We start from the raw sequence: 111,381 nt of genomic DNA, 5'->3' as shown, positions 1-111,381 counted from the left end.
GATAGGCCCAGACCGAAACGCTGATGACACCGAGCGCAGTCGTCAACGTGATGGTCGAGGAGGCGAGTGCGTGGCCGACGTTGAAATGGTTGGCGATCAGCCAGGCGTTGACGCCGGTTGGGACCGCCGATGTCAGCACCAGCGCCGTCGTCCAGTTGTCGTTGAGGCCAAGCAGGTGGCAGCTGGTGAACACGACCCCTGGCATGACGAGGAGCTTCAGCACACTCGTAAAGGAGGCAAGACCGAGATTGCCGGCAAGGCCGTATTTGTCGAGCGCCATGCCAATCGAGATCAGCGCTGCCGGCGCCGCCATCGAGGCAAGCTGATCGACGACAGTCTTCACAGGTCCGCCAAGCGGCTGGCCGATGAGATGAAACGCTGCGCCGCAAGCAAGCCCGATGACCAGCGGATTGCGCAGCAGGTTGCGGCCGACGCCGGCGAGAAGCTGCAACGGGCTTTGCCCTGGCTTGCCGCTTGCACGGCGCTCGGCACGCTCCATCAGCAGCGTGCCGGCGATCATCATGACCGGAAGATGCACGGACAGCAAGATGGAGATCGCCACGATTCCCTCCTCGCCGACGATGCGTGAGACCAGCGGCAGACCGATGAACACGGTGTTGGCGAAGGCCGAGGAGACGCCGGCGAGAACGCCCATGCGTGCGTCACGCCGGAAGATGAGCGTTGCAGCCAGATGCCCGACCGTCCAGGTGACGGCAACGCCGGAGAAGTAGGCGACCCAGAGCGGCCAGGGCGAACCGTCCTTGAAATCCGCTTCCGCAATCGTGCGAAACAAGAGAACGGGAACGGCAACGCGAAAGACGAAGTCCCCGAGCGCTTCGCCGACAGCCGGTTTCAGATAGCCTGACCGAACCAACAGCCAGCCGGCAAGGATCAGGATGAAGATGGGCAGAACGTTCTGGAAGATATCGGACATGCGCGGGCCTTGGGATGGGACTGCCAGCAATAACCGCGTTCACGCCAGGATCGCAAGCGCGGCGCACTTTCAAGGGAACCTTCGCAGACCGCAGGCGTTCGGAAAGAGCATGAGGAACATGCCATGCCGCCAGATAAGTCCATTTATGCCCATAGAGACGACGATCCGCATCTGACGGATGACGCGCTCGCCGAAAAGGTGCTGCGCTTCATCCAATATGCCGCCCTGGTCGATACGAGCCGGATTTCGGTGATGGCGCTTGGCGGGCTCGTCGTTCTTTCCGGTGAGGTCGCGAGCGAAGCGGACGTCGGCTGCGCCGGGGATGCGGCGGCATCGGTGATCGGTGTTGCCAGCGTCGAGAACCGGCTGACCGCGAAGCCGGGCGCGACAGGCTAAGTCGAAAGCCAACTCTCTTTCCATATTCCCCAGGCCATAATTCCCCAGGACAACTCCCGGACGAAACGCTATCGATCCATGCGCAGACGCATATTTCGATCGATTCGAACGGAAGTTGAAAATGGGACTGAGGGCTATCGCGCCGAACATGGCGCCGGACGTCGTGACGAACATCGATCGGAGGCTTGAAGCGATCCGTGGGCAGAACAATGTCGCAATCCCGATCGCGATCGAAAGCGGCAGCCGAGCATGGGGCTTTCCCTCCCCGGACAGCGACTATGACTGCCGCTTCCTCTTCGTTCGCCGGCTGGAAGACTACCTGTCTCCCTGGGTCAAGCGAGACGTTATCGAAACGCCGCTCGAGGGCGTCTTCGACGTCAACGGATGGGACCTGGGCAAGGCGCTGAAGCTGATGCTCAAGGGCAATGCCGTGATCCTCGAATGGCTGACATCCCCGATCGTCTATTGCGGCTCCGCATCGTTTCGCACCCACTTTCTGGACTTGGCACATCGGTATGCGAGCCGAGACCTGATCGGCCGCCACTACCTTCATCTGGGTGAACGCCAGCGCAAAACCTATTTTGGCGACACTCAAAACGTTGCCCAGAAGAAGGTTTTCTATGCGCTCCGGCCTGCGGCTGCGCTGAGGTGGTTACGTGGCCGTCCCGATCTGGCCGTGCCTCCCATGCATTTCCCGACTCTCATAGCCGAAATCGACCTCCCGTCCGGGGTCCGGGAGATCGTGGATGATCTCCTGTTGCGCAAAGCTTCCAGTCGAGAATTGGGCTTTGCCGCCGTTCCACGCCCTATTCTCGACTTCATCGACAACGAATTCCTGCTGGCGCAGAGCGCGTTTGGCGGTGGCCGCATACATGCCCCGACGGAAGCCCATGCGGGTGCGGAAGCATTCTTTCGGGAGACGGTGCTTCGGTTCGCAGAAGGTGCTCAGGCCTGATGAAAGACGGCCAGGGTTTTCGCGATGATACGCGGCCGGGTTGTTGAAACCTGGCCCCGATGTTAAGCACGTCGACGTTTGATCGATGAACAATACTTCGGATGACCGCATGAGGACCGACGAGTCAGCAACCAGGTAAGCCGCAACAACGGTTTGAAAAGTTGTTGCGGCGTCTGTCGGCTCACACTCCCAAGATTTGATGAAGTGGCAGATCGCGGCCGAATGTTACCCATTTGCGCGGATGTTTTATCATGCCCGATCATAACTCACCCACCTGGCCCTATACGCTGCCGGCGGCTCTGCTGCTGATGGCGCCCTTCGATATCCTGGCGTCGCTCGCCATGGACATCTATCTGCCTGTCGTGCCGGAAATGCCCGGCATCCTCGGCACGTCGCCGGCAATCGTCCAGCTGACGCTGAGCCTCTACATGCTCATGCTGGGCCTGGGACAGGTGCTCTTCGGCCCGCTCTCCGATCGCTTCGGCCGCCGTCCGGTGCTTCTCGGAGGCGCGACTTTGTTTGCTCTGACGTCATTGCTGCTGGCGGCCACCACCTCAGCGCCGGTCTTCCTGGCACTCAGGCTTGCGCAGGCGGCGGGTGCCTCGGCGGCGCTGGTCGCGACCTTCGCGACGGTGCGAGACGTCTATGGCGCACGTCCGGAAGGCGTCACCATCTACGGCCTCTTCAGCGCCATGCTGTCCTTCGTTCCGGCACTGGGACCGATCGCCGGCGCGCTGATATCAGGCGCTCTCGGTTGGCAGGCGATCTTCCTGACACTCGGCGTGCTCGGTCTTGCCGCGCTCGGCCAGGCGCTGCTGCGCTGGTCGGAAACCCGGCCAATCCCTTCCGGTAACGGGAAGCCCAGCTTCGCGCCCATTCTCAGGAGCGGCGCGTTCTGGACCTATACGCTCGGCTTCAGCACGGCGATGGGCGCGTTCTTCGTGTTCTTCTCGACCGCGCCGCGCCTGCTCATCGATCGCGCGGGCTATTCGCAGTTCGGCTTCAGCCTCGCCTTCGCGACGGCGGCAGTGGTGATGATCCTGACCACGCGCTTCGCCAAGGGTTTCGTCGGCCGCTACGGGATTTCCGGCTGCCTCACGCGCGGCATGGCAGCGTTGATCCTTGGCGGGCTGCTGCTTGCCACCGGCGAAGTCTTCACGACACCCTCCTTCGCAAGCTTCGTGCTGCCGATGTGGGTGGTCGCCGTCGGCATCGTCATGGGCGCCTCGGTGACCGCGAACGGTGCGCTGAAGGCCTTCGACCCGATCGCCGGAACGGCGGTGGCGCTCTACTTCTGCATCCAGAGCCTGATCGTCGCCGTCGTCGGCACCGGTGCCGTGCTGTTTCTGAAGGGCGATACGGCCTGGCCGCTCGTCGGCTACTGCCTGGTGATGGCGACGATCACGCTCCTGGCACTGACGCTCCTGAACCGACGTGGAAGGCAATAGCTGCCATGTACCTCCCGGAGCGGTTGCCTGCTTCGGGGGGTATTCAGCCGAACGATCCGGCAGCTGCCCAAAAGACGACAAGATGCCTCTTGACCTCGCCCCTGGGGCAGGCCCCAGACTTGTCCCATGACCGATTCTTTCTTCCTCGCCGGCCGCTTCGGCGCCGCCACAAGACTGTCGCCGAAGGCGCTCCGGCTCTATGCCGAGCAGGGCCTGCTCGTGCCCGCCCATGTCGATCCGGTGACCGGCTACCGCTACTACGCCGCCGAGCAGGCGGGCCGCGCCCGGCTGATCGCGCGGCTGCGGCAACTGGGCCTGCCGATCGCCCGGGTCGCGCGCCTGATCGAGCTTCAGCCCGAAGTGCGTCTCACCGAACTTCGGGCCTGGCTGGAGGTGCAAACCAAACGGCTCGAGGAGCAGAGCGAACTGGTAGAGGCGATCATCAGGCAATCAGCCGGCGGCGATGATCCACTGATCAAAGCTGTCCGCGTCCGCGACACCGCCCCTTCGAAGATCGTCTATCGGCAGGGTCATGTGACGGTCGATGCGCTCGACGCTTTCACGGAAAGCGCCGAAGCGGAGATCCGGAGCCACCTTGCGCAATGCGGCAAGGAAGTCGACGGACCGATGACGCTGCATTTCCACGAGCCCGTGAACCATGACGGCAAGGGCCTCGTCGAGGTCGCGATCGGCTATACCGGCAGCCTCGAACCGTCAGGTGATCTGCGCATACGCCTTCAGCCGGCTGGGCGCGAAGCATTCCTGCCGGTGCCCAAGACGTTCGAGACCTTTCCGGCCGTGCTTCGTATATATGACGCGATCGAGGCCTGGTTCGAGCACAGCAACGATCTCAACTGCTTCGGCAGTCCCTATGAAATCTACCCCGGCAGCGGCAGCACCCGTTTCGACGTGGCCTATCCGATCGTGCCTTAGAATACCGCAGCTCCGGACGGAAAACCGCTTCACACTTTTCCTGGAGCTGCTTTGAAAAGAGCAAACCTCTTCACATCTCTCCTCGATCACCCAAGGTTTCAACCCATGCAGCACGTTCCCTATGTGGGCTCCGGCCCCTATTGCTATGCCAACTCCTTCGCCATGATGTTCGGCGAACAGACCCCTTCGACTGCCGTCATCGAGTTTGCCACAAGCAGCCCGTTCGGCATGCAGCTCATCGGCGGCTCGCTGCCGTTCTTCGACCCCTATGGCTGGGACCCGGACGCCGGGTTCGACGGCGCGCTTGCCGCGCTCGGCTGGACCTCGGAAGTCAGCAAAGGTGACGATGCCGAGGACGCGCTTTCTCGCCTCCGGTCGGCGCTGAAGGATGGCCCGGTCTGGGTCGGGCCGGTGGAAATGGGACAACTCCGCCATCAACCCGGCATGACCGGGCCGATCGAGGCCGACCATTATGTCGTGGTCCTCGCGCTCGACGAGGAGCGGGTGCTGATGCACGACCCGCAGGGCTACCCCTACGCCTCGCTGCCGATCAGTGATTTCATGGCCGCCTGGAGTGCGAAGACGCTCACCTACGGTGATTCCTTCACGATGCGGTCAGGCTTTTCGCGGGTGGCGGAGGTCTCGGAGGTGGACGCAATCCGGGCCTCGATTCCGGCTGCGATCCACTGGCTGTCGATGGTTACGGATCGACCGATGCCGCCTAAGAGCCTCGGCAATGCCGGGGCCGCCGAAGCGCTGGCGGCGCGCATCGAGGATGGCTGCGACAAGGGCTTGCGGGCGCACCTGATCCATTTCGCCGTTCGCGTCGGCGCCCGCCGTGCGGCTGACGCCGCAACCTGCCTCAAGCGCGCCGGCTTTGCCAAGTCCGCCGCCATTGCCGGCGAACAGGCGCAACTCATCGGCGCGCTGCAATATCCGCTTGTCCTGCGCAGGGATGCGGAAGCCGCGGAAGCCCTGCGGCGGCTGGCTCCGACCTACGATCGGCTGCTCTCCGCCCTGCGAGGCGGAGACTGATTCCAGCAACACGCAACTCCGGACGGAAAACCGCTTCACACTTTTCCTGGAATTGCTGCATTTGGCAGACGCAATTCCGGACGGAAAACCGCTTCGCACTTTTCCTGGAATTGCTTTAGGCAATGAGCTCGGAGAAGCTCTTCGGCCGCTCCGACCTGGGGTCGGGCACGGTTGCGTAGTGAAGTCCGACGACACCGTTGTCGTAGTGTTCGCTGCCGATCAGCTGCAGTTCGTTCTTATCCCTCAGCCGGGAGAACCACGGTTCACCCGGCGAGATGACGGGATAGACGAAGAAGTGGTAGCGATCGACCAGCCCGAGGCCGATCACCGTCTGCGCCAGGCTGGCGCCGCCCGAGAGATGGATATCGCCGCCGGGCTCAGCCTTCAGGTCCATCAGGTAGCGCGAAAGTGCGGCGTCGTCGGCAGCCACGACCTGTTCGGCATTGTGCCAGGGGCTGATTGCCTGCTCACCGGTGCGGGAGAACACAATCTTGCGGGAGTCGTGCATGCGTTTGGCCATGACGCGATTGGTCTCGCCGTTGACCGCATCGTTCAGCGCGCCGGGCCAGTATCCGACCATTTCCTCATAGGTGGTGCGGCCGACGAGAACCGTGTCGTAGCCGGCATAGAGCCGGTCGATCGCCCGGTACTGCTCGTTGACCACCGTGCCCATCCAGGCAAGCGGATCGTCCAGGCGGCCATCGAGCGTCGTCATCATCTGCAGGACGATGTTGCGCATGTCGCGTCTCCTCAGTGGGCCTGCTCGACGAGGCGGGCCAGCTGCTCGGCAACCGTTCCCCAGCCGTCGTGGAAACCCATCTGCTCGTGCATCTTCCGGTCCGCGCCGTTGCGGTGCATCACATGAGCGGCGTACTCAGTGCCGGCCGGATGATCGCTGAGCGTGATGATTGCCGTCATGAAGGCGGTCTCGGCTGGCCGCCAGCCGGCAACGAGCGTGTCGGTGAAGACGATACGCGAGAGTTCTTCGACCGCGAGGAAACAGGCATTGATATGCGGCACGAACTCGCCGCCGCCTTCGCTGATCCGGGTTACGAAGCTGCCGCCCGGTTTCAGGTCCATATCGATCACCTTGCATATTGCCGGTGCCGGAACCCACCATTGCTCAAGCCGGGCCCGATCGGTCCAGGCGCGCCAGACGGTGGAGCGCGGCGCCTTGATGATGCGTGCCATCGTCAGGTCGAGTTCGGGATCTGGAGAGCGGATCATGTCATTCCTCCTCGTGTTCAGTGACGAATTTTTCCAGCCGGTCGGCACGGCCTTCCCAGAGCGCGCGCTGCGCCGAAAGCCAGGTCTCGACCACGGCGAATTGCGCTTTCTCGATGGCGCAGGTTCGCACCCGGCCCTGCTTGTGGGTGCGGATCAGACCACTACCTTCCAGGAAGTGGATGTGCTTCATGAAGGACGGCAGGGCCATATCGAAGGGTCTGGCGAGATCGCTGATGCTTGCAGGGCCACCGCCAAGCCGCGAAAGCACGGCGCGCCTGGTGGGATCGGCGAGCGCCTGAAAGATCACGTCCAATCGGTCAGAATACTGTTCCATAAGGCTAAGTATCACAGCCAAACACTTAGCGCAACAGCTAACTATTGAAGTCCTCCCCGACAGGCTCAGAGCCAATTTGTCCCACGGCGCCGTGCCGTCGACCGCAGGTCGTGAGCCGAGACCATTTCCCCATTTCCCGCTGATATGTTTTACTTGCTGCACTTTGCGGGATCGACAAAGGTCAGGGGCCAAAGCTCGAATGATGCGCTTTTTTGTGTTCGCGGTCGCCGCGCTCATCGCATTCGACGGGAATGCAGCAGAGCAGAACTTCCCCGCCGATGGCGGTCTGATTTACTTCAACATGCCGACCGGCAACATCGGTTGCCAATACACGCCAGCCGGTGGCTCCGATGTTTATGTCCCGGAGGACGGCGGCCCGGAACTTGGCTGTGACCGCATCGAACCGACCTATCAGAGGTTCATTCTGGGAAACGCGGGCAAGGCCCGACGATTGCAGAACGCCGGCGATACAGCATGCTGCGACGGCTCACATATCCTGAGCTACGGCAACAGCTGGAAGAAGGGGCCGTTTAGCTGTCGGTCCAGCAAAACCGGGCTCAGTTGCGAGCGCGGTGACGGCCACGGTTTTTACATCAGTCGATCGAAGACCGACGTCTATTAAGGCGGCAGCAGGAAAGGTGCATACGGTTTGCCGCGCGCCCTGACTTCTGGTTGACCGCCAGAGCGGGTTTGGTCGCAATCCTGTCGCGCAAGCGCTGACGAGGTCAGCAACGGGCGGCCGCAGCACGCCGTGGCTCGATTCCGGCAAAAGATCAGCGCTCGCCTATCTCCTGCAGAAAAGTCTCCAGGACGCTGCGGCTCTGCGCCAGCTTTTCCGTCTTCTCTTCGACAAGCCGGATCTGGTGGCGCAGGGTGACGCGCAGTTCGTCGCAGGGCTCAAAGATCGGACCCTCGCCACGCACGCATGGCAGGAACTGCAGGATCGTCGGAAGGGTCATGCCGCCGGCGCCCAGGAGCTTGATGCGCTCGACCGTTCGCACCTCCGCCAGATCATAGTCGCGGTAGCCGCTTTCGGTGCGTTCAGGCTTCAACAGCCCTTCGGCCTCGTAGTAACGCAGCATCCGAATGCTGACGCCGGTACGTTTCGACAACTCGCCTATTCTCATTCCGGTCCCTTCGTCGCGCCCTTGACTCTGACAGCGCTGTCAGACCTTAGACCTATTGGCTCCTTCATGTGAACACACCTGGGAGCAAGACCATGCCGAACGAAACAAGCCTCTATCCCGCAGCACTCAACGGCCGCGCCGCCAGCGCTGCCGACCTGATCCCCTTGGCTTTTGCCGGTTTCGCCCACTTCACCGCAATTCAGGTCAGAAACCGTAAGATCAAAGGTCTGGACCTGCATCTGAAGCGCCTCCGCAACGCCTCTCTCGCCTTCTTCGGCCGCGCGCTGCCCGACGAAGAATTGCGCGCCCACATCAGACAGGCAATCGAAGCCGGTCCGGCGGACCAGTCTCTGACAGTCACCGTCTTTTCACCGGACGGCGAGTTTACCGCCGAAAGCATGCAGGGGGACCTGGCCGTTCTCGTGCGCATCGGCCCACCCTCCAATGGCCCGAAGGGTCCGCTGCGGCTTGCCGTCATCGAGCACGAGCGACCACACCCTACGATCAAGCACGTCGGCGAATCCGGCAAGACCTATTACCTGCATCAGGCGATCAGGGCGGGTTTCGACGACGCCGCCTTCATCGACCGGCAGGGGCACCTCAGCGAAGCCAGCATCTGGAATCTGGTCTTCTGGGACGGTGAAGTCGTCATCTGGCCGAGGGCCGAGATGCTGACCGGCACGATGATGGGCACGGTCCAGCGACAACTCGAACGCCTGGGCGTGGTGCAGCGCCGGGAGGAAATCACCCTTAGCCGGCTCAAGGAGCTCTCCGGTGCGGCCGTCATGAATTCATGGACGCCGGGCATTGCCGTCAGTGCCATCGGTTCGACGGCAATTCCGGAAGCAAAGGCGTTTTTGGACCTGCTGCATCGCGCGCATGCGGCAGAGACGGCCGAGTCAGTTTAGAGCAGTTGAGTTTGGCCGAGGCGGACAAACCGTACCGCCGCGGCCGCGCCTCACCGCTTGCGGGCGACGATATAGGGACGGTTGTCGTTGCCTTTGGTCGCGTGGTTTTCTATGTCCAGGATCTCGAAGCCGGCAGCCGTTATCTCCTGGCTCAGCTCGATCAACCCGAAGGTTCCTGCATAGGGCGCTTTTCCGAACGCGCGCATCGCCGGCAACAGCCCAAAACGGATCAGCGGGCTCATCTCCCCGACGCAGGGCGTCTTGGAGATGAACAGCCCGCTCGATGCGAGCAGGGCACGGATGCTGCCGAGCGTGCCCGAAAGATCGCGCACCAAATGCAGATAGTTGAAGGCCAGGACCGCATTGTATTGTGCACGCTCGCCGGCAAGGGCTTCGGCCGTCGCGGTGCGGTAGACGAGATTCGGCACAAAGTCGCCGCCATACCTCTTCCTGGCAATCGCGATCATCTCGCTGGAAAAATCGGTCGCAAGATAGTCCCGGACATCGCCTGCGAGCCGAAACGCCGTTGTCCCCGTGCCGCAACCGAGCTCCAGCACGCCGTCATCGGGCAGAAGCAGAGAGCGGGTACGGTCGAGCGTGCGCTCATATCCGGCCGGGTCCGCGATCGCCCCCTTGGCGTATCGCCGCGACGTCCGGTCCCAGAAACGCGCGTCACTCGCCGTGCTCATGCTGCCTGCTCCCCAGATAGCAGCCAGGTCTCCTCGGCATGGTCGAGGCCGGGGCCATGCCGGTCAAGGGATTCCGGCTACCGCGCAATCGTCAACAAATGGCGGAGATCGGACGGTCAATCAGCGAAGGCCCCTTCGCGTTAGGCCAGACGAACCCAATCGACGGTTTCAAGCGCATAGGGCGCGAAGAGAAAGTCTCGGATCGCAGTGATCTCGTCCTTGCGCCAGTCGAGAAGAACGAAATGCTCCGGCCTCTCCATGGCACCGGTGCTGTCGAAAACCAGCATGACCGGACGCCCCTCGATCGCACCGAGCGCGAACCGCCACCTCGTCTCCTCGGCATAGCGGGTGAAGTAGCGGCCAATGCTCTCACGGCCCTCCAGCCTCAGCCTGTTGACCAGCTCAAGCTTGACGTCGTCGGCGAGCATGGCCCGGATCGCATCGAAATCGCCGCCCTGGAACAGGCGCACATAGGTCGCCATCTTCTGCCGGTTGGCATCGGACATCAGCGGCAGCCGCATATCGTCCGGGCGGTCCGCCAATTGCCGGAGCGCGGCGCGTCCGCGCTGGAGCGCGGACTTGGCGAGCGCCGGCGTGCAGTCGGCAATATCCGCGATTTCTTCGACCGAATGTCCGAGCACATCCTTGAGAATCACGGCGCAGCGCTGAAGTTCAGGCAGCTGCAGAAAGGTGTGGAAGCCGACCGCAACGATGTCCGCTTCAGGCAGCGGTGCGTCCTCCAGATCATCGCGCAGCGGAACGACCTTGTGCCTGGACCGACGGCGCAGGAAATCGAGGCTGGTATTGTGGGCGGTGCGAAGCAACCAGCCCTCGAGATTGTCCACGACCGCACCGTCCGCCCGCGCCTGCAGGGCCTTGATCAAGGTATCCTGCAGCACGTCCTCGCCGTCCACGGCCGAGCCGATCATGCGCGCGCAATAACGATGCAGCCGCGGCCTGAACTCGCGCAGGCGATCCTCGAAATCTTCCACGTTCATGTATCGAGCTCCATGGGCGCATCTCCAGACGTCGGCCCATCGGCGACGACGGCACGATAACGCCGGTCCAAGAAAATGTCCGCCGCCTTCCGGCCACTCTTCGGCGGGCGTCGGCGGCGGATCGACATCACCTGTAATCGCTGAACACGGCCTCGCCCAGGATCGACTCAAGGCTTGCCAGTTCCAGGATCTGCGGAAAGTAAGCCTTCATGCGAGGGTCGGCCCGCATCGCCTCAATGGCCGCCGGCGTCTCCCATTCCGAATAGATGATGACGCTGGCGCCGTCCTTGGCGGCGATCAACCGACTTGTGCGCCAACCGCCGAGCGTGCTGATCACGGTTTCGATGTTACGCTTCAGGAGCGCGATCAATTGCGCCTGTTTGCCGGGTTCGACCTTCAACAGATTGACGAGTGTGACAGGTTCCGTGGTCATCAGCGTGTCTCCTTTGCTACGGACACAGCGAAGACGAAACGGAGAGGCGAAACGGATCGCGCCCAAGAAGAATTTTTGCGTGATGGCGCCAAGCGGGTTGGCAACGTCTGATATGGATCGCTATGGCAAGGGAGGAAAATGGCGGACAGAGAGGGATTCGAACCCTCGATACGCTTTCACGTATACACGCGTTCCAGGCGTGCGCCTTCAACCACTCGGCCACCTGTCCATCCGTCAGCAGCCGATGGTCAATCCGGCTGGATGGGAAGGGCGGGGCCCTTCGGTGTCGACCGGTGTGAACCGGCGGACGCGCGTCTATATACCGATGATTTGCTTGGGATCAACTGCTTTCTGACAGATTGTTGACATCTTGTGAAACGAGTGGCCCGTCGTCCCCATTGTGCGTACCAGGCGGCACGCTTATCTCTTGCGTCGAGACGAGCGTCACGCTCCCGGCAGGGTCCAGATGCCGGCTCGGCTCTACTGCGATCACCGCATAATTTCGCCACTGGGCCTTGTCCGAGACCCCTGCGATCGAAGAAGATGCCGCCGGGGCGTTGCGCTTGACCATGACATGACGCGACCAGTGACATGAAGGGAAAGTTGGACCGATGCGGTTTCTGTTGAGGCTGGCGAGCGCCGTCGTGTTGTTTGCCGCCGTACTTGCCGGTGCCGTCGACGCGATCCAGTCGGTCGCCGCATCGGAACTGGTGATGACCTCGCTTGGCGACGACCTGGAGGCGCTGGGCGCCGACACGGCAAGCTGGATCCAGTTTGTACAGCGTTCCGATACGGCGCAGACGATCTGGCATGCGGTCCTGCATTGGCTGCTGATGCAGCCGGCCTTCGCCGTGCTGGCGCTGCTCTCGCTCATTCTGTGGATGGTCGGTTACAAGAAGCGGCCGGCGGCGGGCCGCTTCGCCGCCTGATTTTTAGCGGAGCCCGTCTCCGTACCGACGAGGAGTATGCTGATGTTCCTGATCGACATGTTCAACAAGAAGACGATCATGCCCGACGCGCAGACAGCGCTGCCGGGTCGCGACGAGGCGATCCCGACGGCCGAGACGCATTTCGTCTCCGGGCGGCCGCTGAAAGGCCCCTACCCCGACGGCACGAAGCAGATCCTGCTTGGCATGGGCTGCTTCTGGGGCGCCGAACGGCTGCTCTGGAAGATCCCCGGTGTCTACGTGACGGCAGTCGGTTACGCTGGCGGGCTGACACGGAACCCGACCTATCAGGAGACGACCACCGGGCTCACAGGCCATGCCGAGGTGGTGCTGGTCGTCTATGATCCCGAGAAGGTTCCGCTCGCGACCCTGCTCAAGACTTTCTTCGAGGAGCACGACCCGACCCAGGGCATGCGCCAGGGCAACGATATCGGCACCACCTACCGCTCGGCAATCTACACCTATGACGACGAGCAGCTGGTGGAGGCCAAGGCCGCGCGCACCACGTTCCAGGCGGCGCTGAAGCATTCCAACCATGGCGGCACGATCACCACCGAGATCGCCAAGGCCGGCCCATTCTACTTCGCCGAGGACTATCACCAGCAATATCTGGCGAAGAACCCGAACGGCTATTGCGGCCTGCGCGGCACCGGGGTGAGTTGCCCGATCGGATACTAGAGCGCCGTGCGTTCGACTGAACGCACAAAGGACGCTCTAGCACTTTGATTCGAGAGCATCTTTCCGCCTCCAGTGGTTCCACTCGAGAGCGGGATGCTCTAGACAGGACGATGTGTTTGGGCTGAAACGACCCAAACCATCAGCGTGAGCGTTTCGTGTAAGCAGGCGCGGGATGCGGGCGGTGAGACGCACACACTTTTGCTCATCCCGCTCTGACACTGGGGCGCCGCTTTGGGCCTGTCGAAAGCAAGAGCGACAGCCACAACCCAGAGGCCGCGCCGGATGGGCACACACACTTGCCGGCGATCTCAAAAGCGCAACAGAACCGGTGCCTTACGGGTACCGGCTTCTGTGGCTTCAATTTTTACCATCTGAAAAATTTTGAGTGTTTTTTTGCCGTGACCGTGCAAGGATGCGCCACCCTAGCCCCAAGGAGAAGGGGGTGGGTTCCGCAGACAGGTTCCGTCAGGGAGCCGGCGGGAGGACCCAATAAGATCAATAGCGACAACAGGGCTGCACGATGAAAAAAACCATTCTCGGTCTCTTTGCCTTTTCGATGATGTCCGCGACGGCACTGGCCGCCGACATCAAGCCAGCGATCATCTACGATCTCGGCGGCAAGTTCGACAAATCCTTCAACGAGGCTGCCTTTAACGGCGCCGAAAAGTTCAAGACGGAATCGGGCGTCGAATACCGCGAGTTCGAAATCGCCAACGATGCCCAGCGCGAACAGGCGCTGCGCCGCTTTGCGAGCGACGGCAACAGCCCGATCGTCATGGCCGGCTTCAACTGGGCGGCTTCGCTCGAGAAGATCGCGCCGGAATATCCTGATATCAAGTTCGCGATCATCGACATGGTCGTCGAGAAGCCGAACGTCAAGTCGGTCGTCTTCAAGGAACAGGAAGGCTCCTACCTCGTCGGCGTTCTCGCCGGCCTCGCTTCGAAGTCGAAGACCGTCAGCTTCATCGGCGGCATGGACGTTCCGCTGATCCACAAGTTCGCCTGTGGCTATGTTGGCGGCGCCAAGTCGACCGGCGCTGACGTCAAGGTTCTGGAAGCCTACACCGGCACGACGCCGGACGCCTGGAACGACCCGGTCAAGGGCGGCGAAATCGCCAAGTCGCAGATCGACCAGGGCTCGGACGTCGTCTACCACGCAGCCGGCGGCACCGGCGTCGGCGTCCTGCAGGCGGCGGCAGATGCCGGCAAGCTCGGCATCGGCGTCGACTCCAACCAGAACGGCCTGCAGCCGGGCAAGGTTCTGACCTCGATGCTGAAGCGCGTCGACGTCGCCGTCTACGAAGCCTTCACGGCGGCCAAGAACGACAAGTTCGAGTTCGGCATTTCCAACCTCGGCCTCAAGGAAGATGGCGTCGGCTACGCGCTCGACGACAACAACAAGGCGCTGATCACGCCTGAAATGCTCGATGCCGTGGAAAAAGTGAAAGCCGAAATCATTGCCGGCAAGGTCCAGGTTCACGACTACATGAGCGACGAAGCCTGCCCCTACTAAGGCTCGCCATCAGATAACAGAAGGGCCGCCGGTTCGTTGGACCGGCGGCCTTTTCTTTGGATACGTGCCGCTCAGGCAATCAGTAGTGCGGCGGCCGGGTGATCGCCGGCGCATCGAGCGATTGCTCCTCGAGCGACAGGAAACGCTCGGTCAGCCGGTCGAGCTTGGCGCGGGTCTGCTCCACCACCTTCCATTGCTCGGCGAGCTGATCGGAAAGTTCCTCGATGGTCTTGGCCTGATGGGCCACAGTTTCCTCGAGGTGGGTGATCCGTTCGTCCGTCTTGTTCATGTCCGCCAACTCCGTCCAGCCACGCGCCGGCGCGCCCGCGCAGCACAATGGGATTTTGCCGGCAGATTGGCCATAGCCGGCATCATGTCAAGCAAGAGCCTCTCAGGCCTTCGCCGCAGCACCGCCCGACAGCGAAAATCCGGGATCCTTTGCCGAAAGCCGCTTGTGCAGATGCACCATCAGACCGGCGGCGAAAAGCGGCGTCAAAAGATTGACGAAGGGCACCGACAGAAAGGCAGCGAGCAGAAGGCCGGCGAGAAACACGGTGGAGCGGTGCTTCTCACGGAAGAGCCGTGCCTCCGCCGGCGCACGATAGCGCATCGCCGCGAACTCGAAGAACTCCCGTCCAAGCAGGTAGCCGTTGACGAGAAAGAAGGCGATGAGATTGACGCCGGGAACGAACAGCAGGAAGAGTGCCACCAGGTTGCCGAGGATGACGACGCCGAGAAACTTCAGTGAGCCGGCGATCGCCTCGCCGAGCGGCAGCGGCCGGCCCTGCGGCTCGTTCGGATAATCCCGCTTCTCGATCACCTCCGCGACATCATCGAGGAAGAAACCGGCGATCAGAGCGGTGACGGGAGCGAGGAGCAAAGCCAATGCGAGCGCCAGTCCGAGGCTCGCGAAGATGCCGACGACGAAGGTCAGCCAACCGGCCCAGATCGGCGTGCCCGGCATCAGCGTATCGATCCACGGCAGCGCCAGCCAGACAAACACTTCGCGCACGGCAAACCAGAGCGCCACAAGCGCCAGGATCGTCAGTCCCAGGACTTTCCAGAAAACCGATCGGGTATCGGGCGCAAGGAGGTTGGCAAGCGAAAGTCGCGCCGCGTCCAAGATCATCATTGCTCTCCAGTATGGCCCAAGGTTCGATGATGCATGTAGGCAGGGGCACGACCGGCGACAAGATACGCGCGGCGGAAGCCAGTCTTTATGCAAGATTCACGCGCCTCGGCTAAGGGAGGCATGGAAAACGCCAAGGGCGGCGATATTGTAGACGTAGCGGACAGCAGCAGCCGGCAAGAACAGCATTCGCGGAGGATGACATGACAGAACAAAAGACACTCGCCAGCCTTTCCGTGCTGGTGCAGAGCGGTAAGCTGGACCCCGTGGACCTCGCCAAGCAAACCTATGCGGCGATCGACGCACACGGCGACTATGCCATCTTCGTCGAACTGACGCCTGAGCGCGCGACGCGGGATGCCGAGGCCGCCTCGAAACGCCTCAGGGCGGGACGCTCGCTCGGCATGCTCGACGGCCTGCCGGTCGCCTGGAAGGACCTGTTCGATGTGGCCGGCAGCGTCACGACCGCCGGCTCGAAGGTGCTGCAGACAAACGCCCCGGCAAGGAGCGACGCTCCGGTCGTTGCCGCCGTTGCCGCAGCCGGCATGGTCAGCGTCGGCCGCACCAATATGAGCGAGTTCGCCTTTTCGGGCCTTGGCATCAACCCGCATCACGGCACGCCGAGGAACCCCACGGCCTCCGACGTCGAACGCATTCCCGGCGGCTCGTCGTCGGGCTCGGCGGTCGCAGTTGCAGCCGGGCTGGTGCCGGCAGCCATCGGCACCGATACAGGCGGGTCCGTGCGCATTCCCGCGGCGATGACCGGTATCGTCGGCTACAAGGCAACACGCGGCCGCTACGTGATGAAGGGCGTCTATCCGCTGGCAGAAAGCCTGGATTCGCTTGGGCCCCTCTGCCACACGGTGCAGGACGCCGTCTGGGTGGATGCCGCCATGCACGGGCTGACGGCTCCGACCGTGCGCCGCGCCGACCTCTCGGGCGTCGCGCTGGTGATCCCGGAAACGGTGGTCTTCGACGATGCGGAGACGGAAGTCGTCGAGGCATTCGAGGATGCCATCAGGCGGCTCGAAAAAGCCGGCGTTGCTATCAGTCGCCGCGCCTTCCCGGCCTTTTCTGCGGTTTTCGGGCTGATGGCCCGCCATGGCGCCCTGGTGACGGCGGAAGCCTATGCGCTTCACCGCGAACGGCTGGCCGGGCACGAGGCCAATGAGATGGATCCCCGCGTCGTCGCCCGCACCCGGCTCGGCGAGAAGATCACCATGCCCGACTACATTGCCCTGCTCGACGCGCGCGACCAGCTGATCCATGAGACGGTCGACAGCCTGAAGCCGAACGAGCTCATCGCCCACCCGACCCTGCCGCATGTGGCGCCGCCGATCGCGCCGCTGATCGAGGACGACGAGCTGTTCTTCAAGACCAACGCCAAAACGCTGCGCAACACGTCGATCGGCAACTTCCTGGATTTCTGCGGCATCTCCATTCCCTGCGGGCTGGGGGCTGCGCAAATGCCCGTTGGTTTCCAGCTTGCCGCGCCGCATCACCAGGACGACAGGCTGCTTTCGGTCGCGCTCTCGGCCGAAGCAATTATTCGGGGCGAAGCATGATCGTCTGCTTCGACATCGGCGGCTCGGCGATCAAAGGCGCCATCGTGCATTCGCGCGACCGGATCTTTCCGCTGCCGCGACGGACGACCCCGCTCAACAACTTCCGCCAGTTCGTTGAAGTGCTCGAATCGGTCCTGGACGAAGCCGGCGGACACCCGGATTGCGTGGCGATCTCGATCACCGGCGTCATCGATCCCGAGACGCGGCGGATCAAATGCGCCAACATCCCCTGTATCGACGGACGTGAACTGGTCGCCGAACTCGAGGCCGCACTGCACCTGCCGGTGAAGATCGCCAATGACGCCGACTGTTTTGCGCTGGCCGAAGCAGGTGCCGGCGCCGGGCGCGGCCACCGTATCGTCTTCGGCGCCATTCTCGGGACCGGGGTCGGCGGCGGCCTGGTGATCGACGGCCGGCTGATCAATGCCGATGGCGGCTTTGCCGGCGAATGGGGACACGGCCCGGCGATCGCGGCGGAGGCCGGTAACCCGCCGATCGCCATCCCTGCCTATGACTGCGGCTGCGGCCAGAAGCGCTGCGTCGATACCGTTGGCGGCGCGCGCGGGTTGGAGCGGCTGCACCAGACCGCCCATGGCAAGACGCTTTCAAGCCATGAGATCATCGAGGCCTGGAAAGCTGGGGATGCGGAGGCAAAGCGCACGGTCGATCTGCTCGTTGATCTCGTGAGCTCGCCTTTGGCACTCGTCATCAACATCACCGGCGCGACGATCATGCCTGTCGGCGGCGGACTCTCCAACTCCGAGGAGTTGCTCGCCGAGATCGACGGAGCGGTCCGTAGCCGGATTCTCCGGCAGTTCGACCGGCCGCTGGTGGTGCGTGGTGAATGCCGGGTCGAGCCCGGATTGATCGGCGCGGCGCTGCTTGGCCTCGGGGAGGAGAAGGTATGAGCGACATCAAACTCGAAGTCTGCGTCGACGATGCTGACGGGCTTTACGCGGCGATCGAAGGCGGCGCCGACCGGATCGAGCTCTGCGCAGCCCTGTCCGTCGGCGGCCTGACCCCCAACCCCGGACTGATGGCGCTTGCCGGCCCTCCACCGGTGCCCGTTTACGCGATGATCCGGCCGCGCCCGGGAGATTTCGTCTTTTCCGCCGCGGACCTCGATGTCATGCGCCGGGATATCGATGCGGCGCGTGCCGTCGGTCTTGCGGGCGTCGTGCTCGGCGCCTCGCTTGCCGACGGTCGCCTCGATACGGCGATGCTCACCAAGCTCACGGGCCATGCGGCTGGCCTGGGCATGACGCTGCACCGCGCCTTCGATCTGGTTCCAGATTTCGCCGAGGCGATGGAGGTGGCAGTCGAGCTCGGCTTCGAGCGCATCCTGACCTCGGGCGGTGCCAGGAGCGCACCGCAGGCGATCGATCGCTTGGCCGAAATTGTCGAGCTCGCCAAGGGCAGGCTGTCGATCATGCCGGGGTCCGGCGTCACCCTCGATACGGTCGATGCCCTTCTCGACCGGGTGACCGTCAGCGAAGTGCATTCCTCCTGCTCCGTTCGTGAGCCGGCTCAGGATCCGCGACTGGTGGAGATGGGCTTCGTTTCGGCCGACCGGCGCCGCACCGATGCGGAGACGGTCCGGGCGATGAAGGCGAGACTTTCAGCGCGCTGAGACAAGGTTGCACGAAATGAAAAGCCCCGGACAACGTTTGCGCTGTCCGGGGCTTTTGCTTGATGCGTGACGATCAGGCGGCGTAGACCTGCGTGCCGCCGATCCAGGTAGAGCCCATACCGAGCTCCGGCGTCAAAAGCACGAAATCCGCATCGGCGCCGGGCTTCAGCCGTCCCTTGTGGGTGGCGAGACCCATGGCATCGGCAGGATAGGCGGAGGCCATGCGCAAGGCTTCTTCCACCGGCAGGCCGAGCTTCTCGTGCACGAAACGGACCGACGACAGCATGTCGATGTCGGCGCCGGCAAGCGTGCCGTCGGCAAGCGTCAGGCGACCGCCCTCGCGCAGGATCTCGCGGCCGTTCAGCTGGAAGCTGGTCATGTCCGTGCCGATCGGCGACATAGCGTCGGTCACCAGGAAGATCTGGCCCGGACCGACCTTCGCCCGCAGTGCCACGCCCATCGAGGCCGGCTCGACATGGTAGCCGTCGGCGATCAGGCCGGCATGCAGCGTACCGGTGGCGAGCGCCGCACCGACCACGCCGGGTTCGCGATGGCCAAGGCCGCTCATGGCGTTGAAGAGATGGGTCACGGTTCGCGCGCCCGCCTTGGCATAGGCAACGGCGGTTTCGTAACCGACATCGGTGTGGCCGAGGCTGACGACGGCGCCGGCTTCAGCCAGCGCTCGCACCTGTTCCCTGGTGGCGTTTTCCGGGGCGACGGTCACCATCAGCACGCCGAGCGCCTTGGCGCAATCGAGCATTTCGGCGAGATCGGCATCGTCCATCGGGCGGATCAGCTTCGGATCATGGGCGCCCTTGCGCGCGACCGAGAGATGCGGACCTTCGAGATGCAGCCCGAGGAAACCCGGCACGGCAGCGGCCTTGGCGTCGAGACCCGCCTTGATCGTGGCGCTTCTGACTTCGCGCGTATCGGTGATCAGCGTCGGCAGCAGTGCGGTGGTGCCGAACTTGGCATGCGCCGAACAGATCTGCCGGATACCCTCGACGGTCGGTTCTTCGTTCAGAAGCGCACCACCGCCGCCGTTGACCTGCAGGTCGATGAAGCCCGGTACGAGCAGCATGCCATGGGCATCGATTTTTTTGGCATCGGCGGGAACGTCCGCCGCTGCCACGATCGCCTTGACGCGGCCGGCCTCGATCACGAGGGCACAGCCGTCGTGCCATTCGACGCCGTCGAACAGGCGGGCGCCGGTGATTGCCTTCCTCTCGCTCATCTCGTCTCCGTTACCTTCTTGAGGCTCGCCGGTGCATCGGGGTTGAGACCGCGCGAGCGCGACCAGGCTTCGACGAAGCCATAGAACGGCAGGATCAAGGTTAGCGCGTCGGTGATCGGGTGGCCCGTCTCGACGAACGGCAGACGCTTGGCCTTGCCGGCCAGGCTCGAAGTAACATGAACCACTGCGCCCTTTTCGGCCATACCGTCGGCAATGCCGGTGACCGAGGTCTCGGCTGCGTCACGCGCCGCAAGCGTCAGCACCGGGAACTTGGCGCCAACGAGCGCCACCGGGCCATGCAGCACTTCGGCTGCCGAATAGGCTTCCGCATGCATGCCGGAGGTTTCCTTGAACTTCAGCGCCGCCTCGCTGGCGATTGCAAGCGCCGGGCCGCGGCCGAGCACGTAGAGCGATTCCGCCTCGCCGAGATCGTCGGCAAAGGCCTGCCAGTCGAGCTTGACGGCCTTGGCAAACTGGTTCGGCAGATCGGCGACTGCCCGCTGAAGCGCGGCATCACCGGTCCATTCGCCGAGCACGGCAAGGCCGGCGACGATCGAATTGACGTAGGACTTGGTGGCGGCAACGGCGATTTCCGGACCGGCGAGAATGTCGAGAGGGTTGGTGCAGGCCTCGGAGATGGGCGAGGGCAGCGTGTTGGTGAGCGCGATCGATACGGCGCCGGCATCGGTCGCGGCCTGCGCCATGGCGACGATATCCGGGCTCTTGCCCGATTGCGAAATGGCGATCGCCGCGGCACCGCCGAGCTTCAGCTTGGCGCCGTAGATCGAGGCGAGCGACGGGCCGAGCGAGGCGACCGGCCGGCCGGCCTGCAGCTCGATCGCATATTTCAGGAACAGCGCCGCGTGATCGGAGGAGCCGCGGGCGATCGTGACCAGGAAGGCCGGATCCTTGGCGCGGAGTGCCGCGCCGGCGGCCTTGAGCTGATCGGCAGAGCGTTCCAGCAGGCGCTGGGCGGCTTCGGGGATCTCGTCGATTTCTCGGCGCATATTGGTCTGCATGGTCAATTCCTTTCTGCGGGCGGTCGCCTTAGGACTCCGACAACGTCAGTTCCGCGACAAAGTCATAGGCATCGCCCCGATAGAGCGAGCGGGTGAATTCGACGACGCGCCCCGATGCGAGATAGGAGACGCGTTCGATGGAAAGGCCGGCCGAGCCGACGGCAACGCCAAGCATCGAGGCATCCGGGTCCTTGATGTTGCAGGCGGAGATGCGCTGGACGGCACGAACCGGACGCGAGCGTGTCTTGTCCAGCGCGGAATAGAGCGATGACGTAACGGCCAACGGGTCCGGCAGGAACTCCGCGGAGATACTGGCGCGCTCGATCGCAAGCGGCATGTCGTCGGCGATGCGCAGGCGCCCGAGGCGGGCAACCAGCGCGTCGGCGGGAAGGCCGAGCGCCATCATCTCATCCGGCGACGGATGAAACAGGCCGCGTTCCAGCCAGCGCGCATGGGTGTTCAACCCGCGGCGCGCCATGTCTTCGGTGAACGACGTCAACCGCGACAGCGACTGCTGCACCTTGGAGACCGGCTTGACGACGAAGGTGCCGGAACCGTGGCGGCGAACTAGCAGCCCATCGCGCACCAGATCGTCCACCGCCTTGCGCACGGTCACGCGGCTGATGTTGGCATAGTCGGCAAGGTCGCGCTCTGGCGGCAAGGCGTCGCCATGATTGAGCTTGCCCGACTGGATTGCGTCTTCGAGCGATTGCCGAAGCTTGAGATAGAGCGGCCCCGATCCTCCGGACTGCAGGCCCTCGAGCGGCAGAATGGAAGCGAGCTGGTGCGTCATGCACTCGCCCTCGCCTGTGAGCCGAACCGTTGCGCGGCCAGAGCGACCGACCCGGTCAGTGCGTCCGCCTCGGCTTCGACGAGCAACGCCTGATGACGCTCGGCAAGCCAGGGGCGATAGAGCGGCGCCAATCCGCCAAGCAGACACAGCCTCTCGCAGCCTCGTGCAACCACGACATCGAGCGCCTCATCCACCGTTAGTGCGGCGGCCTTCAGGATCCGTACAGCGACCGGGTCGCCCGCGGCAGCCCCTTCGAAGACCCGCGGCGCATAACGGCCGAACTCGCCGGGCTTCGCAAGACGGGCAAAATCGACGACATCGCGCGCGTCGTTGTTGAATTCGGCCAGAACGCTGTCCGTGACCGCGGAAGCGACATGAATACTGTCGAAGGCAAGCAGGCTTTCCTGCAGAAGCGCATGGCCGATGCGGGCTCCGCTGCCATGGTCGCCGATGGTGAAACCCCAACCGCCGACATAACTGACCGTATCTCCCTGACGCAGAATATAGATGGTGCCCGTACCGAGAATGGCGACCGCGCCGTCCAGGTTGCCGAGCGCACCCTGCAGCGCGATCAAGCCGTCGGATTCGATATCCGCGGCGGCGAAGGGCAGACGACGCTTTACGTAATGCACGGCATCGCCGACATTATGTCCGGCCACACCGACGATCGCCTTGGCGGCGGCAATGCCCTCAGGATCGAGGCCCGCCTCTTCAAAGGCTGCGCGGGCGGCTCCGCCGATATTGGCGAGCGCGGTTTCCGGGTCGGTCAGGATATTGGCGGCGCCGGCCTTGCCGCGCCCGAGAATGCGCCCATCTGCCGTTGCCACGGCAGCCCGGCAGCTGGTCCCGCCTCCGTCGATTCCTATCAGGTAATTTGTCATGAGTACCTCCGCCCATTGAGGATACCAAAAAAATACCAATAACCAAGTCTGAATCCGCCCACGCTTTCGATTTCGTTGCAATTCATTGAAATTCAAGGACTAATTTAGACGATCGGTTTTTTCAGGCGCCAAAAGTTAAATTCTGCTGGACAATTGGTATTTTTTTGGCATTAATTTCAACCGAGAGGAGACATGACCCATGCCGTCAGCAAAGACCGAAGAGCGTCACGACAACGCCAAGGGCCTGGATCTTATGCATCCGGCGCTGGCGCTGCGACTGCTCGCCGCCGGCCAGCAGGCAGCGGCCAAGGCCGTCGATGCGGCGATTGAGTCGATCTCCGCCGCCGCCTCGATTGCCGCCGAAGCGCTCAGCTCCGGGCGGCGTCTTGCCTATGCGGGCGCCGGCAGCTCCGGTCTCATGGCGATGGCCGATGCGCTCGAGCTGCCCGGCACCTATGGTATTGCGCAGGATCAGATCGTCATCCTGCTTGCCGGCGGCGCTGCCAGCCTCAGCGACCTCGCGGGCGGTTATGAGGACGATATGGACCTCGCCCGAGAGGACGTGCGCAAGGCGGGCATCGGCGCGGGCGACTGTCTCGTTTCCGTTTCCGCAAGCGGTTCCACCCCTTACGCGCTTGCCGCCGCCGACGAGGCCCGCAAGCGCGGCGCCAAGGTAATCGCCGTCGCCAACAATCCGGGTGCGGCGCTCTTCAAGGACGCGGACGTCTCGATCCTCTTGCAGACGCCGCCTGAAGTGGTCTCCGGCTCGACCCGCATGGGCGCCGGCACCGCACAGAAGATCGCCTTCAACATGTTCTCGACACTGGTCGGCATCCATCTCGGCCACGTGCTCGACGGCCACATGGTCAACCTGCGCGCCGACAATATCAAGCTGCACGGCCGCGCGATCCGCATCGTCACAGACGTCACCGGCATCAGCGCCACTGAGGCCGGCCGGCTGATCAACGAGGCTTCCGGCTCGGTCAAGGTCGCGATCCTTCTCGCCTCTGGCGCGAAGGACGTTGCAGCCGCGGATGCCGCTCTGAAAGAGGCCAAGCAGAATCTGCGCCGGGCGATCGATATCGTCTCGGCCTGAATCAATTCTGGGATTCAAACCGCGCCAAAGCGGCGCCTATAAAAAGGGAGAACCTGCATGACCCGTACAACAATCAAAGGCCTACTGCTCGCTTCGAGCATTCTCGGCACGGCCGGGCTGGCGCACGCCGAGGACGTGACGCTGACCATCGAAAGCTGGCGTAACGACGACCTGGCCATCTGGCAGGAAAAGCTGATCCCGGCCTTCGAAGCGAAGAACCCGGGCATCAAGGTCAAGTTCGCCCCGATGGCGCCGACCGAATACAATGCGGCGCTGAACGCCAAGCTCGATGCCGGCTCCGCGGGTGACCTCGTCACCTGCCGCCCGTTCGACGTCTCGCTCGAACTCTACAACAAGAAGCACCTTGCCGACCTGACGGCGCTGCCGGGCATGGAAAACTTCTCGCCGGTCGCCAAGTCCGCCTGGACCACCGACGACGGCAAGGCCACCTTCTGCGTGCCGATGGCATCGGTCATCCACGGCTTCATCTACAACAAGGACGCCTTCGACCAGCTCGGCATCCAGATCCCGACGACAGAAGCCGAATTCTTCGCCGCTCTCGACAAGATCAAGGCCGACGGCAACTACATTCCGATGGCGATGGGCACCAAGGACCTCTGGGAAGCCGCAACCATGGGCTACCAGAACATCGGTCCGAACTACTGGAAGGGCGAAGAAGGCCGCGCTGCGCTGATCAAGGGCGAGCAGAAGCTGACCGACGAGCCGTGGGTCGAGCCCTACCGCGTCCTCGCCAAGTGGAAGGACTATCTCGGCGACGGCTTCGAAGCCCAGACCTATCCGGACAGCCAGAACCTCTTCACGCTCGGTCGCGCCGCGATCTATCCGGCCGGCTCGTGGGAAATCGGCCTGTTCAACACCCAGGCACAGTTCAAGATGGGCGCCTTCCCGCCGCCGGTCAAAACCGCCGGCGACACCTGCTACATCTCGGACCACAATGACATCGGCATCGGCCTCAATGCCAAGAGCGCACATGCCGAACAGGCCAAGACCTTCCTGAGCTGGGTTGCCTCGCCTGAGTTCGCCGACATCTACGCCAATGCACTGCCGGGCTTCTTCAGCCTCAACTCTACCCCGGTGAAGATGACCGATCCGCTCGCCCAGGAATTCGTCTCCTGGCGCGAAAAGTGCAAGCCGACGATCCGCTCGACCTACCAGATCCTGGCGCGCGGCACGCCGAGCCTCGAAAACGAGACCTGGGTCGAGTCGGCCAACGTAATCAACGGCACGGATACGCCGGAGGTTGCCGCCGAGAAGCTGCAGAAGGGCCTCGACTCCTGGTACAAGCCGGCGAAGTGAGAAGAGACGTAAGCGCAACAGGTTCCCTCCCCTTTTTGGGGAGGGTCGGCCCTACGGCACCCGTGTCCTGCCGGACGCAGAAGGGCGCCGTAGCAGTTTGAATTGCTGCATGTTTTGTCCTTGGGACACTTGCAGCAAGGCCGGGCGGGGCGACATTGGCCGATGAGGCACTCCCCCAGCCGTCGCGTCACAGGCCTCCCATCGTGGGAGGCCACCGACGCAGTCGTTTGCAAAAGAACGCGATAGACTTAACCTTCGTCATGAGCCCTCAAAAAGGGCAGATGGCATACGGCGAGACCGGCCGTGTGGCGTCGTGCGCATCGTGATTGTCTGGGGAACCGGTCTTCTAGAAACGGATGGTTCAATGAGTGACGCTCTTTCAGTGCAAGACGGACAGCCGACCGCAAGGCGGCCGAAGCGCTGGCACATCCTCGTCTTCCTGCTCCCGGCCTTCCTGGTCTATTCGGCGGTGATGATCCTGCCGCTGATCGAGACGCTCAGGCTCTCTCTGTACAACACGGTTGACGGCCAGCCAGCCTTCGTCGGCCTTGCCAATTTCCAGACACTGTTTGGGGAAGAGCGCTGGGCCCACGACTTCTGGAACGCGCTGAAGAACAACGTCATCTTCTTCATCATCCATATGTGCGTGCAAAACCCGATCGGCGTCGCCCTCGCCGCCATGCTGTCGATCCCGAAGCTGCGCTTCGTCACCTTCTATCGCACGGCGATCTTCCTGCCGACGCTGCTCTCCTTCGTGATCGTCGGCTTCATCTGGAAGCTGATCCTGTCGCCGATCTGGGGCGTGTCGCCCTGGATACTCGACCTCGTTGGCCTGAAGTCGCTGTTTGCGCCCTGGCTCGGAAAGCCGGGTTCCGCGCTCATCGCCGTGTCGCTGATCTCGGTCTGGCAATATGTCGGCATCCCGATGATGCTGATCTACGCAGCGCTGCTCAACATTCCCGATGAGGTGATCGAGGCTGCCGAATGCGACGGCGTCACCGGCTGGAGCCAGTTCTGGAAGATCAAGCTGCCGCTGATCCTGCCGGCCATCGGCATCATCTCGATCCTGACCTTCGTCGGCAACTTCAACGCCTTCGACCTGGTCTACACGGTGCAGGGCGCGCTTGCCGGGCCTGATGGTTCGACCGACATTCTCGGCACGTTGCTTTACCGCACCTTCTTCGGTTTCCAGCTGCAGCTCGGTGACCGCTCCATGGGCGCGACGATCGCCACGGTGATGTTCCTGATCATCCTCGCCGGCGTGTCGCTCTACCTCTTCGTCATTCAGCGCCGCATGCGCCGCTACCAGTTCTGAGGAGACCGGAGATGTCGAAAGCACGCGATTCTTTTCTCCGCACCGGCTTCGTCCACGTGGCGCTGATCGCCTACACGCTGGTGTCGCTGTTCCCGGTGTTCCTGACGATCATCAACTCGTTCAAGGACCGCAATGCAATCTTTCGGGCGCCGCTGACGATCCCGACGCCACAGACCTTCAGCCTGATCGGCTATGAAACGGTCCTCGGCCAGGGCGATTTTGCCACCTATTTCCAGAACAGTTTCATCGTCACGATCGTCTCGATCGCGCTGGTGCTGCTCTTCGGGGCGATGGCCGCCTTCGCGCTGTCGGAATACCGCTTCCGCGGCAACACGGTGATGGGCCTCTATCTTGCGATCGGCATCATGATCCCGATCCGTCTCGGCACCGTCGCCATTCTCCAGGGCATGGTCGCCGCCAACCTGGTCAACACGCTGACGGCGCTGATCCTGGTCTATACGGCGCAAGGGTTGCCGCTCGCGATCTTCATCCTCTCGGAGTTCATGCGCACGGTCTCGGATGACCTGAAGAATGCCGGACGCATCGACGGACTGTCGGAATACTCGATCTTCTTCCGCCTGGTGCTGCCGCTGGTGCGGCCGGCAATGGCAACGGTCGCGGTCTTCACGATGATCCCGATCTGGAACGACCTCTGGTTCCCGCTGATCCTGGCCCCGGCGGAGGCGACCAAAACCGTGACGCTCGGCTCGCAGATCTTCATCGGCCAGTTCGTCACCAACTGGAATGCGGTGCTGGCGGCCCTCTCGCTCGCCATCCTTCCGGTCCTCGTTCTCTACGTCATCTTCTCGCGGCAGCTGATCCGCGGCATCACGGCAGGAGCAGTCAAGTGAGTGCAAGCAGCAATCCCGTCCGGGTCCTCGTCGCAGGGCTCGGCAACATGGGGCGCAGCCATGCGCTCGCCTATCACAACAACCCCGGTTTCGAGATCGTCGGCCTCGTCAACCGCTCAAAGGTGCCGCTGCCAGAAGAGCTTGGCGGCTACCAGATCCATCCCGACTTCAAGACGGCACTGACCGAGCTGAAGCCGGATCTCTGCTCGATCTGCACCTATTCCGACAGCCATGCCGACTTTGCGGTGATGGCTTTCGAAGCCGGTGCCGACGTCTTCGTCGAGAAGCCGCTTGCAACCACCGTTGCCGACGCAGAGCGCGTCGTCGCGGCTGCGAAGAAGCACGGCCGCAAGCTGGTGATCGGCTATATCCTGCGCCACCACCCCTCGTGGATCCGGCTGATCGCCGAGGCCCGCAAGCTCGGTGGCCCCTATGTCTTCCGCATGAACCTGAACCAGCAGTCGAGCGGACCGACCTGGGAGACCCACAAGTCGTTGATGAAGACGACGTCGCCGATCGTCGACTGCGGCGTGCACTATGTCGACGTCATGTGCCAGATCACCGACGCAAAGCCGGTGGAAGTGCGCGGCATGGGACTTCGCCTCTCCGACGAGATCGCCCCCGACATGTACAATTACGGCCACCTGCAGGTGATCTTCGAGGATGGGTCGGCTGGCTGGTATGAAGCCGGCTGGGGTCCGATGATCTCGGAAACGGCCTTCTTCGTGAAGGACGTGATGTCACCCAAGGGCTCCGTCTCGATCGTCATGGACCAGAACGCAAAGTCCGACGACATCGACATGCATACCAAGACCGCGGTGATCCGGCTGCACAACGCCGAAACCGGTCCCAATGGTCGCTTCCTGAAGGCCGATGAGGATCTCAAGATGGACGGCGAGCCCGGCCACCAGGAACTCTGCGACCGCGAGCAGGCCTATGTGCTGAAAGCCATTCGCGAAGACATCGACCTCGACCGTCACATGAACGATGCCGTCCAGTCGCTCCGCATCTGCCTTGCCGCAGACGAAAGCGTGCGCACCGGCAGACCAGTCAAACTCTAAAGGGGGCAACCAGGTGGGATCGCTTCAACTCAAATCCATCCGCAAGGCCTATGGCAGCCATGAAGTGCTGAAGGGCATCGACCTCGAGGTGAAGGACGGCGAGTTCGTCATCTTCGTCGGCCCGTCCGGCTGCGGCAAATCGACTTTGCTGCGCACCATCGCCGGCCTCGAAGACGCGACCTCCGGCAGCGTGCAGATCGACGGCACCGAAGTCGGTCACGTGGCGCCCGCCAAGCGCGGCATCGCCATGGTGTTCCAGTCCTACGCGCTCTATCCGCACCTGACGGTGAAGGACAATATGGGCCTTGGCCTGAAGCAGGCCGGCAAGCCGAAAGCAGAGATCGACGACAAGGTCGGCAAGGCGGCAAGCATGCTGTCGCTCGATCCCTATCTTGCCCGGCGCCCGGCCGAACTCTCCGGCGGCCAGCGCCAGCGTGTGGCGATCGGCCGTGCGATCGTGCGCGAACCGAAGCTCTTTCTGTTCGACGAGCCGCTCTCCAACCTCGATGCGGCACTGCGCGTCAACACCCGGCTCGAGATCGCCCGGCTGCACCGCAGCCTGAAGGCGACGATGATCTACGTGACCCACGACCAGGTGGAGGCGATGACGCTCGCCGACAAGATCGTCGTCTTGAACGCCGGCCAGATCGAACAGATCGGCTCGCCGATGGACCTCTACAACCGGCCGGCAAACGTCTTCGTCGCCGGCTTCATCGGCTCGCCGCAGATGAACTTCATCGAGGGCGCACGGCTCGGCGATATCAGCGCCAAGACGATCGGCATTCGCCCCGAGCACATGGCGCTTTCGCGCGAGAGCGGCGACTGGAAGGGCAAGGTGGTGCACGTCGAACATCTCGGCGCCGACACCATCGTCTACATCGATTCCGAGCAGGTGGGCCTGATCACCGTCCGCCTCTTCGGCGAGCATCGCTATGCACCTGACGATATCGTCTATGCGACGCCGATGGTGGGTAGCATGCACCGTTTCGGCGACGACGATCGCGTTCTCGCCTGAGCCCATTTTGGGGCCGACGCCCCATCACAGCTACGTGAAAACCAGCCGCCACAAGGGCTAAATCCCTGTGGCGGCTGACTTATTTTTTGATTCGACGCACCGCATCACGCTGTTGCACTGCAAAGCGAATTAACATACATTTGTGTTTGTATATTAGCTTTCCGGTATTTGCCGAACCTGATACCGGTTCCGCTCCCCTTCACTTCCGGACCGCACGGGCACCTTGCGAGATGCAGCCGTTGCCTGCGGTCACCGAATATGGACATCGCTATGCGCATGAACCGACCGACACTGGCCGCCGCCTTGGCAACTGTGATTCTTCTTTCCGGTTGCCAGAAAGAGGACGAGCAGCCGGCCGCCGCCGCATTCCCACCGTCCGCGGTCGCGGTCTTCACGACCAAGACCGAAACGCTGCCGATCACCAACGAGCTCCCCGGCCGCATTACCGCGACACGCGTCGCCGAGGTCCGCCCGCGCGTTTCCGGCATCGTCGTCGAGCGCGTCTTCCAGCAGGGCTCCAAGGTCAATGAGGGCGACGTGCTCTACCGCATCGATCCGGCCCCCTTCCGTGTGCAGGTCGAAAAGGCCGAGGCGACGCTGCGGCGCGCCCAGTCCGTGCGCCTGCAGGCCCAGCAGAAGGCCGATCGCCAGGAACAGCTGAAGAAGGCGAACGTCGTCGCCGCGCAGCAGTTGGAAGATGCGGCGGCCCTGCTCGCGACCGCCGACGCCGATGTCGCGATCGCCGAGGCCGGCCTCGCGGCAGCGAAGCTCGACCTGCAATATGCAGACGTGACGGCACCGATCAGCGGCCGCATCGGTCGCGCGATGATCACCGAAGGCGCGCTCGTCAGCACCAACAGCTCGGAAAATCTCGCGACGATCCAGCAGCTCGATCCGCTCTATGCCGACTTCACCCAGTCGGCGACCGACCTCATCCGCCTGCGCAAGGCGCTCGAGGACGGCAAGATGCTGAGCGGCGACGAAGAAGCCGAAGTCCAGCTCGTGCTCGACGACGGCACGGCTTACGAGCACAAGGGCAAGCTCCTGTTCTCCGAAGCGGCCGTCGATGCGACGACCGGCCAGGTGACGCTGCGCGGCGAATTCCCGAACCCCGACAACGATCTGCTTCCCGGCATGTATGTGCGCGTGCTCGTCCAGCAGGGCGTCGAGAAGGATGCGATCACCGTCCCGCAGCAGGCCGTCCAGCGCAACAATGCCGGCCAATCGCAGGTCTACGTCGTTGCCGCAGACAACAAGGTCGAGTTCCGCAATGTGACGCTCGGCCGCACCATCGGCACCCGCTGGCAGGTGACCTCCGGCCTCAAGGCCGGCGAGAAGGTCATCGTCGAAGGCTTCCAGAAGATCGGTCCCGGCGCCCCGGTCGAGCCGACGGACTGGAACCCGGATGCCAAGCCTGCGGCAGAAGCAGCCCAGACGACGGCCTCGGCCGACGAAAAGCCTGCCGAAGCTACAAAGTGAGTTTGATTGATGCCCAGTTTTTTCATCGACAGGCCTATTTTTGCCTGGGTGGTGGCGATCTTCATCATGGTCGCCGGCGTCATTGCGATCCCGCTTCTGCCGGTATCGCAATATCCTGACGTCGCCCCGCCACAGATCTCCATCAACACGAGCTACCCTGGTGCCTCGTCGCAGGACACCTATCAGAGCGTTACGCGACTGATCGAAGACGAGTTGAACGGCGTCGAAGGCCTGCTCTATTTCGAATCGACCTCCAGCGCCTCCGGTTCGGTCGAAATCAGCGCCACTTTCGCACCCGGCACCGATCCGGGACAGGCAGCGGTCGACATTCAGAACCGCGTTCGCCGCGTCGAGCCGCGCCTACCCGATTCGGTCAAGCGCCAGGGCGTTCAGGTCGATGAAGCCGGTTCCGGCTTCCTGATGATCGTGGCCCTGACCTCGACCGACGGCTCGATGGATGCCATCGGCCTCGGCGATTATCTCAGCCGCAACGTTCTGAGCGAAATCCAGCGTGTGCCCGGCGTCGGCCGAGCACAGCTTTTTGCCACCGAACGTTCGATGCGCGTCTGGCTCGACCCGGACAAGATGCTGGGTCTGAACCTGACCGCGGCGGACGTGACGAACGCGATCACGGCGCAGAACGCCCAGATTGCCTCCGGTTCGATCGGCGCACAACCGAACCCGATCAGCCAGCAGATCAGCGCGCCCGTTGTCGTCAAGGGCCAGCTGGAAAGCGCCGAAGAGTTCGGCGCGATCGTGCTTCGCGCCAATCCGGATGGTTCGTCCGTTCGCCTGCGCGACGTCGCCCGTATCGAAATCGGCGGCGAAAGCTACGCCTTCTCGACGCGGCTCAACGGCAAGCCGTCCGCGGCCATCGCCGTCCAGCTGTCGCCGAGCGGCAACGCCATGTCGACCTCCGCGGCCATCAAGGAACGCATGGACGAACTGGCGAAGTTCTTCCCGCAGGGCCTCGAATATTCGGTCCCCTACGATACTTCGCCCTTCGTCGCCGTCTCGATCGAGAAGGTGCTTTCGACGCTGGTCGAAGCGGTCGCGCTGGTGTTCATCGTGATGTTCCTGTTCCTGCAGAACATCCGCTACACCATCATCCCGACGCTCGTCGTGCCTGTCGCCCTGCTCGGCACCTGCGCGGTCATGCTGGCGATGGGCTTCTCGATCAACGTTCTGACCATGTTCGGCATGGTGCTGGCGATCGGCATTCTCGTCGACGATGCGATCATCGTCGTCGAAAACGTCGAGCGCATCATGTCCGAGGAAGGACTGACGCCGAAGGAAGCAACCCGCAAGGCGATGAAGCAGATCACCGGCGCCGTCATCGGCATCACGCTGGTTCTCGCCTCCGTGTTCATCCCGATGGCCTTCTTCCCGGGCGCCGTCGGCGTGATCTATCGCCAGTTCTCGCTGACGATGGTCGTCTCGATCCTGTTCTCGGCGCTGCTTGCCCTTTCGCTGACACCGGCGCTCTGCGCGAGCTTCCTGAAGCAGGTGCCGAAGGGCCATCACCACGCCAAGCGCGGCTTCTTCGGCTGGTTCAACCGCAGCTTCGACAAGACCTCGCACGGCTATAGCGGCATCGTGAAGCGCCTTGTCCACCGGACCGGCCGCTACATGATCGTCTACGTGGCCGTGCTGGCCGGTCTCGGCTGGCTGTTCATGAAGCTGCCGTCGTCGTTCCTGCCGGACGAAGACCAGGGCTTCGTGATCGTCATGATGCAGCTGCCGTCGGAAGCGACCGGCAACCGCACGACCGAGGTGGTGGAGCAGGCCGAGAAGATCTTCGGCCAGGAGCCGGCCGTCGAACGCATCATCGCGATCAACGGCTTCTCCTTCTTCGGTACCGGCCAGAACGCGGCACTTGCCTTCGTGACGCTCAAGGACTGGAAGGAGCGCGACGCCAACAACGCCGCACAGTCGATCGCCATGCGCGCGACGATGGCGATGAGCCAGATCAAGGACGCGATCAGCTTCGCGCTGTCGCCGCCGGCGATCCAGGGCCTCGGCACCACGGGCGGCTTCTCGTTCCGCCTGCAGGACCGCGGCGGTCTCGGCCAGGCGGCACTGTCGCAGGCCCGTGACCAGCTGCTCGGCATGGCCGCCGAGAGCAAGGTGCTCACCGGCGTCCGCTTCGAGGGCATGCCGGACGCGGCCCAGGTCAGCGTCACCATCGACCGCGAGAAGGCCAACACCTTCGGTGTGACCTTCGCCGACATCAACTCGACGATCTCGACAAACCTCGGCTCGTCCTACGTCAACGACTTCCCCAATGCCGGGCGCATGCAGCGCGTGACGGTGCAGGCGGATGAAGGTCAGCGCATGCAGACCGCCGACCTCCTGAACCTCAACGTCCGCAACGCCAATGGCGGCATGGTGCCGCTGTCGGCCTTCGCGACCGTGGAATGGGTCAAGGCCTCGACCCAGACGATCGGGTATAACGGCTACCCGTCGGTCCGTATCAGCGGCGAAGCCGCCCACGGCTACTCCTCGGGTGACGCGATCGCAGAGATGCAACGGTTGGCGGGACAATTGCCTGCAGGCTTCGGTTACGAGTGGACAGGGCAGTCCCTGCAGGAAATCCAGTCCGGCACCCAGGCGCCGCTCCTGATCGCGCTGTCGTGCCTTCTGGTGTTCCTGTGCCTGGCCGCACTCTACGAGAGCTGGTCAATCCCGGTGGCGGTGATCATGGTGGTGCCGCTCGGCGTCATCGGTTCCGTGCTCGCCGTGATGATGCGCGACATGCCGAACGACGTGTACTTCAAGGTGGGCCTGATTGCGATCATCGGTCTGTCAGCCAAGAACGCGATCCTGATCATCGAGTTTGCCAAGGAACTGCGCGAGCAGGGCAAGTCGCTGATCGACGCGACGCTGGAGGCGGCACATCTTCGCTTCCGGCCGATCCTGATGACGTCGCTGGCCTTCACGCTCGGCGTTCTGCCGCTGGCGATCGCCACGGGTGCGAGCTCCGGCAGCCAGCGCGCCATCGGCACCGGCGTCATGGGCGGGATGATCTCGGCAACGGTGCTCGCCATCTTCTTCGTTCCGGTCTTCTTCGTGTTCGTCACGAAGCTCTTCGGTCGAAAGAAAGTGGAAAACACACCGGCAGCCGCAGAAAACCCGACGCCCGCCGAGTAAAACGACAACAGACGGCCCGCTGAACACCACTGTCGGCGGGCCGTCTGATGAGGAGGAATGAATGCGCCGAACAAAAGCCGACGCAGAAGTAACCCGACAGAAAATCCTGTGCGCCGCCGAGCGCGTCTTCTACGAAAAGGGCGTCTCGAACACGACGCTGGAAGAAATCGCCAAGGCCGCCGGCGTGACGCGCGGTGCCATCTACTGGCACTTTGCCAACAAGACCGACCTGTTCCTCGCACTGCACGACGCCGTGCCCCTGCCGCAGGAAGACATGGTCGCCCGCGAGATCGAGGCGGAAGCCGCCGATACCCTTTCCATTCTCGAAAGCGCCATGGGCGACTGGCTCGATGTTCTCGCCGCCGACGAGCAGCGCCAGCGCATTCTGACGATCATGCTGCGCACCAATTACGACGGCGACATGAGCGAGGTCCTGACCCGCCAGAAAGAACTCGACGAGCGCCACAACGTTCTGCTTGAGCTCGCCTTTTCGCGAGCGCTCGCCAAGGGGCAGATGCACGAGAGCTGGACGCCGGCCTCGGCGACGCGGACGCTGCACTGGATGATGCTCGGGCTCTGTACGGAATGGCTGCTCTTCGGCCGTCCCTTCGATCTGACGGCCGAGGGACGCGAAGGCCTGAGCCGGCTCTTTGCCAGCTTCCGCGCGCCGGCGATCACGGCAACCGCCGTTGCCGCACGCCCCTGACATCCTCAGCCGGCGCCCGTGCGGGTACCGGCTCAGATGCTTTCGGACCCTGTTAGCTGAACACCACCGTCTTGTGACCGTTGAGCATCACGCGCCGCTCCAGGTGCAGCTTGACGGCCCGGGCGAGCACGCGGCTTTCGATATCGCGGCCGGTGGCGACAAAGTCCTCGGCCGTCAGCGCATGGCTGACGCGCTCGGTTTCCTGCTCGATGATTGGACCTTCGTCGAGATCCGGTGTGACGTAATGTGCCGTCGCGCCGATCAGCTTCACCCCGCGCTCATGCGCCTGATGATAGGGCCTGGCACCCTTGAAGCTCGGCAGGAAGGAATGGTGGATGTTGATCGCCTTGCCGTAGAGGCGCTTCGACAGATTGTCCGAAAAGACCTGCATGTAGCGGGCAAGGATGACGAGGTCGGCGCCGGTCTCCTGGACCAGGCGCAACAGCCTCTCCTCCTGTTCGGCCTTGTTGTCCTTCGATACCGGCCAACAGTGGTAGGCGAGCCCCTCGGCCTCGGCCGTGCCTCGGCTGTCCTCGTGGTTGGAGACAATGGCAACGACCTCCGCGTTCAGCCAGCCGACACGGATCTGGTAGATGAGATGCAGGAGCGCATGATCGAATTTGGAGACGAGGATGAGGATCTTCGGCTTCACTGTGGCGTCCGCGAGAACGGTCCGCATCTGGAAACGCTCGACGGCCGGGCGCAAGGCCCGCTCGACATCACCAGCCTGAACGCTCGCCGCAACCTGAAATGCGATGCGCATGAAAAAGCTGTTGGTCTTTGTGTCCCAGAACTGGTTGCTTTCGGCGATGTTCGCGCCGAGCGCGGCAAGCTCGGTGGTGACGGCCGCGACGATGCCGGGTTTGTCGTCGCAGGAAAGCACAAGAATGAAGGTCTTCGGCGCCATGATCTCCTCCGATTGCGGCGGTTCCGGATAGGGCTTCAAGCCCCTTCCCGATCGCTGCCTATGGGGAGTTGAACGCGCCGGCAATCGTTCCGGCTGCGACGGCCGACGCTTTCTATCATCCTGATGGAAAGACGCCCGAGGGCATCAAATGCCCCCGGGCGCTGCAAGATTCATCGCATATGACTTTTGAGGTTTTCTGAGGGAATTCCATCAGAAAACCAGGCACAGGGCCGCTCGGATTAGTGCGCCTCGTCCCAGTTGGTCGCGGCGCGCGCATCGACCTTGAGCGGCACCTTCATGTCGAGCGCCGGCATGGCGGCGTTCTCCATCACCGAGACGACGATCGGAATGGTCTTTTCCACCTCGGCGTCCTCAACCTCGAAGATCAGTTCGTCGTGCACCTGCAGCAACATGCGGGCCGAGAGTTTCGCCTCGGCCAGCGCCGGCTCCATCTTCGCCATGGCGCGGCGGATGATATCGGCGGCCGAGCCCTGGATCGGCGCGTTGATCGCGGCGCGTTCGTTGAAGGCGCGATGCGACGGGATCGACGAGCGGATATCCGGATAATGTGCCCGGCGACCGAAGATGGTCTCGACGTAACCGTGCTCGCGGGCGAACACCTTGGTGCCTTCCATGTAATCGCGAATGCCCGGGAAGCGCTCGAAATAGCGCTTGATGTAGTCGCCGGCCTCGGAGCGTTCGATCGACAGCTGGTTGGCGAGCCCGAAGGCCGAGATGCCGTAGATGATGCCGAAGTTGATCGCCTTCGCGCGGCGGCGGATCTCGCCCGGCATGCCCTCGACCGGAACGCCGAACATTTCCGACGCCGTCATCGCATGAATGTCGACACCATCGGCGAAGGCCTGGCGAAGCTGCGGAATGTCGGCGACATGGGCGAGCACGCGCAGTTCGATCTGGCTGTAGTCGGCCGAGACGAGCTTGTGACCGGGCGTCGCGACGAAGGCCGTGCGGATCTTGCGGCCTTCGGCGGTGCGCACCGGGATGTTCTGCAGGTTCGGGTCCGACGACGACAGTCGCCCGGTCGTGGTGGCGGCGAGCGCATAGGAGGTGTGAACGCGCTTCGTCTCCGGATGGACGAAACCGGGGAGCGCATCGGTGTAGGTGGATTTGAGCTTGGTCAGCTGCCGCCAGTCGACGATCTTGCGCGGCAACTCGTGCCCTTCGGCGGCGAGGTCTTCCAGTACCTGCGCCGAGGTCGACCACTGTCCTGTCTTCGTCTTCGACCCGCCGGCAAAGCCCATCTTGCCGAACAGGATGTCGCCGAGCTGCTTCGGCGAGCCGATGGTGAAGTTTTCGCCGGCGAGCTTGTAGATCTCGTCCTCCAGAGCCGCCGCACCTTGCGCGAGTTCGCCCGAAAGCCGCGACAGGATCTGGCGATCAATGGTAATGCCGCGATCCTCCATGCGCGCAAGCACGGCGACCAGCGGCCGCTCGAGCCGTTCATAGACGCGCATCAGCCCCTTGGCGGCCAGCCGCGCCTTCAGGATGTGCCAGAGTCTCAGCGTGACGTCCGCATCCTCGGCGGCATAGGCCGTCGCCCTGTCGATATCGACGAAGTCGAATGTCACCGACGACTTGCCGGTGCCAGTGATGTCCTTGTAGGCGATCGGCTTGTGGTTCAGCCAGCGTTCGGAGAGCGCATCCATGCCGTGGGTGCCGTTGCCGGCATCGACGACATAGGACATCAGCATCGTGTCGTCGAAACTCTCGACGGTAATGCCGTGCCGCTTCATCACGAGGTAATCGTATTTCAGGTTCTGCGCGACCTTGAGGACGGAGGGGTCCTCGAGCAGGCGCTTCAGCCGGCTCAGCGCTTCCCCGACCGGGATCTGGTTTTCGGCGAGCCCGCCGCCCAGGAGATCGCCGACACCGGTCTTGTGGATCAGCGGCACGTAGGCCGCCCGGATGGCGGTGCCCGTTGGGTCGGCCCGATGGTCGGCGATCGCCAGCGAGAAACCGACGAGATCGGCCTGCATGGCATCGAGCGAGTTCGTTTCCGTGTCGAAGCCGACGACGCCGGCATCGCGCGCGGCTGAAATCCACTGGTCGAGAGTGGCGATGTCGCGGATCGTGACATAGGCGCTGTGATCGAAGGGTGCCTTGGCGAAGATTTCGGCTCGAGCCGCGGCCAGCGCCTGCGGCGTGGCATCTGCCGCATCCGCTTCGCCCGCACGTGACAGGACAGCTGCGGCCTCGGCGGCCTCACCGCGGACCGCTGCCTTGGCGGTGGATCCATCGCTGACGGCCGTCGCCGCCTCTCCCTTGTCGAGATCCGGGCCGCGCGCATCCGCGCCCCATTCGACCGGCACGTTTGCAGCTTCCACGGCGTCCGCGTCCGTGCCCGTCGCCGCGGCGACACGACGCGTCAGGGTGGTGAATTCCATCGCCTTGAGGAAGGCGATCAGCTTCGGCCCGTTCTGCGGCTCCAGGCCCAGCTCTTCCAGCGGGACATCGAGCGGCGTGTCGGTCTTGAGCTCCACGAGCTGGCGCGACAGGCGCGCGAGGTCGGCATTGGCGATGATGTTTTCGCGGCGCTTGGCCTGCTTGATTTCGCCGGCGCGGGCCAGCAGCGTATCGAGGTCGCCGTATTCTTCGAGCAGCTGGGCCGCCGTCTTCGGGCCGATTCCGGGAATGCCGGGAACATTGTCGGTGGAGTCACCGGTCATCGCCTGGAGATCGATCATCTTCTCCGGCGGCACGCCCCATTTTTCGATGACCTCGGGGATCGAGATCTGCTTGTCCTTCATGCTGTCGTACATCGATATGTTCGACGTGACGAGCTGCATCAGGTCCTTATCGGACGAGACGATGGTGACACCGGCACCGGCCGCCTCGGCAAGGCGCGCATAAGTGGCGATCAGGTCATCCGCCTCATAACCTTCCTTTTCGATGCAGGGCAGGTTGAAGGCGCGGGTCGCGTGGCGGATGAGGCCGAACTGCGGAATGAGGTCTTCCGGCGGAGCCGTCCGATTGGCCTTGTACTGATCGTAGAGCGCATTGCGGAACGTCTTCGAGGAATAGTCGAAGATGACCGCGAAATGGGTCGGCGTGACGCCGACCGAGGTGTCGCGCGCATCGGTGAGCAGCTTCCACAACATGTTGCAGAAACCCGATACCGCATTGACCGGGAGGCCATCGGATTTGCGGTTGAGAGGCGGGATGGCATGGAACGCCCGGAAGATGAATCCGGAGCCGTCGACGAGGAAGAGATGATCACCGTTTTTCATGGGCAAATGGATAGCGCGGGGTGAGGCAAAGGTCCATTGCGGTTTTCCCGCCGGGCACTACAATCTCCACTTGCCACAGAGGAGGCCAGCCATGCCGCATGACGTGCGTTACGCCCTGCAACAATATCTCCTTCTCTCAGGCTTTGCCGTCTTTTGCTTCCTCATTTCCTGGCTCCTGTCGGCCGATCCGACATTCCTTATCGTTATCAAGACGGCTTTCGCACCCATCTATCTGCTCGCAACGGCGGGCCTCGATACCCATTTCAGACGAGCGGACGGTACACCTTGGCCGGTTTGGCAGAAGGTGGAGTATGCAGTAGCCCGTGCCGCACTCAACGTTGCCTTCATTGTCGTCATATCGATCACGCCAGATCAAACAGCTGGCGAAATGGCAAAAACGGCGATGATGGTTGCAATGGCGATCGGCGTTGTGGAACTCATTTTCGCCTTGCGAAACCGGGCCTCGACGGATCGCTGAGAGGTGCGTGAGCTTTCACGGAAACGTTACGTATTTGTAATGTCCGATTCGTACTGCCTATCCTTGAAAAGCCACATTTGACTCCTCAAATCTTAGTCAACGGCACCGAGTGATGCCGTCTTCTGGTGATTGGCCTGTCCCCCGCCCGCACCAGATGAGGACAAAGGCCTTATCCCCCTCTCCGGGCCTTTGTCCCGTTTTCAAGAAGCCGTCACGGCGCCGCCTCCGCGCCGTGACGGTTTTTTGTTTGGCACCAAGGCTTTTGATAAAGTCCGCTCAAATCGAAGTGAGCTCAGCGCTTCCCAAGGTTCATCGCCTGCATTGTAACTTGTCATCATGGCGCTTCGGGCGTACCGATAGGCATGGCCTTCAATCGGATGGAATCTGCGACCTATCTGGCCAGCCTGCTGGCGAAGAGCTTTTCGCGCGCGCTTCACGAGCGCGGCCAGAAGCTTGGTTTCGCACCCGGTCAGTTTCCCATTCTGCTCGAGCTTTGGGCCGAGGAAGGCCTGACGCAGAAGCAACTGCTCGATCGCCTCGACATCGAGCAGGCGACGATGGCCAACACGCTCTCCCGCATGGAGCGCGACGGGCTCATCATCAGGCGCAAGCACCCTCAGGACAAGCGCTCGCAGCAGATCTTCCTGACCGAACGGGCAAAGGAGATGGAGGCAGCCGCCAAGGAAGCAGCCCTTGCCGCAGACCAGTCGCTGCTTTCCGGCCTCAGGAACTTCGAGCGCGAGCTGATGCTCGAATATATGCGCATGGCGCTTGCCAGCGTGGCGCGTGGCGACGGCCGCGCCTGAAGCTTCGCACCTCCCCTGATCGATCCATCAAAATATTTGGCTTAAAGCGAATGACCTTAGGCTCTAAAACCAGAGCGAGCGCGTCCAGCGCCTTTGCGTGTCTGAAGGCGCAGCGTCGAATGCTCGTCAGTCGCTGCCGCTCTACAGCGCCGCCCGTCTTATCAGACGCGCAAAGGTCGCTGTAGAACTTTGATTTGCTGCATGTCTTTGTCCTCAAACCGAAGTCGAAAGGAGACATGCAGTAGAACGTCCCCACGGATTTCGTGCGCAAATCGATTTCGGTTTGGCGATTGATGCAGTAGGTTCCGGCAAAACTTGAAGCAAGGATATGCATGATGGCAGACATCACCCCCGTTCTCGAACGCGCAGACGCCAACCTGCCTGACAGCCTCGACCGGCTGTTCGATCTCGTTCGGATCAAGTCGATCTCCACCGAACCGGCCTTCAAGGCGGAATGCCGCAAGGCAGCCGAATGGCTGGTGGCGGAACTCAACGGCCTCGGCTTCACCGCCTCGGTGCGCGACACCCCCGGCCATCCCATGGTCGTCGCCCATCACGATGCTGCCAAGCCTGATGCGCCGCATGTGCTGTTCTACGGTCACTACGACGTCCAGCCGGTCGATCCGCTCAATCTCTGGGACACGGACCCGTTCGAGCCGGGCATCAAGGAAATCGAACCCGGCCGCAAGGTGATCACCGGTCGCGGCACGGCCGACGACAAGGGGCAGCTCTTGACCTTCGTCGAGGCGGTACGCGCCTACAAGGACGTGCATGGTGGACTGCCCTGCCGCGTCACCATTCTGTTCGAAGGTGAAGAGGAATCCGGCTCGCCGTCGCTGAAGCCGTTCCTGGAAGCCAATGCCGCCGAGCTCAAGGCCGATTATGCGCTGGTCTGCGACACCAGCATGTGGGACCACGATACGCCGGCCATCTCCGCGGGCTTGCGCGGCCTCGTCGGCGAGGAGGTCATCGTCAAGGCGGCCGACCGCGACCTGCATTCCGGTTACTTCGGCGGCGCCGCTGCCAACCCGATCCGCATCCTCACCACCATTCTCGCTGGCCTGCACGACGAGAACAGCCGCGTGACGCTCCCCGGCTTCTACGAAGGCGTCGAAGAGACCCCGGCCCAGATCAAGGCGGCCTGGGAAACGCTCGGCCAGACGGCGGAGAAGTTCCTCGGCGAAATCGGCCTGTCGATCCCGTCGGGCGAAAAGAACCGCTCGGTGCTGGAACTGACTTGGGCGCGCCCGACCGCGGAAGTCAACGGCATCACCGGCGGCTATACCGGCGAAGGCTTCAAGACGGTGATTGCGGCCGAGGCTTCGGCGAAGGTTTCCTTCCGCCTCGTCGGCAACCAGAACCCGGAAAAGATCCGCGAGGCGTTCCGCGCCTATGTCCGCTCCAAGGTTCCGGCCGATTGCTCGGTCGAGTTCCACGCCCATGGCGGTTCGCCGGCGATCCACCTTCCTTACGAATCGCCGCTGCTCAACACCGCGAAGGTGGCGCTTTCCGACGAATGGCCGAAGCCGGCCGTCATCATCGGCATGGGTGGCTCGATCCCGATCGTCGGCGACTTCCAGAAGATGCTCGGCATGGAATCGCTGCTGGTCGGCTTCGGCCTCTCCGACGACCGGATCCATTCGCCGAACGAGAAATACGAACTGCAGTCCTACCACAAGGGCATCCGCTCCTGGATCCGTATCCTGGACGCGCTCGCCGCTTGACATCATCAGAGCCGCGGCGAAATGCTTCGCCGCGGCTCTGGACTGCGGTTGCACACGCGCCAATCGCGCAGCCCTCACGCGCAGTGCACCAACCGACGCGCGCGCATTTCCAAACGATCGACGCGATGTCCACGTTTTACCGTGTCCCCTTCACCGTTTCCCGGCGGTTTCTCCGTTTTCGGCAGACCCTCAATCCTTGACCTCAGGGGTCTCAGGTGCTTCCTTTTTGTGAAACAAATCACAAAGGGAAATCGGATCATTGGCAAGGGTAAGGACCGAAGCGTCGCGCTGCGGGCGTGACGCTACGACAAAGCAGCTTGGAAAACAGGATGTCTCCGCTCGGAGAACCACTCCGGCAGCTGCAGCAGAAGTGTCCTCAGAACGCCTTGGCCATTTCCTCACATCGATCGCGGCGCCTGTATGAAGAGGCTGCAGACCTACTTCTGGCCCGTTGTCGGCCTTCTCGCGATCCTCTTTTCGGTGAATGCGCTTTATCACGAGCTCCGCGGTCTTTCGCTCGACGAGTTCCTCGCAAGCTTCAACGCGATCTCGCTTAAAAGCTGGCTGTTGGCGATCTGCTCGACACTGGTCGCCTATGCGGCGCTTGCGGCTTACGACCGGCTAGCGCTCGACCATCTCGGCCACCGCATCTCGATCTGGTTCATCACGCTCTGCTCGTTCACGACCTATGCGCTGTCGCACAATCTCGGCGCCTCGGTCTTTTCCGGCGCGGTCGTGCGCTACAGGGCCTATCGCTCCAAGGGGCTTTCTCCAGGTGAAGTCGGCGTGCTCGTCGCCTTCTGCTCCTTCACCTTCACGCTCGGAACACTGGTGCTTTCGGCCATCGTCCTCCTGGTGCGACCCGACATCATCGAGCGCTTCGCCGAATTCCTGCCGGTGGAAATGTCGCTGACGACCGGCGTGCTCATCCTCGTCGTCATCGGGCTCTATGTCGTCGGCAGCCTCGTGGGGCTTCCATCGTTCCGCACGCGATGGTTCCAGCTGCACTATCCGAAGCCGAGGATCGTGTCCCGGCAATTGGTGATCGCGCCCGTGGAACTGATCGGCGCTGCCGGGATCATCTATTTCGCACTGCCGGAAGCCGGAAACCCGGGCTATATCGTCATCCTCGGGATCTTCCTCGCCTCGTTCTCGGCGGCGCTGCTCTCGCATGCACCGGGCGGGCTCGGCGTGCTTGAGCTGATTTTCATCGCCGCGCTGCCGGAGATGGACCCGGCCGACGTTCTGGCGGCGCTGGCCATCTTCCGCCTGCTCTACCTGGTCATCCCGTTTGTCCTGGCATTGGTGGTGATCCTCGTCTTCGAGCGAGCACGCTTCTTGGCACAACGCCTTCCCCCGGGAGGGACCGACCTTCCCTAAGGGGCTGGAATTGCGGCGCGGGGGAAACTACACGCTTCCCTCGACCCACATCAGGGCGCGTTGCAGACCGTCGGCAGCGCCTGCTCGAGCGGCCCTTTCACTTCCTTAAGCCGCGCCGCTTCGACCTGGTAGGGCGTGAAGGGCGGCACCTGTAGCGACGGGTTGATGATGCGCGTGACGTAGCAGCCAGCGAAGAACCGTACCCGCGCGGGCTTCTCGATAGACTTCACCGCAACCGGAACCGCCGAATAGATGCTGCCGGCGCCAGCCTCCGTTTTCACCTTGCCGATCTTCACCTCGACCGACACTGTGCGATCATAGCCGCGGCTGAAGGACTTGAAGCCGCCGACGGGCTTCGATTCACCGAAATAGCCGTAGGCGCGGGCATATTCCTTGCGGTTGATGGCATTGTAGAGCGAACGGACGAGAGCTGCCCCATCGGAGCGGTCGTCGACATAGGCGACGCCTTCCTGTGCCAGAGCCTCGCCGTTCAACGCTGCAAATGCGCCGAGGGCGAAGACGGTGGATCGAAGCTTCATGCAATCCTCCTTTTGTCGTGCGGCAGCCGAGCACAACAATAAGGCGAAGCCATAGCAGGATTCGCTTCCCTCATGTTTCCTTAAACCGTCCGACGCGCGGCGCTGAGCTCAGGCCGGTGGCAAGCCGGCACGGCGGCGGGCGACGACGCGCTCGCGCCACACGGTGAAGATGCCGGCTGCGACCACCAGCACGGAGCCGACGATCATGTTGACCGTCAGCGTCTCGCTGAAAATCGTCACGCCCATGATCGAGGCAAAGACGAGCTGCAGGTAGGTGAGTGGCTGAACGGCCACCGCATCCAGTACCTCATAGGCGCGGATGAGGAAGTAGTGGCTGGAGGATCCGGTGACGCAGAGCAGCAACATCCAGCCCCAGTCCGCCGGCGCGAGCGTGACCCAGAAGAACGGACCGACTAGGCTGATCGCGGCAGCACCGACGACGCCGGTGTAGAAGAAGCTGGTCATCGCCGAATCCTGCCGGCTGACGAGCCGCGTGACGATGACATAAAGCGCAAACAGCAGAGCCGCCCCGAGCGGCAAGAGGAAGGTCCGGTCGAAAAGGCCGTCTGCGGGTTTCAGAATCAGAAGCACGCCGCCGAGACCCGCGGAGATTGCCAGCCAGCGCCGCCAACCGACGCGCTCGCCGAGAAGCGGCATGGACAGGAGGGCAACGAACAGAGGCGTCGCGGCCAGGATCGCTTGCGAATGGGCAAGCCCGACCCAGGTGAAAGACGTGATCACCATGACGATCTGGGTGGGCAGCAACACGCCGCGCACGATCTGAAGCCACGGCCTCCTGGTTGTCGCCGTGAACTTCAGGCCCTCCTTGGTACGCGCAGCCAGCGCAATCGCGAAAAGCGCAAAGGCCCAATAGCGGATCATCGCGACGAAGACCGGCGGATAGATCGCGCCCAGATGCTTGGAGATGCCGTCCTGGATCGAAAAGATGACGATCGCCAGAAGCGTGAAGATGTAGCCGTTTGCCTTGGAAGCCTGTGAGACGGTGGACGTCATGGCGCGCCGATACCTGCGAGAACCCGCCGCGCCGCCAACTGCGCACGACAAGTGCCACATACAAGGAAACACGGCCGTATTCGAGACATGAAAAGAGCCCCGTGTGGGAGGAGGTACACGGGGCTCTCGAACTTGATCGGTGACTGGGAGGAGGAGTGCCACCGATCCGCATCGGGCGCCGCGGGAGGAGGTGCAGCGCTTCGATAAGTCATATAATAATCGTGCGTCGCAGCAATTTCAAGACGTGATTTTTGCATTGCACAAAATTGTGAGGCGAAGCGGCAGGTCGAGCCATCTTGACCCGCTCATCCGAGCCTGAGCCAGGGAACAACTCGTCGCCGGGGCCGACGCGCGAGAGCCCACGCATGGCGCGGTAACCGGCCGGAAACCACAACCCTTGATAGCTTTTTACTCTACTTCAGCTTTTCTGATATACGACCAGCAATATTAGAAGAAGTATATTTACTCTCCATAATTGCAGGCTTTCAGATGAAATTATTGCTCCAGGTCCCCACCGCAATCATCGTTGTCCTGATCCTCGCCACATGGATCGCCAGCCTGCGCCTCGTCGTGCTGCCACCGGGCTCCTTCAAGTTAAGAGCGATGACTGCGCTCGTTTATCAAGGGCACGGCTACCGCCTGGTGGACAGCCCGCGCGCCATGTGCGGCCGACAGGCCTACCCGGCGAAGGACTGCGAGGACGTGGCGATGAACCACCTGGGGAAACGGGTTCTGTTTCGGCTTCCCTATAGCCAATGGCTCTACGACTTTACCGAGCCCGGTGCTGCCGCATCGAACGTGGCGGTCGAAGATACCCCGCTGCGCAGCTCCATCCAGTAGTTGCGACCCTATTGGGCTCGTCAGCACAACGGAGTGGACGTCTCACCCTGCCACGCGCAGCGCATCGCTTAAACGCAAGCTGTTGAACACCATGCGTATTTCACGATCCGCTTCTTAACTCCCCCTTAAATTGCCGTATTTAAAGTTCACCCGGTCGCCGTGGCGGATGAGCGCAGAGCGCCGGTACCGCCGTCGAGATCGAAGTCACCGTCGTGATTGAGCCAATCGGCCCCGCAGACGGCAGAGGGACAAATCCAAACGGCATGGCAACAAACGGCAGGTCAGGACAGCGGATCGAGCCATCGTTCGGCGGAAACGAAGACGATGATGACGATTTTCGCGTCGAGGCCAGCGATCGTGTGACCAGCAGCCGCAAGGCGCCCCGCAACAAATCTTCGGGCACCGGCAAGAAGGGCAGTAGCAAGAAGAAGTCAGCCGGCAAGCGCGGCAGCGCACGGCGCAACTCTGGCGGCGGCGGCTTCATTGGCCTTGTCCGCACGCTGTTCTACTGGTGTATCGTGCTCGGCATCTGGGGCGCCATGGGCGTCGGCGGCCTGGTGCTCTACTACGGCGCGCGCATGCCGAGCGCCGAGAGCTGGTCGATCCCCGAGCGACCGCCGAACGTCAAGATCCTTGCGGTCAGTGGCGACGTCATCGCCAATCGCGGCACCACCGGCGGCGAAGCGTTGTCGCTGGAAAACATGTCGCCCTATATTCCGCAGGCGGTCATCGCCATCGAGGACCGCCGCTTCTATTCGCATTTCGGCATCGATCCGCTGGGTCTCGCCCGCGCCATGCTGACGAACCTCACCACCGGGCGCATGGTGCAGGGTGGCTCGACCTTGACGCAGCAGCTTGCCAAGAACCTGTTCCTGTCGCCGGAGCGCACGCTCGAGCGCAAGGTGCAGGAGGTGCTGCTCGCCTTCTGGCTCGAGAAGAAATATTCCAAGGACCAGATCCTGGCGATGTATCTCAACCGGGTGTTCTTCGGCTCCAATGCCTATGGCGTGGAGGCGGCATCGCGGCGCTATTTCAACAAATCGGCGCGCGACGTGAACCTCGGCGAGGCGGCATTGCTCGCCGGCCTTTTGAAAGCGCCGTCCCGCCTTTCGCCGGCGCGTGACCCGAAGGCTGCGGAAGAGCGCGCCCAGGTCGTGCTCGGCGCCATGCGCGAAGAAGGCTACGTCACCGACAGCGAGATCAAGACGGCGATGTCGCAGACTCCGACCAAGGCCAAGAGCTACTGGTCCGGCGCCGAACACTACGTCGCCGACATGGTGATGGACCAGCTTCCCGGCATGATCGGCGAGATCAAGGAAGATCTCATCATCGACACGACGATCGACCTCAATCTCGAGAAGAAGGCCGAGGAGGTGATTGCTGCCACGCTGGACGCCGACGGCAAGAAGCTCGACGCTTCGCAGGCAGCACTCGTCTCGATCGACGGCACCGGCGCCATCCGGGCGCTCGTCGGCGGCAAGGACTATGCCGAGAGCCAGTTCGACCGGGCCTCCAAGGCCAAGCGTCAGCCGGGCTCCGCCTTCAAGCCCTTCGTCTATGCCGCGGCACTCGAGATCGGCCGCACGCCGATGTCGATCCGCAACGACGGTCCGGTCCGGATCGGCAACTGGACGCCCGAGAATTACGACCAGAAATATCGCGGCGAGGTAACGATCGCCGATGCGCTCGCCAATTCGCTGAACACCATCGCCGCGCAGCTGGTGATGGAGGTCGGGCCGCAGAACGTCGTCAAGGTCGCCCATCGCCTCGGCATCGATTCCGAGATGCAGGCCAATGCCTCGATCGCGCTCGGCACATCCGAAGTCAGCCTCGTCGAACTGACGTCGGCCTATGCCCCGTTCATGAATGGCGGCTTCAAGGCGACGCCGCACGTCATTCGCCGCATCTCCAAGGCCGATGGCACGGTGCTTTACGAAAACACCTACGACAACCCGCCGCGGGTGCTCGACCCGGCGATCGTCAGCGAAATGAACCAGATGATGGTGCGGGTGCTGACCAAGGGCACCGGCAAGAAGGCGCAGCTCAAGGGCTGGGAAGCGGCCGGCAAGACCGGAACGACGCAATCCTTCCGCGACGCGCTGTTCGTCGGCTACACCTCGAACCTGACGACCGGCGTCTGGTTCGGCAATGACGACGGCAAGTCGATGAAGAAGGTCACCGGCGGCGGCCTGCCCGCCAAGGCCTGGCACGATTTCATGATGGCAGCCCATGAGGGCCTCTCGCCCTCACCGCTCTTCGGCACGACGGGCGTGCAGCCGGTCTTCGACGAAGGCGTGGGCGCACCGGCCGGCGACTTGCTCTCCGGCGATCCGGAAGCCTTTCCGGAAGCCCCCGTTGGGGTCAATGGCGCGGTCGCAGTGGGGCAGCGTCCAGTAGACCAGGGGGGCGAATGGGATGGACAGAGCGCCGATCACGGCAATGGCGGCCTCGTACCACCGGCCGATGTCGGCCAGACGACGGGTGCCACGCGCCGCACTACGCTCTTCGACATTCTGACCGGCGGTTGAGCCGGCGCGACCGGCGCGGCAAGCGTGCGACTGGTGCCATTCTCACCAGCCGCGGATAGCCCATTTCTGGCTAGGCAAATCCCGGACTTGCATTTGCCCCCAAACGCCCCGCAGAATGCCTTGCAGTCCGAAACGCCGGTCCTTATATACGCCGCATCGGCGCAGTCTCGGCTGCGAAGAAATCCTGAGACCATCCCGTTAGGGGCTGTCTTACGAATGCCTGACCGGGTTCCGACAGTCCGCTGCAAGGAGAGAACGACATGGCTAAAGTTATTGGTATTGACCTGGGAACGACCAACTCCTGCGTCGCCGTCATGGACGGAAAAGACGCGAAGGTGATCGAAAACGCCGAGGGTGCGCGCACGACCCCCTCGATGGTGGCATTCAGCGACGACGGCGAACGTCTCGTCGGCCAGCCGGCCAAGCGCCAGGCCGTCACCAATCCGGAAAACACGCTTTTTGCGATCAAGCGCCTGATCGGCCGGACCTTCCAGGACCCGACCACGCAAAAAGACAAGGACATGGTTCCTTACAAGATCATCAAGGCCGACAATGGCGACGCCTGGGTCGAAGCGCACGGCACGGATTATTCCCCGTCGCAGATCTCCGCCATGATCCTTCAGAAGATGAAGGAAACGGCCGAATCCTATCTCGGTGAAAAGGTCGAAAAGGCCGTCATCACCGTACCGGCCTACTTCAACGACGCTCAGCGCCAGGCAACCAAGGATGCCGGCAAGATCGCTGGCCTCGAAGTACTGCGCATCATCAACGAGCCGACCGCGGCAGCTCTTGCCTACGGTCTCGACAAGAAGGACGGCAAGACGATCGCCGTTTATGACCTTGGCGGCGGCACCTTCGACATCTCGGTTCTCGAAATCGGCGACGGCGTCTTCGAAGTGAAGTCGACCAACGGCGACACCTTCCTCGGCGGCGAAGACTTCGACATGCGTCTGGTCCAGTACCTCGCCGGCGAGTTCAAGAAGGAACAGGGCATCGACCTGAAGAACGACAAGCTCGCCCTTCAGCGCCTGAAGGAAGCTGCCGAAAAGGCCAAGATCGAGCTCTCCTCGTCGCAGCAGACCGAAATCAACCTGCCGTTCATCACGGCTGATGCTTCCGGTCCGAAGCACCTGACGATGAAGCTGACCCGCGCCAAGTTCGAAGCGCTTGTCGACGACCTGATCCAGCGCACCGTTGCGCCGTGCAAGGCCGCCCTCAAGGATGCCGGCGTCTCGGCTGCCGAGATCGACGAAGTCGTTCTCGTCGGCGGCATGAGCCGCATGCCGAAGGTTCAGGAAACCGTGAAGCAGCTGTTCGGCAAGGAGCCGCACAAGGGCGTGAACCCGGATGAAGTGGTTGCCATGGGCGCCGCCATTCAGGCCGGCGTTCTGCAGGGCGACGTCAAGGACGTTCTCCTGCTCGACGTCACCCCGCTGTCGCTCGGCATCGAAACGCTCGGCGGCGTCTTCACCCGCCTGATCGAACGCAACACGACGATCCCGACCAAGAAGTCGCAGACCTTCTCGACCGCCGACGACAACCAGTCGGCCGTGACGATCCGCGTCTCCCAGGGCGAACGCGAAATGGCCGCCGACAACAAACTGCTCGGCCAGTTCGACCTCGTCGGCATTCCGCCGGCACCGCGCGGCATGCCGCAGATCGAAGTCACCTTCGACATCGACGCCAACGGCATCGTGCAGGTTTCGGCCAAGGACAAGGGCACCGGCAAGGAGCACCAGATCCGCATTCAGGCATCTGGCGGTCTTTCCGACGCCGACATCGAGAAGATGGTCAAGGACGCCGAAGCCAATGCCGAGGCCGACAAGAAGCGCCGCGAGGGCGTCGAAGCCAAGAACCAGGCCGAAAGCCTGATCCACTCCAGCGAGAAGTCGCTGAAGGATTACGGCGACAAGGTTTCGGAAGCAGACCGCAAGGCGATCTCCGACGCGATTGCCGCGCTGAAGACTGCCGTCGAAGCCTCCGAGCCGGACGCCGAAGACATCAAGGCCAAGACCAACACGCTGATGGAAGTTTCCATGAAGCTCGGCCAGGCGATCTACGAAGCGCAGCAGACGGAAGCCGCTCATGCGGATGCCGCAGCAGACGCAGCGCGCGACGGCGATGTCGTCGACGCCGACTACGAAGAAGTCAACGACGAGGACGACCGCAAGCGTTCGGCCTAATCCGTCCCTTCGATCAGACGAAAAGCCCGGGATCGCCCCGGGCTTTTTGTTATCTGCACAGCCCGGCGCGACGGGCAAAAGTGGCGACAAGTGCCGCGACCCGCTGCAAACGTTACTTTTCCGACAAAAAACCGCATCTACCACCGCTCGGGCTATGGTATCGCGCTTCAAGGTTTACTAAATCGGTGGCAAGGTAAACGGGCAGCCGCCGAGCCCTCGCGCTGGTACGCCTCGTCAATAGGACAGTCTTCGACGAATGAAACGTGATCTGTACGAAACGCTTGGGGTTGCCAAGAATGCCGATGAGAAGGAGCTGAAGAGCGCCTTCCGCAAACTCGCGATGAAGTATCACCCGGACAAGAACCCCGGCGACGCGGCAGCAGAGAAGACCTTCAAGGAAATCAACGAAGCCTACGAGATGCTCAAGGACCCGCAGAAGCGGGCCGCTTACGACCGCTACGGTCATGCGGCGTTCGAGCAGGGCGGAATGGGCAACGGCTTCGGCGGCGGCGCTGCCGGCGGGTTCTCCGACATTTTCGAGGACATCTTCGGCGAGATGATGGGTGGCGGACGTCAGCGGCGCTCCTCGGGCGGCCGCGAACGCGGCGCCGATCTTCGCTACAACATGGAGATCTCGCTCGAAGAAGCTTTCTCAGGCAAGACCGCGCAGATCCGTGTTCCAACCTCGATCACCTGCGACGTCTGCAGCGGCTCCGGCGCCAAGCCCGGCACGAGCCCGAAGACCTGCGGCACCTGTCACGGCTCCGGCCGTGTGCGCGCGGCCCAGGGCTTCTTCTCGATCGAGCGCACCTGCCCGACCTGCGGCGGGCGCGGCCAGACGATCACCGATCCCTGCGGCAAGTGCCACGGCCAGGGCCGGGTCACCGAAGAGCGCACGCTCTCGGTCAACATCCCGGCCGGCATCGAGGACGGAACGCGTATCCGCCTCTCCGGCGAAGGCGAAGCGGGGCTCCGCGGCGGACCGGCCGGCGACCTCTACATTTTCCTCTCGGTCCGGCCGCATGAGTTCTACCAGCGCGACGGCGCCGATCTCTATTGCAGCGTGCCGATCTCGATGACGACGGCGGCCCTTGGCGGCAAGTTCGACGTGACCACGCTCGACGGCACCAAGTCGCGCGTCACGGTTCCCGAGGGCACCCAGGCGGGCAAGCAGTTCCGTCTCAAGGGCAAGGGCATGCCGGTGCTGCGCTCGGCCCAGTCCGGCGACCTCTACATCCAGATCCAGATCGAAACGCCGCAGAAGCTGACCAAGCGTCAGCGCGAACTGCTGCAGGAATTCGAGCAGATCTCCTCGAAGGACAACAATCCGGAATCGACGGGCTTCTTCGCCCGGATGAAGGATTTCTTCGATACGCTGAGCGACTAAGGCTCCAGCCATGGGCTGCTTCAGCGCCGCGCGCCGGAGACGGTTGCGCGGCGCCCCTGCATCAGCTCATCGCCGTAAGCTGCCACAGCCCGGCGATGACGAGCGCCACCCCAGCGACACGGGACAGGAGCCGGCCGCCGGGCACCACCTTTTCGGCAAGCACGAAGATGGCGATCGCCGCGATCCACAGCACATTCATCACCCCGCCGACGAACAGAAGCGCCATCAGCGCCCAGCAGCAGCCGACGCAATAAAGGCCGTGTCGCAGACCGAGGCCAAAGGCGGCACCCGCCTCGCGACGAAATCCGCCGTGGTTCTGGATGAATAGCAGCGGCGACTGGCATTGCCTGAGGCAACGATCCTTGAGCGACGTCCACTGAAACAGGCCCACGGCGACGAGGACCGCACCGCTCAAGGCTTGGTTGGCGCTCGAGAGCGCCGGAGTGAGCAGCAAGGCTTGATCCAGGAGCCATTGCGCGAGAACGGCAATCAGCGCGAACAGGGTCCAGGCCAACAGATAGCCGCCGGCGAAGAAGCCGGTCGCGGCGAAGGGCTTGCCCTGCTGCGCCGCTTGCCGACCGACACGGGCATAGAGCAGGATCATCGGCGTAGCCGACGGCACCATCATACCCATCATCATGACAGCCCACATGACAAAGGCATAGGCGAAGGTTGCGGCGGTCCAGGGACCGGCGGCCGCAGCCGCCATCGATGTCATCGATCCCCCTTGCGCCTCCATGGGCATGTTCATCGGCATGTCCATGGGCATCTCCATGTCCATGCCCGAACCCATATCCATGGTGTCGGAGGCTGCTGGGGGCGCAGTCATGTCCATGGCCGAAGCCAGCCACAGGATGTAGAGCCAACTGATCGCCGTCAGCGTAATCAGCGCTGCCACAACGATGGCGCGATCACGTCTGAGCAGGGTTTCGAGCGCCGTATCCTTCATCGACGTCAGTGGATCACGCCGCTTTCGGTCAGGTGCATGCGCGCGAAATGAGCATGCGAGTCCGCCAGTGCCAAGGTCAGCGGCCCCTTCGTATCGGCCCATCCGCGCCCGACTTCGCAGACGTCGTATTCGAACCCCTGGGGGAGATTGATGCGCGCCTGATGGGGGGAGCCGGTCACCGGATTGAGGATCGGTTCGCCGCGAGCGACGAGCCAGCCAGGCACATTCAGCCGCGCCGTACGCGCGCCGACGTCGACCTCGAAATCGATCTCGGCAAAGACAGGATCGTGCATGGTTTCGAAGGTCGTCGCAAAAACCTGGAAGAAGGTCGCGCCGGGTTCCGTATCCTCGCCGCTCATGATGCGCAGCAACGCACCGCGCTGTTCGGCGGAGGCGCGGCTATCGACGATCGGCACAACCTGCCCCCTCCCCTCGTGGATGGCGCCCGGCCAGGCGGCGATCAGGCCGCCACGAAGCCCATCGAGCCGCGTATCGCCGTGATAGCCTTCCTCGATCTCGAAGGCGCCGACGGCGCTGCAATGGCCTTGTGTCGGCAATGCATTGAACTGGCAAGGACAGCCATAGGCGCAGTTGCAATGTATGAATTCACGCCCCTTCATCATCCATCTCACACTCGTCATCGTCTCCTCCTGGGATCTGATCGGTGTTCGGTCTACTGCATGTTCGTTTCATCGTAGCCGACCAAAGGACAAAAACATGCAGCAATTCAAAGTGCTACAGCGACCTTTGCGCGTCTGGACGCGCGGCGCTGTAGGTCGATTTCTTGCGACTGGATGCATTCCATTAGATTGCAGAAATATACTCCTCCCAACCAGCGATGCCAACGGCCGGCCGAAGACGACGGAAAGCGCCGCGCATCCGATTGAACACGCGGCGCTTCTGTTCTGTTCGTTAGAGTTGAGCCGTACTCAAAGTGTCGCCATCCCGCCATCGATGATCAGTTCGGCGCCGACAGTGAAAGCAGCCTCGTCGGAGGCGAGGAAGACGACCGCCTTGGCGATTTCGCTTGCGTTGCCGAAGCGGCCAAGCGGGATCTGTGCCGCGATCGCGTCGACGACCTGCTTGTTTTCCTCGACCGTCGGGGCATGGCCGTCATGAAGCGGCGTGCGGATCGGGCCGGGGCTGACGGCGTTGACCCGGATGCCGCGGCCGATGAGTTCGCCGGAAAGCGTTTTGGCGAGCGACAGCAGCCCCGCCTTGGTCAAGGCATAGACGCTTGAGGTCGGCATGCCGATATGCGCGTTGATCGAGGTGTTGAGCACGATCGATGCCGGCTTCGAAAAGACCGGCAACAATGCCTGGATCAGGAAATACGGACCCTTGAGGTTGATGGCGAGCGAGCGGTCGAAGCTTGCCTCGTCCCACTGTTCGATCGGCTGCAGCTTGGCGATGCCGGCATTGACGAACAGGATATCGAGCGTGCCGAAGGCGGCGCGGATCTTTTCAGCGACGGCGGCCTGGCCGGCGACATTGCCGGCATCGGCCTCGATGATCAGAGCTGTCTCGCCAAGGACGGCGCGTGCTTCGGCAATGTTCTTCGGATTGGTGCCGGTGACGGCGACCCTTGCGCCTTCGGCGATGAACTGGCGCGCGGTTTCGAGACCGATGCCGCTGGTGCCGCCGGTGATGAGTGCCGTCTTGTTCTGCAAACGTGACATGATGAAAGTCCTCTTGTTGGGTTGAAGAGGAGATCGGCTCGATTGGCTGGAACCGTCGTCCTCGAATGCAAACAGATATGGCGGAAAACGATCGTTCGGATTAGTCTTCCAATTGTGGAACTCGAATTCGGAAAAGCCGAACGATGGTGAAGATCGAGGGAATAGCCGCCTTTGTCGCGGTCGCCGAAGCTGGCTCGATCAGCGAAGCGGCGCGGCGCCTGCGCCTGTCGAAATCCGTCGTCAGCGAACGCGTGGCGGAACTGGAGCGCGGGCTCAACGCCACGCTCCTCCATCGGACGACGCGCAAGCTGACGCTCACCGAGGACGGCATCGCCTTCCGCGAGCGCGCCGTCAGGATCGTCAGCGAGGTGCAGGCGGCCGCGAGCGACCTTGCCGAGCGGCGCGGACAGCTGACGGGGCCGCTTCGGATCGCCGCGCCCGTCAGCTTTGGCCGCCGGCATCTCGGTCCGGCGCTCTATCCGTTCCTGGCGCGCCATCCGGAAATCGAACTGACGCTCGATCTCGACGACCGGTGGGTCGATGCGGCCTCGGAAGGCTACGACGCGATTGTCCGCCACGGCGTGATCGCCGATTCCCGCCTGGTTGTTTGGAAGCTTGCCAGAAGCCGTCGCCTGCTCGTCGCCTCGCCCGATTATCTCGAACGACAGGGCACACCGGCGTCGCTTGCCGAGCTCGAAGGCCATCGCGGCGTCTTCTACACCAATCGCGGTGCGGCCGATTGGCGGTTCGAGGGACCTTCCGGTGCAACGATCGTCAGGGCGCGCCTGGCCCTCGGCATGAACAATGGCGACATGATACACGACGCCGCCGTCGCCGGGCTCGGCATCGCGCTGTTGCCCGCCTTCATCGCCGGCCCCGCGGTGCGCGAAGGGCAATTGCGTGAGATCGATGTCGGGCTGCGTCCGGAGCCCGAATTCATCTATATGGCGCATCCGGAAGGACGACGCGTCTCCGCCAAGCTCCGAGCCATCGCCCAACATCTGAAGGAAGCTTTTGGCGATCCGCCCTATTGGGATCCGTGAAGCGTTTCCGCAACCCCCGCGTAATCGTTGCCAGCGACTGTATCTCGCCGATTGCCGATCGAGTCTCGACAGAAGCTTGATCGAAATCGGCTGGCATGCGCTTCGCACCCATCGCAACCAAAGATTGGTTTCCTATCTTCTCATCATGCGGACCTTCTTTCTGAACTGGATCGTCGCCATGACACTTGGCACCGCCGCCCATGCGGACAACCTTTCCACGGCCCCGACCGATGCCGAAATCCTGAATATTCTGACCGATCGAATCGACAAGCAGCAGCAGTCGGTCGGCATTGTCGTCGGAATCATCGATGCCAATGGACGACGCATCGTAGCGTACGGCCATCCGGCCAAAGGTGACCCGCGCCCGGTCGATGGACGGACCGTGTTCGAGATCGGCTCGGTCACCAAAGTCTTCACCGCGCTGTTGCTCGCGGAGGCGATTGAAAAAGACACGCTGCGCCTCGACACGCCCGTCTCCACGTTGCTTCCGCCAGATGTGGCGATGCCGAACGACAAGGAGGGCCCGATCACGCTGAAGGACCTGGCAACACACATGTCCGGTCTGCCGCGGCTACCCACCAATCTGGACCTGACAGACACGAGCAATCCGTATGCGGCCTACGACACTGCGAAGCTTTATGCCTTCCTGTCCCATCACAAGCCGCTGCGGCGCCCTGGCATCGAGCACGAGTACTCCAATCTCGGCGCCGGGCTACTCGGCCACGCGCTCGCCTTGAAGGCCGGCCTTTCCTACGAGGAGCTCATCATCAGCCGCATCACGGCGCCTCTCGACATGAAGGACACGGCGATCTCGTCGCAGCCCGGCTGGGCCGAAAGGCGGGCGACAGGCCACAATGCGGCGCTGGAGCCAGTGAGAGACTGGGATCTCAACGCGCTGCAGGGAGCCGGTGCGCTGCGCTCCACGGCGAACGATCTTCTGATATTCCTGGAGGCGGTCATGGGGAAAACGCCGTCGCCGCTAGCACCGGCCTTCACCACGTTACTTGCGACCCGACAGCCGCTCGGCAACGGCGACGAAGACCGGCAGGCGCTTGGCTGGGTGATCTCGGGCAAGGGCGATGAACAGTTTATCTGGCACAATGGCGGGACCGGCGGCTATCGATCCTTCGTCGGCTACCGTCCGTCGACCGGCGTCGGCGTCGTCGCCTTGTCAAACACGTCGACCGACGTCGGCGTGGACGATATCGGCCTACACTTGCTCAACCGCAACGCTCCGCTTGCGCCGGCCGCGGCCCGGCGCACTGCGATAACTGTCGATCCAACGAGTTATGACGCCTATGTCGGCACCTATCGGCTGGCACCCGGTTTCGATCTGACGATCTTCCGCGATGGCGATCGGCTGTTTGCCCAGGCAACGGGACAGGATCGGATCGAAATCTTCCCGGAGGCCGAGCATCGTTTCTTTGCAAAGCTTATCGATGCGCAGATCAGCTTCGCCGTAACCGGCACCCGCGCCGGGAGCCTGACCTTGCATCAGGGCGGACGGGACAGCCCCGCGCCTCGGGTCGAGAAATGATACGCGTCTCCCGTCGATTGAAGCGGGAGACGCCATTCGCTTCGATCAGAAGATCAGATCGATGGTGAAATAGGCGAGCGCCGAGATTGCTGCCGCTGCCGGCATGGTGATGAACCAGGCAATCACGATATTGCCGGCGAGCCCCCAGCGCACTGCCGAGACCCGCCGCGCCGCGCCGACACCGATGATCGCGCCGGTGATGGTGTGCGTCGTCGAAACCGGAATGCCGAGCCAGGTGGCGGCAAAGAGCGTGATCGCCCCGCCGGTTTCGGCGCAGAAACCCTGCATCGGGTTGAGCTTGGTGATTTTAGAGCCCATCGTGTGAACGATGCGCCAGCCGCCGAACAGCGTGCCGAGCGCGATCGCCGCCTGGCAGGTGATCACCACCCAGAAGGGCACGTAGAACTCGGAGCCGAGATAGCCCTGCGAGAACAACAGCACGGCGATGATGCCCATGGTCTTCTGCGCATCGTTGCCGCCGTGGCCGAGCGAATAGAGCGACGCGGAGACGAATTGCATCACGCGGAAGGTGCGGTCGACGGCAAAGGGCGTCTGCCGCACGAAAATCCAGGAGACGATCAACACCAGAAGCAGGGCCAGGAAGAAGCCTATCGCCGGCGACATGAAGATGGCGCCGACGGTCTTCAGAAGACCGGTCCAGACGATGGAACTAAAACCGGTGCTGGCAAGGCCGGCACCGACGAGGCCGCCGATCAGCGCATGCGACGAACTCGACGGAATGCCGAAGAGCCAGGTGACGATGTTCCAGACGATGGCGCCTAAGAGGGCCGAAAAGATCACCAGCGGCGTGACGATGCCGGGATCGATAATGCCCTTGCCGAGCGTCTCGGCCACATGCAGGCCAAAGAACAGGAAGGCGATGAAGTTGAAAAAGGCTGCCCACATGACCGCATATTGCGGCCTGAGCACCCGCGTCGAGACGATTGTCGCGATCGAGTTGGCAGCGTCGTGCAAACCGTTCAGGAAGTCGAAGAACAGCGCGATGCCGATCAGCCCGACGAGCAACGGAAAGGCGAGCGTCGCATCCATCAGACGTTCTCGATCACGATGCCGCTGATTTCATTGGCAACATCCTCGAAGCGGTCGATCACCTTTTCGAGCTCGCCATAGATCTCGCTGCCGATGATATAGGCCATCGGGTTGCTAGCGCCGTGGCGGCGGAAGAGATCCTTGAGGCCGAGGTCGTGCAATTCGTCGGCACGCCCCTCGATGCGGGTGATTTCCTCGGCGATGGCGATGAGGCGGTTGTGATTGGTTCCGATACGATCAAGCAGCGGAATGGCCTCGCCGATCAGATGCGCGGCCTGGACGATGATCGTCGCCATCTCGCGCATGCCCGGATCGAATGTCTTCTGCTCGTAGAGCCGGATCGTCTTGACCGTCTTGTGCATCATGTCGATGGCATCGTCCATCGACTGGATCAGGTCCTTGATGTCGCCGCGGTCGAACGGCGTGATGAAGGACCGGCGCACCGCCAGGAGCACTTCGCCAGTAATATGATCCGCTTCATCCTCAAGCGCGACGATCCGGTCGCACTGTTTCTCCATGTCGTCGCCACCGGCAAGCAGCCTGTCGAGCGCTTCGGCGGCACCGACGACGGTGAGCGCGTGTTTAGCGAAAAGGTCGAAAAAGCGATCTTCGCGGGGAAGCAGTTTGCGGAACCAAGCCAGCATTACAAATATATCCATCCGTGGATTGTCATGAAACTGTCATATTTGACCGAGGCGCTCAAGAAAAGCACCTGATTCAAGGGGTTTGCCGCCTATCCCCTGCCGATATCGACCTATCCCAGGCGATATCGACGCGCTGGCCATTTCGTCTTGCCTTGGCCAACGCTTTCGTCCTACTGCATGTCTCCTTAAATCGACCTCGATTTAAGGACGAAGACATGCAGCAATTCAAAGTGCTACAGCGACCTTTGCGCGTCTGATAAGACGCGCGGCGCTGTAGCTGGCGCCCAACGTCGAATCCGGTTTGCCCATGCCCCACAAGGTCTTTCTCAACCGCTTGAAGCTCACGGAGTTCCGCAACTATGCGGCTCTCGCGCTGGAGCTCGACCAGCGCCATGTGGTGCTGACGGGAGAGAATGGCGCCGGCAAGACCAATCTGATGGAAGCGGTTTCCTTCCTCTCGCCAGGACGGGGCCTGAGGCGCGCGGCTTACGCCGACGTCACCCGCGTCGGCGCGAGCGACGGGTTTTCCGTATTTGCGGAGGTCGAGGGCATGGAGGGGCCGGTCGAAATCGGCACCGGCACCGCCGGCGTGTCGGAGGGCCAATCCCGGCGGCTGAGGCTCAACGGAACGCCGGCATCAACCGTCGACGAACTGACGGATCACCTGCGCGTCCTCTGGCTGACGCCATCGATGGACGGGCTCTTCACCGGGCCTTCGGCCGACCGGCGGCGGTTCCTCGATCGGCTGGTGCTTTCGCTCGATCCGGAACATGGCCGACGCGCCAGCGAATTCGATCGGGCGATGCGCAGCCGCAACCGGCTGCTCAGCGAGTTTCGCCCGGATCCGTCCTGGCTGACTGCGATTGAGCGAGAGATGGCCGGTCTCGGCGTTTCCATGGCGCTGGCAAGGCAGGAGATGCTCGACCTCTTGACCGCACTCGTCGAACGGAATGTCGGTGACAGCGTTTTTCCGTCGGCGCGGCTGGCCCTTTCCGGCTTTCTCGACGACGAAGGCCATCGCCCGGCCTATGATCTCGAAGAGCAATATCTGACAATGCTGCGCGACGGACGGCCGCGCGACGCAGCGGCGGGCCGGACGCTCGATGGGCCGCACCGAAGCGACCTGCTGGTGCGTCATCGGGACAAGGACATGGAAGCCGCACGCTGCTCGACCGGCGAGCAGAAGGCGCTGCTCGTCGGACTGGTGCTGGCACATGCGCGCCTGGTCGGCGACATGACCGGCCACGCGCCGATCCTGTTGCTCGACGAGATCGCCGCGCATCTCGACGTCAACCGGCGTGCGGCGCTGTTCGACCTCGTCGATGGCCTCAGCGGCCAGGCCTTCATGACGGGAACGGACCAGGCGATGTTCGAGGCGCTTGGCGAACGCGGCCGGTTCCTGACCGTTTCGCACGGGAGCGTTACGGGATAAGCAAGAGCGGATGAGGAAATGTGTGTGCGGTTTTCCGCCCGCATCCGCTCTCGCTTGAGAATCGATCGGCCGCCCGGCCGAGCGGGATGAGGAGGATGTTGCATGACCGGTGAGAAGCTCGACCAATCGGAGATCGCCCGCTACGCCCGCCATATCGTGCTGCCGGAAATCGGCGGCGCGGGGCAGCAAAAACTCAAAGCGGCACGTGTGCTGGTGATCGGCGCCGGCGGGCTCGGCGCCCCGGTGCTCGTCTATCTCGCGGCCGCTGGCATCGGCCGGATCGGCGTCGTCGACGACGACATCGTTGCGCTCTCAAACCTCCAGCGGCAGATCATTCACCGCACCGAGGACATCGATCGCGCCAAGGTCGAAAGAGCAGCCGAAGCGATCGGTTCACTCAACCCGCATGTCAGCGTCGACGAACACAGGCTGCGGCTCAACCCCGACAATGCCGAGGTCCTGTTCCGGCAATATCACCTGGTGATCGACGGCTCGGACAATTTCGACACGCGCTATCTCGCAGCCGATACGGCAGCGGCGGTCGGCATACCGCTGGTGACCGGCGCCGTCGGCCGCTTCGACGGATCGCTGACGGTGCTGATGCCGTACAAGGCCGGCACGGATGGGCGGCCGAACCCCTCCTATCGCGATCTCTTCCCGGAACCACCGCCGGCCGGCGTCGTGCCCTCCTGCGCGGAAGCCGGCATCGTCGGGGCCTTGACCGGCGTCATCGGCACGCTCCAGGCGATGGAGGCGATCAAGGTGATCGCCGGTTTCGGCGAACCGTTGGTCGGGCGGCTGTTGATGTATGATGCACTGACGGCGCAGTTCAACACCATCCGCTACCGTCGCCGAGCGTAGGCCGATCATGGTGCAGATCTTCCGAATCAGTGAAAGCTTCGACCGGCACGAGGAACTGCAGAAGCTGATCCTTGGCGCCTTCTCCTACATGGACGGACGGATCGATCCACCGTCGTCGGCACATGCCTTGAGCATTGAATCGCTCCGACAAAAGATTGCCGACGAGATCGCCTTTGGCGTCAGCGACGGCGAGCGGCTTGTAGGCTGCATCTTTTGCAAGCCTGAAGCCGATTGCCTCTATATCGGCAAGCTCGCGGTTACCCCGCAGACACAGGGAAAGGGTATCGGCCGGTTGCTGCTCGCGGAAGCGGAGGCGACAGCGCGAGCGCTCGGCCTTTCGGCGTTGCGGCTACTCACCCGCATCGAACTCACCGAAAACCACCGGGCGTTCGCCGCCTGGGGCTTCGTCGAAACCGCTACGATGTGCCACCCCGGCTTTACCCGGCCGACGGCGATCGAGATGCGCAAGACACTCTAAAGCGCGTCGCGATCTTTCAGATTCGCTCCTTGCGCTTTAAGTTTTTGATGTTTCGCATGTCGTTTATCGCAAAACCGCTGCGCACTTTTGCGCGACAGGCTTTAGCTTCTGACGTTGAGCAGGACGGACAGACAACCGCACGACAGCGCCGTGCGGCGCTTCGCGATCAGTCGCGGCCCGGAAGTACGCGGTCCGGCGGGCGATGGCCGTCGAAGAAGGTGCGGATGTTGATCACCACCTTGTCGCCCATGTCGATGCGGCCCTCAAGCGTCGCCGAACTCATATGCGGCAAGAGCACGACCTTGCCTTCGCCCGCGAGCTTGATCAGCTTCGGATTAACCGCCGGCTCGTTCTCGAAGACGTCGAGGCCGGCACCGGCGATCTTGCCCTCGCGCAGGGACTTGATCAGCGCCGTCTCGTCGATGATGCCGCCGCGGGCTGTGTTGACGATGTAGCTGTCAGGCCGCATCAGCGCCAGGCGGCGGGCCGAGAGCAGGTGATAGGTCGCCGGCGTCGACGGGCAGTTGACCGAAACGATATCGACGCGGGCCAGCATCTGGTCGAGGCTGTCCCAGTAGGTCGCCTCCAGCATCTCCTCGGTTTCCGCATTCACCCGGTGACGGTTGTGATAGTGGATCGAAAGGCCGAAGGCCTTGGCGCGGCGTGCGACCGCGGTGCCGATCCGGCCCATGCCGACGATGCCGATGCGCTTTCCGGCAATGCGCCGGCCGAGCATCCAGGTCGGCGACCAGCCGGCCCATTCGCCCTTGCGATCGGTCAGGATCTGCGCACCTTCGGCGAGCCTTCTGGGCACGGCAAGGATCAGCGCCATCGCCATGTCGGCCGTGTCTTCGGTCAGCACGTTCGGCGTATTGGTGACGGTGATGCCTTTGCGCGCGGCGGCGTCAACATCGATGTTGTCGACACCGTTCGAGAAGCTGGCGATCAGCTTCAGCTGTGGACCGGCCTGCTCGATCAGCGCCGCATCGATACGATCGGTCACCGTCGGCACCAGCACGTCGGCGCGCTTCACCGCCGCGACGAGCTCGGGCTGGCTGCGCGGCGTGTCGTCGATGTTCAACTCCGCATCGAAGAGTTCGCGCATGCGCGTCTCGACGATATCAGGCAGTTTACGGGTGATGTAGACCGTGGGCTTCTTCTTGCTTGTCATTGCTGCGACGGGCCTTGTTGACGGGTCCTTAACCAAGTTGGGCGATACTTTCTCCCTGTAGCCGCAATTTCTACCAGACCCCACCGGGAAGACAAACAAAACTCGCGCGTTCGTCCCCGCGATTTCAGCCCGTGTGTTGGGCCCCAGGTGAACTGCGCCCGCAAAAGCTAGTGCCACGGAAAATGAGCTTCGTCATGCGTCATGTCATTTCCAGATTCTCGTTCTCGTTGATCGCCGCCTGCCTTGGCGCCGGGATCATGGCGTCGGCGGCGTACGCTCAAGCTGCCAAGGGCGCCAGCGGACTGCCGCTGCCGCGCTTCGTGAGCCTCAAGTCGAAGAGCGTCAATCTTAGGATCGGCCCGAGCGTCGATTACGCGGTCGCCTTCCGCTACATGAAGCCCGGCGTGCCGGTGGAGATCATCCAGGAATACGATAACTGGCGCCGTATCCGCGACGCCGACGGCACCGAAGGCTGGGTCAACCAGGCGCTGCTTTCCGGCGACCGTACAGCCGTCGCAGCGCCCTGGATGCGCGGCAAGGGCGAGGGCGTCTTCGTCAACATGCGCCGCGATCCGCAGGGTACATCCCCGATCGTCGCCCGCATGGAGCCGGGGGTCATCGTGCATGTCGGCGAATGCAATGGCGACTGGTGCCATGCCGAGACGCAGGGCGTCGAAGGCTGGATCGCCCAGAGCGAGATCTGGGGCGCCTATCCCGGCGAGGCCTTCAAGTAAGGCCACGCCTGCTTTTCACAAAATTCAATCAGGGCGAATCAGGCCAGACCGGCCTGCTTGGCGGCCGTTTCCAGCGAGACCATCGGCCGCGGGCCGATCTGACCGATGACAATGCCGGCGGCGAGATTGCCGAGCTTGCTGCAGTCTTCGAGCGAGCGTCCGGTCGTGTAGCCGTGCAGGAAGCCCGCGGCATAGAGGTCTCCGGCACCGGTCGTATCGACGACCTGGGCGATCGGCGTTGCGCGGACCCGAACCCGCTCCTCTCCACGCACGACCACCGAGCCTTCTTCGCTCAGCGTCACGGCAGCGAGCTTGCAATCCTTCGAGAGCTTTTCCAGCGCCAGATCGAAGTCTTCGGTCTCGTAGAGGGCCAGTGCTTCCTGCTTATTGGCGAAGACGATATCGACCGTGCCGGAACGCATGAGTTCGAGGAACTCGTCGCGATAGCGGTGAACGCAGAAGCTGTCGGACAGCGTGATCGCGGTTTCGCGGCCGTTTTCGTGGGCGATCCGCGCGGTCTCGCGGATGGCGTCCTTGGCCCGCGGCGGATCCCAGAGATAGCCTTCGAAATAGGTGACCTTGGCCTCAGCGACGACGTCGGCCTCCACATCCTCGGGGCCAAGCTCGACGCAGGCGCCGAGATAGGTGTTCATCGAGCGCTCGCCATCCTCGGTGACGAAGATCATCGAGCGCGCGGTCGGCGGCACGTTTTCGAGCGGCTTCGTCTCGAAGTAAACGCCCTGGGCGCGGATGTCGTGCGCGAAGATCTCGCCGAGTTGGTCGCTCGCGGTCTTGCCGAAGTAGGCAGCGCGACCGCCAAGGCTGGCGACACCGGCTGCCGTATTGCCGGCGCTGCCGCCGGACGCTTCGACGGCCGGGCCCATGCGCGAGTACAACAACTCGGCTCGTTCGGCATCGATGAGGTTCATGGCGCCCTTTATGATGCCGTTTTCATTGAGAAAAGCATCGTCGCAGCGCGCGATGATATCAACGATGGCATTGCCGATCGTCAGCACGTCGTATTTTGTCATGAACCTCGTCCGGTCTCCGTGATGGCCGGTGTTCGTTAATACCGGTTTTCCGGCCATTTGGAAGACAAAAGACGTGGGGCCATCGCATCAGGCCGTCGGAAGTGCGCTTTCGTCGTAGGCTGCGGCGAATTCGGCGCTCGGCGGGATCGGCTTGATGACATCGATCAGCACGCCGTTGGGGTCGGCGGTGATGAAATGGCGCTGACCGAAGTCCTCGTCGCGCAGAGTCTTCAGAATCGGCAGCCCGGCGGCAACCGCCTGCGCGTAGATCAAATCCGGATCCTCGACCTCGAAATTCAGGAGAAGACCACGGGTCGGCGTACGTGCTTCCTCCGGGATCGTCTCGTGGCGGTAGTCGAGCACCGCCAGCGTCACATGTTCGTCCTCGACCGACTGGAGATGCACATACCAATGGCTGGTGAAGAGCGCCTGGAAACGGAAGTGCTCGATGTAGAAGGCGGCAGTGGAGGCAACATCTGATGTCATGATGACAGGATAGTAGCTCGTCGATTTCATGGCTTTCCCTCGCTTCGGCCGTATCATACAATCTGTATGTTTCTTCAATTAACATACAGGCTGCATGTATGCAACAACAAAACTCCCGCCGCTCCAATCGCGAGCGATCCGACACGACCCGCGCCGCGATCCTCGATGCAGCCCGCGGCCTCTTCGTCACCCGGGGTTATGCCGATACCTCCACGCCCGATATTGTCGCCGCCGCAAGATTGACCCGCGGCGCGCTCTATCACCACTTCGAAGACAAGAAGGCGTTGTTCCGTGCCGTAGCGGAGCGGGAGGCGGGCGCAGTGGCGATATCGATCGAGCAGGCAACGGCCAACGACCTCACGCCCCGCGACGCACTGAAAGTCGGTGCGCGCGCCTATTTCGACGCGATGCGCGAGCCGGGCCGAATTCGCCTGCTGCTGCTCGACGGGCCGGCGGTGCTCGGCAAGCAGGAAATGGCCGCGATCGACGCGGCCAATGCCCAGAGAACCCTGGAGGAAGGCATTGCCGAGGCGATGGCGCCGGCAGTGCCTGGCCCGGAAAGGCTTTCGGCCATGGCCTCGTTGCTTTCGGCCGCCTTCGATCGCGCGGCGCTCGACATTGCCGATGGTGCGTCGACAGATGTCTATGCGGAAACGATCTGCACGCTGATCGACCGGCTGGTGTCGGCCTGACGCCGACCGTCAAGACAATACCAAGGTGCCTCAGCCTGCGGCGGAGATGATCTGCGGCGGCAGTTCGACGAGCGGCGCCGGGATATCGCAGGTCTTTTCCGGCGACTTGCAGAGATCGGCGATGACGCAGCGGTCGCACTCGGGCTTGCGCGCCTTGCAGCAATAGCGCCCGTGCAGGATCAGCCAGTGATGGGCATGGTAGAGATACTCATCCGGGATGATCCTGATCAGCTTGTCCTCCACCTCGTCCGGGGTCTTGCCCGGCGCCAGACAGAGGCGGTTGGCGATGCGGAAAATGTGGGTATCGACGGCGATCGTCGACTGGCCGAAAGCCATCGAGAGCACGACATTGGCGGTCTTGCGGCCGACACCCGGCAGGGTCACCAGTTCTTCGCGCGTGCGCGGCACTTCGCCGCCGAAATCGCGGATCAGCTTTTCGCTGAGGGCGATGACGTTCTTCGCCTTGTTGCGATAAAGGCCGATGGTCTTGATGTAGTCCCGGACCTTCTCTTCCCCGAGCGCCAGCATCTTCTCCGGCGTATCGGCGATGGCGAAGAGCGCGCGCGTCGCCTTGTTGACGCCGGCATCGGTCGCCTGGGCGGAGAGCGCCACGGCAACGACGAGCGTAAACGGGTTGACGTGCTCCAACTCGCCCTTCGGCTCGGGGCGCTGGATCGAGAAGCGGCGGAAGATCTCCTTGAGCTCGTCCTGGCTGTAGAGGCTCTTCACCCGCGGCGTCGCGCGGCGGCTCGTATTGGGTTTTGCGGCGCTGGCGGGGAATTTCGGCTTCACGTTTTTCATGATGCATCTATAGTCAAAGGTCATGATCAATGGCAACGTCACCACCCCGCCCGAGGATGCGCCGGTCTTCACCGCCGAGCTCACGCCCTATCGCTCGCTCGGGCGCAGGGGCTTCAAGATCTTGCTCCTGATCGCCGGGCTCCTGAGCCTGGTGCATGCTTTCGTCTTCCTGGTCATCGGCGCCTGGCCGATCGTATTCTTTTTCGGCCTTGATTATCTGTTGCTGCTCGGCGCCTTCTGGCTGAACTACCGCTCGGCGCTCAGCCGCGAAGAAGTCAGCGTTTCCAGAACCGACGTGTCCGTGCGCAAGTTCACGCCGACCGGGCAGATCACCGAACACCGCTTCAACCCGTTCTGGGCGCGCTTCAACGTCGCCCGGCACCAGGAGATCGGCATCATCTCGATGACGATCAGCGGCGGCGGCAACAGGATCGATATCGGCTCCTTTCTCAACCGCGACGATCGTGAGACCTTCGCGCTGGCGCTATCGGGCGCACTTGCCACCGTTCGTCGTCGCTGACGCTTGCCGAACGGCTAAATCCTCGCATTCACTCAAGTTTCGGGTGGCTGCGGACCCCTGCAAATGGTTACCTGTGGCATGACAGGAGAAGAGCCATGAACATTGCGACATCCGTACCCACAGACATCACGCCGAAAGGCACCGATTACGATACGGTCAGCCGCGTGATCGAAATGCTCACCGAGGATTATCGCGACCAGCCGTCGCTCGAAACCGTGGCGCACCGCCTGAAGCAGTCGCCGACGCAACTCCAGAAAGTCTTCACCCGCTGGGCCGGGCTTTCGCCGAAAGCCTTCCTCCAGGCGGTGACGCTCGACCATGCCAAGCGCCTGTTGCGCCAGGAAGACATGCCGCTGCTCGAAACCAGCATCGAGGTCGGTCTATCAGGACCGAGCCGCCTGCACGACCTGTTCGTGACCCATGAGGCAATGTCGCCGGGTGAGTGGAAGGCCCGCGGCACCGGCCTGACGATCCGCTACGGTTACCATCCCTCGCCCTTCGGCACGGCGCTGGTGATGATCACAGACCGCGGCCTGGCAGGCCTCGCCTTTAACGATGGCGGCGGCGAACAGGCGAGCTTCGAGGACATGGCGCAACGCTGGCCGAACGCCAGCTATATCGAAGACAGTGCGGCCACCGCCTACTATGCGGCACGCATCTTCGATCCCTCGCGCTGGCGCCAGGAAGAGCCGCTGCGTATCTTCCTGATCGGCTCCGATTTCCAGATCCGGGTCTGGCAGGCATTGTTGAAGATCCCGCTCGGCTGCGCCACCACCTATTCGAACATCGCCGGGACGATCGGCCAGCCGACGGCCTCGCGCGCCGTCGGTGCTGCCGTCGGGCGTAACCCGATCTCCTTCGTGGTTCCCTGCCATCGCGCACTCGGCAAGAGCGGAGACCTCACCGGCTACCACTGGGGTCTGACGCGCAAGCGTGCGATCCTCGGCTGGGAAGCCGGCAAGGCGGCGGACGGCACGATCTGATGCTCCAAGTCACGCAGTTCCGGACGGAAAGCCGCGTCACACCTTTCCTGGAACTGCTTGGCAAGAACAAAAAAGGGGCGCTCGGCGCCCCTTCTTCATTTCCATATTTGTCAGCGCTCAGTGGGCGCCGGACATGTCGCCCAGCACTTCCTTCGAAGCGACCGTCGAGTCAGCCTTGAGCTTGTAGACCATTGGCACGCCGGTCGCGAGGTTGAGCTTCAGAATCTCTTCCTTGGTCAAACGATCGAGCACCATGACCAGCGAGCGCAGCGAGTTGCCGTGGGCGGCGACCAGAACCTTCTGACCCGACAGCACGCGCGGCAGGATCTCGGTCAGGTAATAGGGCCAGACGCGGGCACCGGTGTCACGCAGGCTTTCGCCGCCCGGAGGCGGCACGTCGTAGGAGCGGCGCCAGATGTGGACCTGCTCTTCGCCCCACTTTTCGCGTGCGTCGTCTTTGTTGAGGCCAGAGAGGTCGCCATAGTCGCGCTCGTTGAGCGCCTGGTCGCGGATCGTTTCGAGCGAGGACTGGCCGACGGCATCGAGCACGAACTGGCAGGTGCGCTGGGCACGGACGAGGTCGGAGGTGAAGGCGATGTCGAACTTGATGCCATATTCGGCAAGCGCCTTGCCGCCTGCCTTGGCTTCCGCGACGCCGAGTTCCGTCAGGTCCGGATCACGCCAGCCGGTAAACAGGTTCTTCAGGTTCCAGTCGCTCTGGCCATGCCGGACGAGGACGAGAGTACCGCTCATGTCGAATTCCCCTTGAGACTTGAGAGTGGAAAGGTCAGTTGAGCCCGAGAACGTCGAGCATGGAATAGAAGCCGGGTTTCTGGCTGCGTGCCCAAAGCGCCGCCGTGACGGCGCCGCGCGCGAAGATCGAGCGATCCGTGGCACTGTGCGAGAGCGTCACCTGCTCGCCTTCGCCGGCGAGAATGACCGAGTGTTCGCCGACGACCGAGCCGCCGCGCAGCGTCGCAAAGCCGATCGTACCGGCCGGACGCGGGCCCGTATGACCGTCACGCACGCGCACCGAATTGTCGGCAAGGCTGATGCCGCGTCCCGTCGCCGCCGCTTCGCCGAGAAGCAATGCGGTGCCCGAGGGCGCATCGACCTTGTGCTTGTGGTGCATTTCGAGGATTTCGATATCCCAATTGGCGGGGCCGAGGGCACGCGCCGCCTTTTCCGTCAACACGCCGAGCAGGTTCACCCCGAGGCTCATATTGCCCGACTTGACGATCCGGGCGTGGCGCGCGGCGGCTTGGATTTTCGCCTCGTCGTCGGCCGAGCAACCGGTGGTCCCGATGACATGGACGATGCGGGCCTGGGCCGCAAGGCCAGCAAACTCGACGGTGCCCGCGGGTGCTGTGAAATCAAGCACGCCTTCCGCCTCGACGAAAGCTTCGAGCGGCTGGTCGGTGACCGGCACGCCGATCGGCCCAAGACCGGCCACTTCGCCGGCGTCACGGCCGATGAAGGGAGAACCCGGACGTTCGATGGCGGCATGCAGGCGCACGCCGTCCATCGCGTGAACCGTCCTTATCAGCGTCTGGCCCATACGGCCGGCAGCACCCACCACCACGAGCTTCATATCGGGTTCGCCCATCGGTGATTTCCTTCTCGTCCGCTGTTAGCGCGTTCCCAGTCAAAACGGCGTCGGGAAACGCTCTATCTCATTGTTCTTACGCATTTCCGGACGCAAAACCGCTACGCGCTTTTGCTGGAAATGTTCTAGATTTCGGCGCCGGCCGGCGCTTCGGGCGCCTTGGCCTCAGGCGACTGGCCCTGAAGATTGTGAAGCCGAGCGTAGAGACCGTCCGGTCGCCGTGCAAGCTCGGCATGCGTGCCCTCTTCGACGACGGAACCATCCTTCATGACGATGATCTTGTCGGCATTGACGACGGTCGAAAGGCGATGCGCGATGACGATCACCGTACGGCCGTTCATGGCGTAATCGAGCGCCTTCTGCACGGCGGCTTCCGATTCGGTATCGAGCGCCGAGGTGGCCTCGTCGAGCAGCAGGATCGGCGCATTGCGCACGAGGGCACGGGCGATGGACAGCCGCTGGCGCTGGCCGCCGGAAAGCGTCATGCCGTTTTCGCCGACCGGGGTATCGTATCCCTGCGGCTGCGCTAGAATGAAATCATGCGCATAGGCAAGCCGCGCGGCTTCCTCGATCTCCGCGTCGGTCGCATCGATGCGCCCGTAGCGGATGTTGTCGCGGATCGATCCTTCGAAGAGGTAGGGTTGCTGCGACACATAGGCGATGCTCTTGCGCAGCGACTGCTTGGTGACGTCGGCAATATCCTGCCCATCGATCAGGATCTGGCCGGAAGCCGGATCGTAGAACCGCGGGATGAGGCTGATAACCGTCGACTTGCCGGCACCGGAGGGGCCGACGAGCGCCGTCGTCTTGCCGCCTTCGGCGACGAAGCTGACGCCTTTCAGAACCTCGTCGCCATTGGCGTATTGGAAACGGACGTCGCGCAGTTCGACTGCGGCACTCGTGAAGGTCAGTTCCTTGGCGTCCGCCTTGTCGCGCTGATGCGGCACGGTGTCGAGGATTTCGTAGACCATGCGGGCATTGACGGCAGCACGCTCCATCGAGACCTGCAGCCGCGCCAGTCGGCGGGCCGGATCATAGGCCATCAGAAGAGCCACCACGAAGGCGAAGAAGGCGCCGGGCGGCACGTCGGCATAGATCGCGCGGAAGGCGGAATAGGCAAGCACAGCAGAAATCGCGAGGCCGGCGAAGGTTTCGGTCATCGGCGCCGTGCGCTCGCTCAACCGCGCAATGCGGTTCGCCCGGTTCTCGGCCCGATCAATGATCGCATCGACCTTACCGCGCAGTTCGCCTTCCATGGTGAAGGCCTTGACGATGGTGATGCCCTGGATGGTTTCCTGCATCGCGCCGAGAACGCGGCTATTGACCTCGATCGATTCGCGCGTTGCCGAACGCAGGCGCCTGGAAACGTAGCGCAGGCCGAGCAGCAATGGCGGCGCCGCGACGAAGACGATGATCGACAGCAGCCAGTCCTTGGCGAACATGACGCCGACCAGACCGATCAGCGTCAGGAGATCGCGGGCGATCGACGTGACCGTCAGGTTGAGCACGTCGCGGATGCCGCTGACATTCTGGCTGATTTGGGCTGCAAGCTGTGCCGATCGCGTCTCATTGAAGTAGCCGACGCTCAGCGCCATCAGATGGGCGTAGAGCCGGCGCTGGTAACGCGCGACGATGTTGTTGCCGATCTTCGACAGGGCAACGGCTTGGCCGTAGGTGGCGAAGCCACGCAGAATGAAGGCTGTGAGGATCGCGCCGCAGACGAGCAGGACGATATCTGCCCGCTTGTTGGCGAAAGCCTCGTTGATCACGGTCTCCATGATCGAGGCCGTGAAACCGGTTGTTGCAGCGACGACGGCCAGACAGGCGATGGCAAAAGCATAGCCGCGAATGTGGTCGCGACCGTTTTCCGCAATGACCCGTTTCAGAATTCCGCTGATCGTATCGGAATCGACCGCGTGCTGTTTTCTATTGCTGGCGCTCAAAAAGCCCGTCTTCCCTGGACCCAATGTGGCGAGCCGGTTTCCGGCCCGACCTTTCCCGGGGCTCTATAGTAGTTTGGTATCGCTTTGGCGAGTCTTTGCGCGCGCCGACTGCTCAGCTTCTCCAGCGGCGTCCCTCCGTTGCAACACCGAAATCCCTCGGCGTGCGGGCAAAAGCGGCCAAGCCGGAGAGCGCCGCCATTGGATGAATGACGGCAAAGGTCGGGATCGTCTTCATCAGCGCCGAGTGGGGCGCCTTGTCTTCGAAGGCGGCACGGAACGGCGATTTCACGAGCGCCGGCAGGATCTTCTGCGAGATGCCACCCGCCAGAAACACGCCGCCGCGGGCCATGAAGATTAGCGCCATGTCGCCGGCAACGCGGCCGAGATAGGTGCAGAACAGCGAGATCGTCTCGATCGCCGCCCTGTCGCTCTCGGCCAGCGCGTGCGTCGTCACTTCCGCCGGATCGATGAGCACCGGGTCCACGCCATCGGCGGCACAGACGGCGCGATAGAGATTCATGATGCCCCGCCCGCAGAGGATCTGCTCGCCCGCCATGCGCCCCTCGATCGGCTCGAGGAAGGGCCAGATCTGAAGGTCGCGTTCGCTGCGCGGGCCGATGTCGACATGGCCGCCCTCGCCCGGTACCGGGATCCAGGTGTGCTGGGCAAAGACCAGTCCGCCGACGCCGAGACCCGTGCCCGGGCCAAGCACGACACGCGACGTCAGGGGACGAACGCTGCCGCCGCCGATCTGCACGAGATCCTCATCCGCCGGCGCGGCCACGGCGAGCGCCTGTGCCTCGAAATCGTTGATGATCAGCACGTCCTCGAGGCCAAGGCTCGAGAGCATGTCCTTCGGCCTGATCACCCAGCCGGCATTGGTGAGCGGAATTTCATCGCCCCGGATCGGACCGGCCACCGCCAGGATCGCCGAACGCGGCTGCACCGAGGTCTTGTCGAGGATGCTCTTTTGCATCGCTTCCTCGATCGTTTCGAAATCGCCGGTCTTGATCGGCGGCAGCTGCTTCGGCTCGGCAAAGGCATCGAGGAGCAGGGCAAAGCGGGCATTGGTGCCGCCGATATCGCCGATCAGGATCGGAAAGGGGAAGGCGTTTTCACTGGTGCCGGGCATCGCAAGATCCATCCTGATCGTCGTGGCAGGTAAATCGCTGTCTATCAGCTAGAGCGGGATAAGGGAAAGTGTGTGCGGTTTTCCGCCCGCATCCGCCTAACTCATGAGAAGCGAACATGATTATGATTTTGGGTTGAAGTCGATCAACTGTTCGGCCGTCGCCTGGTTGAGGGCCATCGGAATGTCGTAGACGATCGCGAGACGCATCAGCGCCTTAACGTCCACGTCATGCGGCATTGCGGTCAGGGGATCGACGAAGAAGATCAGCAGCTGCACCTCGCCGGTGGCGATCATCGCGCCGATCTGCTGGTCGCCGCCGAGCGGACCGCTTTTCAGGCGCGTGATGTCGAGCCCTGGACAGACATCGAGGACACGGCCGCCTGTCGTGCCTGTCGCAACGATGCGCCATTGGGACAAAACCGCTTCATGCGCCTTGGCGAAAGCCGCAAGATCGTCCTTCTTCTGATCGTGAGCGATCAGGGCAATGCATTTCCGATCCGCCATGTCGGGCCTCGCATCAATCTTTAAATCGATTTGATCGCCCTATACATGAACGCTGCGGCAATGGGAAGGTTGAAGCCAGCCCACCCCGCGCACGCATCCTGATCATTGCAAGGTCGGACGGGCCAGTGGCACCGGAATATCGGCCGGCGGAACGTCGCCCGCGGCAGCGCCGATTACCTGCTCGATACCCTCAGCCGCCACGGCAGGTGCCGGCGCCCGATAGGCCGTGCCAAACGTGGCGGCCTCTTCAGAGGCAGGCGCGGGACCGTTCAGCACCAGTGCGCAAGCTTTCGGCAGGTCGGCCATGGTCGTGGCCCTTGGCTTAACCGGCTTTTCGCCCGGCTTCTTCTTCGGCTTTGCCCAGGGCTCGTCGGTAAACCACCAGGCCAGCGACTTGTCGCAGCCATCGCCGGCCGGCACCGCCGCCTGGTCCTTGCAGCTCGCTGCGCCCGCGGGGCATTTGATGCGGATGTGGAAGTGATAGTCATGACCGTAGATCGGCCGGACCTTCCCGAGCGCCGATCGGTCCCCGGTCCAGGTGTCGCAGAGCTTCTTCTTGATCGCCGGATTGACGAAGACGCGCTCCACCTGCGGGTAGCTGGCAGCCAGCATGATGAGCTGCGCGTGTTTTGGCGTCCAAATGGAACGATCAACCGTCAGGAACTTGTTCTTCTGCAGCATCGAGGTCGCCGAAACATCCTCGCGCTCGCGATAGGTGAGCGTGCGCTGCGGCATCGGCGTCAGCCAGATATCGGCGTCGAGGCCGATCTGGTGGGACGCATGCCCTGATAGCATCGGACCGCCGCGCGGCTGCGAGATGTCACCGAGCAACAGGCCGGGCCAGCCGGCCTTTTCAGCCGCATCGTGCGAAAACTGCTCGATCAGCGCGATCATCTGCGGGTGGCCCCAGCGGCGGTTGCGCGACAGCCGCATCGCCTGCCAGGTGGGCCCGTCGGTCGGAATGGCGACACCACCGGCAAGGCAGCCCTTCGCGTAGAAACCATAGGGGTTCGCGGCCATCTCGGCTGGCAGGGCCTTGGCACCGAACAGCGCCTTTGCCGGCACATCCTCGGCCGCCGCGTTGTCGGCAATCAGAAGGCCTGTTCCCAGCAGCAACGCAAGAAACGCTGAGCCGCAACGTCGAAGTGGAGCAATCATTGAATTTCGTCCCATTTGTCTCGCGGACAGCAGCGCCAACGCGCGGCATTCCCTATCCGACGAACCCCGATCCTAAGGCCCCGTCTTTGCCTCAGCCTTACGCGTCACGCGCTTGTGAATCACCGGGATGTGACTCAAAAATTTTGCCTGATTTGCGGCAGTGCCTGTCAATTGCCCCGATTTCGCCTATGCTCTCGCAAAAGAAGATTGAAATATAAGGGGTACCGGCTGGATGCCAAACTTCTGCAGGATCGTGAAACCTAGAATCGCAGCGTCATTTCTGGCCGCGACACTTCTTCTCCTTCCTCCTGCATCGAACGCCCAAGATCAGCCCGTCTGGCGCCATGGCACGTCGTCAATCGGTGAACTGAAATACAAGCCCGGTTTTTCCCGCTTCGACTATGTCAATCCGGATGCGCCCAAAGGCGGCGAATTGCATCTCTCCGAAAGCGGCACCTTCGACACGTTCAATCCGATCCTTTCCAAGGGCGAGGCGGCGAGCGGCGTCACCTCGCTCGTCTTCGATACGCTGATGAAATCGGCCGAGGATGAGATCACCACCGCCTACGGCCTGCTCGCCGAGGCTGTTTCCTATCCCGACGATATTTCCTCCGCGACGTTTCGCCTGCGCGCCGAGGCCAAATGGGCTGACGGCAAGCCAGTGACGCCCGAGGACGTGGTCTTCTCCATTGGAAAGGTGAAGGAACACAATCCGCTCCTGTCCAACTATTACCGCCACGTGATTTCCGCCGAAAAGACAGGCGAGCGTGACGTTACCTTCCGCTTCGACGAGAAGAACAATCACGAACTGCCGAACATTCTCGGCCAGCTCCCGATCGTGCCGAAACACTGGTGGGAAGGCCAGGACGACAAGGGCAACAAGCGCGACATCAGCCGCACGACGCTGGAGCCGGTGATGGGCTCCGGCCCTTATAGAATAGCCTCGTTCCAGGCCGGCGGCTCGATCCGCTTCGAACGCAGGGACGACTATTGGGGCAAGGACCTCAACGTCAATGTCGGTCAGTATAATTTCGGCGTGATCAGCTACGCCTTCTTCAGCGACAGAAACGTGGAGTTCGAAGCCTTTCGCTCCGGCAACGTCGATTTCTACCGAGATCCTAGCGCTAGCCATTGGGCGACCGCCTATGATTTCCCGGCCATGAAGGACGGCCGCGTGATCCGCGAGGAGATCGAGAACCCCTTGCGTGCAACCGGCATCATGCAAGCCTTCGTGCCGAACATGCGCCGCGAGAAATTCCGGAATCAGCGGGTGCGCGAGGCGCTGAACTACGCCTTCGACTTCGAGGATCTGAACCGAAATCTCGCCTACAACACCTTTCAGCGCGTCGACAGCTATTTCTGGGGCACGGAACTCGCCTCCTCCAAACTTCCCGAAGGCCGCGAGAAGGCGATCCTTGAGGAACTGAAGGACAAGGTTCCCTCCGAAGTATTCACCACGCCCTATACGAACCCGGTCAACGGCGAACCACAGAAAGTGCGCGACAACCTGCGCAAGGCGCTCGACCTGTTCAAGCAGGCTGGCTACGAGCTCAAGGGCAACCGACTGGTGAACGTCACGACCGGCGAGCCCTTCGGTTTCGAGATCCTCCTGTCCAACCCGTCCTTCGAACGCACGGTTACGCCGTTCGTCAACAGCGTGAAGAAGATCGGCATCGATGCGCGCATCCGCACGGTCGACGATTCGCAGTACACCAATCGCGTCAGAAGCTTCGACTACGACATGATCTACGGCATCTGGGCCCAGACGCTTGTGCCGGGCAACGAGCAGATCGACTACTGGGGATCGAGCTCGGTCAATCAGACCGGATCGAGAAACTATGCCGGCATTGCCGATCCGGCGATCGACGAGCTTATCCGCCGGATCATCTTCGCGCCCAACCGCGACGAATTGGTCGCGACGACACGCGCCCTCGATCGCGTTCTCCTGGCCCATCACTACGTCGTGCCGCTCTTCTACTCGAAGTCAATCCGCGTCGCCTATTGGAACCAGCTCGCCCGTCCGCAGGAACTTCCCTATTACGGGATGGGCTTCCCGGATGCCTGGTGGTCGAAAAACGCCACCCCCAAATGAAGTCCTTGCACTCGGATGGCGTCTCGATTCCAAATGCAGAAAAACGAATCACTGAAACAAGCCCCGATCCGGGCCTGACAGCCGCAAGGAGACACAGGGATTGAGACACCATAGACGGCATGCCGACGCTTCGCCGGTCCGGGCCATCGCCCATACGTCGATCGAAAGGCTCGCCTGATGGGTGCCTATATTCTGCGCCGCCTGCTTCTGATGATCCCGACGATATTCGGGATCATGGCGATCTCGTTTGCCATCGTACAGTTCGCGCCGGGCGGCCCGGTCGAGCAGGTGATTTCGGATCTCACCAATGCTGGCGGCTCCGATCGCCTGAGCGGCAATAGCGGCGACCTGATGCAGGCCGGCGGCGACGAAGGCGGGCGCTATCGCGGTGCCCAAGGGCTTGATCCCGAATTCATCGCCAAGCTCGAGAAGCAATTCGGCTTCGACAAGCCGCCGCTTGAGCGCTTCGCGACGATGATGTGGAATTACATCCGCTTCGATTTCGGCGAGAGCTTCTTCCGCAACACATCGGTCATCGATCTCATCAAGGAGAAGATGCCGGTCTCGATCTCGCTCGGCCTCTGGATTCTGCTGTTTTCCTACGCAATCTCCGTCCCGCTGGGCATCAAGAAGGCGGTTTCCGACGGCTCGGCCTTCGACGTCTGGACCTCCGGCATCATCGTCATCGGCTATGCCGTGCCGAGCTTCCTGTTCGGCATCCTCTTGATCGTCATCTTCGCCGGCGGGTCGTTCTTCGACTGGTTCCCGCTCCGCGGCATTGTCTCCGACAATTTCTGGCAATTGCCCTGGTGGCAGAAGCCGCTCGACTATATCTGGCACATGACGCTGCCGCTGATTACGCTGCTGCTTTCGGCGTTTGCGACCACCACGCTGCTCACCAAGAATTCCTTCATCGACGAGATCAAGAAGCAATATGTGACGACGGCGCGGGCGAAGGGTCTCAACGATCGCCAGGTGCTCTACGGCCACGTGTTCCGAAACGCCATGCTGATCATCATCGCCGGTTTTCCGGGCGCCTTCATCTCGGCCTTCTTCACCGGTTCGCTGCTGATCGAATACATCTTCTCGCTCGATGGCCTCGGCCGGCTCGGTTATGATTCGGTCGTCAAGCGTGACTATCCGATCGTCTTTGCAACGCTCTTCATCTTCTCGCTGATGGGTCTGCTCGTCAGCCTGCTGTCGGACCTCATCTACACCTGGGTCGATCCGCGCATCGACTTCGAGCGGAGGGACGTCTGATGGTGGAAGTGACGACCTCCCCGACAAGCCGCGTGGCGGTGCCCCCGCGCGGCTGGCTGTCTCCGGTCAACCAGCGGCGCTGGCAGAATTTTAGGGCGAACCGACGCGGCTACTGGTCGCTCTGGATCTTCCTGGCGCTCTTCGGGCTGAGCCTTGTTGGCGAGTTCATCGCCAACGACAGGCCGATCGTCGCCTCCTACAAGGGCGAGCTTCTCTTCCCAGTTGTCATCGACTACCCGGAGGAAAAGTTTGGTGGCTTCCTTGCCGAAACGGACTACCGCTCCGATTTCATCCGCGACGAGATCGAAGCCAATGGCTGGATGATCTGGCCGCCGGTCCGCTACTCCTATCAGACCGTCAATTCCAACATCCCACATTCGGCGCCTACCAAACCCTTCTGGCTGATGGACAAGGAGGAGCGCTGCTCCGCCTATCCGGAGGGGCTCAACGACCGAAACTGCATCGTCGGCAATCTCAACTGGCTTGGCACCGACGACCAGGCCCGCGACGTGTTTGCACGCATGATCTACGGCTTCCGTCTCTCGGTGCTGTTCGGCCTGACGCTGACCATTGCCTCGGCGGTGATCGGCGTGACCGCCGGTGCCGTCCAGGGCTATTTCGGCGGCTGGACCGATCTCCTGATGCAACGCTTCATCGAGATCTGGTCGTCGATGCCGGTGCTTTACATCTTGTTGATCATTGCCGCGATCCTGCCGCCCGGCTTCTTCATCCTGCTCGGCATCATGCTGCTCTTCTCCTGGGTCGGCTTCGTCGGCGTCGTGCGCGCCGAGTTCTTGAGGGCGCGCAACTTCGAATATGTGAACGCGGCACGCGCGCTCGGCGTCGGCAACGGCACGATCATGTACCGCCACCTGCTGCCGAACGCGATGGTCGCAACGCTGACCTTCCTGCCCTTCATCCTCTCCGGTTCGATCACGACGCTGACCTCGCTCGACTTCCTCGGTTTCGGCATGCCGCCGGGCTCGCCTTCGCTCGGTGAAATGATCGCCCAGGGCAAATCCAACCTGCAGGCACCCTGGCTCGGTCTGACGGCCTTCTGCGTCATGTCTCTGATGCTATCGCTGCTGATCTTCGTCGGCGAAGCGACGCGCGATGCCTTTGATCCGAGAAAGACGTTCCGGTGAGCGCGACGATGACAGATCCTATCCTCTCCGTCCGCGACCTCTCGGTCGCCTTTCACCAGGGCGGCAACACCTCGATCGCCGTCGACCACATCTCCTTCGAGATCAAGCGCGGAGAGACGGTGGCGCTTGTCGGCGAATCCGGTTCGGGCAAGTCGGTTTCGGCCAATTCGATCCTGAAGCTGCTGCCCTACCCCTCGGCAAGCCACCCGAGCGGCGAGATCGTCTTCAACGGCAAAGACCTGTTGAAGGCCGGCGATGCGGAGCTGCGCAACGTGCGCGGCAACGACATCACCATGATCTTCCAGGAGCCGATGACCTCGCTCAATCCGCTGCATTCGATCGAGCGGCAGATCGGCGAGATCCTCGAATTGCACCAGGGGCTCGAAGGAGCCGCTGCGCGCACCCGCATTCTCGAGCTTCTCAATCAGGTCGGCATCCGCGAGCCGGAGAAGCGCCTCAGCGCCTATCCGCATGAGCTTTCCGGTGGCCAGCGCCAGCGCGTCATGATCGCGATGGCGCTCGCCAACCGGCCCGAGCTTTTGATCGCCGACGAGCCGACAACGGCGCTCGACGTCACGGTGCAGGCGCAGATCCTCGATCTTCTGAAGACGCTCAAGGACGAGCACGGCATGTCGATGCTGTTCATCACCCACGACCTCGGCATCGTGCGCAAGATCGCTGACCGGGTCTGCGTGATGACCAAGGGCAAGATCGTCGAGACCGGGCCGACCGCCGAGATCTTCGCCAATCCGCAGCACGCCTATACCCGCCATCTGCTCGCCTCCGAGCCGAAGGGCAACCCGCCGCCATCAGACGCGTCGAAGCCGATCGTGATGGAAGCCTCGGACATGAAGGTCTGGTTCCCGATCAAGGCCGGCTTTCTGCGTAAGGTGGTCGACCATGTGAAGGCGGTCGACGGCATCGACCTGAAGCTGCGCGCCGGCCAGACGCTCGGTGTCGTCGGAGAATCCGGTTCCGGCAAGACGACGCTCGGGCTGGCGCTGACGCGGCTGATCTCATCGAAGGGTCGCATCGCCTTCATCGGCAAGGACATCGACCGCTACAGCTTCAACGAGATGCGGCCGCTTCGAAACCGGATGCAGATCGTCTTCCAGGACCCCTATGGTTCGCTCAGCCCGCGCATGTCGGTCGCCGATATCATTGCCGAAGGCCTGAAGATCCACGAGCGATCGCTTTCGGAGAACGAGCGCGACGCCCGCGTCGCCGCAGCGCTTGAAGAAGTCGGCCTCGACCCCTCGACCCGTTGGCGCTATCCGCACGAGTTCTCCGGCGGCCAGCGGCAGCGCATTGCCATTGCGCGTGCCATGGTGCTGAAGCCGCAATTCGTCATGCTCGACGAACCAACCTCGGCACTCGACATGAGCGTGCAGGCGCAGGTGGTCGATCTCTTGCGCGACCTGCAGAGCAAACACGATCTCGCCTATCTGTTCATCAGCCATGACCTGAAGGTCGTGAGGGCGCTTGCCAACGAGATGATCGTGATGCGCATGGGCAAGGTGGTGGAGCAGGGGCCGGCCGAGCGCATCTTCAATGCGCCGAGCGAAGACTACACGAAGGCGCTGATGGCAGCCGCCTTCAACCTCGAAGCCGTCAATCTCACCGCGATCCGCCAGTAGGTGTCCGCAATGCCCGCAAAGAGCCCCGTCATCGTCGATCTGAAGTTCATTCCGGAGGAGGTGGAGGCAGCCCTTCGCGGCGCCTTTCCCGATCGCGAGGTGATCAATCGCGCCGACGTCGTGCACCACAACCGCGACCTCTCGGGGATCGACTATGCGGTGGTGTGGAAATCGGCGCCGGATCTCTTCGAACGGGCGCCGGACCTCAAGGTGGTCTTCTCCGGCGGCGCCGGCGTCGATCACGTGCTGACGCTTCCCGGTCTTCCCGAGGTGCCGCTGGTGCGCTTCGTCGACCAGACGCTGACGACGCGTATGAGCGAGTGGGTCGTCATGCAATGCCTTCTGCATCTGCGCCAGCACCGCGCCTACGAGGCGCTGGCGGCGAAGCGTGAATGGCGCGATCTGACCCAGCCGGAAGCGGCCGACATCACCGTCGGGATAATGGGCATGGGCGTGCTTGGCCAGGACGCCGCCCGCAAGCTCTCCGCGATGGGCTTCAAGGTGGTCGGCTGGTCGCGCAGCAAACGAGACGTCACCGGCATCGAGACCTTCGGTGGCAACGAGCTCAACGCCTTCCTGGCGCGCACGGATTTCCTCGTCGGCCTGCTGCCGCTGACGCCGGACACCCGCGGCATCTTCAATCTGCGCCTGTTTGCCAAGCTCAGCCGCAACGGTCCGTTTGGCGCGCCTGTTTTCATCAATGCCGGCCGCGGCGGCAGCCAGGTCGAAGCCGATATCCTTCAGGCACTCGATAGCGGTGTGCTCGGCGGCGCCTCGCTCGATGTCTTCGAAGAGGAACCGCTGGCCAGCGACAGCCGCTTCTGGACCATGCCGAACGTCTATGTCACACCGCATGTGGCGGCATCCTCCGACGTCAAGGCGCTGTTCCGCCATGTCGAACAGCAGATCGCTCGCTTCGAAAGCGGTCAATCGCTCGAACACGTGGTCGACAAAGTAGCCGGCTATTGATTTAGCGCCGGCGAGGCGTGCGGCGGAAGCCAACCCGCCTGCACGTGGCTTGCTTCAGGGCCGGCGATAGCCGGTCGGCTGGTCATAGAGCCAGCCAATGCGAGCGATCGCCTCTTCCAATCCTTCATGCGCGACCGACATGGTGTGGCCGTTGGCATGGATCAATGTGCGCTCGTCTTCCATGATCGCGACATGGCCCTTCCAGAACACGAGATCGCCGCGCCGCAACTCTTCACGCGCGATCGGCGCGCCGAGCCGAGCCGCCTGCATGTCGGAATCGCGCTCGACTACGCGGCCTGCCATCAACATCGACGTCTGGACGAGCCCCGAGCAATCGATGCCGAAGCCGGAGCGGCCGCCCCACAGATAGGGCGTCTCCAGGAAGCGGGTGGCGACCGTGACGTAGTCGGCGCTGACGGCGTGGCCAACGGGCGCACAGTGATTGGCGACGATCGCGCCGCCGCCTTCAAGCAGGAAGTAGCGCGTTCCGCGCGTTTCCGCCTCGCCGGTCACAGCAACACGGCTTCCCATCGAGAGAACAAAGGCCTGCGGAAACTTGAGGTCGGCACCATTGTAGACGAATGTGCGCGGCACGGTGACGATATGGGTCGGAACTGTGGTCTGCCGCAGAAGAGCCGTCTCCGGCAGATAGCCGACATAACCGTCGAGATCGGCTTTGACCCAGGCCCAGCCGTTGGCCGTATCGAGCACCCGCACGCCCTCGCCATAGAGCACCTCGGTGTCCGTGCCGCAGGCGGCGTCCGGGCGAGCACGGAGCGGCGCGACCGGCACGGCGAGCGTCGCCACCTCTCCCTCGACATAACGCTCCGCCTCGACCTGGCCGCGAAGCGCGATTTCAGCGAGATCGCTGCGATAGGCGTTGAGACGACGGTCCGGCAGTTGCGACATGGCTGAGACTCACAAGGTCAATTTGCGACCCTGAAGAATGATCAGATCGCCGAGTTTTTCAAGGTAAAGCGCACCTTCGACGGTGCGTTTTATGATCACGTTTCGCCGGTCGATATCGTCACGCACACGGTCCACGAGACCAAGAGCGCCCATGGTATCGAGCGCGCGGGTGATGACCGGCTTGGTGACACCAAGCGTCGCTGCCAGCCCGCGCACCGTGTGGGGCGGTGGCACGAGGTAGATGTGCAGAAGGATCGCCAGCTGCCGCAGGGTCAGGTCGCGGCTGTCGACGCGCACCTGGGCGAGCGACACCGTATGCCAAAGCCCGAGGGCTTGGGAGGGCGTAAGCTCGATCGGCAATGGCGGCTCCTGCGCAGAAAGATGATCCGCCACGATAGCGGCGGATCGTTACGCAAGCGTTTCTTTCTTGCCAATCGTTCCGATAGGCTATTTCGCCATCTTCTGGACGTGATGGTAGAGCGCCCGGATCGCCTGCGCCTCGCCGCCAACCGGCGAATGCGGCCGCTCGGACTGTGCCCATCCGAAGATGTCGAAATGCACCCAGCTCTTGGTGTTGGTGACGAAACGCCGGAGGAAGAGCGCCGCGGTAATAGAACCGGCCATACCACCCGCCGGCGCATTGGTGAGATCTGCGATCCGTGCCGAGACATCCTTGTCGTAGCCATTGTAAAGCGGCATGCGCCACATCGGATCGTCGACCTCGAGGCTTGCTTCCGAGAGATCATGGGCAAGGTCGGCGTCGTCGGTAAAGAAGGGCGGTAGATCCGGGCCGAGTGCGACGCGAGCGGCACCGGTGAGTGTCGCCATGTCGACCAGGAGGTCAGTCTTCTCCTCGTCGGCATAGGCGAGCGCATCGGCCAAGATCAGCCGGCCCTCGGCATCGGTGTTGTCGATCTGAACTGTCAGCCCCTTGCGGCTGCGATAGATGTCACCGGGGCGGAAGGCGTTGGCGGAGATCGAGTTCTCGACAACCGGCACGATGACGCGCAGATCGACCTTGAGTTTGGCGTCCATGATCATCAACGCGAGGCCGAGGACATTGGCGGCACCGCCCATGTCCTTCTTCATCAGCAGCATCGAAGCGGCCGGCTTTATGTCTAGACCGCCGGTATCGAAGCAGACGCCCTTGCCGACCAGCGTTACCTTCTTGTGGCCCTTCTTGCCCCAGCGCAGCTCAAGCAGGCGCGGAGCTTCGGCGCTGGCGCGTCCAACGGTATGGACCAGAGGGAAATTCTGCGTCAGCAGCGCTTCGCCCGATATCACCGAGACATCGGCCTTGTAGTGGGCGGCAAGCGCGCGGAATGCCGCTTCGAGCGCCTCGGGACCCATGTCGTTGGTTGGCGTGTTGATCAGGTCGCGCGCAAGGAAGACGCCGGCGAGCTGCCGCTTGATATCGGTCGCATCGGCGTCGGCGGGGATCAGCAGTGTCGGCGGCTCGCCCTTGGTGGATTTGTAGCGCTCGAAGCGATAGGAACCGAGGCCATAGCCGAGCGCCAGCCGGTTAGCGGTGAGCGGCGCGGTTTCGATGTGCCACTTGCCCGCCGGCAGCGCACGCGCAAGCTTGCCGGCCAGAAACGGCGCTTCCGACGGGTTGCTGCCGAGACCGAAGAGCGCACCGCCGAGATGGCCGTCTGAGGACGGGATCAACAGCACCGCGCCGGATTCGGCGGTGAAGCCAGCCTTGCGCGCCCAGTCCAAAGCGATCGGATCGATCGTCCCCGTCTCGATATGCGCCGGCGTGACCGCGAAGATCGGCAGGGTCTTGCCGGCGCTGGTGTTGAACGGCGACGGCCGCTCGATGAACTGATAGGGAGCCATGAAAGTCCTCGGCTGACAGATGGAATCGCGCCATTAACGCTCCGTTAGGGTTAACAGATTATTGCTGGAGTGAAAGTTGCGCCGGTGTTGTCTGAAGTTCAGGTGCGCGCATGCATGCTGGGGACACTCATGGCCAAACGCACGACTTCACCCTTGAAAGCCGCTCACTTCTTCCAGGGTGCGGCGATTGCGCTGGTGGCGCTCTCGCTCGCGGGCTGCGCCAATCAGCCGAAGAAGGAGCTGACCACGGGCTCGATTTCGAGAACGTCGAACGCGGTGCAGTCGATGACCGCCACCGAGCTTTCGGCGGCGGCCGAAAGCATTGGCCAGGCCTATGAAAAGAACCCCAAGGATCGTGAAGCCGGGCTCAACTACGCCAACCTGCTGCGCATGACCGGCCGCAACGAGCAGGCGCTCGCCGTGATGCAGCAGGTCGCGATCAACCACCCTGCGGACCGCGAAGTGCTCGGCGCCTACGGCAAGGCGCAGGCCGCGGCGGGCCAACTCGACCAGGCGCTGGCGACGATCAGCCGCGCCCAGACCCCGGACCGTCCGGACTGGAAGCTGAAATCGGCCGAGGGGGCGATCCTCGACCAGCTCGGACGCCCGCAGGAGGCGCGCACGCGCTACCGCGAAGCGCTCGAACTCAAGCCGAACGAACCGTCGGTGCTCTCCAATCTCGGCATGTCCTATCTTCTGACCAAGGATCTCCGTACCGCGGAAACCTATCTCAAATCGGCGGCGGCCCAGCCCGGTGCTGACAGCAGCGTGCGCCAGAACCTGGCGCTGGCCGTCGGGCTTCAGGGCCGCTTTCAGGAGGCCGAGACCATCGCCCGGCAGGAGCTTTCGAGCGAGCAGGCAGAAGCGAACGTCGCCTATCTGCGCTCGATGCTCTCCCAGCAGGGAGCGTGGAAGCAGTTGGCCAAGGCTGACGAAGCGAAGACCAACTGAGCGCCTTGCAGGCAAGACACAGTCGGGCGGCTCTCCCCTCCTCCGGTGTACTTCACCTCAGAAACGCATGCGTTAAGCGCACGTCAGACCGCGCGACGTCGTGAGGCGGACACCGTCCCAAACAGTGGGCGCAACGGATGACACGGTTTTCAGCTATACCCCGAAATTCGCTGGAGCAGCCCGAAGCGAAAAAGCTGCTCTGGAATCAAAGTTCCAGAGCCTCGTTCGCGCGTTCGTCTGAACGCAGGGCGGTCTAGAACTTGTCGGCCACCTGAATGCCGGCGGGTCCGAGGATGACGGCAACCAGCACGGGCAGGAAGAAGAGAATCATCGGCACCGTCAGCTTGGGCGGCAGCGCCGCCGCTTTCTTCTCGGCCGCTGTCATCCGCTGGTCACGACTTTCCTGCGCAAGCACGCGCAAGGCCTGGGCGATCGGCGTACCGTAGCGATCCGCCTGGATCAGCGCCTGGACCACCGACTTGACCTCATCGAGGCCGGTGCGCTGACCGAGATTCTCGAGCGCCACCCGGCGGTCGGGCAGGAAGGAAAGTTCGGCCGTCGTCAGCACGAGTTCTTCCGCCAGCGGCTGCGACTGGGCGGCGATCTCGTCGGCGACGCGCCGCATACCCAGTTCCATCGACACGCCCGATTCGACGCAGATCAACAGGAGATCCAACGCATCCGGCCATGCCCGGCGGATCGAATGCTGCCGCTTGGAAATGGCATTGGCGACGAAGATATTCGGCGCATAGAAACCCAAATAGGCGAAGCCGATGGCGAAGAAGAGCCGCACCATGACAGGCTTTTCGGCAAAATTGCCGAGCCCGAAGATGTAGACGAGAGCGACAAGCAGGAACAGGAAGGGCAGGCAGAAGCGCGCAAACAAGAATGTGTTGAGGGCGTTCTGCGAGCGAAAGCCTGCCATCTTCAACCGGTTGACCGTACCGTCGTCGACGAGCGCCGTGCGCAGGTTGAGACGTTCGACGACCTGTCGGACGGAGGAATTGTTCTGCCCGCGCAGGCTTGCCTTGCCGATCTGCATCTCGGCGGCGAGCCGAGCACGCTCGCGCGCTCGGATCTGCTCCCGCTCGATCGCAACGGACTTCATCCGCTTTCCGAGATTGCCACGCTCGAAGAACGGCACGACCAGCGAATAGAAGGTCGCGAGCACAGCCAGCGAAACCAGAACGGCGACGACGACGTTCGGATCGGTCAGTGTCTTGATCAGGCCCGTGTCCATCCCTGCCCCTCAGATATCGAAGTTGATCATGTTGCGCATCACCAGGATGCCGATGCTCATCCAGGCAAGGCCGGCGCCGATGATCAGATGGCCGCGCGGATCAGTAAAAAGCACCATCATGTATTCGGGTGAGGTCAGGTAAACCAGCAAGGAGACGATGAACGGCAGCGCGCCGATGATGCAGGCCGACGCCTTGGCTTCCATCGACAGCGCGCCGACCTTGGCCTTCATCTTCTTGCGGTCACGCAGCACCCGCGACAGGTTGCCGAGTGCTTCCGAAAGGTTGCCGCCCGCCTGCGCCTGGATCGCGATAACGATGGCGAAGAAATTCACCTCGGGAACCGGAATGCCGTTGATCATGCGGGCACAGGCCTCGGCGACGCTCAAGCCGACCTGCTGGGATTCGACCACACGGCGGAACTCGGTCTTGACCGGCTCCTGTCCGTCGGTGGCGATCAAGCGCAGGGAGTCATTGAGGGGAAGACCCGATTTAATCGAGCGAACCATGATGTCGAGCGCGTTCGGGAATTCCTCGAGGAATTTCTTGCAGCGGCGCTTGACCAGGAAACCGACGAACCAGCGGGGCAGGCCAAGACCTGCAATCACGCCGACGCCGACACCGATGGCGGGTCCCGTGCCCATGATCAACGCGATGAGAAAGGCGAAGAAGCCGAAAAGCGCGCTGAACAGATAGAAGCGTCCCAGGGGGATCGACAGGCCCGCTTGGGCCAGCCGCACCTTCATCGACGGGGCGGATTTGGCCGAGCGTTCCTGCTGTTTCTTTTCGAGTTCCTTCAGCGAATCCTGGACGGATTTGCGCCGTTTCGACAGCTCGCTCACGCGGTCCCGCGCGGCCTTCACCTTGGCGCGATCCGTTTCCGCTGCGCTGATCTTGCGCACACGGCCGTCCGCCTTCTTTTCGCTTTCGATGCGCGAGAACAACAAGCCGTAGGCGAGCGCCGCCGCCGAAATAGCGACAAGGACGGCCAACGCCAAAACGGTCATGTCTATGCCGAACATCGCGGCTCCTAATTCTTTTCCATGGCGTCAAGCGTCGCGGCCAAGCGCTTGTCCTCGTTGAAGTAGCGGGCGCGATCCCAGAAATGCGGCCGGCCGATGCCGGTCGAGACGTGGCGGCCGATGATCCGCCCGCCGGCGTCCTCGCCTTCGATCTCGTAACGCATCAGGTCCTGCGTGATGATCACATCGCCTTCCATGCCCACCACTTCGCTAATGTGGGTGATGCGGCGGGAGCCATCGCGCAGGCGCGAAGCCTGGATGATCACATCCACCGATCCGGAGATGATCTCGCGCACGGTCTTGGCCGGCAGCGTGTAACCGCCGAGCGCAATCATCGATTCCATACGGCTCAGGCATTCGCGCGGCGTATTGGCGTGGATCGTGCCCATCGATCCGTCGTGGCCGGTGTTCATCGCCTGAAGCAGATCGAAAACCTCTGGTCCGCGCACTTCGCCGACGATGATGCGCTCGGGACGCATGCGCAGGCAGTTCTTGATGAGATCGCGCATGGTGATCTCGCCCTCACCTTCGATATTCGGCGGGCGCGTTTCGAGACGAACGACATGCGGTTGCTGCAGTTGCAGTTCCGCCGTGTCCTCGCAGGTGATGACCCGCTCGTCGGTGTCGATGTAGCGGGTCAGGCAGTTGAGCAGCGTCGTCTTGCCCGAACCGGTGCCGCCCGAGATGACGATATTGCAGCGCACACGGCCGATGATCTGCAGGAGCGTTGCGCCTTCCGGCGTTATCGAGCCGAAGCGGACGAGCTGCTCCAGTGTCAGCTTGTCCCTCTTGAACTTGCGGATGGTCAGCGCCGTGCCGTCGATAGCGAGCGGCGGGGCGATGACGTTGACGCGCGAGCCATCCGGCAGACGGGCGTCGCAGATCGGGCTCGATTCGTCGACGCGGCGGCCGACCTGGCCGACGATGCGCTGGCAGATCGAGAGAAGCTGCGCGTTGTCGCGGAACCGGATTTCCGATTCCTGGACCTTGCCGCCGACTTCGATGAAGGTCTGGCCGGCGCCGTTGACCATGATGTCGGCGATGTCGTCGCGGGCGAGAAGCGGTTCGAGCGGACCGTATCCCAACACGTCGTTGCAGATGTCGTCGAGCAGTTCCTCCTGCTCGGAGATCGACATCGCAAAGTTCTTGATCGTGATGATATCGTTGACGATGTCGCGAATTTCCTCGCGCGCACTTTCGGTGTCGAGCTTGGCGAGCTGCGACAGGTCGATCGTGTCGATCAGCGCGGAAAAGACCTGCGACTTCGTATCGTAATAGTCTTCCGTGCGTGCCGTGCGTCGCCTGGCCGGCGCCGCGGCGGCAGGCTGCACCCTCTGACTGGTGGAGGGTGATTCGGCGAGGACAGGGACGGCCGCCCGCTCGATTGCGACGGATTGCGCGGCGGGCACAAGCGGCGGGGCAGCGGGACCGGGAGTACCGCTCTTGCCGAGGCCTTCATTTCCGCGTTTGCCAAACATCTGCGTGATCCTATTTCCGGCCGAGTGCTGCGAGCACCTTGCCAAGGCCGGCACGGCGAGGCTTCTTCATCGTTACCCGGCCGGTCAAAACATGGGCGAGTTGCGAAAAGGTTTCGGCGGCCGGAGCCTTCTTGTCGATCTCGGCGATCATCCGGCCGCTGTTCGATGCGTTGCCGAACAGAGCCGCGTCAAAAGGAATGATGGCCGCCGCTTCGCATTCCAGCGATTCACAGAACTCGCCAACGGCAATCTCCGGACGCTTCGGCATGCCGACCTGGTTCAAGACCAGATGGGGCGATTTGTCGTTCGGCCGCAGTTTCTTCAGCGCATCGAGCAGGTTCTTGGTGTTGCGCAGGCTCGCAAGATCGGGAACTGCAGTAATGACCACTTCGTCGGCTTCGCCGAGCACGGAACGCGTCCAGTCCGTCCACAGATGCGGAAGATCGAGTACGGATACGGGAGCGCTACGCTGCAGAATCTCGAGAATGGGGTGGAAGGCGCCAGTTTCGAAATCATAGGCGCGGTCGAGCATCGACGGCGCTGCAAGCAGCGACAGATGCTCCGAACATTTGGTCAGCAGGCGATCGAGAAACACTTCGTCCAGGCGCTCGGGCGCAAACACCGCCTCGGCAATGCCCTGCGGCGGATCCTGGTCGAAATCGATGTTGGCGGTGCCGTAAGGTAGATCGAGATCGGCGAGAATGGTCTCGGTCGAGAAAAGGCTGGAGATGCCCCAGGCGCAATTGTGTGCGATGACCGACGAGCCGCAGCCGCCCTTCGCACCGATGAAGGCAATGCTGCGGCCCAAGGGCTCCGCGTCCGGGTCGACGAAGATCGCCGAAACGGCGGTGAGAATGTCCGGCATAGACACCGGAGCGACCATGTATTCGGAAATGCCGTTGCGGATGAGCTCGCGATAGAGCCCGATATCATTGTGCTTGCCGACGAGGATCACCTTGGTGCTCGGGTCGCAAACCTCCGCAAGCGGCGTAAGCTCCGCCAGAAGCGACCGCGGTTCGGTCGATGTTTCAAGGATGATGAGATTGGGGGTAGATACGGTCGCGAACATGTTTGCGGCCGCGTCGATGCTGCCGCTGTTGATGCGCAAGCTGACCTTGGCCATGCGCCGGTCCTGCCCGCAACGCTCCATCAGCCGCTGCATCGCATTGGTTTCGCAGAATGCGTGGATCGAGATCCGCGGCAGCGGGCGGACTTGCTCGAGATCGCCCGTGCGCACCTGGTCGAAGAAGGGATCGTCCCCCTCGCCGCCGGCCTCGATCTTGTAATCGATCGTGTTCATTTCTTCATCCCGCCGCTATCAGTTGAAGATGACGACCGGGCCGTCGCTCTTGTCGGTTCCACGCCAGTCCTTGATCACCTGGCCACGCTGTTCCGCGTCGATCGGCGACGTCTGGCGCGGGCCGAGCAAGTCTGTCGGATTGGCGATCTGGGCGGCCAGGTTCGATTGCGAGGCGCAACCGAAATTGTAGTAGTTCTTGTTTTCCAGTGTGTTGAGGTTCAGATCCTCCGGCCAGGTGCCACAAGGTTCTGTCTGGGCGGTGATCGCAACGTAGCTCAAGCGGATCGGTGCCGCGTCTCCATAAGGTCCGGCGTCGTAGCTCGTCTCGAGCAGACGTTTGGCGGGAACGCCCGCGGCAACCAGGACGCCGCGGATTTCCCTGCGCATCGCTTGCGCAGCATGGCTGTTGGCCGCGCCGCGCGGCATCATGATCTGCACGACGCCGCTTGCCGAATTGCGATAGTCGGAAGCGAACCCGGCGATAACATCGCGCGTGCCCTGAGTCAGGCGACGGTCGCCCGATGCGATCGGGATGTCGATGGCGCGTTCGCCTTCAGCGAGCACGATCGGATGTCTCGTGCGATAGTCGTCCGGAATCGAGCCCGTAGCGAGATTGTCCTTTGTCCCGCAGCTCGCAAGAAAGATGCCAGCGATGGCCAGCATGGCCACGCGGCTCGTGCATCGCATGAAGGCGCTGGATGTGCTCATGGGCATGGCAGTCGGCCTTTCAGAATTCTGGTGGGAACCGGTTCGAAGCGTCATGACCCGACCTATTTGTAGATGAAGCCGACATTGCCGTGGTAACGCCCTGCCGGAGCGGCCGCCTCCGGCCGCCCGTAGATGCGGTTCACGCGGCCAAGGAAGAAGCTGTCGAGATCATTGGCCGGATTGAAATTGTCGTCAGGCCGGGAGATCGCGCTTCTGGCGACAGGACGGACGAGGTAGGGCGTCGCGATGATGACGAGCTCGGTTTCGTTGCGCACGAAATCCTTGCTGCGGAACAACGTTCCGAGGATCGGGATCTTCGAAGCACCTGGCACGCCGGACATCGCCTGGCGAATATTGTCCTGAACCAGGCCGGCGATCACGATCGAGCCGCCGGAAGGCAACTCGACGCTGGTCGAGGCCTCACGCCTGCGGATGCCGAGGAAGGTGTTGCCGGGGATCGTGTTCCTGCCATTGCCGGTTACGACGGAGCCCTCGTAGGTGGGCTCCGAGACATTCGTCTCGATCTGCAGGCTGATGCGTCCCGGCCCCAAAACGACCGGCTTGAAGTTGAGGCGGATGCCATATTCGACGTCGTTGACTTCGCGCGTGACCCTGTCTTCGCCGTTTTCAGACGTGACTTCCTGGGTTCCGGCCAGACGAAACTCGCCGCCAACGTAGAATTTCGCCTCCTGGCCAGAGATCGCAGTCAGGCTCGGCTCGGCAAGCGTGCGCATGACGCCAGCCTGCTCCATTGCGTTGATATAGGTGTTTATCGTCGTGCCACCGACGGTATTTTGGATTGCCGCGTTCGCCGCAACCCCGATCGCATCGCCAAGGTTGGCCGGATTGCGGAAGGCTATTCCGCTTTCGCCATCACCGATGCGGCCATTGAAGCCAAGCTGTTTCAGCACCTGTCGGCTGACTTCGGCAACGGTGACTTTGAGGTTGACCTGATCATCGCCGTCAATCGTCAAAAGGTTGACGATCTGCGAAACCTGCCGGTCTTCGGCGAAAATATCCGCGTCGCCGTTGTTGCCCTGGGCGGTGATATTACGCGTCGTCGCCTCACCGCCCTGCAGGAAGGCCTTGGCGAGATCGACGGCACGCGTGGAATCAAGCGGCGTTCGCACGGTTCCGGTCAAGACGATGTTATCGGAAATGATCTCGACATTGATATCCGCGTCGGGAATGAAGCGGCGCAGATTGGACTGGAGGTTGGCGATATCGCGCTCTACCTCGATGTCGAGGCTGACGATCTCTTCGCCGTTGGGGCCGAAGACGAAGATATTGGTCTGGCCGACGGATTTGCCGAAGAGGTAAATGCGCCGCGACGTGCGTGTCACGGCGTCGGCCAGCGACGGGTCCGCCACCAGGATATCGTGCGCATCCGCTGGAAGATCAACAACCACGGCCTTGTTCAAGCCGAGGCTGACTTTCTTCTTCACGCCTGGGCCGCTTTCAAGGATCCGTACGACGGAGGAAGCGGCGGCGAGCGCGACCGTCGGCGCCGGTATGTACATACCGGTAAACGCCAGGCAGAATGATAGGCCGGCTGCGACAGACGCCCGAAATGTGTTTCCGCTCCGTTTCACCTTATGCCCCATTCTAATCTGGTTATCGCTTCTCTTACTGCTGTGCCTGGCCGACGGAGCCATCGTTCTTGACGATGGAACCGGATTTGATGACCTGGATGCTCGGCTGGCCATCACCGCTCAACAGATAGCCGGCCGCGTCCGTATCGGGCTCCTGGGCGTCGGCGACGCTTCTCAGCGCAAGCGAAATGCGTTCGGCCATCTGCTGTGCCACTGTCATTACCTTCGACTGGTCGGGTGTTAGCTCAAGCGTGGCCGTGGTTCCGACTACGGCCTTGGTGCCGTCTTCCTTCTCCTCGACCTGCTGGTCGATTGCCAGAACGCGCACATTGCTGAGCACGGTTTCGGTCAGATAAAGCTCCCCATCACCCTTGCGAACCATGATGACGTCGACACGGTCGTTCGGCAGGATGAAGCCGCCGGCGCCCGTGGCGACGGTGATCTCGGTTGCGACGGCGCGCTTGCCCGCCGGCAACAGCGACGACATGATCCGGCTGGAGCTATCTGCAACTTTTTCATGACGCACCGGCTCGCCGTTGAAGATCGGCAGGCGGACAACCGCTCCGCTCAGATCATCGATCGCCGACGGCTGGTTTTCCTCGGTGATCAGGCCGTCAACGATCCCATCCTTCGGCCAGGCCATCCAATGGATGGAATCGCCGCCCATACGCGATCCGACTGGCAAGCTCTTACTGGCAACGAGAACGTTTACGGTCGGCGCCCGCTCGATCACCGGCTCCGCCATCTGCGGAGCAGGGGCGCGCGTCAGCTTCATCGCCAAAAGACCGGCCATCGCGGCCGAGAGGACGGCCACTGCCAGTATGATGATGCGCACCGGTTTCATGATCGTTTCCGAGCCCCAAAGAAATGCCAGGGCCAGATTGATCAGGAATTGGTGTAATTATAGTTAACGAGCCGCTTACAACCATGGTTAACCAAGCGTAACGCCTCGGCTGCTAGCCTGGCTATTGCAGATGCGGGAACGCCAACAACATCAGCGGCGAGAGAGGATAGGCGACAAATCCGCCGCAGGCGATGGCGATCGCGTAGGGGACCTTCTTGGCGGTCAGCAACAGACGCGGCACCGGAATGCCGGCCGCCATGATCCTCGCCTCCTGGGTCCTCAGCAGCAGGACCGCGATGGTCAGCACCCCGCCGAAAAGTGAAACATAAATGAGGAACGAGACCAGCGATGCGTTGAAGCCAAACCAGGCCGCGCAGGCCGTCAGCAGTTTGGCATCCCCGCCACCCATGACGTTGAGTGCGAAAAGCACGAAGCAGACGGCAAAGACGACGGCGGCGGCGAGGAAATGAAGTCCTATCTGCTGCAGATCGAAACCGGAGACGACAGCGGTCGCGGCGAAGGCGCAAAGGAGAATGGCGGACACCCGGTTCGGGATCGTCATCGTCAACAGGTCGGAGACGGCCGCAAAAGCCAGACACAGCGGAAACACAAGCAGGATCGCTACATTTTCCATCACACGCCCCTCGCACTATCCAAACGAGTGTCTCTCAAAAATGTCTAAACGGTCTATTTCGCGCCGCGCGCACGGCGTGACGCCCGCTTAACGCAATGAGGGCCACCCATCCGAGCGGCCCTCATTACGATAGGCAATATGAGCGCTCGCCTGCGCTTACATGTTCGTGACGGCGGTCGACATGCGGGTGCCGAGGCCGTTGAACAGCAGATCGAGCTGATTGCCAAGGGTCGTTGCGCCAGCGATCAGGGCAACGGAAATCAGGGCGGCGATCAGGCCGTATTCAATGGCGGTCGCGCCGGACTCGTCCTTCATCAGACGGGCAAAAATCTTCTTCATGATGATTCTCCTACTTCACTTTGTTGTTCAGCACTTCCGCCAACTGTTGCCGTTGATCGGATGGCCTCAAACTAGTCCTGGCGCATTGCCATCGACTTAAAGAAGGCGGTTACCGACAAGTTAACGATGCATCCCTGATTTTTGGGTAAACGAACAGAAAACGGCGCAGCATCCATCCGCTCTCGAAATGGGCAACTTAACGGTTCATTCACCAAGACGGGCGAGTATGGCGTGAGCACCACCTCAAGGACCCGCCATGACCATGCCACTCGCGACCGGCCGAGCCGCCCTGTTTGCTTTCGTGATCGTGTCGCTGGCCCCGGTGGTCGCCGCTGGCGCAGAGAACGACATGATGCGCGTCTACATGGATCACGCGCGTGTGCTCAAACTCGATCGTCCGGTCAGCAAGGTCATCATCGGAAATGCCGAAGTGGCAGACGCCACGGTTGCCGACGCCCGAACCATCGTCATCACCGGCCGCAATTTTGGCACGACCAATCTGGTCATCCTCGACCAGGACGGAAACGCCATTGTCGATGAGCGGATTCTGGTGTCGATCGACGAAGGCAACACCGTGCGCGTCTACAAGCAGACGTCGCGCACCGTACTCTCCTGTACGCCAAATTGCGAACGACACGCGGATCGTAAAACCACAGGTAGCACCAACTGAATTTTATGGGTTTCGACCCCCGATTCGTTAAAATGCACATGACCTGCGGGAACGAAATATCAACGGTTGCTCCATAATCTGTCGCCCGTCTGGCGTAACATGATGGGACGGCACAATGAGCATCGAGCAGGCAATCGAACGTGCGAGCGGGCCTGATATCAGGCGAAAAGGCATTCTGCGCCGCTTCATCCGCGACCGCAAAGGCACGTCGAGTATCGAGTTCGCCATCCTCGCGCTGCCCTTCTTTGTGGTGATATTCGCCTCGCTCGAAACCTTTGCCGCCTTCTACGGCGACCAGCTCCTGGCGAACGCAACTGAGACGATGGCACGCAAGGTCCGCACCGGCCAGATTACCTTCCAGCGGGGGAAGGCGACCGATATGACTCAAGCGCAGTTTCGCCAGGCCTTCTGCAATGAAATCTCGATCCTGATGAAATGCTCCGCCACCGAAGCAAACCAGCCCTCGCAGTTCTACCTGGACGTCCAGGCGGTCTCGGATCTCAGCAAGTTTCCGGTGAACATCCCGCGCAAGGCCGGCTCGACGGATATTGATACGGCCGACTTCAAATTCGCCCCCGGCGGCCCGGGTACCTTCAACGTGGTGCGTGCCTACTATCGATGGAGCGTGATCACCGACCTCGTCAGGCCGTTCGTCACCAACTTGCGGCCCGCCGGCGCGAGCATGCCGAAGGATTATCTCATGGTGGCAACGGCCACCTTCCGAAACGAGAGCGAGTGAGGTTTGCCGTGAAGCAGATTGCGAAACAAAAGATCCTGCGCCTTCAGGCGGCTTCTGCCTTGTTTCACGCGCTGCGGCGGGACAGACGCGGCGTGGGGGCCGTTGAATTCGCGATCGTCGCACCCTTGCTGATCATGACCTATCTCGGTGCGTTCGAGCTATCGGTCGGTTTTACGGTCGCAGGCAAGACTGCCCGCGCCGCAAGTGCCGTCGCCGACATCATCGCACAGCAATCGGAAGTCAACAAAGCCTTCCTCGCCAAGGTGCCGAATATCGCAAAGAGTATGCTCGAACCCTATGGGAACGTGAACTACACACTGAAGATCACCGGTATCGAGGTCTCGAGCACCAATGAGGGGACCGTCATTTGGTCGCACGATCAGGCCGGCGGGGTTCCCTACACCGTGAATTCGAAGGTTACCCTGCCCGGCCAATTCACGGCCAACAAGTCCTTTGTCATTCGGACGGAGCTGACCGTGCCGCATGAGTTGCTGCTCTACGCTCCGAGCCTTCAGACCACGGCGAAGACGATAAACCTCTCCAAGACGGCCTACTTCCACTCGCGTCTCGCCCAAACAATAAAATGCACTGATTGCTGATCGGGCACTGATCCGGCGCAATTGCATTGCGCCGTGCGCAGCGCTATCCCTTCGGGATTGTGCGTGGCGCGCGCCTCCGGCGTCGTCGCGTTCTTCCAGAAGCTTTGGGAGCGCGATGCGAGCGCTTCCGCTGTCAGGTGCATCATGACGCGTGCGTTTCTATTCGTTCTCGATTCCTTCGGCATAGGCGGTGCGCCGGATGCCGAAGCCTACGGTGACCTGGGCGCCAACACGCTCGGACACATCGCCGAGTTCTGCGCCGCCGGCGCCGCAGATCGGGTTGGTTTGCGCGAAGGGCCGCTCAATCTGCCGAACATGTCCGCCCTTGGCCTTGTTCACGCAGCAAAGCTCGCCAGCGGCGCGATTCCCAAGGGCATGCCGGTGCCCAATCGGGTCTATGGTGCCTTTGGCGCCGCCAGCGAGGTCTCGCGCGGCAAGGACACGCCCTCCGGACACTGGGAAATCGGCGGCACGCCGGTCATGTTCGATTGGGGTTACTTTTCGGCTGAAGGCGATGCCTTTCCGCCCGAGCTCGTCGAAGCCATCTGCCGCGAAGGCAACGTTCCCGGCATCCTCGGCAATTGCCATGCTTCCGGCACCGACATCATCGCCCGTCACGGCGAGGAGCATATGCGCAGCGGCAAGCCGATCTGCTACACGTCTTCGGACTCGGTCTTCCAGATCGCGGCGCATGAGCAGAGCTTCGGGCTCGAGCGCCTGCTTGAGCTTTGCCAGACGGTCCGCCGCCTGGTCGACGACTACAATATCGGCCGTGTGATCGCCCGCCCCTTCGTCGGCACCAGCCCGCAGACCTTCACCCGCACCGGCAATCGCCGTGACTATTCCGTGCTGCCGCCGGAGCCGACGATCCTCGACCGGCTGACGGAAGCGGGGCGCACGGTTCACGCGATCGGCAAGATCGGCGACATCTTCGCCCACCAGGGCGTGACGAAGCTGACGAAGGCCGACGGCAATATGGCGCTCTTCGACGCAAGTCTCGCGGCCATCGACGAGGCCGAGGATGGCAGCCTGGTCTTCACCAATTTCGTTGATTTCGACATGCTCTACGGCCATCGCCGCGACGTCGCCGGTTACGCGGCAGCGCTCGAAGCCTTCGATGCGCGCCTGCCGGATCTCGACCGCCGCCTGCAGCCCACCGACATCGTCATCCTCACGGCCGATCACGGCTGCGACCCGACCTGGCGCGGCACCGACCATACGCGCGAGCGGGTGCCGGTGCTGATGTTCGGTCCGTCGCTGCGCAGCCGCTCGCTCGGCGTCGCCAACACCTTCGCGCATATCGGCGAATCCGTCGCCAAACATCTCGGCATCGCGCCGGGCCGTCATGGGAGAAGCCTCATTTGACCGCACATCTGAAGAAGGCGGAACTGCATTGCCACATCGAAGGCGCGACGCCGCCCGAACTGGCTCTGGCGCAGGCCGAGAAGTATGGCATCGACACCAGCGCGATCATCCGCGACAGGGCCTATGTCTGGGAAGACTTCACCAGCTTCGTGAAGTGCTACGACGCCATCGCCTCGCTGTTTCGGACCGAGGAAGACTACGCGCTGCTCGCCGAAGCCTATCTGACGGAGCTTGCCGAGGCCGGCACGATCTACAGTGAAATCATCGTTTCGCCCGACCACGGCAACACGATCGGCCTGGGCGCCCATGCCTATCTCGAGGGCCTTGCCGCCGGCATGGAAGCCGCCAGGCAGAAGACCGGGATCGAATCGCGCATGCTGATCACAGGCATTCGCCATCTCGGCCCGGAGTCCGTAATCAAGACCGCAGAATTCGCGGCCAAGCGGGAGCATGCGCTCGTCACCGGCTTCAACCTCGCCGGGGAAGAACGCATGCACAAGGTGGCCGATTTTGCCCGCGCCTTCGATATTGTACGTGACGCAGGCCTTGGCCTGACGATCCATGCGGGCGAGCTCTCCGGCGCCTTTAGCGTGAGCGACGCGCTTGACCACGTGCACCCCGCGCGCATCAGCCATGGCGTCCGGGCGATCGAAGACATGGATCTGGTGCGGCGCCTTGCCGACGCCGGAGTCGTGCTCGAAGTCTGCCCCGGCTCCAACATCTCGCTGCAGGTCTTCCCGGACTTTGCCTCGCATCCGCTCCGGGCGCTGCACGAAGCCGGCGTGCGTGTCACGCTCAACTCCGACGATCCGCCGTTCTTCCATACGTCGCTCGCTCAGGAATACGACATCGCCTGTGCGGTGATGGGCTTCACCGACGAGGAGATCAACGGCATGACCCGCACGGCGATCGAGGCCGCCTTCGTCGACGAGCCGACGCGCCAGCGGCTGCTCGCGCGAATCTAGAGTGTCCGTGCGTTCAGACGAACGCACCAAGGTCGCTCTAGCCTTTGATGCTAGAGCATCTTTCCGCTTCAAGCGATTACGCTTGAAGGCGGGATGCTCTAGGAACCGCGACGCCGGATAGCGATCCGTCGGCTGGGGATGACGCTCTCCGGCCGGCCAATACCCTTGCGGCGACGACGCATTCCATGGAAAAAGGACGGATACAAAAAATCCGGAAAGGTGAGCCATGAACGGCGTTACAGTGATCGATCATCCGCTTGTGCAACACAAGCTGACCATCATGCGCAAGAAGGAGACCTCAACCGCGGGTTTTCGCCGGCTTCTCCGGGAGATCTCGACGCTGCTCTGCTACGAGGTCACGCGCGATCTCGAACTGACGATGGAGCGGATCGAGACTCCGCTGCAGGAAATGGACTCGCCGGTCCTCGAGGGCAAGAAGCTTGTGTTCGCCTCGATCCTGCGCGCCGGCAACGGGCTGCTCGAAGGCATGCTCGAGCTGGTGCCTTCGGCCCGCGTCTCGCACATCGGCGTCTATCGCGATCATGAAACGCTGCAGCCGGTTGAGTACTATTTCAAGGCACCGGAAAGCCTGTCCGAACGCCTGATCATCGTCGTCGACCCGATGCTCGCTACCGGCAACTCGTCGATCGCAGCGATCGACAAGCTGAAGGAGCGCGGCGCCAAGAACATCCGCTTTCTCTGCCTGCTGGCCGCCCCCGAAGGCATCCGCAATTTCCAGGGTGCACACCCGGACGTGCCAATCTACACGGCCTCGATCGACAGCCACCTCAACGAACTCGGCTACATCATGCCCGGTCTCGGTGACGCGGGCGACCGCATGTACGGCACCAAATGATTTCCTGATCCTTAACCAGGATTGCAAATCCGTGAGAAAGCCGCCGGAATCCGGCGGCTTTTTTATGTCATCTTAGGCGTCATGCGGTCTACTGCCCCATAGCGATCGCGCCTCCTTTCGGGCGCGCAGACGGTCTCCGCAGCAATTGAGTTTGCAGCACTGATGCCATTGAGGGGTGATGTCCATGCTCGTCCGTTTGCTCGCATTGGCAGGTGTGGCCGCGCTTGCAGCCATGGTGGTCCCGCACTTGGCAACGACCGCCTTGACGCAAGGCGGTAACAAGACGGCTGCCAAGGAAGCTGCGGCCCCGCCGACGACCACGGCAAAGTATGCGGCGGGGCGGAGCGTCGTGCTCGACGCCGATGGCAGAGGCCACTTCTTTGGCACTTTCCGCATCAACGGCCGCAGTGAGCGCGGTCTAGTCGACACAGGCGCCAGCAGCATCGCCATCAACCTTTCGACCGCACGCCGGCTCGGCATTGCGCCAAGCACGCTTTCCTTCACGGCTCGCGTCAACACAGCCAATGGCGTCGTCGAAGCGGCTCCGGCGATGCTGAACCGGATCGAGATCGGCGGCATATCGGTACGCGACGTTCAGGCGCTGGTGCTGCCGGACAAGGCGCTTTCCGGCACGCTGATCGGCATGACGTTCCTGAACCGGCTGTCATCCTTCCGCGTCGAGGACGGTGCCCTGCACCTCGTCAGGTGATTTTCGCAAGAATCGGTGAACGCTTCGCCGGCTCCATATCATCGATCGTATAGAGTTCGTGCAGACGACGACGGGCTACCTCTGCAGCATCCCGATCGGCCGCATGAACAAAGGCGATCAGGTCGCCCTTCTCGATCCGCGTACCCAGCGGCTTCAGCGCATCGAAGCCGACCCTATGGTCGATCCTGTCATCCGGATGTGACCGTCCGCCGCCAAGCGCAATGACGGCCATGCCCAGTTCGCGCGTCTCACAGGCTGCAAGATAGCCGGACTGCTTCGCTTCGACCGGCAAGATGACCGGCGCACGGCCGAGGTAGGATACCGAGCGCTCGACAAAATCCGTCGGGCCGCCGAGCGCGTGCACCATTTTTCCAAAGCGTTCGAGCGACGCTCCGCTGCCAAGCGCCTTGCGTGCCAGCGCTTCGCCCTGTTCGGCATCACCAGCGACGCCCCCCGCCACCAACATTTCGGCAGCAAAGGCCAGGACGACCGTTTCGAGCCGCGTGCCCTTCTTCTCGCCCCGGAGGAAGGCCAGGCAATTTTCGATCTCCAACGCATTGCCGGCGGCATCGGCCAGAGGTTCGTTCATGTCGGTCAGAAGCGCCGAGGTGCGAACGCCGGCACCGTTGGCGACATCGACCAGCGAGCGCGCAAGCACCTCCGCTTCCTTGGCATCGCTCATGAAGGAGCCATTGCCGAGCTTGACGTCGAGCACCAATGACTGAAGGCCGGCGGCGAGCTTCTTCGACAGGATCGAGGCCGTGATCAGCGGCACGGAATCGACGGTCGCGGTCACATCTCGGATCGCATAAAGCCGCTTGTCGGCCGGCGCGAGGTTCGCCGTCTGGCCGATGATTGCACAGCCGATCTCGTCGACCGTCCTGCGGAATAGCGCCGCCGACGGCTGGATATCGTAGCCGGGTATCGATTCGAGCTTATCGAGCGTGCCGCCCGTATGCCCGAGCCCGCGCCCCGAAATCATCGGCACGGCAAGGCCGCAGGCGGCAACGATCGGAGCCAGCATCAGCGAGACGTTGTCACCGACGCCGCCGGTTGAATGCTTGTCTGCAATCGGGCGGCCGATGGTGCTCCAGTCGAGTGTTTCGCCGGAGTCGCGCATGGCCAACGTTAGCGCCACGGTCTCGTCACGACTCATGCCGGAGAACCAGACGGCCATGGCGAAAGCGGCGACCTGCCCTTCGGAGATCGAGCCGTCCGAAAGGCCGCTGACAAAGTCCGCGATCTCGGCTGGAGCGAGGCGTTCGCCGTTGCGCTTGCGCCTGATTGTTTCCTGCGGAAGCATCGTCACCCGCGCACCACGTCGGCTGCGATCATGTCGGCGAGGATCGCGGCAAGCCGCTTGCCACCAACCGGCGCCATGTCCTTCGTCTCGTGATGGCTGATTTCGCCCCCGGTCATGCCGGCGCCGAAATTGGTGATCACCGAAGCGGCGACGACGCGCAGGCCGAAGAAGCGGGCGAGAATGACCTCCGGAACCGTGGACATGCCGACGGCATCGGCACCCAGGATGCGGGCCATGCGGATTTCGGCCGGCGTCTCGAAGCTTGGGCCGGAGAACCACATGTAGACGCCGTCGATGAGAGGTATGCCGAGGCGTTCGGCACTCTCCTGCATTCTTCCGGCGAGCTCGGCATCATAGGCATTGGTCATGCCGACGAAGCGATCGTCGCTTTCCACGCCAATCAGCGGATTGAAGCCCGAATAGTTGATGTGATCGGAAATCCGCATCACCGATCCCGGCGGCAGATCTTCGCGCAGCGATCCGGCGGAATTGGTCAGCACCAGGCATTCGATGCCGAGCGCCTTCAGGGTTTCCAGCGGCACGCGCATCGCATTGGCGTCGCCCTGTTCGTAATAATGGACTCGGCCGGAGAGCATGACAACAGGAACGCCTGAGAGCGTTCCGGCCACGAGTTCGCCGGCATGGCCGGAGACGCTGCTGACCGGGAACCCCGGTATGTCGGCATAGGAAAGCCGCAGCGTTTCGTCCACGGCATCGACCAGCGAGCCGAGCCCGGAACCGAGCACGATGCCATAGCGCGGCGAAAGCCCGCGGAGCCTGGATTTCAGCAGTTCAGCGGCAGCGGTCATCCGAGGATCTCGGTCTCGAAGCTGTGCGGCAGCAGGTCCGACAGCGCCAGGGTCTTCTTCACCCCAGTCTCATCACACAGGAAGATACGCGTGCTGGCACCGGAAAATTCCGCCAGCCGCTGCCGGCAGCCGCCGCAGGGCGGGCAGAGCGCCAGTTTCTCGGCAATGACGGCCACTTCCATGATCTTGCGTTGGCCGGCCATGACCATATGGCTGATAGCGGTGGTTTCTGCGCACCACCCTTCAGGGAACGACAGGTTCTCGATGTTGGCGCCGGTATAGATCTTGCCGTCTTCGGCGCGGATCGCCGCGCCGACCGGAAACTTCGAATAGGGCGCGTGCGCCTTGGCCATCGCGTCACGCGCGGCCTCGAACAGTTCCTTTTCCATGGTTCTAGCGCTCCTTGACATAGGGGACGCCGCCGGCCTTCGGCGGGATGGCCTTGCCGATGAACCCGGCGAGCAGGATCACGGTCAGAATGTAGGGCAGTGCCTGCATCAGTTGCACCGGCACCTGGCCGATCAGCGGCAGCGGATTGCCCTGAAGACGGATCGCCAGCGCATCGAGGAAACCGAAGAGCAGGCAGGCCAGCATGATGTTGAACGGCCGCCACTTGGCGAAGATCAGCGCCGCCAACGCGATGTACCCCTTGCCGGCAGTCATACCCTTGACGAAACCTGCGGTCATTGCCAGCGACAGATAGGCGCCGGCAAAGCCGCAGAGGATGCCGCAGCAGATGACGGCGCGATAACGCAGCCAGAGAACCGAGATGCCGGCCGTGTCGACCGCGCCCGGGTTTTCGCCAACGGCGCGTAAGCGCAGGCCGAAGCGGGTGCGGTAAAGGATCCACCAGCTGATTGGCACCATCGCGAAGGCGACATAGGTCAGAAGGAAATGGCCGGAGAGCAGGTCCGAATAGATCGGGCCGAGGATCGGGATCTCCCTGACGCTGTCGGCAAAGGGGAAGGTGATCGTCTGGAAACGGGAACCTTCGCCGAGCGCCGGCGTGCGGCCGCCCTGGCGGAACCAGGCTTCACCGAGAATGACGGTCGAGCCGGCGACGATGAAGTTGATCGCGACACCGGAGACGATCTGGTTGCCGCGCTGGGTGATCGAGGCATAACCGTGCACCAGCGACAGCGCGATCGAGATCAGGATCGCCGCAAGCAGCCCCATCCACACGGACTGGGTGACCGCAGCGACGGCGCCGGCGGCAAAGGCCGCACCAAGCATCTTGCCTTCAAGGCCGATGTCGAAGACGCCAGCGCGCTCGGTGAAGAGCCCGGCAAGGGCTGCGAAGATCAGCGGAACGGAAACACGGATGGTGGACTCGAGGAGCACCACGATGACGTGGAAGAAATCCATGGCTTCAAGCTCCCTTGGTCTGTGTCACGACGGCCGCACGGCGGCTCTGCATCGTAAACAGCCGGGTGATTGCCGGCCGGAACATGTTTTCGAGTGCACCGGCGAAGAGAATGACCAGGCCCTGGATGATGACGATCATGTCGCGCGAGATCGACGGCATTTCAAAGGAGATCTCGGCGCCGCCCTGATAGAGCATGCCGAAGAGGACCGCGGCCGGGATGATGCCAGCCGGATGCGAGCGGCCCATCAACGCCACGGCGATGCCGACGAAGCCTGCCCCTTGCACGAAATCGAGCTGCATGCGCGCCTGCTCACCCATGATCGGGTTCAGCGCCATCATGCCCGCGAGACCACCCGAAATCATCATGGTGATGACGGTGATGCGGCTCTCGCTCATGCCGGCGTAACGCGCCGCCGACGGGCTGTGACCCATGGTGCGCATTTCATAGCCAAGCTTGGTACGCCAGATCAGCAGCCAGACACAGAAGGCCGCAACGAGCGCCAGCAGGAACGAGACGTTGAACGGCGCCGTGCCGACATTCAGCCCGAAGATCGCAAGCAGCCAGTCCAGCTTCGGCAATTGCCCGCCTTCGGCGAAGGTCCGCGTCTGCGGCGCCATGGAGCCGAGCGGCTTCAAGACGCGCGTCAAGAGATAGACCATCAGGCTCGACGCGATGAAATTGAACATGATGGTGGTGATGACGATGTGGCTGCCGCGCTTGGCCTGCAGCCAACCGGGCAGGAATGCCCAGGCCGCGCCGAAGAAGGCCGAACCGAGGATCGCCAGCGGGAACACCACGAACCAGGGCATCGTCTGATCGAGCCAGAGGCAGGCGAGCGCCACGCCGATGCCGCCAACATAGGCCTGGCCTTCGCCGCCAATGTTGAAGAGGCCGGCATGGAAGGCAACGGCGACGGCAAGACCGGTGAAGATGAAGGTGGTGGCGTAGTAGAGCGTGAAGCCCAAATACTCGCCTCGGCCGAAGGCACCGTTGATCAGGTGATAGGCCGCTTCCAGGGGATTTTCGCCGACGAGCAGCACCACGAGGCCGGCAACGAGGAAGGCAACCGCGAGATTGACCAGCGGGATGAGGCCATATTCGACCCAGCCCGGGAGCTTAGCATAGGGGGAGCTCATTCTGCGGCCTCCTTGCGGCCTTCAACGCCGGCCATCAGCAGGCCGAGTTCGCCCTCGGTCGCATCCGGATCGCGCTCGCCGACGACACGGCCGGCAAACATGACCAAGATACGGTCTGACAGGGCACGGATTTCATCGAGTTCGACGGAGACCAAGAGGACAGCCATGCCCTGGTCGCGCATCTCGATGATCCGCCTATGGATGAATTCGATGGCGCCGACGTCAACGCCGCGCGTCGGCTGGCCGATGACCAGCACATCGGGCCCGCGCTCCATCTCGCGTGCCAGCACGATCTTCTGCTGGTTTCCCCCGGAAAAGTTCGCGGTCTTCAGGCGCGGATTCGGCGGGCGGATATCGTATTCGGCGATGCGCTTCTCGGCGTCCTTGCGGATCGCATCAACGTTGAGGAAGACGCCGTTGAGATAGCGCTTGTCATGGTGATAGCCGAGGATGGCATTTTCGCATTCTTCGAATTTCAGGACGAGGCCGACATGGTGGCGGTCTTCCGGAACATGGGCGAGACCACGATCACGCAGTTCGGAGGGATCGGCGCGCCCGGTGACATCGATCGGCTTGCCGTTCAGAAGCACGGAGCCGGAAACGGCGCGGCGGATGCCGGAGATCGCCTCCAGCAGTTCAGACTGGCCGTTGCCGGCAACGCCGGCGATGCCGACGATCTCGCCAGCCCTCAGATTGAACGAGACATTGTCGACCATGGTGACCCCACGGCCATCCTTGACGGTCAACCCCTCGACGGCGAGCTTGACCTCGCCGGGCTTCGCCTCGCCTTTCTCGACACGCAAGAGCACGCGGCGCCCGACCATAAGCTCGGCGAGCTCTTCGACCGACGTTTCGGCCGTCGTGCGGGTCGCCACCATCTCGCCGCGGCGCATGACCGAGACCTCGTCGGTGATCGCCATGATCTCGCGCAGCTTGTGGGTAATCAGAATGACGGTCTTGCCCTGGCTCTTCAATTGCTCGAGCACGCGGAAGAGGTGATCGGCCTCGGCCGGCGTCAAGACGCCCGTCGGCTCATCGAGAATCAGGATATCGGCCCGGCGATAAAGCGCCTTCAGGATCTCGACCCGCTGCTGCAAACCGACCGGCAACTCCTCGATGACGGCGTCCGGATCGACTTCCAACGCGTATTCGCGCTCCAGCCGTTTCAACTCGACGCGCGCCTTGGCAATACCTTTGTTGAGGATCTGGCTGTCCTCAGCGCCGAGCATGATGTTTTCCAGGACCGTGAAGTTCTCGACCAGCATGAAGTGCTGGTGGACCATGCCGATGCCGGCGGCGATCGCCGCATTCGGATCACGGATCGCAACCGGCTTGTCATCGACGAGGATCTCGCCGCTGTCGGCCTGATAGAAGCCGTAGAGGATCGACATCAGGGTCGATTTTCCCGCACCGTTTTCGCCAATGATGCCGTGGATCGTCCCTTTGCGGACCTTCAGATTGATGTTCTTGTTGGCGTGGACCGGGCCGAAACTTTTGTCGATCCCACGCAGTTCGATGGCAATATTGTCCATATTGGCCTTGCGATCCCCAAACTGGCCCGCTTCGGCATTCTTCCCAGAAACCGTGCCGGCGATTTTTTTACCATTTGGTATAAGTTTATCATCGATTTTTCGGGGCGGAAGCCCTCAATCGAGTTCTCCTTATACTCTCATCAGATCGCTGGTGAGAGTCCAGCGTGAATATACACAGGCACCTGGACGCGAAAAACCGGCGACACCATGTGCCGCCGGTCCTCTTTTTAGGGCATTTTAGCTGTTCAAGCGGCTCGCACGGGCCGAAGCAGACGCAGAGCGTTCATGGTAACGAGCACTGTGGCGCCGGTGTCGGCCAAGATCGCGGGCCAAAGGCCGGTGACGCCAATGATCGTCGTCACCAGGAAGACCGCCTTCAGGCCGAGCGCGATGGTGATGTTCTGAACGATATTGTGCATGGTGGCGCGGGACAGCCGGATCATCGCCCCCACATCGCCCACCCGGCCATGCAGCACCGCGGCATCCGCCGTTTCCAGCGCCACGTCCGTGCCGCCGCCCATGGCAATGCCAATATCGGCAGCCGCCAGCGCCGGCGCGTCGTTGATGCCGTCGCCGATCTTGGCGACGTTGAAGCCCTCGGCCTTCAGTTCACGCACGATGCGTTGCTTGTCCTCAGGCAGAAGCTCGGCGCGAACCTCCATGCCGAACTGGCGGCCGATTGCTTCCGCCGTGCGGCGGTTGTCGCCGGTCAGCATGACGACGCGCAGACCAGCATCGGTCAGCGCCTTCACGCCGGCGGCCGCATCCAACCGCGGCTCGTCGCGCATGGCTATGGCACCAGCAATCACGCCACCGGCCACCAGCACCGAAACCGTCTTGCCTTCGTCGTTGAGGGCCGAAACCCGCGCCGTCTCAGCCGCCGTCATCGGTGCCCGCTCAGCGGCCGCCTTCGGCGAGCCGAAGAACAATGCGACGCCCTCGACTGAACCTTCGAGCCCCTTGCCGCCGACCGCATTTACGGTCGCGATATTGGGGACGACAAGGCCCTCGGCCGCGCTCCGCTCCAAAATGGCGCGGGCAAGCGGATGGCTCGATCCTTGCTCAAGTGCAGCAGCCATACGCAGAACCTCGGTCTCCGATCGGCCGAAGCCGACAATGTCGGTCACCTTCGGCTTGCCCTCGGTGAGCGTGCCGGTCTTGTCGAAGGCGGCGGCAGTCACCTTGCCGACATTCTCCAGCACCGCGCCGCCCTTCATCAGCAAACCGCGCCGGGCACCGGCCGACAGGCTCGCTGCGATCGCGGCTGGCGTCGATATAACAAGAGCGCAGGGGCAGCCGATCAGAAGAATGGCGAGGCCCTTGTAGATCCATTCATCCCAGGCGCCGCCCCAGAGAAGCGGCGGCAGCGCGGCGACCAGCGCCGCAACGACGACGACACCTGGCGTATAATACCGCGAGAAGCGGTCGATGAAGCGCTCGGTCGGCGCCTTGCTTTCCTGTGCTTCCTCCACCAGGCGGACAATCCGCGCGATGGTGTTGTCCGCAGCAGCGGCCGTCACTCGCACGCGCAGCGCACCGGAACCGTTGACGGTGCCCGCAACGACGGTGTCGTCGACCTCCTTGCGCACCGGCGTGCTCTCGCCGGTCACAGGCGCCTCGTCGACGGCACTCTCGCCGGAAAGCACCACGCCGTCTGCCGGAATGCGATCGCCGGGACGAACGAGAATGACAGCGCCGACGTTGAGCGTCTCGGCAGGAACCTCGTCCAGCCGGCCGTCCCGCTCGACGAAGGCGGTCTTTGGAACGAGTGCTGTCAGCGACTGGATGCTGGCGCGCGCCTTACCGGCCGCTACGCCTTCCAGCAGCTCGCCGATCAGGAAGAGCAGCACCACCATCGCCGCTTCTTCGGTCGCCCCGATGAAGACCGCGCCAACGGCGGCGATCGTCATCAGCATCTCGATCGAGAAGGGCGTGCCCATGGTGGCAGCGGCAAAGGCGCGGCGCGCGATGGGCAACAGGCCGACCAGCATGGCCAGCGTGAAGATCCAGGGCTCTGTGGCCGGAATCATCTTGCCGACCGCATAGGCGGCGATCAGCGCCAGGCCGCTGGCGATCGTCAGCTTGCCCTTACCCGACTTCCACCAAGGACCACTCGTCGGGCCATGGTCATGGCCATGAAGGCCCATTGCCGCGGCCGCTGCGTTTTCGCCCTTCTGTCCGGCGTGGCCCTCATGGTGATGATCGTGGTGGTCGACGTGATGCCCATGATCGTGACCGTGGTCGTCGTGATCGTGGCCATGGTCATGGCCGCAGCACACGTGCGCTGCTTTTTGTTCCAGCGTCTGGCCAGCATTGATCGGATGCAGACGATAGCCGAGCTTTCCGACCTTGCTTACAATTGACGTTGCAAGATCTCCCTCGTCGGCAAACTTTACCGACATGGTGCCCGCCGACACCGAAACCGAAACGTCCTCTACGCCTGACAGCCTGCGTACCGCCGTATCGATCTTGGTCGCACAGGATGCGCAATCCATGCCTTCGACGCGATAACGGGCTTCTCGAATAGTGCTCGCCATAACCTGCTCCTAGCAATCTTGAAGCAAAGGCTACGACCTCGAGCAACTAGAGCTACAAGGCGAAATTGCAGCGTGTATGCAGTTTTTTGCAGCTATCGCGACAGGAAGCGGATCACCCAGTCGGCGATGCCTTTATAGGGCGGTTTCACCAGGTCGCTCGGCGCCGGATCGTATTTCCTCAAGATCGGCATCGCCTTGGAGAATGTCAGGAATCCGTCGCGCCCGTGATAGTGTCCCATGCCGCTGGCGCCGACACCGCCGAACGGCAGGTCGCTGCAGCCGAACTGGTAAAGCGTGTCGTTGATGCAGACGCCACCGGCGACGACCCGCGCGAGGATGGCTTCGATCTCGCTTTCCTCGCGGCTGAAGCAATAGAGCGCCAGCGGGCGATCATGGCCGAGCACATAGCCGATCGCCGCGTCGATCGAAGCGTAGCTGACAACAGGCAGGATCGGGCCGAAGATCTCCTCGCCCATGACGGCGCTGTCGCGATCCGGATCTATGACGAGCGTCGGCGGAAGAAGGCGCGACCGGGCCGTACTGTCTTGTGTCTCATCGAGAAGCGGGACCACCTTGTGGCCGCGCGCGACGGCATCGGCAATCAGGCGCCTCAGGCGCTCATGCTGCCCCGCATTGATGATTGATGTGTAATCTTCGAGGTACCGCTTTGCCGGATAGCGCGCTGCCATTTCCTGCTTCAGCAAATCCGCGAAGGCATCGCGCTTGTTCTCATGGACGAGGACATAGTCGGGCGCGATGCAGGTCTGGCCGGCATTGAAGAACTTGCCCGTTGCAATACGCGCGGCAGCTTTCGCGAGGTCGGCAGTTTCTCCGATGATCGCCGGCGATTTGCCACCGAGTTCGAGCGTCACCGGCGTCAGGTTCTGCGCGACTGCCGCCATCACCTTGCGCCCGACGGCGGTGGAACCGGTAAAGAACAGGTGATCGAAGGGCAGGGCTGAGAATGCAGCGGAAAGCTCGGGGCCGCCAAGCGCGACCGTCACCCGCGACACGGGAAACACCTCAGCAAGCAGCGACCGCAGGAACTCTGCCGTTTGCGGCGTACGCTCCGAGGGCTTCAGGTAGACATGGTTGCCAGCAGCAATCGCCGCGACCAAGGGCGCGAGCGCCAGATTGACCGGGTAGTTCCACGGTGAAATGATCCCGACGACGCCGAGCGGGACGAAGCGCACTTCCGCCTTGGCGGGCCAAAGCTTCCACCCGGCCTTTCGCCGCTCCGGCCGAACCCAGTGCTTGAGCTTCGCCAGCGTGTGATCGATCTCGGAAAGCACCACGCCGCCCTCGCCAAGCAACGTCTCGTGCCGCGCGCGATGACCGAAATCCGTGTCGATCGCCTCGCACATCTCATCCATGCGGGCGCGCAAGCGATCCCTGAGCCGGCTTAGATCCGCATGGCGCTGCTCGACGGTCGGGCGACCTTCGAGCCAGGCGCTGCGCAGCCGGTCGAGCGTGGCGCTAAGATCCGAGGGGGTATCGATTGCTGTCATCGGCTTTCAGTCGAGCGAGCAAAGAACCATTGCGCAGCATAATAGGTGCCGAGCACCCAGAGCGCGTTGAGGGGAATGTCCCAGCGGAAGCGGCCATAGGCGAGCACGGTGTCGCTGATCAGGAACAACAGGCCGCCATAGGCGGCGAACCGTGCTGCCGTGCGCTGGGGCGTTCCCGAAAGCTGGCGGGCGCGCGAGATGGCCTGGGCCGCCATCGCGCCGAGCGCCAGGGCGTAGATGACGACCGGGATGCGCATCGGCGATGGCAAAGACGTCCACAGACCACCGACGACGAGAAGGGCGACCAAGGCAAAAAATGCAAACACTCCACGATGGTCAGCAAATCTGACGTCGCGTGTGAGCGCAAAGATATAGGCGCAGTGGGTCAATAGAAAACAAACGAGCCCGGCGAGAAAATAGTCCCCCGGCAGCATGAGAAAGACGTCGCCGGCCGCGGCGAAGATCAGACCGATCGCGACGGCGGTCCCGTAGGCGCGCGACGAAGAAGCGAGATTTCTGAGGACAACGACGAGCAGCAACAGAGTTGCCGTTGGCTTGGTCAGATAGTGTAGCCAGCGCCAGACAGAGCCATCCGAAGCAGCAAGCAGGCTACCGAGGATTGCCAGTCCGGCGCAGACGAGAAAGACCGCGTGGATGGGTCGGTTTCGCCCCGCGTGCAAAGTTCCCTCATAGCTCATGCCTGCATGCCCCCCGCTTTGTCCGAGCCGTAGCCGGCCCAGTCTTTGATTAATGGCGATAGTTTCCATTTTTTCGGGATTGTCCAGTTGTAGCGTGGAAGCGGAAAGTCGCCTCTGTGCCCCCTCGAGAGCGTTGAGCCTTACTCAACGAGGATGGTGGAGTGAGCGGAGGGTGGCGGAAGGAGTGCTTGGCGATTGTGCGTTTCGTCGACGCGGGGCGCGTTGGCCGTTCGCTGTGTCTAGAACGCCAAAAAGCCCGCGGACGTTTGTGTCACGCGGGCTTTTGTTTGATTTGGTTGCGGGGGCAGGATTTGAACCTGCGGCCTTCAGGTTATGAGCCTGACGAGCTACCGGGCTGCTCCACCCC

The 111,381-nt window shown here is 62.6% G+C and carries 106 protein-coding genes and 1 tRNA gene (1 of these 107 only partly in view); 52 read left to right on the top strand and 55 right to left on the bottom strand.

Annotation, left to right across the window (positions count from 1 at the left end):
* A protein-coding gene (locus tag V7S54_RS24195) for an AEC family transporter (RefSeq protein WP_065372047.1) crosses the window boundary here: on the bottom strand, positions 1-934 show its 5' portion. 11 nt of this gene lie to the left of the window's left edge; 934 of the gene's 945 nt are visible here — the first part of the coding sequence; its start codon is at positions 932-934; its stop codon lies beyond the left edge, outside the window.
* Between the two features lie 123 nt (positions 935-1,057).
* On the opposite strand from V7S54_RS24195, the gene V7S54_RS24190 reads away from it, so the two are divergent.
* The 5 genes from V7S54_RS24190 to V7S54_RS24170 all read left to right on the top strand — a co-directional run bounded on the left by V7S54_RS24190 (position 1,058) and on the right by V7S54_RS24170 (position 5,701).
* Positions 1,058-1,330, top strand: a complete 273-nt coding sequence (locus V7S54_RS24190) for a BON domain-containing protein (RefSeq protein ID WP_065372046.1) — start codon at positions 1,058-1,060, stop codon at positions 1,328-1,330.
* Between the two features lie 163 nt (positions 1,331-1,493).
* Positions 1,494-2,285: a nucleotidyltransferase domain-containing protein gene (locus tag V7S54_RS24185; protein WP_234792837.1), complete on the top strand. Its 792-nt coding sequence runs from the start codon at positions 1,494-1,496 to the stop codon at positions 2,283-2,285.
* A gap of 251 nt (positions 2,286-2,536) precedes the next feature.
* Positions 2,537-3,733 carry a CmlA/FloR family chloramphenicol efflux MFS transporter gene (gene cml / locus V7S54_RS24180; protein ID WP_065372045.1) on the top strand — a complete coding sequence of 399 codons (1,197 nt, stop codon included), beginning with the start codon at positions 2,537-2,539 and terminating at the stop codon, positions 3,731-3,733.
* A 126-nt stretch (positions 3,734-3,859) separates the two neighbouring features.
* Positions 3,860-4,666 (top strand): MerR family transcriptional regulator, encoded by an 807-nt coding sequence (locus V7S54_RS24175; protein ID WP_065372044.1) that lies wholly within the window; start codon positions 3,860-3,862, stop codon positions 4,664-4,666.
* 105 nt (positions 4,667-4,771) lie between these two features.
* On the top strand, positions 4,772-5,701 hold the full coding sequence (locus tag V7S54_RS24170; protein ID WP_065372043.1) for a hypothetical protein: 930 nt from the start codon (positions 4,772-4,774) through the stop codon (positions 5,699-5,701).
* Between the two features lie 115 nt (positions 5,702-5,816).
* On the opposite strand, the gene V7S54_RS24165 is transcribed toward V7S54_RS24170, so the two are convergent.
* Genes V7S54_RS24165 through V7S54_RS24155 form a run of 3 tightly spaced genes read right to left on the bottom strand, consistent with a single transcriptional unit; the run spans position 5,817 to position 7,262 of the window.
* The gene (locus V7S54_RS24165; RefSeq protein ID WP_065372042.1) at positions 5,817-6,440 is read right to left on the bottom strand and encodes a dihydrofolate reductase family protein; all 624 of its coding nucleotides are present in this window, start codon (positions 6,438-6,440) and stop codon (positions 5,817-5,819) included.
* Between the two features lie 11 nt (positions 6,441-6,451).
* Complete coding sequence (locus tag V7S54_RS24160) at positions 6,452-6,928, bottom strand: SRPBCC family protein (protein ID WP_065372041.1); 477 nt, start codon at positions 6,926-6,928, stop codon at positions 6,452-6,454.
* 1 nt (position 6,929) lies between these two features.
* Positions 6,930-7,262, bottom strand: a complete 333-nt coding sequence (locus V7S54_RS24155) for an ArsR/SmtB family transcription factor (protein WP_065372040.1) — start codon at positions 7,260-7,262, stop codon at positions 6,930-6,932.
* 199 nt (positions 7,263-7,461) lie between these two features.
* On the opposite strand from V7S54_RS24155, the gene V7S54_RS24150 reads away from it, so the two are divergent.
* Positions 7,462-7,884, top strand: coding sequence for a DUF6636 domain-containing protein (locus tag V7S54_RS24150; protein ID WP_141679250.1), 423 nt, complete (start codon positions 7,462-7,464; stop codon positions 7,882-7,884).
* Positions 7,885-8,035: 151 nt separating this feature from the next.
* Here V7S54_RS24150 and V7S54_RS24145 read toward each other — a convergent pair whose 3' ends face one another.
* On the bottom strand, positions 8,036-8,389 hold the full coding sequence (locus tag V7S54_RS24145; RefSeq protein WP_336408976.1) for a MerR family transcriptional regulator: 354 nt from the start codon (positions 8,387-8,389) through the stop codon (positions 8,036-8,038).
* Positions 8,390-8,481: 92 nt separating this feature from the next.
* Here V7S54_RS24145 and V7S54_RS24140 point away from each other — a divergent pair, with 92 nt between their 5' ends.
* Positions 8,482-9,297 carry an aminotransferase class IV family protein gene (locus V7S54_RS24140; protein ID WP_065372039.1) on the top strand — a complete coding sequence of 272 codons (816 nt, stop codon included), beginning with the start codon at positions 8,482-8,484 and terminating at the stop codon, positions 9,295-9,297.
* A 50-nt stretch (positions 9,298-9,347) separates the two neighbouring features.
* Here the strand turns inward: V7S54_RS24140 and V7S54_RS24135 are convergent, their stop codons facing one another.
* From V7S54_RS24135 to V7S54_RS24120, 4 genes are all read right to left on the bottom strand, one after another.
* Positions 9,348-9,986: a class I SAM-dependent methyltransferase gene (locus V7S54_RS24135; protein WP_065372038.1), complete on the bottom strand. Its 639-nt coding sequence runs from the start codon at positions 9,984-9,986 to the stop codon at positions 9,348-9,350.
* Positions 9,987-10,126: 140 nt separating this feature from the next.
* Positions 10,127-10,984, bottom strand: a complete 858-nt coding sequence (locus tag V7S54_RS24130; protein WP_336408977.1) for a sigma-70 family RNA polymerase sigma factor — start codon at positions 10,982-10,984, stop codon at positions 10,127-10,129.
* 127 nt (positions 10,985-11,111) lie between these two features.
* Complete coding sequence (locus V7S54_RS24125; protein WP_065372036.1) at positions 11,112-11,417, bottom strand: antibiotic biosynthesis monooxygenase family protein; 306 nt, start codon at positions 11,415-11,417, stop codon at positions 11,112-11,114.
* A gap of 139 nt (positions 11,418-11,556) precedes the next feature.
* Positions 11,557-11,646, bottom strand: a tRNA-Ser gene (locus V7S54_RS24120).
* 382 nt (positions 11,647-12,028) lie between these two features.
* On the opposite strand from V7S54_RS24120, the gene V7S54_RS24115 reads away from it, so the two are divergent.
* The 3 genes from V7S54_RS24115 (at position 12,029) to V7S54_RS24105 (ending at position 14,555) form a co-directional block, all read left to right on the top strand.
* Positions 12,029-12,346 (top strand): hypothetical protein, encoded by a 318-nt coding sequence (locus tag V7S54_RS24115; RefSeq protein ID WP_065372035.1) that lies wholly within the window; start codon positions 12,029-12,031, stop codon positions 12,344-12,346.
* Positions 12,347-12,388: 42 nt separating this feature from the next.
* On the top strand, positions 12,389-13,042 hold the full coding sequence (msrA, locus tag V7S54_RS24110) for a peptide-methionine (S)-S-oxide reductase MsrA (protein WP_065372424.1): 654 nt from the start codon (positions 12,389-12,391) through the stop codon (positions 13,040-13,042).
* 520 nt (positions 13,043-13,562) lie between these two features.
* A complete protein-coding gene (locus V7S54_RS24105; RefSeq protein WP_065372034.1) occupies positions 13,563-14,555 on the top strand; it encodes a BMP family lipoprotein in 993 nt (330 codons plus the stop codon).
* A 79-nt stretch (positions 14,556-14,634) separates the two neighbouring features.
* On the opposite strand, the gene V7S54_RS24100 is transcribed toward V7S54_RS24105, so the two are convergent.
* Positions 14,635-14,844 carry a SlyX family protein gene (locus V7S54_RS24100; RefSeq protein WP_057248228.1) on the bottom strand — a complete coding sequence of 70 codons (210 nt, stop codon included), beginning with the start codon at positions 14,842-14,844 and terminating at the stop codon, positions 14,635-14,637.
* Between the two features lie 102 nt (positions 14,845-14,946).
* The gene (locus tag V7S54_RS24095) at positions 14,947-15,684 is read right to left on the bottom strand and encodes a sulfate transporter family protein (protein WP_065372423.1); all 738 of its coding nucleotides are present in this window, start codon (positions 15,682-15,684) and stop codon (positions 14,947-14,949) included.
* 203 nt (positions 15,685-15,887) lie between these two features.
* Between V7S54_RS24095 and V7S54_RS24090 the strand changes: the two genes are divergently transcribed.
* From V7S54_RS24090 to V7S54_RS24080, 3 genes are read left to right on the top strand one after another with little or no spacing between them, the layout of a single operon-like run.
* Positions 15,888-17,249: an amidase gene (locus tag V7S54_RS24090; protein ID WP_065372033.1), complete on the top strand. Its 1,362-nt coding sequence runs from the start codon at positions 15,888-15,890 to the stop codon at positions 17,247-17,249.
* Positions 17,246-18,157, top strand: a complete 912-nt coding sequence (locus tag V7S54_RS24085) for an ROK family protein (protein ID WP_065372032.1) — start codon at positions 17,246-17,248, stop codon at positions 18,155-18,157. Before V7S54_RS24090 ends, V7S54_RS24085 begins: the two co-directional genes overlap by 4 nt.
* On the top strand, positions 18,154-18,879 hold the full coding sequence (locus V7S54_RS24080) for a copper homeostasis protein CutC (RefSeq protein WP_065372031.1): 726 nt from the start codon (positions 18,154-18,156) through the stop codon (positions 18,877-18,879). Before V7S54_RS24085 ends, V7S54_RS24080 begins: the two co-directional genes overlap by 4 nt.
* A 73-nt stretch (positions 18,880-18,952) precedes the next feature.
* Here V7S54_RS24080 and nagA read toward each other — a convergent pair whose 3' ends face one another.
* Genes nagA through V7S54_RS24060 form a run of 4 tightly spaced genes read right to left on the bottom strand, consistent with a single transcriptional unit; the run spans position 18,953 to position 22,806 of the window.
* Positions 18,953-20,113: an N-acetylglucosamine-6-phosphate deacetylase gene (gene nagA, locus V7S54_RS24075; protein WP_065372030.1), complete on the bottom strand. Its 1,161-nt coding sequence runs from the start codon at positions 20,111-20,113 to the stop codon at positions 18,953-18,955.
* Positions 20,110-21,132, bottom strand: coding sequence for an SIS domain-containing protein (locus V7S54_RS24070; protein WP_065372029.1), 1,023 nt, complete (start codon positions 21,130-21,132; stop codon positions 20,110-20,112). The genes nagA and V7S54_RS24070 overlap by 4 nt, the downstream gene beginning before the upstream one ends.
* Positions 21,133-21,160: 28 nt before the next feature.
* Positions 21,161-21,925, bottom strand: a complete 765-nt coding sequence (locus V7S54_RS24065) for a GntR family transcriptional regulator (protein WP_065372028.1) — start codon at positions 21,923-21,925, stop codon at positions 21,161-21,163.
* Entirely contained in the window at positions 21,922-22,806 is an 885-nt protein-coding gene (locus tag V7S54_RS24060) for an N-acetylglucosamine kinase (protein ID WP_065372027.1), read from the bottom strand. Before V7S54_RS24060 ends, V7S54_RS24065 begins: the two co-directional genes overlap by 4 nt.
* A gap of 199 nt (positions 22,807-23,005) precedes the next feature.
* On the opposite strand from V7S54_RS24060, the gene V7S54_RS24055 reads away from it, so the two are divergent.
* From V7S54_RS24055 to V7S54_RS24015, 9 genes are all read left to right on the top strand, one after another.
* Positions 23,006-23,902: an N-acetylmuramic acid 6-phosphate etherase gene (locus V7S54_RS24055; RefSeq protein ID WP_065372026.1), complete on the top strand. Its 897-nt coding sequence runs from the start codon at positions 23,006-23,008 to the stop codon at positions 23,900-23,902.
* 57 nt (positions 23,903-23,959) lie between these two features.
* Positions 23,960-25,219 (top strand): ABC transporter substrate-binding protein, encoded by a 1,260-nt coding sequence (locus tag V7S54_RS24050; RefSeq protein WP_065372025.1) that lies wholly within the window; start codon positions 23,960-23,962, stop codon positions 25,217-25,219.
* Positions 25,220-25,583: 364 nt separating this feature from the next.
* Positions 25,584-26,534: a carbohydrate ABC transporter permease gene (locus V7S54_RS24045; RefSeq protein ID WP_057248225.1), complete on the top strand. Its 951-nt coding sequence runs from the start codon at positions 25,584-25,586 to the stop codon at positions 26,532-26,534.
* Between the two features lie 11 nt (positions 26,535-26,545).
* Positions 26,546-27,385: a carbohydrate ABC transporter permease gene (locus tag V7S54_RS24040; RefSeq protein ID WP_057247778.1), complete on the top strand. Its 840-nt coding sequence runs from the start codon at positions 26,546-26,548 to the stop codon at positions 27,383-27,385.
* Positions 27,382-28,446, top strand: a complete 1,065-nt coding sequence (locus tag V7S54_RS24035) for a Gfo/Idh/MocA family protein (RefSeq protein ID WP_065372023.1) — start codon at positions 27,382-27,384, stop codon at positions 28,444-28,446. The genes V7S54_RS24040 and V7S54_RS24035 overlap by 4 nt, the downstream gene beginning before the upstream one ends.
* Before the next feature lie 13 nt (positions 28,447-28,459).
* Entirely contained in the window at positions 28,460-29,461 is a 1,002-nt protein-coding gene (locus V7S54_RS24030; protein WP_065372022.1) for an ABC transporter ATP-binding protein, read from the top strand.
* Positions 29,462-29,719: 258 nt separating this feature from the next.
* Positions 29,720-30,940 (top strand): efflux RND transporter periplasmic adaptor subunit, encoded by a 1,221-nt coding sequence (locus V7S54_RS24025; RefSeq protein WP_065372021.1) that lies wholly within the window; start codon positions 29,720-29,722, stop codon positions 30,938-30,940.
* Positions 30,941-30,949: 9 nt separating this feature from the next.
* Entirely contained in the window at positions 30,950-34,090 is a 3,141-nt protein-coding gene (locus V7S54_RS24020; RefSeq protein WP_058326163.1) for an efflux RND transporter permease subunit, read from the top strand.
* Between the two features lie 61 nt (positions 34,091-34,151).
* Positions 34,152-34,796, top strand: a complete 645-nt coding sequence (locus V7S54_RS24015) for a TetR family transcriptional regulator (protein WP_058324490.1) — start codon at positions 34,152-34,154, stop codon at positions 34,794-34,796.
* A 52-nt stretch (positions 34,797-34,848) separates the two neighbouring features.
* Here the strand turns inward: V7S54_RS24015 and purU are convergent, their stop codons facing one another.
* Both purU and polA read right to left on the bottom strand, forming a co-directional pair.
* Complete coding sequence (gene purU, locus V7S54_RS24010) at positions 34,849-35,703, bottom strand: formyltetrahydrofolate deformylase (protein WP_065372422.1); 855 nt, start codon at positions 35,701-35,703, stop codon at positions 34,849-34,851.
* A gap of 239 nt (positions 35,704-35,942) precedes the next feature.
* Positions 35,943-38,951 (bottom strand): DNA polymerase I, encoded by a 3,009-nt coding sequence (gene polA / locus V7S54_RS24005; RefSeq protein WP_065372020.1) that lies wholly within the window; start codon positions 38,949-38,951, stop codon positions 35,943-35,945.
* A 91-nt stretch (positions 38,952-39,042) separates the two neighbouring features.
* On the opposite strand from polA, the gene V7S54_RS24000 reads away from it, so the two are divergent.
* The 4 genes from V7S54_RS24000 (at position 39,043) to V7S54_RS23985 (ending at position 43,339) form a co-directional block, all read left to right on the top strand.
* On the top strand, positions 39,043-39,429 hold the full coding sequence (locus tag V7S54_RS24000) for a hypothetical protein (protein WP_065372019.1): 387 nt from the start codon (positions 39,043-39,045) through the stop codon (positions 39,427-39,429).
* A gap of 362 nt (positions 39,430-39,791) precedes the next feature.
* A complete protein-coding gene (locus V7S54_RS23995) occupies positions 39,792-40,235 on the top strand; it encodes a MarR family winged helix-turn-helix transcriptional regulator (protein WP_058326159.1) in 444 nt (147 codons plus the stop codon).
* A 332-nt stretch (positions 40,236-40,567) separates the two neighbouring features.
* Positions 40,568-41,959, top strand: coding sequence for a M20/M25/M40 family metallo-hydrolase (locus V7S54_RS23990; RefSeq protein ID WP_336408979.1), 1,392 nt, complete (start codon positions 40,568-40,570; stop codon positions 41,957-41,959).
* A 420-nt stretch (positions 41,960-42,379) separates the two neighbouring features.
* The gene (locus V7S54_RS23985) at positions 42,380-43,339 is read left to right on the top strand and encodes a lysylphosphatidylglycerol synthase transmembrane domain-containing protein (RefSeq protein WP_065372017.1); all 960 of its coding nucleotides are present in this window, start codon (positions 42,380-42,382) and stop codon (positions 43,337-43,339) included.
* Positions 43,340-43,389: 50 nt separating this feature from the next.
* Here the strand turns inward: V7S54_RS23985 and V7S54_RS23980 are convergent, their stop codons facing one another.
* Both V7S54_RS23980 and V7S54_RS23975 read right to left on the bottom strand, forming a co-directional pair.
* Positions 43,390-43,878 carry a hypothetical protein gene (locus V7S54_RS23980; protein ID WP_065372016.1) on the bottom strand — a complete coding sequence of 163 codons (489 nt, stop codon included), beginning with the start codon at positions 43,876-43,878 and terminating at the stop codon, positions 43,390-43,392.
* Positions 43,879-43,986: 108 nt separating this feature from the next.
* On the bottom strand, positions 43,987-44,892 hold the full coding sequence (locus tag V7S54_RS23975) for a DMT family transporter (protein ID WP_065372015.1): 906 nt from the start codon (positions 44,890-44,892) through the stop codon (positions 43,987-43,989).
* 489 nt (positions 44,893-45,381) lie between these two features.
* Here V7S54_RS23975 and V7S54_RS23970 point away from each other — a divergent pair, with 489 nt between their 5' ends.
* The 4 genes from V7S54_RS23970 to dnaJ all read left to right on the top strand — a co-directional run bounded on the left by V7S54_RS23970 (position 45,382) and on the right by dnaJ (position 51,830).
* Entirely contained in the window at positions 45,382-45,732 is a 351-nt protein-coding gene (locus tag V7S54_RS23970; RefSeq protein ID WP_065372014.1) for a hypothetical protein, read from the top strand.
* A gap of 263 nt (positions 45,733-45,995) precedes the next feature.
* Entirely contained in the window at positions 45,996-48,260 is a 2,265-nt protein-coding gene (locus V7S54_RS23965; protein WP_336408980.1) for a transglycosylase domain-containing protein, read from the top strand.
* A 260-nt stretch (positions 48,261-48,520) separates the two neighbouring features.
* A complete protein-coding gene (gene dnaK, locus V7S54_RS23960) occupies positions 48,521-50,443 on the top strand; it encodes a molecular chaperone DnaK (protein ID WP_065372012.1) in 1,923 nt (640 codons plus the stop codon).
* 256 nt (positions 50,444-50,699) lie between these two features.
* Positions 50,700-51,830 (top strand): molecular chaperone DnaJ, encoded by a 1,131-nt coding sequence (gene dnaJ, locus V7S54_RS23955; RefSeq protein WP_065372011.1) that lies wholly within the window; start codon positions 50,700-50,702, stop codon positions 51,828-51,830.
* A gap of 61 nt (positions 51,831-51,891) precedes the next feature.
* Here the strand turns inward: dnaJ and V7S54_RS23950 are convergent, their stop codons facing one another.
* The 3 genes from V7S54_RS23950 to V7S54_RS23940 form a co-directional block, all read right to left on the bottom strand.
* Positions 51,892-52,779, bottom strand: coding sequence for a DUF2182 domain-containing protein (locus V7S54_RS23950; RefSeq protein ID WP_065372010.1), 888 nt, complete (start codon positions 52,777-52,779; stop codon positions 51,892-51,894).
* Between the two features lie 5 nt (positions 52,780-52,784).
* On the bottom strand, positions 52,785-53,420 hold the full coding sequence (locus tag V7S54_RS23945; RefSeq protein WP_065372009.1) for a DUF1326 domain-containing protein: 636 nt from the start codon (positions 53,418-53,420) through the stop codon (positions 52,785-52,787).
* A 288-nt stretch (positions 53,421-53,708) separates the two neighbouring features.
* Positions 53,709-54,458: an SDR family oxidoreductase gene (locus tag V7S54_RS23940; protein ID WP_065372008.1), complete on the bottom strand. Its 750-nt coding sequence runs from the start codon at positions 54,456-54,458 to the stop codon at positions 53,709-53,711.
* Positions 54,459-54,601: 143 nt separating this feature from the next.
* Here V7S54_RS23940 and V7S54_RS23935 point away from each other — a divergent pair, with 143 nt between their 5' ends.
* Together V7S54_RS23935 and V7S54_RS23930 are read left to right on the top strand one after the other, a co-directional pair.
* Positions 54,602-55,501, top strand: a complete 900-nt coding sequence (locus tag V7S54_RS23935; protein WP_065372007.1) for a LysR family transcriptional regulator — start codon at positions 54,602-54,604, stop codon at positions 55,499-55,501.
* A gap of 76 nt (positions 55,502-55,577) precedes the next feature.
* A complete protein-coding gene (locus tag V7S54_RS23930) occupies positions 55,578-57,038 on the top strand; it encodes a serine hydrolase (protein WP_065372006.1) in 1,461 nt (486 codons plus the stop codon).
* A 45-nt stretch (positions 57,039-57,083) separates the two neighbouring features.
* Here the strand turns inward: V7S54_RS23930 and V7S54_RS23925 are convergent, their stop codons facing one another.
* Positions 57,084-58,088: an inorganic phosphate transporter gene (locus V7S54_RS23925; RefSeq protein ID WP_065372005.1), complete on the bottom strand. Its 1,005-nt coding sequence runs from the start codon at positions 58,086-58,088 to the stop codon at positions 57,084-57,086.
* A complete protein-coding gene (locus tag V7S54_RS23920) occupies positions 58,088-58,732 on the bottom strand; it encodes a DUF47 family protein (RefSeq protein WP_065372004.1) in 645 nt (214 codons plus the stop codon). Before V7S54_RS23920 ends, V7S54_RS23925 begins: the two co-directional genes overlap by 1 nt.
* Positions 58,733-59,039: 307 nt before the next feature.
* Here V7S54_RS23920 and recF point away from each other — a divergent pair, with 307 nt between their 5' ends.
* From recF to V7S54_RS23905, 3 genes are all read left to right on the top strand, one after another.
* Positions 59,040-60,164, top strand: a complete 1,125-nt coding sequence (gene recF / locus V7S54_RS23915; RefSeq protein WP_065372003.1) for a DNA replication/repair protein RecF — start codon at positions 59,040-59,042, stop codon at positions 60,162-60,164.
* 102 nt (positions 60,165-60,266) lie between these two features.
* The gene (locus V7S54_RS23910) at positions 60,267-61,025 is read left to right on the top strand and encodes a molybdopterin-synthase adenylyltransferase MoeB (protein ID WP_065372002.1); all 759 of its coding nucleotides are present in this window, start codon (positions 60,267-60,269) and stop codon (positions 61,023-61,025) included.
* Positions 61,026-61,032: 7 nt separating this feature from the next.
* Positions 61,033-61,503, top strand: a complete 471-nt coding sequence (locus tag V7S54_RS23905) for a GNAT family N-acetyltransferase (protein ID WP_419178138.1) — start codon at positions 61,033-61,035, stop codon at positions 61,501-61,503.
* Between the two features lie 166 nt (positions 61,504-61,669).
* On the opposite strand, the gene V7S54_RS23900 is transcribed toward V7S54_RS23905, so the two are convergent.
* Complete coding sequence (locus V7S54_RS23900; protein ID WP_057247751.1) at positions 61,670-62,674, bottom strand: 2-hydroxyacid dehydrogenase; 1,005 nt, start codon at positions 62,672-62,674, stop codon at positions 61,670-61,672.
* A 182-nt stretch (positions 62,675-62,856) separates the two neighbouring features.
* On the opposite strand from V7S54_RS23900, the gene V7S54_RS23895 reads away from it, so the two are divergent.
* Positions 62,857-63,408, top strand: a complete 552-nt coding sequence (locus tag V7S54_RS23895) for an SH3 domain-containing protein (protein WP_057247750.1) — start codon at positions 62,857-62,859, stop codon at positions 63,406-63,408.
* Between the two features lie 38 nt (positions 63,409-63,446).
* Here the strand turns inward: V7S54_RS23895 and V7S54_RS23890 are convergent, their stop codons facing one another.
* Complete coding sequence (locus tag V7S54_RS23890; protein ID WP_065372001.1) at positions 63,447-64,439, bottom strand: adenosine kinase; 993 nt, start codon at positions 64,437-64,439, stop codon at positions 63,447-63,449.
* Between the two features lie 87 nt (positions 64,440-64,526).
* Positions 64,527-64,955 (bottom strand): VOC family protein, encoded by a 429-nt coding sequence (locus V7S54_RS23885; protein WP_065372000.1) that lies wholly within the window; start codon positions 64,953-64,955, stop codon positions 64,527-64,529.
* Positions 64,956-65,023: 68 nt separating this feature from the next.
* Here V7S54_RS23885 and V7S54_RS23880 point away from each other — a divergent pair, with 68 nt between their 5' ends.
* The gene (locus tag V7S54_RS23880; protein ID WP_065371999.1) at positions 65,024-65,617 is read left to right on the top strand and encodes a TetR/AcrR family transcriptional regulator; all 594 of its coding nucleotides are present in this window, start codon (positions 65,024-65,026) and stop codon (positions 65,615-65,617) included.
* 30 nt (positions 65,618-65,647) lie between these two features.
* Here the strand turns inward: V7S54_RS23880 and nth are convergent, their stop codons facing one another.
* A complete protein-coding gene (gene nth / locus V7S54_RS23875; RefSeq protein ID WP_065372420.1) occupies positions 65,648-66,418 on the bottom strand; it encodes an endonuclease III in 771 nt (256 codons plus the stop codon).
* A gap of 22 nt (positions 66,419-66,440) precedes the next feature.
* On the opposite strand from nth, the gene V7S54_RS23870 reads away from it, so the two are divergent.
* On the top strand, positions 66,441-66,938 hold the full coding sequence (locus V7S54_RS23870; RefSeq protein WP_065371998.1) for a DUF2244 domain-containing protein: 498 nt from the start codon (positions 66,441-66,443) through the stop codon (positions 66,936-66,938).
* A gap of 95 nt (positions 66,939-67,033) precedes the next feature.
* The gene (locus tag V7S54_RS23865; protein ID WP_065371997.1) at positions 67,034-67,921 is read left to right on the top strand and encodes a methylated-DNA--[protein]-cysteine S-methyltransferase; all 888 of its coding nucleotides are present in this window, start codon (positions 67,034-67,036) and stop codon (positions 67,919-67,921) included.
* Between the two features lie 117 nt (positions 67,922-68,038).
* Here V7S54_RS23865 and V7S54_RS23860 read toward each other — a convergent pair whose 3' ends face one another.
* The 6 genes from V7S54_RS23860 to mepA form a co-directional block, all read right to left on the bottom strand.
* Positions 68,039-68,674, bottom strand: coding sequence for a 2,3-bisphosphoglycerate-dependent phosphoglycerate mutase (locus V7S54_RS23860; protein ID WP_065371996.1), 636 nt, complete (start codon positions 68,672-68,674; stop codon positions 68,039-68,041).
* A 34-nt stretch (positions 68,675-68,708) separates the two neighbouring features.
* The gene (dapB, locus tag V7S54_RS23855; RefSeq protein ID WP_065371995.1) at positions 68,709-69,527 is read right to left on the bottom strand and encodes a 4-hydroxy-tetrahydrodipicolinate reductase; all 819 of its coding nucleotides are present in this window, start codon (positions 69,525-69,527) and stop codon (positions 68,709-68,711) included.
* A 125-nt stretch (positions 69,528-69,652) separates the two neighbouring features.
* Positions 69,653-71,470, bottom strand: a complete 1,818-nt coding sequence (locus V7S54_RS23850) for an ABC transporter ATP-binding protein (RefSeq protein WP_065371994.1) — start codon at positions 71,468-71,470, stop codon at positions 69,653-69,655.
* Positions 71,471-71,582: 112 nt separating this feature from the next.
* The gene (locus tag V7S54_RS23845) at positions 71,583-72,602 is read right to left on the bottom strand and encodes a glucokinase (protein WP_065372419.1); all 1,020 of its coding nucleotides are present in this window, start codon (positions 72,600-72,602) and stop codon (positions 71,583-71,585) included.
* A gap of 120 nt (positions 72,603-72,722) precedes the next feature.
* Positions 72,723-73,106, bottom strand: a complete 384-nt coding sequence (locus V7S54_RS23840) for a methylglyoxal synthase (RefSeq protein ID WP_058324470.1) — start codon at positions 73,104-73,106, stop codon at positions 72,723-72,725.
* A gap of 102 nt (positions 73,107-73,208) precedes the next feature.
* Entirely contained in the window at positions 73,209-74,264 is a 1,056-nt protein-coding gene (mepA, locus tag V7S54_RS23835; RefSeq protein ID WP_065371993.1) for a penicillin-insensitive murein endopeptidase, read from the bottom strand.
* A 232-nt stretch (positions 74,265-74,496) separates the two neighbouring features.
* On the opposite strand from mepA, the gene V7S54_RS23830 reads away from it, so the two are divergent.
* From V7S54_RS23830 to V7S54_RS23810, 5 genes are all read left to right on the top strand, one after another.
* Entirely contained in the window at positions 74,497-76,356 is a 1,860-nt protein-coding gene (locus tag V7S54_RS23830) for an extracellular solute-binding protein (RefSeq protein WP_065371992.1), read from the top strand.
* 177 nt (positions 76,357-76,533) lie between these two features.
* Positions 76,534-77,616 (top strand): microcin C ABC transporter permease YejB, encoded by a 1,083-nt coding sequence (locus V7S54_RS23825; protein WP_065371991.1) that lies wholly within the window; start codon positions 76,534-76,536, stop codon positions 77,614-77,616.
* A complete protein-coding gene (locus V7S54_RS23820; RefSeq protein WP_065371990.1) occupies positions 77,616-78,761 on the top strand; it encodes an ABC transporter permease in 1,146 nt (381 codons plus the stop codon). Before V7S54_RS23825 ends, V7S54_RS23820 begins: the two co-directional genes overlap by 1 nt.
* A gap of 8 nt (positions 78,762-78,769) precedes the next feature.
* A complete protein-coding gene (locus tag V7S54_RS23815) occupies positions 78,770-80,398 on the top strand; it encodes an ABC transporter ATP-binding protein (RefSeq protein WP_065372418.1) in 1,629 nt (542 codons plus the stop codon).
* Positions 80,399-80,407: 9 nt separating this feature from the next.
* The gene (locus tag V7S54_RS23810) at positions 80,408-81,367 is read left to right on the top strand and encodes a 2-hydroxyacid dehydrogenase (RefSeq protein ID WP_065372417.1); all 960 of its coding nucleotides are present in this window, start codon (positions 80,408-80,410) and stop codon (positions 81,365-81,367) included.
* 54 nt (positions 81,368-81,421) lie between these two features.
* Here the strand turns inward: V7S54_RS23810 and V7S54_RS23805 are convergent, their stop codons facing one another.
* The 3 genes from V7S54_RS23805 to V7S54_RS23795 all read right to left on the bottom strand — a co-directional run bounded on the left by V7S54_RS23805 (position 81,422) and on the right by V7S54_RS23795 (position 84,115).
* Positions 81,422-82,276, bottom strand: a complete 855-nt coding sequence (locus tag V7S54_RS23805) for a C40 family peptidase (RefSeq protein ID WP_065371989.1) — start codon at positions 82,274-82,276, stop codon at positions 81,422-81,424.
* Positions 82,277-82,285: 9 nt separating this feature from the next.
* Complete coding sequence (locus V7S54_RS23800; RefSeq protein ID WP_065371988.1) at positions 82,286-82,636, bottom strand: MarR family transcriptional regulator; 351 nt, start codon at positions 82,634-82,636, stop codon at positions 82,286-82,288.
* Between the two features lie 87 nt (positions 82,637-82,723).
* Positions 82,724-84,115, bottom strand: coding sequence for a leucyl aminopeptidase family protein (locus V7S54_RS23795; protein WP_057247734.1), 1,392 nt, complete (start codon positions 84,113-84,115; stop codon positions 82,724-82,726).
* Positions 84,116-84,244: 129 nt separating this feature from the next.
* On the opposite strand from V7S54_RS23795, the gene V7S54_RS23790 reads away from it, so the two are divergent.
* Positions 84,245-85,066: a tetratricopeptide repeat protein gene (locus tag V7S54_RS23790; RefSeq protein WP_065371986.1), complete on the top strand. Its 822-nt coding sequence runs from the start codon at positions 84,245-84,247 to the stop codon at positions 85,064-85,066.
* Positions 85,067-85,319: 253 nt separating this feature from the next.
* Here the strand turns inward: V7S54_RS23790 and V7S54_RS23785 are convergent, their stop codons facing one another.
* The 9 genes from V7S54_RS23785 to V7S54_RS23745 all read right to left on the bottom strand — a co-directional run bounded on the left by V7S54_RS23785 (position 85,320) and on the right by V7S54_RS23745 (position 94,221).
* The gene (locus V7S54_RS23785) at positions 85,320-86,306 is read right to left on the bottom strand and encodes a type II secretion system F family protein (protein ID WP_065371985.1); all 987 of its coding nucleotides are present in this window, start codon (positions 86,304-86,306) and stop codon (positions 85,320-85,322) included.
* Between the two features lie 9 nt (positions 86,307-86,315).
* Positions 86,316-87,326, bottom strand: coding sequence for a type II secretion system F family protein (locus tag V7S54_RS23780; protein ID WP_065371984.1), 1,011 nt, complete (start codon positions 87,324-87,326; stop codon positions 86,316-86,318).
* 8 nt (positions 87,327-87,334) lie between these two features.
* Positions 87,335-88,804 (bottom strand): CpaF family protein, encoded by a 1,470-nt coding sequence (locus tag V7S54_RS23775; protein ID WP_065371983.1) that lies wholly within the window; start codon positions 88,802-88,804, stop codon positions 87,335-87,337.
* A 10-nt stretch (positions 88,805-88,814) separates the two neighbouring features.
* Positions 88,815-90,104, bottom strand: coding sequence for an AAA family ATPase (locus V7S54_RS23770; RefSeq protein WP_065371982.1), 1,290 nt, complete (start codon positions 90,102-90,104; stop codon positions 88,815-88,817).
* Positions 90,105-90,122: 18 nt separating this feature from the next.
* The gene (locus tag V7S54_RS23765) at positions 90,123-90,812 is read right to left on the bottom strand and encodes a CpaD family pilus assembly protein (protein WP_065371981.1); all 690 of its coding nucleotides are present in this window, start codon (positions 90,810-90,812) and stop codon (positions 90,123-90,125) included.
* A 62-nt stretch (positions 90,813-90,874) separates the two neighbouring features.
* On the bottom strand, positions 90,875-92,416 hold the full coding sequence (locus V7S54_RS23760) for a type II and III secretion system protein family protein (protein ID WP_065371980.1): 1,542 nt from the start codon (positions 92,414-92,416) through the stop codon (positions 90,875-90,877).
* A gap of 22 nt (positions 92,417-92,438) precedes the next feature.
* Positions 92,439-93,248: a Flp pilus assembly protein CpaB gene (gene cpaB, locus V7S54_RS23755; RefSeq protein ID WP_065371979.1), complete on the bottom strand. Its 810-nt coding sequence runs from the start codon at positions 93,246-93,248 to the stop codon at positions 92,439-92,441.
* A gap of 121 nt (positions 93,249-93,369) precedes the next feature.
* Positions 93,370-93,882 (bottom strand): A24 family peptidase, encoded by a 513-nt coding sequence (locus V7S54_RS23750; RefSeq protein WP_065371978.1) that lies wholly within the window; start codon positions 93,880-93,882, stop codon positions 93,370-93,372.
* 156 nt (positions 93,883-94,038) lie between these two features.
* Positions 94,039-94,221 carry a Flp family type IVb pilin gene (locus V7S54_RS23745; RefSeq protein WP_065371977.1) on the bottom strand — a complete coding sequence of 61 codons (183 nt, stop codon included), beginning with the start codon at positions 94,219-94,221 and terminating at the stop codon, positions 94,039-94,041.
* Positions 94,222-94,477: 256 nt separating this feature from the next.
* On the opposite strand from V7S54_RS23745, the gene V7S54_RS23740 reads away from it, so the two are divergent.
* From V7S54_RS23740 to V7S54_RS23710, 7 genes are all read left to right on the top strand, one after another.
* Positions 94,478-94,891 carry a pilus assembly protein N-terminal domain-containing protein gene (locus V7S54_RS23740; RefSeq protein WP_065371976.1) on the top strand — a complete coding sequence of 138 codons (414 nt, stop codon included), beginning with the start codon at positions 94,478-94,480 and terminating at the stop codon, positions 94,889-94,891.
* Positions 94,892-95,006: 115 nt separating this feature from the next.
* Positions 95,007-95,630 (top strand): TadE/TadG family type IV pilus assembly protein, encoded by a 624-nt coding sequence (locus V7S54_RS23735; protein WP_065371975.1) that lies wholly within the window; start codon positions 95,007-95,009, stop codon positions 95,628-95,630.
* A 17-nt stretch (positions 95,631-95,647) separates the two neighbouring features.
* Positions 95,648-96,229, top strand: coding sequence for a TadE/TadG family type IV pilus assembly protein (locus V7S54_RS23730; RefSeq protein ID WP_336557348.1), 582 nt, complete (start codon positions 95,648-95,650; stop codon positions 96,227-96,229).
* A gap of 144 nt (positions 96,230-96,373) precedes the next feature.
* The gene (locus tag V7S54_RS23725) at positions 96,374-97,594 is read left to right on the top strand and encodes a phosphopentomutase (protein WP_065372415.1); all 1,221 of its coding nucleotides are present in this window, start codon (positions 96,374-96,376) and stop codon (positions 97,592-97,594) included.
* On the top strand, positions 97,591-98,559 hold the full coding sequence (locus V7S54_RS23720) for an adenosine deaminase (protein ID WP_065371974.1): 969 nt from the start codon (positions 97,591-97,593) through the stop codon (positions 98,557-98,559). The genes V7S54_RS23725 and V7S54_RS23720 overlap by 4 nt, the downstream gene beginning before the upstream one ends.
* A 226-nt stretch (positions 98,560-98,785) precedes the next feature.
* Entirely contained in the window at positions 98,786-99,415 is a 630-nt protein-coding gene (gene upp, locus V7S54_RS23715; RefSeq protein ID WP_065371973.1) for a uracil phosphoribosyltransferase, read from the top strand.
* Between the two features lie 184 nt (positions 99,416-99,599).
* Positions 99,600-100,124: a TIGR02281 family clan AA aspartic protease gene (locus V7S54_RS23710; RefSeq protein ID WP_065372414.1), complete on the top strand. Its 525-nt coding sequence runs from the start codon at positions 99,600-99,602 to the stop codon at positions 100,122-100,124.
* Here V7S54_RS23710 and deoA read toward each other — a convergent pair.
* The 9 genes from deoA to V7S54_RS23665 form a co-directional block, all read right to left on the bottom strand.
* The gene (gene deoA / locus V7S54_RS23705) at positions 100,117-101,433 is read right to left on the bottom strand and encodes a thymidine phosphorylase (protein WP_065371972.1); all 1,317 of its coding nucleotides are present in this window, start codon (positions 101,431-101,433) and stop codon (positions 100,117-100,119) included. The two genes, V7S54_RS23710 and deoA, sit on opposite strands and share 8 nt — an antisense overlap.
* Entirely contained in the window at positions 101,430-102,236 is an 807-nt protein-coding gene (locus tag V7S54_RS23700; RefSeq protein WP_065371971.1) for a purine-nucleoside phosphorylase, read from the bottom strand. Before V7S54_RS23700 ends, deoA begins: the two co-directional genes overlap by 4 nt.
* On the bottom strand, positions 102,233-102,625 hold the full coding sequence (locus tag V7S54_RS23695) for a cytidine deaminase (RefSeq protein WP_034805117.1): 393 nt from the start codon (positions 102,623-102,625) through the stop codon (positions 102,233-102,235). Before V7S54_RS23695 ends, V7S54_RS23700 begins: the two co-directional genes overlap by 4 nt.
* 4 nt (positions 102,626-102,629) lie before the next feature.
* Positions 102,630-103,601: an ABC transporter permease gene (locus tag V7S54_RS23690; protein WP_065371970.1), complete on the bottom strand. Its 972-nt coding sequence runs from the start codon at positions 103,599-103,601 to the stop codon at positions 102,630-102,632.
* A gap of 4 nt (positions 103,602-103,605) precedes the next feature.
* Positions 103,606-104,739 carry an ABC transporter permease gene (locus V7S54_RS23685; protein ID WP_065371969.1) on the bottom strand — a complete coding sequence of 378 codons (1,134 nt, stop codon included), beginning with the start codon at positions 104,737-104,739 and terminating at the stop codon, positions 103,606-103,608.
* The gene (locus V7S54_RS23680; RefSeq protein WP_065371968.1) at positions 104,736-106,271 is read right to left on the bottom strand and encodes an ABC transporter ATP-binding protein; all 1,536 of its coding nucleotides are present in this window, start codon (positions 106,269-106,271) and stop codon (positions 104,736-104,738) included. The genes V7S54_RS23685 and V7S54_RS23680 overlap by 4 nt, the downstream gene beginning before the upstream one ends.
* A 245-nt stretch (positions 106,272-106,516) precedes the next feature.
* The gene (locus tag V7S54_RS23675) at positions 106,517-108,808 is read right to left on the bottom strand and encodes a heavy metal translocating P-type ATPase (protein ID WP_065371967.1); all 2,292 of its coding nucleotides are present in this window, start codon (positions 108,806-108,808) and stop codon (positions 106,517-106,519) included.
* A 92-nt stretch (positions 108,809-108,900) separates the two neighbouring features.
* Positions 108,901-110,316: a coniferyl aldehyde dehydrogenase gene (locus V7S54_RS23670; RefSeq protein WP_065371966.1), complete on the bottom strand. Its 1,416-nt coding sequence runs from the start codon at positions 110,314-110,316 to the stop codon at positions 108,901-108,903.
* Positions 110,313-111,014, bottom strand: a complete 702-nt coding sequence (locus tag V7S54_RS23665; RefSeq protein ID WP_065371965.1) for a lysoplasmalogenase — start codon at positions 111,012-111,014, stop codon at positions 110,313-110,315. Before V7S54_RS23665 ends, V7S54_RS23670 begins: the two co-directional genes overlap by 4 nt.
* Positions 111,015-111,381 lie beyond the last annotated feature (367 nt).

The organism is Ensifer sp. CCNWLY38 (assembly GCF_037120565.1).
GTDB lineage: Bacteria > Pseudomonadota > Alphaproteobacteria > Rhizobiales > Rhizobiaceae > Ensifer > Ensifer adhaerens_H.
The sequence above is the reverse complement of the archived record's forward strand: the minus strand, read 5'-3'. Positions and strand labels throughout refer to the sequence as shown.

What these genes read in the sequence shown, in the direction of transcription:
- V7S54_RS24190 (WP_065372046.1), top strand. Translation starts at nt 1,058, where the DNA reads ATGCCGCCAGATAAGTCCATTTATGCCCATAGAGACGACGATCCGCAT.
- cml (WP_065372045.1), top strand. Translation starts at nt 2,537, where the DNA reads ATGCCCGATCATAACTCACCCACCTGGCCCTATACGCTGCCGGCGGCT.
- V7S54_RS24175 (WP_065372044.1), top strand. Translation starts at nt 3,860, where the DNA reads ATGACCGATTCTTTCTTCCTCGCCGGCCGCTTCGGCGCCGCCACAAGA.
- V7S54_RS24170 (WP_065372043.1), top strand. Translation starts at nt 4,772, where the DNA reads ATGCAGCACGTTCCCTATGTGGGCTCCGGCCCCTATTGCTATGCCAAC.
- V7S54_RS24165 (WP_065372042.1), bottom strand. Translation starts at nt 6,440, where the DNA reads ATGCGCAACATCGTCCTGCAGATGATGACGACGCTCGATGGCCGCCTG.
- V7S54_RS24160 (WP_065372041.1), bottom strand. Translation starts at nt 6,928, where the DNA reads ATGATCCGCTCTCCAGATCCCGAACTCGACCTGACGATGGCACGCATC.
- V7S54_RS24155 (WP_065372040.1), bottom strand. Translation starts at nt 7,262, where the DNA reads ATGGAACAGTATTCTGACCGATTGGACGTGATCTTTCAGGCGCTCGCC.
- V7S54_RS24150 (WP_141679250.1), top strand. Translation starts at nt 7,462, where the DNA reads ATGATGCGCTTTTTTGTGTTCGCGGTCGCCGCGCTCATCGCATTCGAC.
- V7S54_RS24145 (WP_336408976.1), bottom strand. Translation starts at nt 8,389, where the DNA reads ATGAGAATAGGCGAGTTGTCGAAACGTACCGGCGTCAGCATTCGGATG.
- V7S54_RS24140 (WP_065372039.1), top strand. Translation starts at nt 8,482, where the DNA reads ATGCCGAACGAAACAAGCCTCTATCCCGCAGCACTCAACGGCCGCGCC.
- V7S54_RS24135 (WP_065372038.1), bottom strand. Translation starts at nt 9,986, where the DNA reads ATGAGCACGGCGAGTGACGCGCGTTTCTGGGACCGGACGTCGCGGCGA.
- V7S54_RS24130 (WP_336408977.1), bottom strand. Translation starts at nt 10,984, where the DNA reads ATGAACGTGGAAGATTTCGAGGATCGCCTGCGCGAGTTCAGGCCGCGG.
- V7S54_RS24125 (WP_065372036.1), bottom strand. Translation starts at nt 11,417, where the DNA reads ATGACCACGGAACCTGTCACACTCGTCAATCTGTTGAAGGTCGAACCC.
- V7S54_RS24115 (WP_065372035.1), top strand. Translation starts at nt 12,029, where the DNA reads ATGCGGTTTCTGTTGAGGCTGGCGAGCGCCGTCGTGTTGTTTGCCGCC.
- msrA (WP_065372424.1), top strand. Translation starts at nt 12,389, where the DNA reads ATGTTCCTGATCGACATGTTCAACAAGAAGACGATCATGCCCGACGCG.
- V7S54_RS24105 (WP_065372034.1), top strand. Translation starts at nt 13,563, where the DNA reads ATGAAAAAAACCATTCTCGGTCTCTTTGCCTTTTCGATGATGTCCGCG.
- V7S54_RS24100 (WP_057248228.1), bottom strand. Translation starts at nt 14,844, where the DNA reads ATGAACAAGACGGACGAACGGATCACCCACCTCGAGGAAACTGTGGCC.
- V7S54_RS24095 (WP_065372423.1), bottom strand. Translation starts at nt 15,684, where the DNA reads ATGATCTTGGACGCGGCGCGACTTTCGCTTGCCAACCTCCTTGCGCCC.
- V7S54_RS24090 (WP_065372033.1), top strand. Translation starts at nt 15,888, where the DNA reads ATGACAGAACAAAAGACACTCGCCAGCCTTTCCGTGCTGGTGCAGAGC.
- V7S54_RS24085 (WP_065372032.1), top strand. Translation starts at nt 17,246, where the DNA reads ATGATCGTCTGCTTCGACATCGGCGGCTCGGCGATCAAAGGCGCCATC.
- V7S54_RS24080 (WP_065372031.1), top strand. Translation starts at nt 18,154, where the DNA reads ATGAGCGACATCAAACTCGAAGTCTGCGTCGACGATGCTGACGGGCTT.
- nagA (WP_065372030.1), bottom strand. Translation starts at nt 20,113, where the DNA reads ATGAGCGAGAGGAAGGCAATCACCGGCGCCCGCCTGTTCGACGGCGTC.
- V7S54_RS24070 (WP_065372029.1), bottom strand. Translation starts at nt 21,132, where the DNA reads ATGCAGACCAATATGCGCCGAGAAATCGACGAGATCCCCGAAGCCGCC.
- V7S54_RS24065 (WP_065372028.1), bottom strand. Translation starts at nt 21,925, where the DNA reads ATGACGCACCAGCTCGCTTCCATTCTGCCGCTCGAGGGCCTGCAGTCC.
- V7S54_RS24060 (WP_065372027.1), bottom strand. Translation starts at nt 22,806, where the DNA reads ATGACAAATTACCTGATAGGAATCGACGGAGGCGGGACCAGCTGCCGG.
- V7S54_RS24055 (WP_065372026.1), top strand. Translation starts at nt 23,006, where the DNA reads ATGCCGTCAGCAAAGACCGAAGAGCGTCACGACAACGCCAAGGGCCTG.
- V7S54_RS24050 (WP_065372025.1), top strand. Translation starts at nt 23,960, where the DNA reads ATGACCCGTACAACAATCAAAGGCCTACTGCTCGCTTCGAGCATTCTC.
- V7S54_RS24045 (WP_057248225.1), top strand. Translation starts at nt 25,584, where the DNA reads ATGAGTGACGCTCTTTCAGTGCAAGACGGACAGCCGACCGCAAGGCGG.
- V7S54_RS24040 (WP_057247778.1), top strand. Translation starts at nt 26,546, where the DNA reads ATGTCGAAAGCACGCGATTCTTTTCTCCGCACCGGCTTCGTCCACGTG.
- V7S54_RS24025 (WP_065372021.1), top strand. Translation starts at nt 29,720, where the DNA reads ATGGACATCGCTATGCGCATGAACCGACCGACACTGGCCGCCGCCTTG.
- V7S54_RS24020 (WP_058326163.1), top strand. Translation starts at nt 30,950, where the DNA reads ATGCCCAGTTTTTTCATCGACAGGCCTATTTTTGCCTGGGTGGTGGCG.
- V7S54_RS24015 (WP_058324490.1), top strand. Translation starts at nt 34,152, where the DNA reads ATGCGCCGAACAAAAGCCGACGCAGAAGTAACCCGACAGAAAATCCTG.
- purU (WP_065372422.1), bottom strand. Translation starts at nt 35,703, where the DNA reads ATGGCGCCGAAGACCTTCATTCTTGTGCTTTCCTGCGACGACAAACCC.
- polA (WP_065372020.1), bottom strand. Translation starts at nt 38,951, where the DNA reads ATGAAAAACGGTGATCATCTCTTCCTCGTCGACGGCTCCGGATTCATC.
- V7S54_RS24000 (WP_065372019.1), top strand. Translation starts at nt 39,043, where the DNA reads ATGCCGCATGACGTGCGTTACGCCCTGCAACAATATCTCCTTCTCTCA.
- V7S54_RS23995 (WP_058326159.1), top strand. Translation starts at nt 39,792, where the DNA reads ATGGCCTTCAATCGGATGGAATCTGCGACCTATCTGGCCAGCCTGCTG.
- V7S54_RS23990 (WP_336408979.1), top strand. Translation starts at nt 40,568, where the DNA reads ATGATGGCAGACATCACCCCCGTTCTCGAACGCGCAGACGCCAACCTG.
- V7S54_RS23985 (WP_065372017.1), top strand. Translation starts at nt 42,380, where the DNA reads ATGAAGAGGCTGCAGACCTACTTCTGGCCCGTTGTCGGCCTTCTCGCG.
- V7S54_RS23980 (WP_065372016.1), bottom strand. Translation starts at nt 43,878, where the DNA reads ATGAAGCTTCGATCCACCGTCTTCGCCCTCGGCGCATTTGCAGCGTTG.
- V7S54_RS23975 (WP_065372015.1), bottom strand. Translation starts at nt 44,892, where the DNA reads ATGACGTCCACCGTCTCACAGGCTTCCAAGGCAAACGGCTACATCTTC.
- V7S54_RS23970 (WP_065372014.1), top strand. Translation starts at nt 45,382, where the DNA reads ATGAAATTATTGCTCCAGGTCCCCACCGCAATCATCGTTGTCCTGATC.
- V7S54_RS23965 (WP_336408980.1), top strand. Translation starts at nt 45,996, where the DNA reads ATGGCAACAAACGGCAGGTCAGGACAGCGGATCGAGCCATCGTTCGGC.
- dnaK (WP_065372012.1), top strand. Translation starts at nt 48,521, where the DNA reads ATGGCTAAAGTTATTGGTATTGACCTGGGAACGACCAACTCCTGCGTC.
- dnaJ (WP_065372011.1), top strand. Translation starts at nt 50,700, where the DNA reads ATGAAACGTGATCTGTACGAAACGCTTGGGGTTGCCAAGAATGCCGAT.
- V7S54_RS23950 (WP_065372010.1), bottom strand. Translation starts at nt 52,779, where the DNA reads ATGAAGGATACGGCGCTCGAAACCCTGCTCAGACGTGATCGCGCCATC.
- V7S54_RS23945 (WP_065372009.1), bottom strand. Translation starts at nt 53,420, where the DNA reads ATGACGAGTGTGAGATGGATGATGAAGGGGCGTGAATTCATACATTGC.
- V7S54_RS23940 (WP_065372008.1), bottom strand. Translation starts at nt 54,458, where the DNA reads ATGTCACGTTTGCAGAACAAGACGGCACTCATCACCGGCGGCACCAGC.
- V7S54_RS23935 (WP_065372007.1), top strand. Translation starts at nt 54,602, where the DNA reads ATGGTGAAGATCGAGGGAATAGCCGCCTTTGTCGCGGTCGCCGAAGCT.
- V7S54_RS23925 (WP_065372005.1), bottom strand. Translation starts at nt 58,088, where the DNA reads ATGGATGCGACGCTCGCCTTTCCGTTGCTCGTCGGGCTGATCGGCATC.
- V7S54_RS23920 (WP_065372004.1), bottom strand. Translation starts at nt 58,732, where the DNA reads ATGCTGGCTTGGTTCCGCAAACTGCTTCCCCGCGAAGATCGCTTTTTC.
- recF (WP_065372003.1), top strand. Translation starts at nt 59,040, where the DNA reads ATGCCCCACAAGGTCTTTCTCAACCGCTTGAAGCTCACGGAGTTCCGC.
- V7S54_RS23910 (WP_065372002.1), top strand. Translation starts at nt 60,267, where the DNA reads ATGACCGGTGAGAAGCTCGACCAATCGGAGATCGCCCGCTACGCCCGC.
- V7S54_RS23905 (WP_419178138.1), top strand. Translation starts at nt 61,033, where the DNA reads ATGGTGCAGATCTTCCGAATCAGTGAAAGCTTCGACCGGCACGAGGAA.
- V7S54_RS23900 (WP_057247751.1), bottom strand. Translation starts at nt 62,674, where the DNA reads ATGACAAGCAAGAAGAAGCCCACGGTCTACATCACCCGTAAACTGCCT.
- V7S54_RS23895 (WP_057247750.1), top strand. Translation starts at nt 62,857, where the DNA reads ATGAGCTTCGTCATGCGTCATGTCATTTCCAGATTCTCGTTCTCGTTG.
- V7S54_RS23890 (WP_065372001.1), bottom strand. Translation starts at nt 64,439, where the DNA reads ATGACAAAATACGACGTGCTGACGATCGGCAATGCCATCGTTGATATC.
- V7S54_RS23885 (WP_065372000.1), bottom strand. Translation starts at nt 64,955, where the DNA reads ATGAAATCGACGAGCTACTATCCTGTCATCATGACATCAGATGTTGCC.
- V7S54_RS23880 (WP_065371999.1), top strand. Translation starts at nt 65,024, where the DNA reads ATGCAACAACAAAACTCCCGCCGCTCCAATCGCGAGCGATCCGACACG.
- nth (WP_065372420.1), bottom strand. Translation starts at nt 66,418, where the DNA reads ATGAAAAACGTGAAGCCGAAATTCCCCGCCAGCGCCGCAAAACCCAAT.
- V7S54_RS23870 (WP_065371998.1), top strand. Translation starts at nt 66,441, where the DNA reads ATGATCAATGGCAACGTCACCACCCCGCCCGAGGATGCGCCGGTCTTC.
- V7S54_RS23865 (WP_065371997.1), top strand. Translation starts at nt 67,034, where the DNA reads ATGAACATTGCGACATCCGTACCCACAGACATCACGCCGAAAGGCACC.
- V7S54_RS23860 (WP_065371996.1), bottom strand. Translation starts at nt 68,674, where the DNA reads ATGAGCGGTACTCTCGTCCTCGTCCGGCATGGCCAGAGCGACTGGAAC.
- dapB (WP_065371995.1), bottom strand. Translation starts at nt 69,527, where the DNA reads ATGGGCGAACCCGATATGAAGCTCGTGGTGGTGGGTGCTGCCGGCCGT.
- V7S54_RS23845 (WP_065372419.1), bottom strand. Translation starts at nt 72,602, where the DNA reads ATGCCCGGCACCAGTGAAAACGCCTTCCCCTTTCCGATCCTGATCGGC.
- V7S54_RS23840 (WP_058324470.1), bottom strand. Translation starts at nt 73,106, where the DNA reads ATGGCGGATCGGAAATGCATTGCCCTGATCGCTCACGATCAGAAGAAG.
- mepA (WP_065371993.1), bottom strand. Translation starts at nt 74,264, where the DNA reads ATGATTGCTCCACTTCGACGTTGCGGCTCAGCGTTTCTTGCGTTGCTG.
- V7S54_RS23830 (WP_065371992.1), top strand. Translation starts at nt 74,497, where the DNA reads ATGCCAAACTTCTGCAGGATCGTGAAACCTAGAATCGCAGCGTCATTT.
- V7S54_RS23825 (WP_065371991.1), top strand. Translation starts at nt 76,534, where the DNA reads ATGGGTGCCTATATTCTGCGCCGCCTGCTTCTGATGATCCCGACGATA.
- V7S54_RS23820 (WP_065371990.1), top strand. Translation starts at nt 77,616, where the DNA reads ATGGTGGAAGTGACGACCTCCCCGACAAGCCGCGTGGCGGTGCCCCCG.
- V7S54_RS23815 (WP_065372418.1), top strand. Translation starts at nt 78,770, where the DNA reads ATGACAGATCCTATCCTCTCCGTCCGCGACCTCTCGGTCGCCTTTCAC.
- V7S54_RS23810 (WP_065372417.1), top strand. Translation starts at nt 80,408, where the DNA reads ATGCCCGCAAAGAGCCCCGTCATCGTCGATCTGAAGTTCATTCCGGAG.
- V7S54_RS23805 (WP_065371989.1), bottom strand. Translation starts at nt 82,276, where the DNA reads ATGTCGCAACTGCCGGACCGTCGTCTCAACGCCTATCGCAGCGATCTC.
- V7S54_RS23795 (WP_057247734.1), bottom strand. Translation starts at nt 84,115, where the DNA reads ATGGCTCCCTATCAGTTCATCGAGCGGCCGTCGCCGTTCAACACCAGC.
- V7S54_RS23790 (WP_065371986.1), top strand. Translation starts at nt 84,245, where the DNA reads ATGGCCAAACGCACGACTTCACCCTTGAAAGCCGCTCACTTCTTCCAG.
- V7S54_RS23785 (WP_065371985.1), bottom strand. Translation starts at nt 86,306, where the DNA reads ATGGACACGGGCCTGATCAAGACACTGACCGATCCGAACGTCGTCGTC.
- V7S54_RS23780 (WP_065371984.1), bottom strand. Translation starts at nt 87,326, where the DNA reads ATGTTCGGCATAGACATGACCGTTTTGGCGTTGGCCGTCCTTGTCGCT.
- V7S54_RS23775 (WP_065371983.1), bottom strand. Translation starts at nt 88,804, where the DNA reads ATGTTTGGCAAACGCGGAAATGAAGGCCTCGGCAAGAGCGGTACTCCC.
- V7S54_RS23770 (WP_065371982.1), bottom strand. Translation starts at nt 90,104, where the DNA reads ATGAACACGATCGATTACAAGATCGAGGCCGGCGGCGAGGGGGACGAT.
- V7S54_RS23765 (WP_065371981.1), bottom strand. Translation starts at nt 90,812, where the DNA reads ATGAGCACATCCAGCGCCTTCATGCGATGCACGAGCCGCGTGGCCATG.
- V7S54_RS23760 (WP_065371980.1), bottom strand. Translation starts at nt 92,416, where the DNA reads ATGGGGCATAAGGTGAAACGGAGCGGAAACACATTTCGGGCGTCTGTC.
- cpaB (WP_065371979.1), bottom strand. Translation starts at nt 93,248, where the DNA reads ATGAAACCGGTGCGCATCATCATACTGGCAGTGGCCGTCCTCTCGGCC.
- V7S54_RS23750 (WP_065371978.1), bottom strand. Translation starts at nt 93,882, where the DNA reads ATGGAAAATGTAGCGATCCTGCTTGTGTTTCCGCTGTGTCTGGCTTTT.
- V7S54_RS23745 (WP_065371977.1), bottom strand. Translation starts at nt 94,221, where the DNA reads ATGAAGAAGATTTTTGCCCGTCTGATGAAGGACGAGTCCGGCGCGACC.
- V7S54_RS23740 (WP_065371976.1), top strand. Translation starts at nt 94,478, where the DNA reads ATGACCATGCCACTCGCGACCGGCCGAGCCGCCCTGTTTGCTTTCGTG.
- V7S54_RS23735 (WP_065371975.1), top strand. Translation starts at nt 95,007, where the DNA reads ATGAGCATCGAGCAGGCAATCGAACGTGCGAGCGGGCCTGATATCAGG.
- V7S54_RS23725 (WP_065372415.1), top strand. Translation starts at nt 96,374, where the DNA reads ATGACGCGTGCGTTTCTATTCGTTCTCGATTCCTTCGGCATAGGCGGT.
- upp (WP_065371973.1), top strand. Translation starts at nt 98,786, where the DNA reads ATGAACGGCGTTACAGTGATCGATCATCCGCTTGTGCAACACAAGCTG.
- V7S54_RS23710 (WP_065372414.1), top strand. Translation starts at nt 99,600, where the DNA reads ATGCTCGTCCGTTTGCTCGCATTGGCAGGTGTGGCCGCGCTTGCAGCC.
- V7S54_RS23700 (WP_065371971.1), bottom strand. Translation starts at nt 102,236, where the DNA reads ATGACCGCTGCCGCTGAACTGCTGAAATCCAGGCTCCGCGGGCTTTCG.
- V7S54_RS23695 (WP_034805117.1), bottom strand. Translation starts at nt 102,625, where the DNA reads ATGGAAAAGGAACTGTTCGAGGCCGCGCGTGACGCGATGGCCAAGGCG.
- V7S54_RS23690 (WP_065371970.1), bottom strand. Translation starts at nt 103,601, where the DNA reads ATGGATTTCTTCCACGTCATCGTGGTGCTCCTCGAGTCCACCATCCGT.
- V7S54_RS23685 (WP_065371969.1), bottom strand. Translation starts at nt 104,739, where the DNA reads ATGAGCTCCCCCTATGCTAAGCTCCCGGGCTGGGTCGAATATGGCCTC.
- V7S54_RS23680 (WP_065371968.1), bottom strand. Translation starts at nt 106,271, where the DNA reads ATGGACAATATTGCCATCGAACTGCGTGGGATCGACAAAAGTTTCGGC.
- V7S54_RS23675 (WP_065371967.1), bottom strand. Translation starts at nt 108,808, where the DNA reads ATGGCGAGCACTATTCGAGAAGCCCGTTATCGCGTCGAAGGCATGGAT.
- V7S54_RS23670 (WP_065371966.1), bottom strand. Translation starts at nt 110,316, where the DNA reads ATGACAGCAATCGATACCCCCTCGGATCTTAGCGCCACGCTCGACCGG.
- V7S54_RS23665 (WP_065371965.1), bottom strand. Translation starts at nt 111,014, where the DNA reads ATGAGCTATGAGGGAACTTTGCACGCGGGGCGAAACCGACCCATCCAC.